General features: G+C 46.0%; 92 protein-coding genes (1 of these 92 running past the window's edge). 44 read left to right on the top strand and 48 right to left on the bottom strand.

What is annotated here, in order from left to right:
• The 5 genes from NL643_RS07270 to NL643_RS07250 form a co-directional block, all read right to left on the bottom strand.
• Window positions 1-1,274: the 5' portion of an EAL domain-containing protein gene (locus NL643_RS07270; protein WP_253644177.1), read on the bottom strand. The gene continues 640 nt to the left of window position 1, outside the view; the window shows 1,274 of its 1,914 coding nt (coding positions 1-1,274); the start codon lies at window positions 1,272-1,274; its stop codon lies beyond the left edge, outside the window.
• Window positions 1,275-1,279: 5 nt separating this feature from the next.
• Window positions 1,280-1,963 (bottom strand): transglutaminase-like cysteine peptidase, encoded by a 684-nt coding sequence (locus NL643_RS07265; protein WP_005392134.1) that lies wholly within the window; start codon window positions 1,961-1,963, stop codon window positions 1,280-1,282.
• A gap of 114 nt (window positions 1,964-2,077) precedes the next feature.
• On the bottom strand, window positions 2,078-3,469 hold the full coding sequence (locus NL643_RS07260; protein ID WP_203347777.1) for an HlyD family type I secretion periplasmic adaptor subunit: 1,392 nt from the start codon (window positions 3,467-3,469) through the stop codon (window positions 2,078-2,080).
• A gap of 172 nt (window positions 3,470-3,641) precedes the next feature.
• The gene (locus NL643_RS07255) at window positions 3,642-4,868 is read right to left on the bottom strand and encodes a sigma-54 dependent transcriptional regulator (RefSeq protein ID WP_054866765.1); all 1,227 of its coding nucleotides are present in this window, start codon (window positions 4,866-4,868) and stop codon (window positions 3,642-3,644) included.
• Window positions 4,861-6,735, bottom strand: a complete 1,875-nt coding sequence (locus NL643_RS07250) for an ATP-binding protein (RefSeq protein WP_253644236.1) — start codon at window positions 6,733-6,735, stop codon at window positions 4,861-4,863. Before NL643_RS07250 ends, NL643_RS07255 begins: the two co-directional genes overlap by 8 nt.
• A 115-nt stretch (window positions 6,736-6,850) precedes the next feature.
• Here NL643_RS07250 and pdxH point away from each other — a divergent pair, with 115 nt between their 5' ends.
• Window positions 6,851-7,486, top strand: coding sequence for a pyridoxamine 5'-phosphate oxidase (pdxH, locus tag NL643_RS07245; protein WP_005392142.1), 636 nt, complete (start codon window positions 6,851-6,853; stop codon window positions 7,484-7,486).
• A gap of 72 nt (window positions 7,487-7,558) precedes the next feature.
• Here the strand turns inward: pdxH and NL643_RS07240 are convergent, their stop codons facing one another.
• Window positions 7,559-8,278, bottom strand: a complete 720-nt coding sequence (locus tag NL643_RS07240; protein ID WP_005392144.1) for a PAS domain-containing protein — start codon at window positions 8,276-8,278, stop codon at window positions 7,559-7,561.
• 974 nt (window positions 8,279-9,252) lie between these two features.
• On the opposite strand from NL643_RS07240, the gene NL643_RS07235 reads away from it, so the two are divergent.
• From NL643_RS07235 to putP, 4 genes are all read left to right on the top strand, one after another.
• Window positions 9,253-10,065 carry an AraC family transcriptional regulator gene (locus tag NL643_RS07235; RefSeq protein WP_006740882.1) on the top strand — a complete coding sequence of 271 codons (813 nt, stop codon included), beginning with the start codon at window positions 9,253-9,255 and terminating at the stop codon, window positions 10,063-10,065.
• 406 nt (window positions 10,066-10,471) lie between these two features.
• A complete protein-coding gene (putA, locus tag NL643_RS07230) occupies window positions 10,472-13,603 on the top strand; it encodes a bifunctional proline dehydrogenase/L-glutamate gamma-semialdehyde dehydrogenase PutA (protein WP_253644176.1) in 3,132 nt (1,043 codons plus the stop codon).
• Between the two features lie 11 nt (window positions 13,604-13,614).
• On the top strand, window positions 13,615-14,322 hold the full coding sequence (locus tag NL643_RS07225) for a 1-pyrroline-5-carboxylate dehydrogenase (RefSeq protein WP_006740880.1): 708 nt from the start codon (window positions 13,615-13,617) through the stop codon (window positions 14,320-14,322).
• 136 nt (window positions 14,323-14,458) lie between these two features.
• Complete coding sequence (putP, locus tag NL643_RS07220; RefSeq protein WP_005392162.1) at window positions 14,459-15,952, top strand: sodium/proline symporter PutP; 1,494 nt, start codon at window positions 14,459-14,461, stop codon at window positions 15,950-15,952.
• A 124-nt stretch (window positions 15,953-16,076) separates the two neighbouring features.
• Here the strand turns inward: putP and NL643_RS07215 are convergent, their stop codons facing one another.
• Window positions 16,077-16,610, bottom strand: coding sequence for a GNAT family N-acetyltransferase (locus tag NL643_RS07215; protein WP_253644175.1), 534 nt, complete (start codon window positions 16,608-16,610; stop codon window positions 16,077-16,079).
• Between the two features lie 182 nt (window positions 16,611-16,792).
• Here NL643_RS07215 and NL643_RS07210 point away from each other — a divergent pair, with 182 nt between their 5' ends.
• Complete coding sequence (locus NL643_RS07210; protein WP_005392166.1) at window positions 16,793-17,032, top strand: RNA-binding protein; 240 nt, start codon at window positions 16,793-16,795, stop codon at window positions 17,030-17,032.
• Between the two features lie 58 nt (window positions 17,033-17,090).
• On the opposite strand, the gene NL643_RS07205 is transcribed toward NL643_RS07210, so the two are convergent.
• Window positions 17,091-17,645 (bottom strand): GNAT family N-acetyltransferase, encoded by a 555-nt coding sequence (locus NL643_RS07205; protein WP_253644174.1) that lies wholly within the window; start codon window positions 17,643-17,645, stop codon window positions 17,091-17,093.
• Between the two features lie 384 nt (window positions 17,646-18,029).
• Between NL643_RS07205 and NL643_RS07200 the strand changes: the two genes are divergently transcribed.
• Together NL643_RS07200 and NL643_RS07195 are read left to right on the top strand one after the other, a co-directional pair.
• Window positions 18,030-18,278 (top strand): hypothetical protein, encoded by a 249-nt coding sequence (locus tag NL643_RS07200; protein WP_012842405.1) that lies wholly within the window; start codon window positions 18,030-18,032, stop codon window positions 18,276-18,278.
• Window positions 18,279-18,569: 291 nt separating this feature from the next.
• Window positions 18,570-19,046 (top strand): Lrp/AsnC family transcriptional regulator, encoded by a 477-nt coding sequence (locus tag NL643_RS07195; protein WP_006740877.1) that lies wholly within the window; start codon window positions 18,570-18,572, stop codon window positions 19,044-19,046.
• 124 nt (window positions 19,047-19,170) lie between these two features.
• Here the strand turns inward: NL643_RS07195 and NL643_RS07190 are convergent, their stop codons facing one another.
• Window positions 19,171-19,878 (bottom strand): DUF445 domain-containing protein, encoded by a 708-nt coding sequence (locus tag NL643_RS07190; protein ID WP_005392172.1) that lies wholly within the window; start codon window positions 19,876-19,878, stop codon window positions 19,171-19,173.
• Window positions 19,879-20,469: 591 nt separating this feature from the next.
• Window positions 20,470-22,320 (bottom strand): ABC transporter ATP-binding protein, encoded by a 1,851-nt coding sequence (locus tag NL643_RS07185; protein ID WP_005392176.1) that lies wholly within the window; start codon window positions 22,318-22,320, stop codon window positions 20,470-20,472.
• Between the two features lie 403 nt (window positions 22,321-22,723).
• On the opposite strand from NL643_RS07185, the gene NL643_RS07180 reads away from it, so the two are divergent.
• Entirely contained in the window at window positions 22,724-23,725 is a 1,002-nt protein-coding gene (locus tag NL643_RS07180) for an arginine deiminase-related protein (RefSeq protein ID WP_253644173.1), read from the top strand.
• 130 nt (window positions 23,726-23,855) lie between these two features.
• On the opposite strand, the gene NL643_RS07175 is transcribed toward NL643_RS07180, so the two are convergent.
• The gene (locus NL643_RS07175; RefSeq protein WP_253644172.1) at window positions 23,856-24,779 is read right to left on the bottom strand and encodes an AraC family transcriptional regulator; all 924 of its coding nucleotides are present in this window, start codon (window positions 24,777-24,779) and stop codon (window positions 23,856-23,858) included.
• A 436-nt stretch (window positions 24,780-25,215) separates the two neighbouring features.
• On the opposite strand from NL643_RS07175, the gene NL643_RS07170 reads away from it, so the two are divergent.
• From NL643_RS07170 to NL643_RS07155, 4 genes are all read left to right on the top strand, one after another.
• On the top strand, window positions 25,216-25,665 hold the full coding sequence (locus NL643_RS07170) for a cupin domain-containing protein (protein ID WP_081442386.1): 450 nt from the start codon (window positions 25,216-25,218) through the stop codon (window positions 25,663-25,665).
• A gap of 153 nt (window positions 25,666-25,818) precedes the next feature.
• Complete coding sequence (locus NL643_RS07165) at window positions 25,819-26,169, top strand: cyclophilin-like fold protein (RefSeq protein WP_114322691.1); 351 nt, start codon at window positions 25,819-25,821, stop codon at window positions 26,167-26,169.
• 157 nt (window positions 26,170-26,326) lie between these two features.
• Complete coding sequence (locus NL643_RS07160) at window positions 26,327-26,992, top strand: carboxymuconolactone decarboxylase family protein (RefSeq protein WP_253644171.1); 666 nt, start codon at window positions 26,327-26,329, stop codon at window positions 26,990-26,992.
• Window positions 26,993-27,035: 43 nt separating this feature from the next.
• Window positions 27,036-27,536: a cupin domain-containing protein gene (locus NL643_RS07155; protein WP_253644170.1), complete on the top strand. Its 501-nt coding sequence runs from the start codon at window positions 27,036-27,038 to the stop codon at window positions 27,534-27,536.
• Window positions 27,537-27,584: 48 nt separating this feature from the next.
• Here NL643_RS07155 and NL643_RS07150 read toward each other — a convergent pair whose 3' ends face one another.
• A complete protein-coding gene (locus NL643_RS07150; protein ID WP_114322693.1) occupies window positions 27,585-28,277 on the bottom strand; it encodes an MOSC domain-containing protein in 693 nt (230 codons plus the stop codon).
• A gap of 111 nt (window positions 28,278-28,388) precedes the next feature.
• On the opposite strand from NL643_RS07150, the gene NL643_RS07145 reads away from it, so the two are divergent.
• Both NL643_RS07145 and NL643_RS07140 read left to right on the top strand, forming a co-directional pair.
• Complete coding sequence (locus NL643_RS07145) at window positions 28,389-29,204, top strand: helix-turn-helix transcriptional regulator (protein WP_253644235.1); 816 nt, start codon at window positions 28,389-28,391, stop codon at window positions 29,202-29,204.
• An 88-nt stretch (window positions 29,205-29,292) separates the two neighbouring features.
• On the top strand, window positions 29,293-30,285 hold the full coding sequence (locus NL643_RS07140) for a zinc-dependent alcohol dehydrogenase family protein (RefSeq protein ID WP_253644169.1): 993 nt from the start codon (window positions 29,293-29,295) through the stop codon (window positions 30,283-30,285).
• A 72-nt stretch (window positions 30,286-30,357) separates the two neighbouring features.
• Here NL643_RS07140 and NL643_RS07135 read toward each other — a convergent pair whose 3' ends face one another.
• The 3 genes from NL643_RS07135 to NL643_RS07125 all read right to left on the bottom strand — a co-directional run bounded on the left by NL643_RS07135 (window position 30,358) and on the right by NL643_RS07125 (window position 32,476).
• Window positions 30,358-31,053 carry a VC0807 family protein gene (locus NL643_RS07135; protein ID WP_046875662.1) on the bottom strand — a complete coding sequence of 232 codons (696 nt, stop codon included), beginning with the start codon at window positions 31,051-31,053 and terminating at the stop codon, window positions 30,358-30,360.
• A gap of 166 nt (window positions 31,054-31,219) precedes the next feature.
• Entirely contained in the window at window positions 31,220-31,705 is a 486-nt protein-coding gene (locus tag NL643_RS07130; RefSeq protein ID WP_253644168.1) for a sigma-70 family RNA polymerase sigma factor, read from the bottom strand.
• A gap of 84 nt (window positions 31,706-31,789) precedes the next feature.
• Window positions 31,790-32,476, bottom strand: coding sequence for a DJ-1/PfpI family protein (locus NL643_RS07125; protein ID WP_253644167.1), 687 nt, complete (start codon window positions 32,474-32,476; stop codon window positions 31,790-31,792).
• Between the two features lie 126 nt (window positions 32,477-32,602).
• On the opposite strand from NL643_RS07125, the gene NL643_RS07120 reads away from it, so the two are divergent.
• Both NL643_RS07120 and NL643_RS07115 read left to right on the top strand, forming a co-directional pair.
• Entirely contained in the window at window positions 32,603-33,559 is a 957-nt protein-coding gene (locus NL643_RS07120) for a LysR family transcriptional regulator (protein WP_253644166.1), read from the top strand.
• 127 nt (window positions 33,560-33,686) lie between these two features.
• The gene (locus NL643_RS07115) at window positions 33,687-34,226 is read left to right on the top strand and encodes a CAP domain-containing protein (protein ID WP_006740864.1); all 540 of its coding nucleotides are present in this window, start codon (window positions 33,687-33,689) and stop codon (window positions 34,224-34,226) included.
• 77 nt (window positions 34,227-34,303) lie between these two features.
• Here the strand turns inward: NL643_RS07115 and NL643_RS07110 are convergent, their stop codons facing one another.
• The 4 genes from NL643_RS07110 to NL643_RS07095 form a co-directional block, all read right to left on the bottom strand.
• The gene (locus NL643_RS07110) at window positions 34,304-34,723 is read right to left on the bottom strand and encodes a VOC family protein (RefSeq protein ID WP_025793617.1); all 420 of its coding nucleotides are present in this window, start codon (window positions 34,721-34,723) and stop codon (window positions 34,304-34,306) included.
• A gap of 1,201 nt (window positions 34,724-35,924) precedes the next feature.
• The gene (gene ahpF, locus NL643_RS07105) at window positions 35,925-37,493 is read right to left on the bottom strand and encodes an alkyl hydroperoxide reductase subunit F (protein WP_253644165.1); all 1,569 of its coding nucleotides are present in this window, start codon (window positions 37,491-37,493) and stop codon (window positions 35,925-35,927) included.
• Window positions 37,494-37,650: 157 nt separating this feature from the next.
• Entirely contained in the window at window positions 37,651-38,208 is a 558-nt protein-coding gene (gene ahpC / locus NL643_RS07100; protein WP_005395542.1) for an alkyl hydroperoxide reductase subunit C, read from the bottom strand.
• Between the two features lie 303 nt (window positions 38,209-38,511).
• Entirely contained in the window at window positions 38,512-38,970 is a 459-nt protein-coding gene (locus NL643_RS07095) for a MarR family winged helix-turn-helix transcriptional regulator (RefSeq protein ID WP_005395543.1), read from the bottom strand.
• Window positions 38,971-39,107: 137 nt separating this feature from the next.
• Here NL643_RS07095 and NL643_RS07090 point away from each other — a divergent pair, with 137 nt between their 5' ends.
• A complete protein-coding gene (locus NL643_RS07090) occupies window positions 39,108-39,530 on the top strand; it encodes an organic hydroperoxide resistance protein (protein WP_042600226.1) in 423 nt (140 codons plus the stop codon).
• A 59-nt stretch (window positions 39,531-39,589) separates the two neighbouring features.
• On the opposite strand, the gene NL643_RS07085 is transcribed toward NL643_RS07090, so the two are convergent.
• From NL643_RS07085 to NL643_RS07065, 5 genes are all read right to left on the bottom strand, one after another.
• Window positions 39,590-40,489: a GyrI-like domain-containing protein gene (locus tag NL643_RS07085; protein ID WP_253644164.1), complete on the bottom strand. Its 900-nt coding sequence runs from the start codon at window positions 40,487-40,489 to the stop codon at window positions 39,590-39,592.
• 178 nt (window positions 40,490-40,667) lie between these two features.
• Window positions 40,668-41,792 carry a lipocalin-like domain-containing protein gene (locus NL643_RS07080; RefSeq protein ID WP_253644163.1) on the bottom strand — a complete coding sequence of 375 codons (1,125 nt, stop codon included), beginning with the start codon at window positions 41,790-41,792 and terminating at the stop codon, window positions 40,668-40,670.
• Entirely contained in the window at window positions 41,792-44,317 is a 2,526-nt protein-coding gene (locus tag NL643_RS07075) for an ABC transporter permease (RefSeq protein WP_253644162.1), read from the bottom strand. The genes NL643_RS07080 and NL643_RS07075 overlap by 1 nt, the downstream gene beginning before the upstream one ends.
• The gene (locus NL643_RS07070) at window positions 44,304-45,038 is read right to left on the bottom strand and encodes an ABC transporter ATP-binding protein (RefSeq protein ID WP_005395555.1); all 735 of its coding nucleotides are present in this window, start codon (window positions 45,036-45,038) and stop codon (window positions 44,304-44,306) included. Before NL643_RS07070 ends, NL643_RS07075 begins: the two co-directional genes overlap by 14 nt.
• Window positions 45,039-45,264: 226 nt before the next feature.
• Window positions 45,265-45,510: a DUF3297 family protein gene (locus NL643_RS07065; protein ID WP_005383498.1), complete on the bottom strand. Its 246-nt coding sequence runs from the start codon at window positions 45,508-45,510 to the stop codon at window positions 45,265-45,267.
• A gap of 304 nt (window positions 45,511-45,814) precedes the next feature.
• Here NL643_RS07065 and NL643_RS07060 point away from each other — a divergent pair, with 304 nt between their 5' ends.
• Both NL643_RS07060 and NL643_RS07055 read left to right on the top strand, forming a co-directional pair.
• The gene (locus tag NL643_RS07060) at window positions 45,815-47,536 is read left to right on the top strand and encodes a glycosyltransferase family 39 protein (RefSeq protein ID WP_253644161.1); all 1,722 of its coding nucleotides are present in this window, start codon (window positions 45,815-45,817) and stop codon (window positions 47,534-47,536) included.
• A gap of 39 nt (window positions 47,537-47,575) precedes the next feature.
• Window positions 47,576-48,577 carry a glycosyltransferase family 2 protein gene (locus NL643_RS07055; protein WP_225461415.1) on the top strand — a complete coding sequence of 334 codons (1,002 nt, stop codon included), beginning with the start codon at window positions 47,576-47,578 and terminating at the stop codon, window positions 48,575-48,577.
• 20 nt (window positions 48,578-48,597) lie between these two features.
• Here the strand turns inward: NL643_RS07055 and NL643_RS07050 are convergent, their stop codons facing one another.
• The 3 genes from NL643_RS07050 to NL643_RS07040 form a co-directional block, all read right to left on the bottom strand.
• On the bottom strand, window positions 48,598-49,482 hold the full coding sequence (locus NL643_RS07050; protein ID WP_253644160.1) for a hypothetical protein: 885 nt from the start codon (window positions 49,480-49,482) through the stop codon (window positions 48,598-48,600).
• Window positions 49,472-50,116 (bottom strand): bifunctional 2-polyprenyl-6-hydroxyphenol methylase/3-demethylubiquinol 3-O-methyltransferase UbiG, encoded by a 645-nt coding sequence (locus NL643_RS07045; protein WP_065646128.1) that lies wholly within the window; start codon window positions 50,114-50,116, stop codon window positions 49,472-49,474. The genes NL643_RS07050 and NL643_RS07045 overlap by 11 nt, the downstream gene beginning before the upstream one ends.
• 152 nt (window positions 50,117-50,268) lie before the next feature.
• Window positions 50,269-52,260, bottom strand: coding sequence for a U32 family peptidase (locus NL643_RS07040; protein ID WP_253644159.1), 1,992 nt, complete (start codon window positions 52,258-52,260; stop codon window positions 50,269-50,271).
• Window positions 52,261-52,487: 227 nt separating this feature from the next.
• On the opposite strand from NL643_RS07040, the gene NL643_RS07035 reads away from it, so the two are divergent.
• Window positions 52,488-52,934 (top strand): DUF302 domain-containing protein, encoded by a 447-nt coding sequence (locus NL643_RS07035; protein ID WP_005383492.1) that lies wholly within the window; start codon window positions 52,488-52,490, stop codon window positions 52,932-52,934.
• A gap of 95 nt (window positions 52,935-53,029) precedes the next feature.
• Here the strand turns inward: NL643_RS07035 and ptsG are convergent, their stop codons facing one another.
• The gene (ptsG, locus tag NL643_RS07030; RefSeq protein ID WP_253644158.1) at window positions 53,030-54,472 is read right to left on the bottom strand and encodes a glucose-specific PTS transporter subunit IIBC; all 1,443 of its coding nucleotides are present in this window, start codon (window positions 54,470-54,472) and stop codon (window positions 53,030-53,032) included.
• A 265-nt stretch (window positions 54,473-54,737) separates the two neighbouring features.
• Between ptsG and NL643_RS07025 the strand changes: the two genes are divergently transcribed.
• The 3 genes from NL643_RS07025 to NL643_RS07015 are packed head-to-tail and all read left to right on the top strand — an operon-like array spanning window position 54,738 to window position 58,112.
• Window positions 54,738-55,445 (top strand): response regulator, encoded by a 708-nt coding sequence (locus NL643_RS07025; protein WP_005383484.1) that lies wholly within the window; start codon window positions 54,738-54,740, stop codon window positions 55,443-55,445.
• Window positions 55,435-56,865 carry an ATP-binding protein gene (locus tag NL643_RS07020; protein WP_253644157.1) on the top strand — a complete coding sequence of 477 codons (1,431 nt, stop codon included), beginning with the start codon at window positions 55,435-55,437 and terminating at the stop codon, window positions 56,863-56,865. Before NL643_RS07025 ends, NL643_RS07020 begins: the two co-directional genes overlap by 11 nt.
• 2 nt (window positions 56,866-56,867) lie before the next feature.
• Window positions 56,868-58,112 carry an ABC transporter substrate-binding protein gene (locus tag NL643_RS07015; protein WP_253644156.1) on the top strand — a complete coding sequence of 415 codons (1,245 nt, stop codon included), beginning with the start codon at window positions 56,868-56,870 and terminating at the stop codon, window positions 58,110-58,112.
• Between the two features lie 73 nt (window positions 58,113-58,185).
• Here the strand turns inward: NL643_RS07015 and NL643_RS07010 are convergent, their stop codons facing one another.
• From NL643_RS07010 to NL643_RS06990, 5 genes are read right to left on the bottom strand one after another with little or no spacing between them, the layout of a single operon-like run.
• Window positions 58,186-59,388: a type III PLP-dependent enzyme gene (locus NL643_RS07010; RefSeq protein ID WP_025623945.1), complete on the bottom strand. Its 1,203-nt coding sequence runs from the start codon at window positions 59,386-59,388 to the stop codon at window positions 58,186-58,188.
• Window positions 59,381-61,210, bottom strand: coding sequence for an IucA/IucC family siderophore biosynthesis protein (locus NL643_RS07005; RefSeq protein WP_253644155.1), 1,830 nt, complete (start codon window positions 61,208-61,210; stop codon window positions 59,381-59,383). The genes NL643_RS07010 and NL643_RS07005 overlap by 8 nt, the downstream gene beginning before the upstream one ends.
• Window positions 61,182-62,387, bottom strand: a complete 1,206-nt coding sequence (locus NL643_RS07000; RefSeq protein ID WP_253644154.1) for an MFS transporter — start codon at window positions 62,385-62,387, stop codon at window positions 61,182-61,184. The genes NL643_RS07005 and NL643_RS07000 overlap by 29 nt, the downstream gene beginning before the upstream one ends.
• A gap of 6 nt (window positions 62,388-62,393) precedes the next feature.
• Window positions 62,394-64,226, bottom strand: a complete 1,833-nt coding sequence (locus NL643_RS06995) for an IucA/IucC family protein (RefSeq protein WP_253644153.1) — start codon at window positions 64,224-64,226, stop codon at window positions 62,394-62,396.
• Window positions 64,223-65,434: an acetyl-CoA carboxylase biotin carboxylase subunit family protein gene (locus NL643_RS06990; protein ID WP_253644152.1), complete on the bottom strand. Its 1,212-nt coding sequence runs from the start codon at window positions 65,432-65,434 to the stop codon at window positions 64,223-64,225. Before NL643_RS06990 ends, NL643_RS06995 begins: the two co-directional genes overlap by 4 nt.
• A 250-nt stretch (window positions 65,435-65,684) precedes the next feature.
• Here NL643_RS06990 and NL643_RS06985 point away from each other — a divergent pair, with 250 nt between their 5' ends.
• The 6 genes from NL643_RS06985 to fecE all read left to right on the top strand — a co-directional run bounded on the left by NL643_RS06985 (window position 65,685) and on the right by fecE (window position 73,753).
• A complete protein-coding gene (locus tag NL643_RS06985) occupies window positions 65,685-67,721 on the top strand; it encodes a TonB-dependent siderophore receptor (protein ID WP_253644151.1) in 2,037 nt (678 codons plus the stop codon).
• 121 nt (window positions 67,722-67,842) lie between these two features.
• Entirely contained in the window at window positions 67,843-69,978 is a 2,136-nt protein-coding gene (locus NL643_RS06980; protein ID WP_243327445.1) for a TonB-dependent siderophore receptor, read from the top strand.
• A gap of 82 nt (window positions 69,979-70,060) precedes the next feature.
• On the top strand, window positions 70,061-70,984 hold the full coding sequence (locus NL643_RS06975; protein WP_301339100.1) for a Fe(3+) dicitrate ABC transporter substrate-binding protein FecB: 924 nt from the start codon (window positions 70,061-70,063) through the stop codon (window positions 70,982-70,984).
• Complete coding sequence (locus NL643_RS06970; RefSeq protein ID WP_042522221.1) at window positions 70,981-72,018, top strand: iron ABC transporter permease; 1,038 nt, start codon at window positions 70,981-70,983, stop codon at window positions 72,016-72,018. The genes NL643_RS06975 and NL643_RS06970 overlap by 4 nt, the downstream gene beginning before the upstream one ends.
• The gene (locus NL643_RS06965) at window positions 72,015-72,986 is read left to right on the top strand and encodes an iron ABC transporter permease (RefSeq protein ID WP_253644150.1); all 972 of its coding nucleotides are present in this window, start codon (window positions 72,015-72,017) and stop codon (window positions 72,984-72,986) included. Before NL643_RS06970 ends, NL643_RS06965 begins: the two co-directional genes overlap by 4 nt.
• A gap of 2 nt (window positions 72,987-72,988) precedes the next feature.
• Window positions 72,989-73,753, top strand: coding sequence for a Fe(3+) dicitrate ABC transporter ATP-binding protein FecE (fecE, locus tag NL643_RS06960; protein ID WP_253644149.1), 765 nt, complete (start codon window positions 72,989-72,991; stop codon window positions 73,751-73,753).
• A 117-nt stretch (window positions 73,754-73,870) separates the two neighbouring features.
• Here the strand turns inward: fecE and NL643_RS06955 are convergent, their stop codons facing one another.
• Window positions 73,871-75,757, bottom strand: coding sequence for a methyl-accepting chemotaxis protein (locus NL643_RS06955; RefSeq protein WP_253644148.1), 1,887 nt, complete (start codon window positions 75,755-75,757; stop codon window positions 73,871-73,873).
• Between the two features lie 364 nt (window positions 75,758-76,121).
• Here NL643_RS06955 and NL643_RS06950 point away from each other — a divergent pair, with 364 nt between their 5' ends.
• On the top strand, window positions 76,122-78,872 hold the full coding sequence (locus NL643_RS06950) for a pitrilysin family protein (protein WP_253644147.1): 2,751 nt from the start codon (window positions 76,122-76,124) through the stop codon (window positions 78,870-78,872).
• A gap of 88 nt (window positions 78,873-78,960) precedes the next feature.
• Here NL643_RS06950 and NL643_RS06945 read toward each other — a convergent pair whose 3' ends face one another.
• Both NL643_RS06945 and NL643_RS06940 read right to left on the bottom strand, forming a co-directional pair.
• Entirely contained in the window at window positions 78,961-79,413 is a 453-nt protein-coding gene (locus tag NL643_RS06945) for a polymer-forming cytoskeletal protein (protein ID WP_080619267.1), read from the bottom strand.
• Window positions 79,317-80,270, bottom strand: a complete 954-nt coding sequence (locus NL643_RS06940) for a M23 family metallopeptidase (RefSeq protein WP_005395595.1) — start codon at window positions 80,268-80,270, stop codon at window positions 79,317-79,319. Before NL643_RS06940 ends, NL643_RS06945 begins: the two co-directional genes overlap by 97 nt.
• A 428-nt stretch (window positions 80,271-80,698) precedes the next feature.
• Between NL643_RS06940 and NL643_RS06935 the strand changes: the two genes are divergently transcribed.
• Window positions 80,699-82,453, top strand: a complete 1,755-nt coding sequence (locus tag NL643_RS06935; protein WP_253644146.1) for a hypothetical protein — start codon at window positions 80,699-80,701, stop codon at window positions 82,451-82,453.
• Window positions 82,454-82,543: 90 nt separating this feature from the next.
• On the opposite strand, the gene NL643_RS06930 is transcribed toward NL643_RS06935, so the two are convergent.
• The gene (locus NL643_RS06930; RefSeq protein ID WP_253644145.1) at window positions 82,544-84,790 is read right to left on the bottom strand and encodes a CehA/McbA family metallohydrolase; all 2,247 of its coding nucleotides are present in this window, start codon (window positions 84,788-84,790) and stop codon (window positions 82,544-82,546) included.
• Between the two features lie 504 nt (window positions 84,791-85,294).
• Here NL643_RS06930 and NL643_RS06925 point away from each other — a divergent pair.
• Window positions 85,295-85,504 carry a DUF3955 domain-containing protein gene (locus NL643_RS06925; protein WP_253644144.1) on the top strand — a complete coding sequence of 70 codons (210 nt, stop codon included), beginning with the start codon at window positions 85,295-85,297 and terminating at the stop codon, window positions 85,502-85,504.
• A gap of 16 nt (window positions 85,505-85,520) precedes the next feature.
• Here NL643_RS06925 and NL643_RS06920 read toward each other — a convergent pair whose 3' ends face one another.
• The 4 genes from NL643_RS06920 to glgX form a co-directional block, all read right to left on the bottom strand.
• Complete coding sequence (locus NL643_RS06920) at window positions 85,521-86,165, bottom strand: START domain-containing protein (RefSeq protein WP_253644143.1); 645 nt, start codon at window positions 86,163-86,165, stop codon at window positions 85,521-85,523.
• A 79-nt stretch (window positions 86,166-86,244) separates the two neighbouring features.
• Window positions 86,245-87,429, bottom strand: a complete 1,185-nt coding sequence (locus NL643_RS06915; RefSeq protein ID WP_104973158.1) for a multidrug effflux MFS transporter — start codon at window positions 87,427-87,429, stop codon at window positions 86,245-86,247.
• Window positions 87,426-88,070 carry a recombinase family protein gene (locus NL643_RS06910; RefSeq protein ID WP_005395606.1) on the bottom strand — a complete coding sequence of 215 codons (645 nt, stop codon included), beginning with the start codon at window positions 88,068-88,070 and terminating at the stop codon, window positions 87,426-87,428. Before NL643_RS06910 ends, NL643_RS06915 begins: the two co-directional genes overlap by 4 nt.
• A 160-nt stretch (window positions 88,071-88,230) precedes the next feature.
• Window positions 88,231-90,201: a glycogen debranching protein GlgX gene (gene glgX, locus NL643_RS06905; RefSeq protein WP_253644142.1), complete on the bottom strand. Its 1,971-nt coding sequence runs from the start codon at window positions 90,199-90,201 to the stop codon at window positions 88,231-88,233.
• 446 nt (window positions 90,202-90,647) lie between these two features.
• On the opposite strand from glgX, the gene NL643_RS06900 reads away from it, so the two are divergent.
• The 5 genes from NL643_RS06900 (at window position 90,648) to NL643_RS06880 (ending at window position 97,334) form a co-directional block, all read left to right on the top strand.
• Window positions 90,648-91,919: a maltoporin gene (locus NL643_RS06900; RefSeq protein WP_006740823.1), complete on the top strand. Its 1,272-nt coding sequence runs from the start codon at window positions 90,648-90,650 to the stop codon at window positions 91,917-91,919.
• A gap of 100 nt (window positions 91,920-92,019) precedes the next feature.
• Window positions 92,020-92,829, top strand: coding sequence for a MalM family protein (locus NL643_RS06895; RefSeq protein WP_253644141.1), 810 nt, complete (start codon window positions 92,020-92,022; stop codon window positions 92,827-92,829).
• A 316-nt stretch (window positions 92,830-93,145) separates the two neighbouring features.
• Entirely contained in the window at window positions 93,146-93,652 is a 507-nt protein-coding gene (locus tag NL643_RS06890; protein ID WP_006740821.1) for a hypothetical protein, read from the top strand.
• A gap of 120 nt (window positions 93,653-93,772) precedes the next feature.
• The gene (locus NL643_RS06885) at window positions 93,773-95,386 is read left to right on the top strand and encodes an alpha-amylase family glycosyl hydrolase (protein ID WP_253644140.1); all 1,614 of its coding nucleotides are present in this window, start codon (window positions 93,773-93,775) and stop codon (window positions 95,384-95,386) included.
• A 331-nt stretch (window positions 95,387-95,717) separates the two neighbouring features.
• Window positions 95,718-97,334 carry an endonuclease gene (locus NL643_RS06880; RefSeq protein WP_253644139.1) on the top strand — a complete coding sequence of 539 codons (1,617 nt, stop codon included), beginning with the start codon at window positions 95,718-95,720 and terminating at the stop codon, window positions 97,332-97,334.
• Window positions 97,335-97,439: 105 nt separating this feature from the next.
• Here NL643_RS06880 and pulA read toward each other — a convergent pair whose 3' ends face one another.
• Complete coding sequence (gene pulA, locus NL643_RS06875; RefSeq protein ID WP_253644138.1) at window positions 97,440-101,429, bottom strand: pullulanase-type alpha-1,6-glucosidase; 3,990 nt, start codon at window positions 101,427-101,429, stop codon at window positions 97,440-97,442.
• Window positions 101,430-101,975: 546 nt separating this feature from the next.
• Here pulA and NL643_RS06870 point away from each other — a divergent pair.
• From NL643_RS06870 to pdxY, 6 genes are all read left to right on the top strand, one after another.
• The gene (locus NL643_RS06870; protein ID WP_253644137.1) at window positions 101,976-103,172 is read left to right on the top strand and encodes a tetratricopeptide repeat protein; all 1,197 of its coding nucleotides are present in this window, start codon (window positions 101,976-101,978) and stop codon (window positions 103,170-103,172) included.
• A gap of 540 nt (window positions 103,173-103,712) precedes the next feature.
• Window positions 103,713-104,159: a helix-turn-helix transcriptional regulator gene (locus NL643_RS06865; protein WP_031780583.1), complete on the top strand. Its 447-nt coding sequence runs from the start codon at window positions 103,713-103,715 to the stop codon at window positions 104,157-104,159.
• A 408-nt stretch (window positions 104,160-104,567) separates the two neighbouring features.
• Window positions 104,568-106,748 (top strand): ornithine decarboxylase SpeF, encoded by a 2,181-nt coding sequence (gene speF, locus NL643_RS06860; protein ID WP_031780582.1) that lies wholly within the window; start codon window positions 104,568-104,570, stop codon window positions 106,746-106,748.
• A 61-nt stretch (window positions 106,749-106,809) separates the two neighbouring features.
• Window positions 106,810-108,120, top strand: a complete 1,311-nt coding sequence (gene potE, locus NL643_RS06855) for a putrescine-ornithine antiporter (protein WP_253644136.1) — start codon at window positions 106,810-106,812, stop codon at window positions 108,118-108,120.
• A gap of 147 nt (window positions 108,121-108,267) precedes the next feature.
• Entirely contained in the window at window positions 108,268-108,456 is a 189-nt protein-coding gene (locus NL643_RS06850) for an AbrB/MazE/SpoVT family DNA-binding domain-containing protein (RefSeq protein ID WP_005396772.1), read from the top strand.
• A 101-nt stretch (window positions 108,457-108,557) separates the two neighbouring features.
• On the top strand, window positions 108,558-109,427 hold the full coding sequence (gene pdxY / locus NL643_RS06845; RefSeq protein ID WP_253644135.1) for a pyridoxal kinase PdxY: 870 nt from the start codon (window positions 108,558-108,560) through the stop codon (window positions 109,425-109,427).
• A gap of 76 nt (window positions 109,428-109,503) precedes the next feature.
• Here pdxY and sstT read toward each other — a convergent pair whose 3' ends face one another.
• The 6 genes from sstT to NL643_RS06815 all read right to left on the bottom strand — a co-directional run bounded on the left by sstT (window position 109,504) and on the right by NL643_RS06815 (window position 114,947).
• Window positions 109,504-110,721 (bottom strand): serine/threonine transporter SstT, encoded by a 1,218-nt coding sequence (gene sstT, locus NL643_RS06840; RefSeq protein ID WP_253644134.1) that lies wholly within the window; start codon window positions 110,719-110,721, stop codon window positions 109,504-109,506.
• A 357-nt stretch (window positions 110,722-111,078) separates the two neighbouring features.
• Entirely contained in the window at window positions 111,079-112,155 is a 1,077-nt protein-coding gene (rsgA, locus tag NL643_RS06835; RefSeq protein ID WP_253644133.1) for a ribosome small subunit-dependent GTPase A, read from the bottom strand.
• A 275-nt stretch (window positions 112,156-112,430) separates the two neighbouring features.
• The gene (locus tag NL643_RS06830) at window positions 112,431-112,739 is read right to left on the bottom strand and encodes a PTS transporter subunit EIIB (protein WP_074190342.1); all 309 of its coding nucleotides are present in this window, start codon (window positions 112,737-112,739) and stop codon (window positions 112,431-112,433) included.
• Window positions 112,729-113,343, bottom strand: coding sequence for an SCO family protein (locus NL643_RS06825; RefSeq protein WP_006740812.1), 615 nt, complete (start codon window positions 113,341-113,343; stop codon window positions 112,729-112,731). Before NL643_RS06825 ends, NL643_RS06830 begins: the two co-directional genes overlap by 11 nt.
• A 9-nt stretch (window positions 113,344-113,352) precedes the next feature.
• Window positions 113,353-113,778, bottom strand: a complete 426-nt coding sequence (locus NL643_RS06820) for a hypothetical protein (RefSeq protein WP_253644132.1) — start codon at window positions 113,776-113,778, stop codon at window positions 113,353-113,355.
• Window positions 113,779-114,029: 251 nt separating this feature from the next.
• Complete coding sequence (locus NL643_RS06815) at window positions 114,030-114,947, bottom strand: DUF368 domain-containing protein (protein WP_041853110.1); 918 nt, start codon at window positions 114,945-114,947, stop codon at window positions 114,030-114,032.
• Window positions 114,948-115,343: the final 396 nt, after the last annotated feature.

Raw genomic sequence — 115,343 nt, 5'->3', positions numbered from 1 at the left:
TGGAAGCGGAATTTAACCCAATCGCTATGAATCGCTTCTTCAACCAGCGCTTTCCACTGCTGTTTACCCATTAAGTTAGAAGGTGTGTCACTGCCGATAAAGCCGTAAGCTTTGTCTGGTTGAGCTTTGGCTTTCGAGAGCGCATTATCCACCATAGATAAGATTTCAGAGCGCGTTTTTTGGTCTTTACTATGCGCAACACCTAAGGCTGCTTTTGGTTTGGCTAGACCGGTTGGATCAGTGTTCAACCCGTTAACGCAGTTCACGATGCTGTCCGCCAAAATGCGTAGTTCGCTTTCATCCATGTGTGGGAAAAGCAGGCCAAACTCATCACTAGACAGGCGTGCAATGGTAGCTCCCGGCACATCAATGGTGTTTTTCAGACGTTGAGACAGCTCTTTTACGTGGGCATCGGCGCGTTGGTAGTCTTTTGTCTCGTAAATGTCACCAATGTATTCTGCATGGAGTAGCGCGATACCCCCTTGCGTTTGCTCTGCAAGCCATTGGTCTATTTGGTTGATGTAGAACGAGCGATTACCCAGTTTGGAGATAGGGTCGAGGTAAGCTTGAGCACGCAGTCGTTGTGCCTCTTTCGCTTGCTCTTTGAATGACAGCTCAATTTGAGCAGACATCATGTTAATGCCATCTACCACCGCGATCAGATCTTTAGTTCTTGGACGAGCAAGTGGTTCACCAAATTGGTTATTAGCGATTTCATGCATTTTTTTCACGATGGCCGCTAATGGTTTTAGTGAGCGACGGAGGATGTACGAAATCGCAATTAAACCAGCCAGGAAAATGACACTGAACGCAGATAACAAACCAATAAAGCCTTGCCAGAGCTGCTCGTAAGCTGCTCCTGGGTGGCTAATGATTTCCACTTCAGCAAGTTGCATCCAACCACTGGTCACTACGCGCTTATCGTGAATGGCTTTGAATAGATTCATGTCGATAAACCATTGTGGCACCGTACTTGGTTTAACCGGGTAAGTGCGCACGATTTGGTAGTCAGAATCTAAAGCGGTAAGGCGAACAACCGAGTAGGTGCTGCCGTCAAACAGAGCATTAATCACGGATTCTACCGCGACTTTATCTTTGTCTTTAAGGTAAGGAGCCAATGCCAAACCTACGGTGTTAATGGTGTTGTTGACCTCTGAACGTTGCTGTTGTCCCAAGCTGTCTCGAGTCGTGTTGAATTGGATTACGAATACTGATGCCAACAAGAGTATAAAGACCGTAACCATTCCCACTACAAGCTTCTTATATAGGGTCATGTTTCTCACTCGTCATAGTTAATTTTAGGTTTATTTAACTGCAACTTACGTTCGCGCGAGCGTAAGTCATTCCAAAGGCTCAACCGTGATGCTTTCCCTGCCAGCTCTCCAGTGCTAGCAGAAGACTTCATCAACCACAGGTTTGTACCATTAAAACTGTATATCGGTAGCAAGTCGCTACGTTTAGAGGCTCGGACAATATCAGGGTTGATATTGTCGAGAATGAGCGGCTCAGAGCTTGGGGTTGGGTAGTAAGCTAATACCATGTGAAACTGATTCAGTTCGATGGCTTTTACGTAGATCAAACGCATCTTAGAATCTGGTATTCCTAGCTCGAGTAACGAGAAGTACTTGGCGATGGTGAAATCCTCACAATCCCCTGCATTACTCCCTAAAAATTCGAGTGGCGTAGCCCAATAATCTGTCTTTCCCCACAGTTTTATGTCGTCAACAAAATACAGCTGGTTAAAAAAGTCGTTGACGCCAGCGAGCTGTTCATGTGTCTCTAATTGTTTAAATAAGTCGAGGTTTTTTCGCCATGTATTTACGCGCAATCCCGCACGTTCGCCGTACACCGCTGTGACCGTATTGACCCATTGTTGTTCTTTACTGCTTAACGCACCAATTTGGAACGAAAAACAACTTAAACTGATTAATAATGTAACTTTACGCTTCAAATTGGATCGCATATTCGACTCATATCACAAGTATACTCTTCTAAAGGGTTCGTCAGTGAGAAACAAGTGCTTTTTATTTAATCACTTATCGCTCAATACTCGCCGTTGTGAGTACCTTGGTGTGATTTACTCCTTCAAGGCGTTCGTTTTGGCACTTAAAATCGGTTTAAGTAGATATTCCAAAACGGTTCGCTTCCCTGTGATGATATCGACCGATGCCGTCATTCCTGGAATGATTGGTAAATCTGCATCTTGACCAAAATTCGTTTTATCGGTGCGGACACGAACGATGTAAAAGCTATTTCCTTCTTCATCTTGGGTTGTATCTGCGCTGATGTGCTCCAATTCACCCTCTAAGCCGCCGTACTTAGTGAAGTCGTAAGCCGTAAACTTCACGATGGCGTGTAGGTCTGGGCGCAAAAATGCAATGTCTTTGGGCGCAATTTTCGCTTCTACTAATAACGTATCTTCAGTTGGTACAATTTCGACGATATCCATGCCTGGCTGGATAACACCCCCAACGGTGTTGATGTTCAGCGTTTTGATTTTGCCTGTTACTGGCGAGTTCACAACGGTTCGATTGACTCTATCTTCTAAACCCACTGCTGATTCAACCAAGGCAGATAACTGGTCTTGGGCGCTGTTGAGTTTCTCTTGCTGTTCAGAGCGGAATTTGAGCGCAACATCAATGCGATTAAGCATGGATTCTCGAATTGCTGACTTTAATACCGGGATTTTGAGCTCACTGGAAGTCATTTCGCGGCGGGTGTCGTTGACTTGGCGTTGTAACTTGAGTAATTCAATACGAGGCACAACACCTTCATCAGCCAACGGTTTGGTGATGTCTAATTCTTTCTTCGCATATTGATAGCTTTGACGTAAGTTCCTTACTCGCGCTTCAATCTCTACTAAGTCCTGCTGCTTTTGCTGAACTTGTTGGTCAATCACCGAAAGTTGGTTGCGTAAATTGTCTAAATCTTCGCGGTACTCTGCTTTCTGGCGCTGAGTGAGTTTCGGCTGAGTTTCTTCTAAAATTGGTGGAAAGGTCAGTTTGCCATAATCGAGTACTACGCTTTGGCGCCAGTTTTCCGTTTCAAAATCACGATTCACGGCAACACTGTTGATTGAAGCTGAGAGTTGCAGCACAGACGCAGTTAGGTTGGCAACTTGTTGTTCACGCTCACGAAAATCAGAGCGAAAGCGAGTGTCATCGATAAGGAGTAACTGCTGACCTTTTTCAACCAACTGACCTTCTTTGACTAAAATTTCTTTGACTAAGCCACCTTCTAAGTTTTGGACAACTTGAATCTGTGAAGAGGGAATGACTTTTCCCTGACCAACAGTGACCTGGTCGATTTCAGCCCAAGACGCCCAGCCTATTGCAGCAATAAAAAACAACACCATCACCCAGAGCATCAAACGTGCGCTGTTGGGGGTGTTGAGGAGCAATGCTGCAGTTTTGTCGTCAACAAAATCCAACTCTTCATTGTTGAGTTTGTTGTAGTTATCTCGGCTCATCACAGTCCCTGCTTATATAAATGCTGATTATCTTTTTGATCTTATTATTATTAACCGATCATGTCAGTATGCTCGGCGAATAAAAATATGAGACGAAGACCATTCTCTCTCCGAATGAGCGTTTTCAATGCTTCTCTAGCAAAAGAAAAGTGAAGATATCGTCAGAGTATGGCTATTGCGCCTTGAACTTGGTTTTATCCAACTGATGTTTTTTTAGTTTGTCGTACAAGGTTTTGCGTGATACCTGTAATTCTAGTTGAACCTCTTTGAGTCTGCCTCGGTGTCTTTGTAGTGCATCGAATAATAAGCAATATTCAAAGTATTCTGTGCGCTGAGTCATACTCTGAATTTCGATACTTTTTTCACTGTTCCAATCTTCCATTCGGAAGGTATCTGGCTTGAGCGCGCGAAGTTCTGCAAATTGGCGTAGCTGCTTAATATTTTCTGGCCATTCTAAATCGGTCAGATGTTTGACTTCTTCTAAGCTGATGTGTGGCGGTTGAAGTTGGTAACGACTCGCAGCGTGGCGTACAAAGTGCTTGTATAAAGGTCCAATGTCTTCTTTTCTTTCATCGAGTGTCGGCAAGTGAATTAGAGTAGCTAGGGCTTTGATAGACGGATCGACTTGGGTTGTTGCACCAAAAACACGCTCAAGTTTCGGGTGGTTAAACAAGCATTGCCATTGTTCATATGAGACATGCTCAGCACTATGTAAGTACAAGCTGCAATGGCTTTTTCCTTCAATCAAGCGATGTATGGCTTTATCGAGGGCTTCTAATGAAAGCTCATAGAGATCCTCACCAGAAGCGGCGATTAACTCGCTGTCTGGCGTTGCATGTATGTCGTGGGCAAATTGCGCGGCGAGCCGGCGACCTGTGCCATCTTGACCAACAAAAATGAGCGGCTGGTTCGTTGGTGCGCTGATCAAAGCGCGACGAATGCTCACCATGGCTTTACTGTGACCAATCATTTTCGGACCAACATGAGTTTGCATGTCGAGCTCTTTTTTAAGCCAGATGTTTTCCTGCAATAGATTCAACTTATCACCAGCGTTATTGAGCGACTTCATAAGTTGTTCCGTTGAAAAAGGCTTTTCGAGAAAGTCGTACGCGCCGCTTTTCATCGCATCTACCGCGGTTTTCACATCTCCATGTCCGGTAAGTACGATAAATTGAAAGTGATCGTTTTTGCTTCGCAACGTTCGCATGAACTCCAATCCATCCATCACAGGCATATGGATATCGGTGATGATGATCGCTGGCGTATTTGGGTCGATAACGCGTAAGGCTTCCACGGCGTTTGGTAAGCAGGTGACGTCTATCCCTTCAATAAGCAGTGCTTGAGCGACGGCATCACGAATATGTGGTTCATCATCAACAAAGAAAACGGGATTATTCATGGTTGTTTTCCACTTCTGGGTTGCGTTGGTTTTGGATAGCGATTGGCAGCGTTACGATAAAGGTCATGCCTCCTGCTTGTTGTTCCGTGTTCTGATGTTTATAAGCACTGAGTGAGCCGTGATAGCTTTCTAAAATGCGTTTGGAGATGGTCAAACCTAACCCTAAGCCCTCTGGCTTAGTCGTAAAAAATGGGTCAAAGACTTTTGCTAGGGCTTCGTCCGACATGCCGGGCCCGTTGTCGGAAACAAGAATGTCACAGCTGTCATCATGACACTGAACGGCAATAGATATTTGCGGATCAATGCAGTAGTTTTCCATCGCTTGTGCAGCATTATGGAAGAGATTTATCAGAACTTGCTCTAACTCAACGCTGTGAATTGCTAGCTTCACATTATAATCGATGGTTGGGACTTTTAATGTCACCCCTTGTTTAATGAGTTTGTTGCTTAAAATGCTGGTGGCAGTATGTACTGCGTCGTGCAGTACCGCGATTTCATTGTGTGAATCGTGCGTGGCTTTCCGAGTAAAGACTTTTAAGCGTGCGATCACTTCCGAAATGGTGTCATTGAGTGTTAGCATTTTGCCCAAGTTGTCGGCGACCATTGGGTATTTTTCCATTGCCAACAAACGCTGCGAGTTTTCGGTATAGGTTCTTAGTGCGGAAAGTGGCTGATTTATCTCATGATTAATACTGGCAGACAGCTCGCCCAACAGTGCCAATTTCGCGGCTTGGGTCAACTCTTGTTGCGTTTGTTTGAGCTCTTGCTGGCTTTGCTCATATTGATGAATGGTCTGTTGTAGTTTTTGGTTGGCCTTACTCAACACTAAGGTTCGTTGCACCACTTTTTCTTCTAGGCTCACATTAAGGTCGGCTAGGCGTGCCTTGTTCACTAGTGTTTGGAACCACGCTAACGCAATGAGCGCAATGAGCGCATATAGAATCAGGAAGACGATATCAGCCTGTAAAACGGCGGCAAGGACGCTGTTGTGGTTTATCAAGGCAACGACGCGAAATCCTTTATCCAATAAATGTGTCGCGTATGCGAGGTAATTAGGTGAGAGGAGCAATTGATTATCAGCAAACTCGGTGACGCCACTTTGCGCGGTAAGCTCACCAAAATACTCTGGTAAGGTATCGCCATACTGACGCGTTTCGGTAAGCTCGTTTATTGCACTCGGTGACAGCGGGAAGAGTGCACGATAGCGCCAGTTAGGCAAATTGCTCATAAACACGACATTGTGTTTATCCGTGATGAGTACGTCCGTCGTGGTTTGCGAAAGACGCTGTTCCAACTGCTCCAAATTCACTTTTACCGTGATCACGCCAACGACCTCATCATTTACCCAAAGCGGAGATGAGAAGAAGTACCCACGTTTATTTGAACGAACGCCTAACCCGACATATTGAGCAGGTTCACCGCGTCGCGCATTTTTAAAATAGGGACGATAGCTAAAGCTGGAACCAACAAACGTATCTTCTTGCTGAAAGTTACTTGAGGCAATGACCAACCCTGTGCGGTCATGAACGTAAATCGTATCGGCCAAACTTTGTGTCAACCAATCTGCTAACAATAGGTTGAGCTCGTGAGAGGGCGCTCCGCGTTCTACTGCTTTGAGTAATCTCGGATCGTGACTTAATAGGTTTGGTATCTGTTCAAACTTTGCCAGCTCGTAGTCGACTTCTTGCGACACTTGCGCTGCTTGTCTCTCTAGCTTTTGTTGCCACTTATCATGTTGGTATTGAGTTGCGTAATGATGAGTAAGCGCAAGCCCTGAAATGCCAACGGCACACAGTAGCAATAGAAAATGGCGTAGGGCTTTAGGGTTGAGTAAGTTCACGATCAGCTCACTGGTTTTTTGTGTCATGGTATCAAATGACACACTGTGATGCTGTGAGCGGCAACGATAACAAGCACAATGATGTCCTTGTATTTCCTCAGTATCGGGAGCACAATCGACAAAAACGAGTGAAGGAGTAGAGATGGAACTTGCTGATATTCGTCGTGAGTACACCAAAGGTGGGCTACGTCGTAAAGATTTGAAAGCTGATCCTATTGATCAATTTAATCTGTGGCTAGAGCAAGCAGTTGAAGCGGGTTTAACGGATCCGACTGCGATGACAGTTGCAACGGTTGATGAAAATGGCATGCCGTTTCAACGCATTGTTCTATTAAAAAACGTCGACAAAAATGGCTTTGTATTTTACACCAACCTAGGCAGTCGCAAGGCCCAGCAGCTTGAGCATAACAGCAATATTAGTTTGCACTTCCCTTGGCATCCGTTAGAGCGCCAGGTTCATATTACTGGTGTGGCGGAAAAGCTCACCGCCGTAGAAAATATGAAATACTTTACTTCTCGTCCAAAAGAGAGCCAATTAGCCGCAATCGCGAGCAAGCAAAGTAGCCGTATTTCTGCTCGAGGCGTATTAGAAGGTAAGTTTTTAGAGCTAAAACAGAAATTTGCTAAGGGTGAAATACCGGTTCCAACCTTCTGGGGTGGCTTTCGCGTAAAACCACAGAGTATTGAGTTTTGGCAGGGTGGTGAACACCGTCTTCATGATCGCTTTCTTTTCTCCCAACATGATGGAAGTTGGGACATTGACCGTCTTGCGCCATAAACTCTCGTGCCTCATGAATAAACAAACACCGCCCACTTGGGCGGTGTTTTTGTAGGTGGAAAGTGGCGCGAATTATCGCTCTCCATTCAACACTACCGATAATTGATGCTTAAGCAGAGTTTTGGGCACAACAGAGCCGTAGCCAGCTTCCATTGCTTTATCTATTAGTTCGTTCTTGCTGTTCGCTGCAAACTTATTACGTAAGCGTGCGACGTGACCTTCAACGGTTTTTGTTGATATACCCATGACCTGAGAGATGAATTGTGGCTTCTTGCCGTAGAGCAAGAGGAAAAGCGTTTCTTGCTCGCGACATGTGAGCTTCTCTGGTTTTGGCTGTAAGTCAGAGAAACGAAAGATGGATTGCTGATTAGGGTTGGTGCTGATTGCACGACAAACCCAATACCCGACTTCAATCACGGCGGTGTCGGTGAGTTCTCTTCCGTAGAAAATGGTCCCTACGATGTTACCATTGTCATCTCGCCACGGTGTTTTAGTAAAGATATGGGCTCGCCAGCGGCCATCTGGATAAGGGTGGATATCAAGAATTTTGAGTGACTCACCAGTTTCGATAACGTGTTTATCTTGGCGTTGAAATTCTTGTGCACATTCAGTGGTTGGGCTTGCCATCTCAAAATCAGTTTTACCGACGCACTCCTCGGGCGACGTGTGTCCCAACAGTTCTGCGTATTCCTGATTTACGTAGCGGAATACCGAATCTTTATCTTTGCATCCCCAACAACCTGGTAGCTGTTTAAGGAGGGATTGTTCTATGGTATCGACTGAAATATTCACAAAAGGACTCACTACATACAGCTTTTACCAATACAGAGACGTCCGTGTTGCGTTGTTAATATTGACATTGCCAAGTAGGCAGTCATGTTGCTAGAACACGTTCGTTGATTGGCGCTCAATCCAATTAAGTTCATGGTGTTCGATATTTTCGTCACACAGTGATAAACAACAACGAAATTGAACGAAGAATTTAATTGGGAAAATGGTCTGTTTCATTACAGATATGTGCGCTCACGGATGTCCGCCTGATGTTCGGCTTACAACTCGTATCGTCCTTGATCATGCTTCCTACAACTCAGTTGTAATTTAGTTGGCGTTCATATCACTCATCGAGAGGGAGAACGGCGCCTAAGTCATATGAGAGGGACAGTGAGACGAAAGCTATAATATCAGCTTATGCCATTGTTTTCATTGTTGAGAAGCGAAAAAAAAGCCAGCCTGAAGACGGGCTGGCAACACAAGATATAATCTTGTCGACGTGTAGAAGAGGTTCTAAATTACCTAGCGAGGGTCTGCTAAGTAAGTTAGAGGTATCAATGAGATACCGAGAGCTTTAGATCGTATGCATCTTAAAGCTCGAGGACTAATGTATTGAATCAGAAGCATATTAGTAAGGGGGGAAATCCCTCTATGTTGATTTCAAGATGTGGCTTTGATCTGTTTATGAGGCGATTTATCTATTTTGAACCGCAGTGTTCTACCAAATAACGGATTGTTCGGTAACAAGGATCTTTATATCTATTGGTTATGTATACGTAAGGTGCTTCTATCTATCCGTTTTTGTTAATAAAATTGGTTGCTCATTGACCGTAAGTTAACCTCGCATGATCATCGTTCCGGAACTATGATCATGTAAACGAACTTGATCATGCTGTTTTGATCTTGTGCGATTGAGTTGGGGAAAAGTTGCAACCCAACAAGGAAGGTATATGATGCCAAGACGTAAGCTGACCGTGTAAAGACGACTGTTTAAAATGAGTGATTCAGATAACCCCAAAGCCCCGCCATATCAAGAGATTATGCTGCCTAAGCCAGCAGAACTGATCACACTTCCGTCTTATATGGACTGCCATGATCATTCTTACACACAGATCGTGATTGGTTTAAAAGGACAAGCCGAATTTGAAGTGCGTGGACGAGGTAATCTTGTCGGTCCTGGCCAAGGTTGTGTGGTAACCGCATGCTCTGATCATGCTTTCGGTGGCGTCATTAATCAATCGGATATTTTGGTGCTGAATATGCCAAAACCGACAAATGATGATCCTGAAATGCTGCAGAAAATCAATAATCTAGAAAGAGACCATGTCTACTTTCAGTTAGATGGTCAAATTCAGAAGCTGATACAGATGTTGGTCCAGGAAATGCGAAACCATCCGGATGATCTGCTGTTAAGTCGTGCGTGCAACGACACTGTGATTGCACTGATGCAGCGCCATATCTCGGCATTTGAGACTAGCCGAAAAGAGTCACGCTTTGATTTGGAGGCGATTGATCGCTACATCGAGCAGCACCTTAGCCATAAAATCAGTGTGGCTCAGTTAGCGGGACGAGTGTTTCTTGGGGAAAGTCAGTTCCATTGCTTGTTTAAGGAGCAGATGGGGATTACACCTCATCAATATGTTCTCGGAAAGCGTATCGACATGGCTCGTGAATTAATCGAGCAAGGCCACCTTTCTTTAGGGCAAATTGCCGAATTCACTGGTTTCTCAAGCCAGAGTACGTTTACTCATACTTTTACTCGCTTACAGGGAATATCGCCATCCCGCTATAAAAAACAAGTTGGATAACAACGCGTATTTTTAGGTCAAATTATCAGCAATCAGAACAAAGCCATGCAATATGCATGGTTTTTTTGTGTTTTATTCACGTGACCTATCTCTCGTTTTGTTAAATTCTCTGTCCTTTGGTGTGACTGATATGCCACTTGATCCTACATTTTCTCTTAGAACGAACGCTTCACAAAAATCTTATTGATATTCTTGACATTTTGTTGTGATTGCAATGAAAAAATTAAAATTTACAACACAAAATATTACCTATTTGAATGTGACTATGTGGATGTTTTGTTATAAAAGCGAGTTTTTGGCAAAAATGTCGTAGTTTTTGACAAGTATTCTTATCGGCCTCAAAATACACTGCCAGCCATTGATAATCCTCGAAGCGGTTTTCGAGGAGTGAGATTGAGGAACACACATGTTTACAGCTACGAACGTGTTGACACCGGAATTTATCGGGCAGCCGCTTGATAAGTTGTGGTCACTGATCTCGCCATTGTATATGGTGGACGAGTCTCAATGGCTAGAGCAACTATTGCCACTAGCGACGCCGACAGAGGATGAAAAATCGGCGATCACTACCCAAACGACCCAACTTATCGAAGCCATTCGTGCCGATAAGAAGTCAATCCAGATGATTGATGCTCTGTTGTTGGAATACAGCTTAGATACTCAAGAAGGTATCTTGCTGATGTGTCTTGCAGAAGCATTAATGCGCATCCCAGATGCCGCGACAGCAGATTCTTTGATTAAAGATAAGTTGAGCGTCGCAGACTGGAAATCTCACCTGAAAAACTCTGACTCTGTGTTTGTTAACGCATCAACATGGGGACTTATGCTAACAGGTAAAGTGGTTGGCCTTGGTGAGCAAGGCACCCAGAGCCCAGGTCAGGCTGTAAACCGTCTGGTAAATAAATTCTCTGAGCCTGTGATTCGTAAAGCCATGTATCAGGCAATGAAGATCATGGGTCACCAGTTTGTTCGTGGTCGTACGATCGAAGAAGCGCAAAAGAACGGTCGCCCAATGCGCGACAAAGGTTTCACCTACTCATTTGATATGTTAGGTGAGGCGGCGTTAACTACAGCGGACGCGAACAAGTACTTCAAAGATTACCTAATGGCGATCGAAGCGGTAGGTCGAGAGACTTACGGCAATGACACCAGTCCTGCGCCTTCGATTTCCATCAAGCTTTCTGCATTACACCCGCGCTACGAAGTCGCAAATGAAGAACGTGTAATGACAGAGTTGTATGACTCACTAATGCAGCTATTGAAACGTGCAATTGAAGTCGACGTTGCAATCACAATCGATGCAGAAGAAGCGGATCGCCTTGAGCTTTCTCTGAAGCTATTTGAGAAAGTGTACCGTAGCGATCTTGTGAAAGGTTGGGGCAAGTTTGGTTTGGTTATTCAAGCCTACTCAAAACGTGCTCTACCAGTCTTGGTGTGGCTAAACGCACTCGCAAAAGAGCAGGGTGACCTTATTCCGCTGCGTTTGGTTAAAGGCGCGTACTGGGACAGCGAAATCAAGTGGTCTCAACAAGCGGGTTACGCTAATTACCCGGTATACACTCGCAAAGAAGCGACGGACGTTGCGTACCTAGCTTGTGCTCGTTTCCTACTTAGCGAAGGTGTTCGCGGTAATATCTACCCACAATTTGCAAGCCACAATGCCCACACGGTGACGGCAATCGCTGTAATGGCTGAGCACAAAGAGTACGAGTTCCAGCGTCTACATGGTATGGGTGATTCACTGTATAACCATGTTATGGAAATGTATGGTCAGCCAGTACGTATTTACGCTCCTGTCGGTAGCCATGCTGATCTTCTTCCGTACTTGGTTCGTCGTCTGCTTGAAAATGGCGCGAACAGCTCGTTTGTACACCGTCTGGTTGATGCGCGTTGTCCGATTTACGAGTTGACTCATCATCCTGTTGATGTGTTGACGGGTTTTGACACGCTACACAACGACAAGATCCCATTACCTGCCGATATCTTCCCTGAGCGTAAGAACTCATACGGCGTCAACATTGATATCGACAGTGAGGCGAAGTCATTTGAAGCGCAAGTAGAAAGCTTCATGGACAATCAGTGGGTTGCAGGCCCGATGATCAATGGTGAGCGTTTTGCCGAAAGCATGATCAAGGAAAATGCGGCTGAGATCATCACCGCACCGTACGATCGCCGAATTGAAGTCGGCAAGGTGGCATTTGCAACACTTGATCATGTTTCCGCTGCAATTGATGCGGCGCAAACTGCTTTCTCTGATTGGAAAGGCGTTCCTGTTGAGCAAAAAGCGGCTTGTTTAGAAAAGCTTGCTGACTTAATGGAAGAAAATCTGGCTGAGCTGGTGGCGATTTGTCACAAAGAAGCGGGCAAGACGATTCACGATAGTATTGATGAAGTTCGTGAAGCAGTGGATTTCTGTCGTTATTACGCGAAACAAGCGCAAAACCTACAGCCATTTGAGCTAGAAGGTTTTGACGGTGTGAAACGCATTTCTAGCCGTGAAGGTCTTGGTGTGTTTGTGTGTATTAGCCCTTGGAACTTCCCGCTGGCTATCTTCCTTGGTCAGGTAACGGCAGCACTGATTGCAGGTAACACTGTGGTTGCCAAACCTGCTGAGCAAACAAGCCTAATTGCCGCTCGCGCTATTGAACTAATGCTTGATGCGGGCTTCCCTGCTGGTGTGATTCAGTTACTTACTGGTCGCGGCGCTGAGATTGGTCATGCACTGACTTCTCATGATGCTATTGCTGGTGTGGCATTCACTGGTTCAACGGCAACTGCGCAACGCATTAACGTCACGCTTGCGGAGCGCAGCGCGAAACCGGTACCGTTTATTGCGGAAACAGGTGGTCAAAACGCAATGATCGTGGACAGTACGGCATTGCCAGAGCAGGTGGTGCGTGATGTGATTCGTTCGGCGTTTGCATCTGCCGGTCAGCGTTGTTCTGCCCTTCGTGTTCTATTTGTACAAGAAGATGTTGCAGACCGTATGATCAACCTGATTCAAGGTGCGATGAATGAGCTGCATGTTGGTTTACCTTACCTACACAAAACGGATGTTGGTCCGGTTATCGACAGCAATGCAAAACAAAAACTCCTTGCTCACCTTGAGCAAATGAGCAAAACACAGACTAAAGTCGCTCAGCTACAGCTGGATGAATCGTGCCAGCATGGTGACTTTGTCTCACCAAGTGCGTTTGAAATCTCGGGCATTGATGTGCTGAAAGAAGAACAATTTGGTCCAATCTTGCACATTGTTCGCTTTAAAGCGTCTGAATTACCGAACGTGGTTGCGCAGATCAACAAGACCGGTTTTGGCTTGACGATGGGTATCCATAGCCGTAACGAAACCACGTACCGTTGGATTGAGAAACACGCTCGAGTGGGTAACTGCTACATCAACCGAGACCAAGTTGGTGCTGTGGTTGGCGTACAGCCGTTTGGTGGTCAAGGCTTGTCGGGTACTGGCCCGAAAGCTGGTGGTCCACACTACCTATTCCGCTTTACTCAACATCTTCTTGCTCAAGCAGAAAACGCATAAGGAGTCGCATTATGGTTCATCAGATCACCTATTTTAAAGATGCATTCTCTGCGTGGGAGCAGTGGAATCTGACTGATTTTGATTACAAATGCGAGCATGTTCTGGCATTTAAATCTGCATTAGAAGGGCAGCAGTCTACCGTTGCCAAAGTGGTTTCTTACCACTTGCAACAAGCATCAACTCTTCTTGCAGAAACTCACCAGTTAGTTGGCCCTACAGGGGAAACTAACGAACTGTATGCCGCAGGACGCGGTGTGGCTTTGGTGATTTGTGAAAACAACATCGAGCCTGCTGATAATGCGTTATACAGTGCTTTTGCGATGATCACCTGTGCCTTAATTGCAGGCAACAGTGTGGTCGTTTGCAGTGACAATGCAGAGCTAAACCAACTGGTTAAGCAAGCTGTAGCGTTGGCAAACTTCCCATCTAACTTAGTCCAGGTTGTTGCGTACGATGCGTCTGCCCCGTTGCTTGAGAGCGATGTACGTAGTGTGGGTTATGTTGGGCGTTCACAGGTTGAGCATGCGCTCAATCTTCAACTAGCTAAGCGTGACGGTGCAATCGTCGGCTTAGTTTCTGAAACGGATTTAGAGTCACCGAAATTGGCTCATGATCCTCATCTCTCGTTGCGCTTCATTACCGAGCGCACTCGAACGATAAATATTACCGCGGTGGGTGGTAACGCGACTCTACTCGAGTTGGGGAACGAAACTCACTAACCTGACTTGTGATACCAATCTGGAGTAACTGGACTGAGAGCCGGTCCAGATTGGTTTCTTATACTCTGATGTATTGCTGAGACGGTAAAATATCAGGGCAGGCAAGGAAGGAAATAATTATAACGAGGACTATCTAATGATAGAAAATAGCTTTGCTATCACGTCCACTTTTGTGGCGTATTTACTGATTATGGTTGCTATTGGCGTTTACGCGTATAAGAGGACTTCCAATTCATCTGATTACTTCCTAGGTGGCCGTAGCCTAGGTCCGTGGCCTGCTGCATTATCTGCAGGTGCTTCAGATATGAGTGGCTGGTTGCTGCTAGGCTTGCCTGGCTATGCGTACGCTGCGGGTATCGAGGCCTTCTGGTTAGCCGGCGGTCTACTTCTTGGTACATGGGCAAACTGGCTCATCAGTGCAAAACGCCTACGTACCTACAGTATCCAAACTGACGCGTTAACGTTGCCAGAGTTCCTGTCACGTCGCTTCAACGATAAGTCGAAACTGATCCAGACAATCTCTGCGTTTTTCATTCTTCTATTTTTCCTTTTCTACACCAGCTCAGGTTTGGTCGCAGGGGGCAAACTGTTTGAGACGGTATTCGGTCTAGATTACACCTACGCTGTTATCATCGGTACGGTGTGTGTCGTTTCTTACACACTATTCGGTGGTTTCCTTGCGGTATCTTGGACTGACTTAGTGCAAGGTCTGCTAATGGCCGCTGCGCTAATGATTGTTCCTGTTGCAGTAATGGACGGTGGTCTAGGTCAGCTAACTTCTGATCTGCATGACATCAACCCAGAACTTGCAACGCTATGGAATGACGCCAAAGGCGAACCACTGTCTGCGATTGCTATCATCTCTTTAGCGGCATGGGGTCTTGGTTACTTTGGTCAGCCACACATCCTAGCGCGTTTTAAAGCGTCTCGTTCAAACAAAGATCTAACGACTGCACGTCGTATCGCTGTGATTTGGACTGCACTATCTATGGTTGGTGCAATGCTTGTTGGTCTTGTCGGTCTGGTTTGGGTTACGGGTCATCCGGGCACTCAACTAGAAGATGGCGAGAAGATCTTCATGTTATTGGTTAACGCAGTATTCCACCCTGTCGTTGCGGGTATGTTGTTAGCAGCAATCCTAGCGGCGGTAATGAGTACAGCAGACTCACAGCTTCTTGTTTCATCTTCAGCGCTTGCAGAAGATTTCTACAAGCAAGTATTCAAGCCAGAAGCGTCTTCTGAAGAAATCGTAATGATTGGCCGTATCGGCGTTATCGTTATTTCGCTTGTTGCGCTATTCCTAGCAATGACACCAGATAGTTCAGTACTTGGTCTTGTTTCTTACGCTTGGGCTGGCTTCGGTGCTGCATTTGGTCCTGCGGTTGTACTTAGCCTTTACTGGAGCGGTATGAACCGTAACGGCGCACTAGCAGGTATCCTTGTTGGTGGTATCACTATCGTAGTTTGGAAGCAGCTAACTGGCGGTTGGTTTGATGTGTACGAAATCGTACCGGGCATCATCTTCTCTACGCTTGCTATCGTTGTTATCAGCAAAGCGACAGGTGGTGCAGCGCAAGACGTATTAGACCAACATCAATCGTACGAGAAGAAACTAGTTGAACTAGACTAATTACTTCCTTTTACGAACACAAAGCCCGCTTATACAGCGGGCTTTGTTTTATCTGAACTTAATAAACGTTAATGGTGATTGCTTGAGGCCAGATTTTCACGTCGCTTTATTCTTTGTGAGTGTGTTAGTCACGACGAACTTTGGCGTAAATGACGGTGTTACTCAGCTCGCCAGAAGACGCACGCCGAGCATTGCGTAGCTCACCTTCAAACTCATACCCACAGCGCTCAGCAACCGCACGACTTTTGCGGTTATTCGCATCGGCTAAAATCGCGATTCTTTTCGCATCCAACGCTTCGAATGCATAGTTTTCAATCGCCGCTACCGCCTCAGAGATATAACCGTAGCCTACCGCGCGATCATCAAGCCAATAGCCAATCTCAAATGCCGGTATATCTTGATCATGGATCATTAACCCAATGGCGCCGAGTAAACGATCGCTTTCCTTGTCGATTAGGTAGTAGCGCAACTCTTCTTCGAAGTTTTCAAAGTTTGCGATGGCTTTCTCTGTCCCTGCAATCATCGCTTCTAAAGTGAGCACGTGAGGTACCCATGGCAGGTAAACTTCAAGCGTTTTTTGGCTACGAACAACGGCCTGATGTGCTTCTTCTGCACGTTCCAAGCAAGCTGGGATGAGCTTTAAACGTTTGGTTTCCATGTCGAATCTCCTAGGCTTTTATACTCCAATCGTTTCGTAATGCAGGATTCAGAGCGTTATCACTAAAAATCATTTAAACAGAAACACTTAGAGACATCTAGCCTTCGCAACAACATTATTCACTTGGTTTGTAAGGGAGAAGCTGAGAGAATTGAGGCGTTATAAACATAAAATGGTTTAATATGAAACTTCTAGTAAGAAACTTAGCTCGTGAGACGACAGAGCAAGACATCCGTACTCTGTTCTCAAACTACGGCAAAGTTGAGCTTTGCACCGTCGTGCTTGATCAAGAGACGGGTTTATCAAAAGGGTTTGGTTTTGTGATCATGCCGGATGAAGCCGAAGCCGTTGCGGCGTTGGAGGCACTAAACCTGTCTTCAGTACATAAGAGCAAGATTCGTGTGAAAGTCGCACAAGACTAGTATTTTTGCCTTTCAAGGTGAAAGATAAAACCAGCTGAGAGGCTGGTTTTTTAGTGCCTTAATTTTGAGAGGTTGCTACGGTTACTTGAGGCGAAAATATTTGCTGGTATACGCAGACTTCTCGTTCTTTTCCCTGCATTTTGATGATGTGATTGTCGATATACGTCATGCCCAACTTTTGAATGACTGATTGGGATTGTCTGTTTTCGACCAAGTGCATCGCTTTTAGGCCCGATAACTCAAAATGTGGTCTGGCAAACTGAATTAAAGCCATTGACGCTTCTTGAGCAAACCCATTCCCCCAATAATCGACGCCAAGCCAATACCCTAATGTGCCGACTCCCTCCGAGATGTTTAGCAGACTAACAGCACCAATTAACGCTTCGTCTTGACGTTGAGTAATGGCATATATGACCCCACTACGTTGGTGATATACGCCAATATGGCTCTTAATCCAAACTTGTGCCATCGGCTCTTCATAGGGATGAGGAATATTTGCCGTCATATCTGCAATGCTCTTGTCTCCTGCGAGTCGTGCGACTTTTTCGCTGTCTGTCGGATGAAATGGGCGAAGAATAAGCCTTTGTGTCGTGAGCGTTGGTTGAAGCGTCATCGTGCGTCCTTGAGATGAGTCAGTATTGTGGAAATTGCAGATTCACACTGTAAATCAGGCGTGTTTAAACAACCAAGTAATGCCTGAATCGAAAATGTGAGTGAAAGCCATATTTAAAACGCCATAAAATTGATCATTGCAGATTGAAATAGCGAGTAGCAACAATTGCTTATGTGTGATGTGTCGTATTATTACACACATAAGCGCGTTCGTTCATAATAATGGTACAAAAGTTGAGGTCTGACCAATGTCTCAATTTTTTGATACTTTCGTCCAATTTTTTGAAGATAGGACACAAAAAATTAAAGGGGCTTTTTTATTGTGGAATTATTTTGAACAAAATATGTCAATTGTCAGTAGTACTGAAAAACAGGGAGAAGAGAAATGCCGGATATATATTGCGCAGCTTGTAGAAAATCAACGCAACATAAAGTGATCATGAAGCGTTGCGAGCCACAGCCCGTTGATTCGTTGACAGGTAAAGTGGTGAGTTTTACACAGCTGATGGCGAAATTTGTATCAGGTGAACACTACTACGAGATGGAACCACAATACTACTGCCGATGCTGTAATCATCGTGCAATTGGAGAAGTGATTCCTCATCCTACCAGGCATACGTCGGCAGCTCTCTAATTCAGAGCGATAGCTATGATTAATCGCTAAACAGGGCGGCTTGCCCCGCACGCCAGATCTATAAAGGCGTATCACACGCTTTCAAATTTGCGACTCTACGGGAGCCGCCAGATTACTTTTGTTCTTCATACTCGGTTATGGAGAGAGCGGCAGTAATCGCAGCCCTTTCCGTCCTTAGTTATTTTCTAATTATTCTCTGCTGAATTTCACATGCTGTGCATTTGATGGTTTGCAATTGTTTGAGCAACGATTAATGTGATGCTTTCTAAGTGGTTACAAGGAAGTGGGTTAATGAGTTATCAATTGGACCGGATTGATTTACACATTTTGAGAGTGCTTCATTCAAGAGGCAGAATTCCAGTTGTTGAACTCGCAAAGCAGATCAACTTAACGACCTCGCCGTGTTCTGACCGCGTGAAGCGGCTAGAAAAAGAGGGGTATATCAATGGCTATCATGCGGAGCTGAATGCGGAAAAATTAGGGTTGGATGTGCAAGTATTCATCCATATTCGCTTAGACCAAACCAGTTTTTCCATTTTTGAAAAGTTTGCGAAAGCCGTCGAATTGATGCCGGAAATTGAAGAGTGTTATTCGCTCTCTGGGGACTTCGATACCATGATAAAGGTTCGTGTTAAGAGCATGAAAGCGTATCAGGAGTTTATGTCGAGTAAGTTAGGCACGCTTCCGGGCGTAATCCAGACTCGCAGTGAAGTGGTAATTGAAGAACATAAAACAGGATTTGGCGTAAACCCGGAGCTCCTTGGTTAGGCGAGGCTGATGTCTATGACCGCAGCGCTTATGCGTTGAGAATATTATTTAACGTGACTTGGCGTATTACTTTTTCAAGATCAAAAAAGGAGCCGAAGCTCCTTTTTGATAAATCGGTGAGCGACTATGCGCCGATAAAGGTGCTGATAACACCAATTAAACCGCCAAAAACACCGCCCCAAACGACTAGCCAGCCAAGGTGTTCTTTAATCATTTTTTGCACCATTTCTTTGACCAGTGCTGGTGTTAATTCGCTCAAGCGCTGATCAATGATGCCTTCAATGTTCTGCTTTATCTCATCCATCATAGCAGGAGATTCGAACTGCTCTTTCAGTGCTTCTTTGATGTTATCGCTCTTGCTCAACTCAATAATGGATTCTTGCATCTTTTCGACGAAAGGCTGCCGCATAGGTTGTAATGCCTCCGCACCGCCAAACATCGCTAGCATGCCGCCAAATTGAGAGCCTTCGATCACTTCTACCAAAGAGTCAAACGCTGGGTTTAAATCCACTTTCTCAATCACAGGTTGAAGATCGATGTTTACACCGCCCGCCATTTCTTTGTTCAAGAATCGATCGATGTTCGCTTCGGTAAAGAACTGCTCCATCATCAAGTTTTTGATAGCCAGTTTAAACTCTTCAAATCGCGCGGGGATCACGCCAGAACCGTATAATCCAGGCACTTTTTCAAACAGCATGTGGATGGCAAGCCAGTTAGTGATGGCGCCTGAGAACGCAAACAACCCCGCATACCAAAGGTAGTCGTTTTGTAATTGATGACCTCCAGCCATCAAAGCGATAGCGAGGACATTCGTTAGCAAACTTTTGTTCATAGTGACCAGTTATATGTGAATATCGGAATAAATAAGTGGGCCTGATTCTATACCTAAGTCACATTGAGATGCTAGGTTTTGCCGTGATGAGTGACCGTGTTGCGAAGGGATAAAAATGGATGTACAGAAAAACAAAACCCGACAATTACTGTCGGGCCACTGCTTTTTCTTAGAAAAACTAAGATTCTATTTTTAATTTTAGATGCGGTAGATCTTACAACAAAGTTGGCATTTCCATCTTTCTGAGTAGCCGAATAGCTTGTCAGCCCAACTTGGTTTGAGTTGTACGATCTGCATTGAACCACATTTACACATAAGCTAATTACCTTATTGTTAATCTAATAACTAAGCCATCTATTGAGTATAGCTGTTTCTCAAAAAGTGAAATGACAAATGAAGACGGCTCAAAACTCTGTATTGTGTTCATTGCAATGGATACGCAACGAGGCGGTATATTAGCAGAAAAAATGTGAGCTTTATCATGGAGGGTGTTTCATATATGAGAAACTATAATGGCTATATGGGTATAGGTTTATCAATAAAAATGAAAAACGGCGCTTCATGCGCCGTTTTTATTGGGTTTCTCGCTAATTAAGAAACGTGTTGATTTTCTAACTCTTCAGCGATAAATCCGCCAGTTTGATGGGCCCAAAGCTGGGCATAAATACCGTTGTTCGCGATGAGCTCTTGGTGAGAACCTTGTTCAACAATACTGCCTTTATCTAGCACGATGAGGCGATCCATTTGTGCGATGGTCGACAATCGGTGCGCAATCGCAATAACGGTTTTTCCTTGCATTAACTCATTCAAGCTTTCCTGAATCGCTGCTTCGACTTCTGAATCCAGAGCCGATGTTGCTTCATCCAGTACCAACAATGGTGCATCTTTGAGTAGCACACGAGATATTGCGATACGCTGACGTTGGCCGCCAGACAGTTTCACACCACGTTCACCAACTTGCGCATCGTATCCGACATTACCAAATGGGTCGGTCAGAGTTTCGATAAACTCATGGGCATGCGCTTGCTTAGTGGCTTTCAGCAAATCTTCTTCTGTCGCATCTGGATTGCCATACAAAATATTGTCTCGAATTGAACGGTGTAGCAGAGAAGTATCTTGGGTCACCATACCGATCTTTGAACGCAAAGAGTCTTGTGTGACTTCTGAGATGTTCTGTCCATCGATCTTAATGCTGCCGTCTTCGACATCGTGGAAACGAAGTAACAAGTTCACCAGAGTTGATTTTCCGGCGCCGGAGCGCCCAACCAAGCCGACTTTCTCTCCTGGTTTGATGTTGAGATCGAGGTGGCTAATCACGCCTTTGTTCTCACCGTAATGGAAGCTGACGTTATCAAAGTGAATGCCACCTTCAGTGACTACTAAGTCTTTTGCGCCTGGTTTATCTTTAATATCAATAGGCTTAGAGAGCGTTTTCATTCCATCGACTACGGTTCCCATATTTTCAAAGAGGGCGCCAACTTCCCACATGATCCACATCGACATACCATTTACGCGTAATGCAAGGCTAACAGCAATCGCAATCGCGCCAACGCTGATGGCACTATCCAACCACAGGTAAATCGATAAAGCAGCAACGGAAAATACCAAAATATAGTTTGAGATCTCTACAGCAACGTCGAAGCCGGTCACTAGGCGCATTTGACGATAGACCGTATTCAAAAATCCCTTCATGCCTTGCTCAGCATATTGGGTTTCGCGCTGGCTATGAGAAAACAGTTTGACCGTCTGAATATTGGTATAGCTGTCGACGATGCGTCCTGTCATTGTCGAACGAGCATCGGCCTGCGCTGAAGCGACGTCTTTGAGCTTAGGAACGAAATAGATTTGGATAGCGATGTAAGCGAGCAGCCAGACGATCATTGGGATCATCAAACGCCAGTCTGCCGTCGCTAACATAATGATCATACTGGTGAAGTAAACCGTAACATAAACAAATACATCCATAGCTTTCATGACGGTTTCGCGCACAGCTAATGAGGTTTGCATGACTTTAGTTGCAACTCGGCCTGCAAAATCATCTTGATAGAAGTTTAAGCTTTGATTGAGCAAATACCTGTGTGCAAGCCAGCGGATAGACATTGGATAGTTGCCCAATAATGTTTGGTGAACGAGCAACGAATACACGATCACCAAAATGGGCATGACAACCAACAATAAGGTTCCGTAAAAAATCAAATCTGCTTTATTGTCTTGCAAGAACGTTTCTGGATTGCTGGTGGACAACCAATCAACCAATTGTCCCATCGCGCCAAACAACATAACTTCAACGACAGCAACAATCGTGGCCATCAAAGACATGATGATCAAAGGCTTTTCGTAGCCGCGGGTGTAATAACGTAAAAAAGCGAGCATCCCTGAAGGAGGCTGATCTGGTGTGGATTTGGGGAACGGCTCTGTAAAGCCTTCAAATCGTTTAAACATAACTCATCCTAAAGTTAAAACAGTGCCATTTGGGGTGGCTAAATCCATCGATTCACGCAGCTTTGGACGAAGCCGCGTGTATAAGAGTTTTTGGCTGCTCCTCGAGAAAGCAGACGGATTGACGAGAGGGGCGAAAAAATAGTCTAACCGATTGTGTTTTAAATGTAACTAGTTGGTTATGGGTGTGGTTGTCTATGGTTCTGATTCTTATGATGAATTCTTCGCATGTTCATCGCGATGGCATAAAACCTTAAACCTGCATAGTGACAATAAAATTTCGGGAGAAATAAGCTAAGTTCAGTGAAAATTACTTCTAGATAATTAAATTAATTGTGAAAACAGCAAAACTGAAGTTAACAATAAATTTACAATCTCCTCATTCTAGTGATAAGGAATGTATTGGATGCTATTACACGAATCAGTGACCCAATTTGCTAATGGGAAAGAAGAAAGCACGCAAAGTGCTCAGCGCCAAACCGCAAACTGCGTAGTGATGGTGCCACCGAAAGAGTTTCGTTTTAATGAAGAAACCGCACAAGATAATGAGTTCCAACATAAAGTGTCACTCAGCCAAGAAGAAGTCTCGCGTAGAGTGATGGCCGAGTTCGCGAGTATGGTAGCAACGTTGCGTCAAGAGGGCGTTCAAGTTGTTGAGTTTGATTATCCGGCTTCAGATGTTGCGACGCCAGACGCGGTATTTCCAAACAACTGGTTTAGCACTACGCCAGATGGCACGTTGTACACCTTTCCAATGGCCTGTGAAAACCGTCAAAAAGAAGTGCGTCCCGATGCGCTTGTGGCGGCACTAGCGCAAGCTGGGCGAGAAGTTCATCGACGTAGCAGCCTAACTGAATATCTTGATGAGCAAGCGTATTTAGAAAGCACGGGTGTGATGGTCTTTGACCACTTAAATAAAACGGTCTATGCCGCACTCTCACAACGTTGTGATCGTCTGGTTTTAGAAGATTACGCCGATCGTATTGGCTATGAACGAGTGATCTCTTTCCAAACTCGTTTGCCATCTGGTGCGCCTATTTACCATACCAACGTGATGATGGCTGTGGGTGAGCAGTTCTGCGTGATTTGTGACGAAGTGATCCCAGAATTTGAGCGTCGTTTTGTGATGAAATCTCTCGCTAAAGATAAACAAGTGATCTCTATTTCGATTGAGCAAATGAACCACTTCTGCGGCAACATTCTTCAGTTGGAAACCATCAATGGAGACAAAGTCATTGCGATGTCGCAATCGGCATACGATGCTTTCTCTCCAGCACAAAGAAATCAACTTTCGACGCACGGTAAATTGCTGCCATTCGATGTTTCTACCATAGAATCTATTGGTGGTGGCTCGGTTCGCTGTATGTTGGGTGAGGTATTTTTGCCTAGTCGACAAGCGGTGTTATAAACAATATTGCGCAGTTTTGCTTGCAAATGCAGGTGACGTTCATTCTCTCCCAAATAATAAAACCGTTAGCCTCGAGGCAGTACGAGGCTGACGGTTTCACTTTCTAGCTTCTTCCTAGGATATTCCGAGCTTAACCCATACTCTCGCGCAAAGACTTGATGTCTTTGGATGGTGGCGCACCAAATAAACGGCTGTATTCACGGCTAAATTGAGAAGGGCTTTCGTAACCCACTTTAAACGTAGTCGCCATGGCATCGAGGTTTTCTGTCAGCATTAAACGCCGAGCTTCGCTGAGTCTTAATTTCTTTTGAAATTGCAGTGGCGTCATAGATGTCATAGAACGAAAGTGGGTATAAAACGCCGATTTACTCATGCCACTGTAGGCGGCTAACTCACTGACACTTAACGGCTTTACGAAATTATTCTTCAACCAATCAACGGCCTTCGCGATTTGATGGCTGTGACTTCCTGCAGTCACGATTTGATTAAGACGAGCGCCCTGTTCGGTGATTAACAGTCGATAAAAAATCTCTCGTTTAATGATCGGCGCTAAAATTTTGATGCTTTGTCCTTCATCCAGCAGCTCTATTAAACGCAGAAAGGCGTCAAGTAATGGCTCCGACAATTCTCCAACCGCTATGCCTTTTTGTGCTTCTTTGCTTTGATTAAACGTCAGTTCACTATCGACAATAAGTTGAGATATTTCAGTCAGATCCAGCTCCATAATCACCCCTAAATAAGGTTTATCTTCACTGGCTTCAATGATATTGGCGATAATCGGCAAGTCGACAGAGGAGATCAAAAAGTGGTTCGCATCGTAAACAAAGCTATCTTCACCCAACAACACGCGCTTTCTCCCTTGAGCAATTAAGCAAATACTTGGGTTGTGGGTGTAGCTTGTCGGTGGTGTTGGGGTTGCCCAACGACTGAACCTTAATCCTGGAATTTCTGTGTCATATTGGTTCGCGCCATTTGCCCATTTCTCAATGTGCTTGGCAAGCTTTTCTATTGCACTGGCCAGGGTTGACGAAGTGTTTGACGGTAGCTCTTGCATAGGTCAGTGCTCTCCTCTGGTTGGCCTCAGGTTCGGGGTTAACGGCATGCGATTTCTGCCTTTGTAGTTAACGCCTCTTCGGAGTCAATTAAGCGACTTCATTAAGCATAGTTATAACAGTTCATTTCTTTAAGTAAAGAATATTGGGCAAGTGTCTATTTCGAGGTTAAGCGATCGGAGATCGATCTTTCTGCTTGATTGTCGAGCGAGGCAATTGTCTCTCATGAACTTTATTCTTTAAAAATCAATCTATTATGTTTTGCTAGGTTTTTGGTCCGTTTTTTCTAACCGGTCTCAAGTATGGTTGTCTTTTGTATTGGTTTGGAATATTGGGCAAGTATTAGCAATGAATAGGCTAACGGTCATCTATCAAAGCGCAATACAGTGAACCCATGGTTTGGTGAGTTGTAAGCACTCAAGAACACTATTTGGAGTCATGATGAATAACAAAAGCAATACTCAAATCCCTGACGTACTGCAAGCCGGTGTATTTCAAGGTCGAGGCATTTTCGAGTTTGGTGAAAAGAATGAAGCGTATGCGGATTACTTTACCGGTACGAGTTATCTGGCGTTGCTCAATCAGCCTGGTCTTATCGTGGCGAACGTAACGTTTGAACCAGGGTGTCGCAATTTTTGGCATATTCATCATGAAGGTGGGCAGATTCTGTTAGCGACAGGAGGGCGAGGTTGGTATCAAGAATTTGGCCAACCAGCAAAAGAGTTGAATGTTGGCGATGTCGTGCATATCGCGCCAGGTACTAAGCATTGGCATGGCGCAGCTAAAGACAGTTGGTTCTCACATGTAGCAATAGAAATACCGGCTGAAGGCGCAAGTAATGAATGGTGCGAACCAGTCTCTGATCAAGAGTACATGCAACTAAAGTAGCCCGAGCTAAGTTTTCAGTGAGAAAAGGGAATCTCGATGAGACAAGCGCACCGTTTCAATCAGTGGGTGAGATGCGTTTTGGTGAGTAGTGCCTGGATGTTCCCCTGCATTGTAAACGCAGAAGTTAATAGCGCTGGATTGGAGGAAAATATAGTGAAAATTCGTTTTATTTTCGATGATTGCAGTGTTTTAGGCACATTGAAGAGCAGTGCGAGTACAGACGATTTTGTTCGTCAATTGCCTCTAACATTAGATCTACAAGACTACGCAAATACAGAGAAAATTGCTTACTTACCGAATAAGTTAACTCGCGAAGGCGCACCTTCTGGAACTCAATCAAAAACGGGTGACATCTCTTATTACGCCCCTTGGGGAAATTTAGTTATCTTTTATAAAGACTTTGGTTACGCGTCTGGGTTAATTAAATTAGGTCAAATCGATGATGGGATTCATTGCTTTATTTCGAAAGAAACAAACCGTGTCACGATCGAAAAAGTAAATTAATGACCCAGTTGACGATGTAAATTATTAATGTAGAAATCAGAACGCTAATAAATATATTTCTAGAATTTCTATGGATTAGAACACCGTTACATAATGGAATTTTGATATGAAAGTATTAAACAAATCTGTTAAATCAATATTAATATTGGTGCTCACTATGACAACGCTATGCACAACGAATATCGCTTCAGCATCAGAAATATTCAGTGATAAAGAGCGAGCTATTATTCCTATTTCTGCTTTTACTGCGAGTGGTGAAATAGAAAAACTAACACAAAGTCTTAATGATGGGTTAGACGCAGGCCTAACGGTCAACGAGATAAAAGAAGTGCTGGCTCAGTTGTACGCGTATGCTGGATTTCCGCGCAGTTTGAATGGACTAGCAACATTTATGACGGTGTTGGATGAACGTAAAAGCCGAGGTATTACCGATATCTTAGGGCGAGAATCAAGCGCGTTACCTAACGATAAAACCAGCTTAGAATTTGGCGCTGAAAACCAAACACAACTTGTTGGTGCAGAAGTAAAAGGCGCGCTATTCGATTTTTCTCCGCAAATTGATGAATATCTAAAAGCACATTTGTTTGGTGATATTTTTGAACGCGATGTGCTCACTTGGAAAGAGCGTGAAATTGCTACGATTGCAGCATTAGCAAATATGAACGGTGTTAATAGCCAATTAGCAGCTCACTATAATATCAGTATGAATAACAATGTTTCTATTAAAGAGTTAGAGGAATTTATTGTTGTATTAAGTGAGTGCTGTGGTGAAAGTGTGTCTAACAATGCTCAATCGGTCCTAAAAACAGTATTGGAAAAATAAATATTATTTGGCCAATCATATCAATTAGAAAGGAATTCGTTTTATGAAAAATAAATCATCATTGCTTATTTGGTCTGTGCTGTTGTCGACGGGATTTATGCTTCCAATTGCTCAAGCAGCCGATGGTAACTCATCTTCGCAGCAAGTTTATCGCTCTGCTGATCAGAAATCGTTTCAAGGGCCTGAAAACCTATTTACCGGGAAAGTTAACGTCGAGATGTTGTTTCCTGAAAACGAAGTTGCAAACTACAGCGCCGCCTATGTCACTTTTGATGCAGGAGCTCGAACCGCTTGGCATACTCACCCTGCAGGACAACACATGATCGTCACTTCTGGTACCGCACTTACAGGAACGCGTGATGGGCATGTAATTCGATTTGCTGCTGGTGATAGTGTCTGGTGTCCTCCTGGTATCGACCATTGGCACGGTGCAACACCAAATGCGCCAATGACTCACCTAGTGGTTACGGCGTCAAAAGACGGTGAAAACGTTATCTGGAAAGAGCAAGTCACCGATGATCAGTATGCAGCAGGACAGCAATAACCAAGGCCACGTTTTTATAGCGAGCGCAGAGCTTTTACTCTGCGTTTTTTATTGTCTTGTTGGGCCAACCAAGCGCATTTCCCAATCCTCGACTTCGCCAGTTTCTAGGCGGCGCTCGACCAACTTGCCCCAAGACTCGACTAACGGCAGTTCAGACAGCTTAGTGAGTTCTTCTCTATCTAAACAGCCAGTGAAAACCGCGCCCATGATGCGAGCCAGTGGCCATTCTGGATAAGGTCTTTCACACAGAATAATCTCGTCACCTGCACCGATATCGCCTTCTTCCAATACTCGGAAATACCAGCCTGTTCGAAGCGTATCTTGCAGTCTTCTCGCCATGTCGTGTTGGTCAAATCGTACGTTAAGTTTCCAACAAGGCATGCGACCTTGCGACACTTCAAGTAGTGTTGAGCCGATACGGATTTTATCTTTCAAGCAAATCGTGGATTCGGTGACGCCCTCGGAGCTGATGTTTTCGCCAAAGCCGCCAGCGGATTGGAAAATTGTTCTTTCGCCTAATTCTTGTTGCCAGATTGGGTAGTGCTCGCTTGGGTAAATATGAAGCGCTTTTTGAATTCCACCATGAAAGCGCGGATCGCCTTGCTCATCACTGGTAAAACCAAGCTCTGTAGCGTGCTGGCGCTCAGGCAGCACTTGTTTGTTGATTGCGCTTTGCGCTCCATGAGCATAAGGGACAGTTTTCCCTGCTAGCACAGCTTTTACGACGCCGATTTTCTTCATGTAACCTCCTTATTATTTGAATGAGAGATAAAGTGTTTACCTTCATTCGCGACGCGGAGCATGATAGCCTAGTGAACTTGTGTCGGAATAGGGATGAAAAGACAATCAACAATGCTAACTCGCCAAATTGATTCGAAGTCAGGCGTCATGACCTCCAATGAGATGATGGTCGCGAATCCCCATTCTCCTGTTTTGGTGAAAACCATCGACATGCCAAAAGGTTACATTGATGCACTGCATCAACACACTTGGCATCAAATCATCTTTCCTATTAAAGGGTTATTGCAAACGCAAACGGAGCATTATCAGCATTTGGTTCCGCACACCTCTGCGTTATTTGTTCCTGCGGGTGTTCAACACGAGTCGATTGCTCTGAGTAACACGATATTTGTTGGCATTTACCTCAACCCTGAGTTTGGCGCAACGTACGAGCAACAAGTGAGAACCATTGCTCTAACGCCGTTTTTAAATGAGCTTTTACAAGAGATCCGCAGACAGTGTGAAGGTGAGACAAGCCACGAAGAAGTGCTACATTTGCTGGCGGTGTTGCATGATCAAATTTTGAAAAGCAACGTGCAGACATTTCAGTTGTTGCTGCCACAAGACCGCCGACTAAAACTGATTTTCGAGCAGTTGACCGACGAGCCGGCGTTGAGCTGTTCGCTAAAAGAGTGGGGGGAGAAAATTGGGGCGTCTGAGCGCACTTTATCACGGTTGTTCGCCAAGGAATTCAACACTTCATTTCTGCTTTGGCGGCAACAAATTCGGCTGATTTACTCGCTTTCTTTGTTAGATGAATCGTTGCCAATCCAAGCCATTGCAGACCTAGTGGGTTATCAAAACGACTCATCCTACATCAAAGCATTTAAAGCCTATTTTGATATGACGCCACAACAGTTTAGAGTGAACGGCGCATCGCGCAGGTAGAAATACAGCGCTTCGACTTCACTTAATGCTTTTGAGTAGAAGTCGCGAAACTTCCTTTTTGAATTTCAATTACATGGTATGAATAGCAATGGCACCAACGATAAATACTCGAGTGAATCAATTCTGTTTTGGTCAGCCCAAAACGTCGCTGTCGTTGGAAAAAGAGCCCCTCAAACCGCTTGTTCAGGGCAAGATTCGGGTGAGGCTCGAAGCTACAAACATTAACCCAAGTGACTTGCTTTCCATTTATGGTGTTGGGCAATACCGCCGCGTTCACATACCACCTCGCGTGCCGGGATTTGAAGCAGTTGGGCGTGTGGTGGAAGTTGGTGCTGTCGGTCAAACTGGCTTTCAAGTTGGGCAAAAAGTGTTGGTGGCGATGAGTGGTACTTGGCAATACTACATCGATGCTTCGCCCGAGAATCTTTTTCCGCTACCTGAAAGTTTGGATAACGGCTATGCCTGCCAGTTGTACATCAACGCGTTAACCGCGTGGGTTATCACCACTAAAGTGGCTAAGTTGAACAAAGGTGATATGGTGATCATCAATGCGGCAGGTTCGGCGATCGGTAAGATATTTGCCCAGCTCGCCCATTCCTTGGGTTTTACACTGATTGCTGTCACTTCAAAGCCAGACGAGTATCCGTACGATACGATTCCAGTGTTGGACGTGAAGCATGACTTACATGCGCAACTGCAAACGCGCAAACTGCCACAACCAACGGCCGCTTTGGATGCGATAGGCGGTGAGGCTGGCACGTATCTCATTCGTACCTTGAAAGAAAACAGTCAATACATCAACTACGGAACGTTGTCGTTAGCGCCTTATACGCCTGCGTTTTTTAAATTGATGAAGACCAACAACATCGACTTTAGCACCTTCTTTTTGCGGTATTGGGAAAAATCGGTAGGTAAAGGCGGGAGAAAGGCGGTATTCGCTGAAATGTTAGACCAATTTATTGCCAACGATATAAAGTTAAGTGTAGCGTCTGAGCTGCCGCTAGAGGATTTTCAAACTGCGATTGAAATGGTTGAGCAACGCTCATCGGCGGTGTCAGGAAAAATCATTTTGACGCTATGAATTACAGTGAGTCTGTTGAGAAAAGGGAGGATAAAATCCTCCCTTTTTGATGGGTTATTTGTGATGATGGGACTATTTTAGATGGAAAATTTGCTCTGTCTCGAGCGATGTCATCGTACGTACTTGACGCCAAATGTAATAAAAAATACCGAACATCATCAACATACTTGGGATGGCAATCATTGGGTAACTGTAAAGCGTCATCTTACCCAACTCTTCATTAAAGGCAGCCGTGCCCGAAGGACTGGTCACGATCCAAGTCGCAAGGAAGTAGTTCATCGCGGATGAGAACGCAAAAGTACTCGCAAACAGATAGTTTGATGACATTAGACAACGTTCAAATGCCTCTGATTGACCGTTCTCTTTCAAGCGTTCGTTAATCAGCGATAAATTTAATACCGTGTCATTCAGTACTAACTTCTGCATCAGTGGGTAGCGGGTAAACGTTGAGCCCAAAACCGCTAAACCGATCAGGCCAGGGATCAGGGCTTCTTTCAAGGCTAACCAACGTGTATCAAGCTCTAACAAGCCAATGCCGCCAGTTAATAAAACACTGATAAAGCCAAGTGCAGAAATAAAGTTAAATTTCTTGTTCCGGACAAGGTCCATACCGCCGTAAATGATAGGAAATAGCAAAGCGACAACCAGCGCCATTGCTGTTCCTAGGTGTTCATCGCCGCTAAACTTCATCAAGATAAAGGAAGGGATGAATACGTTAAAAAGAATCTCGAATAGGGGATTCGGCTTTTTCGCCGTTGTGTTACTCATAATGTTTTACTGACTCTACTTTATGTCGGCTGTTATTGTACTTTGACGAGAAGTGTTCATCTAGTCGCGCTTGATGTAAAGCGTTAAAGCGCCGAGTTGTGTAACGACTTATGAAATAGACCGGAGCATAGCCAGTTAGTTGACATGATTGACTACTTTTTGTGTCTTAATCGCGCTCCCTCTGCGCAATGATCTGATTGCGTGCTCTGAATAATCGAGTCGCCACGGTGTTGTGATTAAGCTCTAAGACTTGAGCAATTTCATTATGATTAAACCCGACTACGAGTTTTAAGATCAATGGCTCTCGGTATTTGGGTTCGAGAATCATCATTTGTTTTTTAAGCCAATCTTGTGCCATGTCGTGGTCACTGCCAGGGTAGGTTTTTGCCTGTATTACACACTCATCAATATCGACAAAATCGTACTGCTTTTTATCAAAGCGCCGAGCATTCTCACGACGCAAAATGGTGATGAGCCAAGGCTTCGCTGCATTGGGATCATTTAAGTTATCAAAGAATCGCCACGCTTTCAGGAAGGTGTCTTGCGCCAAATCTTGAGCAAGGTGATGATCTTTGCATAGCCAATATGCGAGACGATAGATATCTTGGTATCGCTCCTTCGTCAGTGCTTCGTATCGTTTGTGTTTTTCCATAGGATTAAGATCAGAAGTGTAGAGCTGAGTAGCAAGGTAACCTCTGAAGCTTCAAAGGTTACCTGCGGTTTCGTCCTTGCCCGCTTAAAATGGCTGGGTAGAAAAACGTGAGTATTGAAGGGCGTCTGCGACTTCTTGAGCTTTAGATTCTGAAGTCATGAGATGCAGCAATTTAAGGGCGGCTTGATAGCTAACTAGGCTGCCGTTTGAGGTGATGACACCATGATCAACAACAAAATTCTGGTCGACCTGTACATCAACTGCTGGATAGTCTTTTTGTAATCCGTTTTCACCTCCTGCCCACGTCGTCGCTTTCTTACCGTTTAACAGGCCAGCCTCGGCCAATAGATACGCACCAGAGCAATTACTTGCCATCCAATCTGCCGCCTTTGATGTGGTTTGAATAAAGTGAATGAGATCCTTGTTTTCGATTAGCGCATCCATGTCGTAGCTGGATGTTAAAACCAGCACGTCGAGTTCCGGCTGATCGCCAATCCAAGCATCCACACCAATTTTTAATCCCTCTTCAGTGGTGATGGTTTTCTGTTCAGAGACGGAAATAGTGACTACTTCATAATCGCTAAACCAAGTCAGACGACTTGCGACGCCAAAGACCTCTAAAGGCGCAGTAACATCAGAGGTCAGTACGCCGTCGTAAACCAGAATGCCAATGCGTTTATCCGCCGCATGTGCCGTTTGAAGCATCCCAAAGAATAGGACTAAGGTCGCTATCAATAGTTGTAGTGCATTCTTTAATCCATTTTTACCCATTGTTTTTTCCTCGCTAACAGAGCATCAAGTTATTGAGATTCATTATATTTGGGCTGATTGGTGATTGAAGAGCCACTTTGTCTTTACTAAAGTGAATAAAGTTCACGAATGGAGTGCACGAGTTTTATGGATAAGATACGGTCCCTACGATTTTTTATTGCCACTTTAGAAGGTGGCAGTTTTGCTGCGGCCGCCAAAGCGTATGGCACAGACCCTTCTACGGTTAGTAAGGCCATCCATCGTCTTGAAAGCGACTTGGGAATACAGCTTTTTCAACGTTCTACGCGACAGATCCGTCTGACAGAAGCCGGTCGTCGATACGCAAATACCGCTAGGTTTGTACTGGACGAACTGACGGCGTGTGAGGATTCATTGAAAAGCCACAATGATGCGCTTTCAGGACTGCTTAAGATTAATGTGCCGGTCTCCTACGGTCGCCTTTACATTCGCCCTTTATTAAAAGAGTTTTGTCGCCGCTACCCCAGTATCACTATCGATATTCATTACGATGACGCCTACGTTGATATTATTGAACAAGGGATTGATGTGTCGATTAGATCTGGTGTCGTTCAGGACCGCCAGTTGATTGTGCGCCAGCTGAGTCCTATCGATTTTATTATTTGTGGCAGTCAGGATTACTTAGCGCGCCATGGTGTTCCGAGTGGCCCGGATGTATTCAATGACCATTCTTGGGTTCGTTTTCGTTTTAAACAAACGGGGAAACTGTTGCCTATTCGGATGCCAGAACCAGACGGTGCAAGTGAGTATAACCCCGAGAGAAATTTTATCGTAAACGACGGCGAATCCATGGCAGAGCTTTGCGCAGAAGGCTTAGGGTTAACTCAGATCCCTCATTTTATCGCGAGAGACTGGCTTAAATCGGGGCGTTTAGTGCCGATATTTCCGAGTATGCGCCAAGCAGGAAATGGCGTGTATCTTCTCTATGCCAACCGGGAATATGTGCCTGCTCGAGTGAGGGTGTTCATCGATTTTATCACCCAAACGATACAGGATATGGATGAAACGCCATTCCATACGTGGGCTGAAACGTTGCCGATTTACCAACCGAACCAAGGCGACTGAAAACTTCATGTGAGTCTTTGGTTAAAACACTCCAAGCCATATGGTGCTTTTATGGGTTTTTGTTAGGTTATTGGGCGTTATTATCGACAAGCGCAGTTTGCTCTTCGTCACTCATAAAGGAAAGACAATGCCAACTAAGATCTTAGTGCCAGTTTTGGCTCTACTTCTCAGCGCATGTGGCGGCGACGGGGAGTCGTCAGCACCTGTAGACAGCGGCTCTCAAAACACAGGTTCCACATCGTCACAAGGCACATTTGCTGAGCAGATGCTCGCAGCGGTCAACAGTGCTCGCTCTACTACACAACAGTGTGGCGCAACCACCATGCCACCTGTTGGGGCCCTGACTTGGAGCTACGATTTGGAAAGCGCCGCTTATCGACATTCAAGCGACATGGCGAACAGCGATTTCATGAGTCATACAGGCTCTGACGGCAGCAATATGTCAGATCGAGTCAACGCAACGGGCTATGCTTGGAGCGCTATTGGTGAGAATGTCGCCGTAGGGCAAAGCTCCATTAACGCCGTCGTCAATGCTTGGCTATCGAGCGAAGGTCACTGCCTCAATATCATGAGTGCGGATTTTGATCAGATGGGCGCGTCGCTTGTCGAAAATCACTCGGCAAGCTACGGGTATTACTGGACTCAGGTTTTTGCCAAACAGCGCTAATGCGATAAAGAAACCTGATAGATAAACTAAAACGCCAGCAGTCACCATCTGCTGGCGTTTTATTATTTACGTCTCTTTTAGCTTGTCAGGTTACGAAGTTTTGGATCATCCGTCAGGTATTCAACGAATTCGATCTCAAAACCTGCAGGGTCAACAAAATATACATTCTTGCGATATGGCTCATCAGCCCCAGGTTGGGCAATCGGATAACCGGCATCGGTCAGTCTTTTTATGATGGCATCGACGTTGTTGGTCACATAAGCAAAATGCGCTAGCCCTACTTGGTGGCCGCCCAACTCGCGGTTCTCTCCTTCACCGTGGTCACTCATGGCAATGTATTGATACTCGTCGCCAAAATGTAGCCAGTTTCTTGGCTTACCACTCCATTCGCCTTTCCCCTCATCACGCACGTACCAATGTGGAAATGCAGTTTGATAAAACTTCAGCATTTCAGGGATGTTTTTCACGACTAAATTAATATGTTCTAGTTGGATCATGATGTGCTCCTTTTTGTCATTTCCTAGCCAACGATGAACATGCTAAAACCTCAAGTTAAGTCGAGGTAAAGGGCTTTTTTAAAATTTTTTAGGGTTGATATCTTTGGATCTTGATACATGGAGAGATTCGGTGGGGTGGTACTTTGAATCTGCGAGTTGGGTTAGGTGCTTGCAACCCTCTTTCATCTTTTGTTCGTGCTAATCATTTTCGAGCGAGTTTGTGGTGAGTAGATTCCCAGTCTCACCTAGGTTCGCGGGAATGACGTGAAGAGAGCGCTAAACGAACAGTCATTCTGAAGGAGCCTAAGCGAGTATTCAGAATCTATTTGCAGCGCGTTTCGATGCTGGTGGTGTGAATTGAATTATCCGCGATTGTAGAACTTGCCACCTTGAGCTCGGAGTGCTGAGATCTTTAGAGTTTGATACAAGCGAAGGTTAGGTGGGGTTGGTGGTTTGAGGTTGAGAGGGGGATTATGTTCAGAACCCTCTAACCGTTGATGCGTCACGTATATATGTGTGAATTTTTTTCGTTCAAGCTTGGACGTGAAGAGAGCGCTAAACGAATAGCGTCATTCTGAAGGAGCCTAAGCGAGTATTCAGAATCTATTTGCAGCGCGTTGTGATGCTAGTGGAGTGAACTGAATTATCCGTGACTGTAGAACTTGCCACCTTGAGCTCGGAGTGCTGAGATCTTTAGAGTTTGATACAAGCGAAGGTTAGGTGGGGTTGGTGGTTTGAGGCTGAGAGGAGGAGCATGTACATGAATTCTCTAACCGTTGATGCTTCACGTTTATGTGTGTGAATTTCTTTCGTTCAAGCTTACTGTGAGTAGATTCCCAGTCTCACCTAGGTTCGCGGGAATGACGCGAAGAGAGCGCTACACGAACAGCGTCATTCTGAAGGAGCCTAAGCGAGTATTCAGAATCTATTTGCAGCGCGTTTTGATGCTGGTGGTGTGAATTGAATTATCCGTGACTGTAGAACTTGCCACCTTAAGCACGGAGTGCTGGGGGATGTACTTACACCCCTCCCCAAAAACCAAAAAAGCCAGCAGTTAATAGTTAATATCTGCTGGCAAAGTCTTTGGGCTTTTAGGTTTTTTGATTTTATTTCTTGTTACTCATCGCTGTCACGGTGCCCCGATTGGTTTTCCGGGGAAGAAAACACCGCACCGTGCGCTTTGTGCTCAAGAAATTGGAGATTAACCTTGCTTACGGATTAGGTAGTCAAACGCGCCTAAGCTTGCTTTTGCACCTTCACCCATCGCAATGATGATCTGTTTGTAAGGAACCGTCGTTGCGTCACCCGCTGCGAAGACACCTTCTAGGCTGGTTTCACCACGGCTACCAACTTCAATTTCGCCGCGCTCAGAAAGCGCTACTTCTGAATCTTTCAGCCATTCTGTGTTTGGTACTAGACCGATTTGGACAAAGATACCTGACAGTTCAATTTCTTTGATTTCATCTGTGTTGCGGTCTTTGTACTTCAAGCTTGTTACGCGAGTACCGTCACCCACAACTTCAGTAGTTTGCGCCATCGTGATGATGTCTACGTTTGGTAGTGAGTTCGCTTTGTCGATAAGCACTTGGTCTGCGCGAAGTACGTCTGCGAATTCAAGAACCGTTACGTGTTCTACGATACCAGCAAGGTCGATAGCTGCTTCGATGCCTGAGTTACCACCACCGATAACCGCAGTTTTCTTACCTTTGAACAGTGGACCGTCACAGTGAGGGCAGTACGCGACACCTTTGTTGCGGTACTCTTGCTCGCCCGGAACGTTCATTTCACGCCAGCGTGCACCAGGGCTTAGGATGACACTCTTACTTTTCAGCGTTGCGCCGCTTTCAAGTTGGATATGAATCAAGCCATCTTCTGTGTGTGCTGCACCCATTAGCTTCTCTGCTTGTTGCTCAGTCACGACGTCTACGTCGTATTCTTTTAGGTGTTCGGCTAGGTCAGTTGCCAGTTTTGGACCTTCAGTACGTTTTACCGAGATAAAGTTCTCGATTGCCATGGTGTCCATCACCTGACCACCGAAGCGTTTAGCGACAACGCCAGTGCGAATACCTTTACGCGCTGCGTATAGTGCTGCTGCACTACCACCAGGGCCACCGCCGACAACTAGCACGTCGTATGGGTCTTTTTCGCTCAGTGCTTTGGCTGCTTTCTCGCTCGCGCCGTCATCAACTTTGTTTAGGATTTCAGTTAGAGACATACGGCCTTGACCGAATAGCTCTCCGTTCACGAATACGCTTGGTACGGCCATGATTTCGCGTTGTTTCACTTCATCTTGGAAGAGTGCACCGTCGATCATGGTTGCTTTCACTTTCGGGTTGATCGCCGCCATCATGTTGAACGCTTGAACAACGTCTGGACAGTTTTGGCACGACAGTGAAATGAACACTTCAACATCCAATTCTTTATCTAGCGCTGCGATTTGTTCAATCACTTCCGCCTCTAGTTTGATTGGGTGACCACCAGAGTGCAGCAATGCCAATACCAGAGAGGTAAATTCGTGACCCATTGGTAGGCCAGCAAAGCGAAGTGCTGTGCCTTTTACTGGGTTGGTCACCGTCATCACTGGTTTACGTGCGCTTGCGTTGTCGTCACGTTCAACGGTGATAAAGTCGCTCATCTCTGCGATTTGGTTCGCCAGAGACAGAATGTCATTCGATGCTTTGCTTTCATCTAGACTAACCACTAGACGAACGTCTTCTTTTACATTAGCCAGATATTGTTTGAGTTGTTGTTGGATCGCTTGGTCTAACATAGTTGTTGTTACCTTAAATAAACAAAAGAGTGGTTACTCTGGATAAAATCAGTAGGGAGAGAGCAAACCAGGCAGAAGGTCGTCAAGGTATCTAACCTGGAATGCTCTCTAAGTTAAGCGTCAATTAGCATGTCAAATTGAGCTTAAATTCAGTGGCTTAGATTTTGCCTACTAGGTCTAGAGAAGGAGCTAGCGTCTCTTCGCCTTCTTTCCATTTTGCTGGGCAAACTTCGCCTGGGTGTGCTGCTACGTACTGAGCTGCTTTCACTTTGCGTAGTAGGTCTTCTGCGTCACGACCGATACCTTCAGCAGTGATTTCCATTGCTTGGATAGTACCTTCTGGGTCGATTAGGAACGTTGCACGGTCTGCAAGACCTTGACCTTCACGCATCACACCGAAGTTGTTTGTGATGTTGCCTGTTTGGTCGCCAAGCATGTAGTACTGGATCTTGCCGATTGTTTCTGAGCTATCGTGCCAAGCTTTGTGAGTGAAGTGTGTGTCTGTTGATACTGAGTACACTTCAACGCCGCGTTTTTGTAGCTCTTCGTAGTGGTCTGCTAGGTCACCTAGTTCTGTCGGACATACGAATGTGAAGTCTGCTGGGTAGAAGAAGAATACAGCCCATTTGCCTAGAACATCTTGTTCTGTTACTTCAACGAATTCGCCGTTTTTGTATGCTGTAGCTGCAAATGGTTTGATCTTTGTATTAATCATTTTTACTTTCCTCAGAATGTTTTAGGGTGAGCAGTTCTTGCTTTCGGAAAGTATATTCGCATTGGAACGTGTTTAAGGAAAATCGCTTGTAACTATCCTATTGATAGTCATTTCCTATCTTTCTTAATAGGGAAAACCGATGTAAGTGAGTTTGCTTTGATAGGCTTTATTGAAGATGAAGGCCGAGTGGTAATAGAGAATACCGATGATGACCTTTAAGAGATCGTCTGGCTAAGATCGAAAGAACCTGCATTTCGGCAGGCTCTTTCTAATAAGAAGTGGAGAAGCTGATGCTTTTATTTTTTAGTTCAGATTGTCGAGCACCTTGCCGCACAACTTCTTCAGCATGATCATTTCATCCAGCTCTAACGTGATTTTACACATCATGGCGTTTGGCACTGACTTGGCTTGCTCTTTGAGGTCACGACCTTGCTCTGTAAGGTTGAGTACGCGTACGCGCTCATCGGTGTCACTGCGACCACGTTCTACATAGCCTTTTGTTTCTAATCGTTTAAGCAGCGGTGTGAGCGTGCCTGAATCCAAATGCAGTTGCGAGCCCAGTTCTTTAACACTGGCACCGTCTTTCTCCCACAACACCATCATCACTAAGTATTGCGAATAAGTCAGATCAAGCTCGTCCAGCAACGGGCGGTAAGCTCGGATCACCGCATTTGCTGCACTATAGAGCGGGAAGCAAACTTGGTTTTCGAGTAAGAGTTTATCGTCGTTGGTCATGGTGTTGTCGGTGTAACACTGGCTCATTGGCGTTGCCTACCTGCTCACAGAGAAAGAGAGTAACAAAATAAATTGTGCACAATATAGTTGCAAACGATCTTTACTTCGATATAAGATTGCAGGCAATTAAATTGTGCGCAACCTAAATTAAGAAGGACAATCGCATGACTACTCTATACAAAACTCAAGCTACTGCTTTGGCTGGTCGTAATGGTCAAGTAAAAACAGATGACGGTCTTCTCGATCTAGAGCTGTCATACCCGAAGGAAATGGGCGGCACAGGTGCAGCAACTAACCCTGAGCAGCTTTTCGCAGCGGGCTATTCAGCATGTTTTTCTAACGCGATTCTGCACGTAGCACGTGAAGGTAAAGTAAACCTGAAAAGTGCACCCGTAACAGCGCAAGTGGGCATTGGTCCGAACGATAACGGCGGCTTTGCACTAACAGTGAGCTTAGCGGTAGAGCTAGATATGCCACAAGAACAAGCATTAGAGCTAACGCGCATTGCACACCAAGTTTGCCCATACTCAAACGCCGTTCGTGGCAATATTGATGTTGCTGTTACAGTAAACGGCGAAGCGATCTAATCGATTTAGACATTATTTCTAATAGAAGGAAAGCCTGCGAACGTGCAGGCTTTTTTCGATTATTTGATGGCAGTGCAGAAGCTGACGTCTGCATGGTGCGTTTGTGGATCGTAGCTATGATAAAGTTCGAAGCAAGGTCGACAGTCGTTTTCAATACCAGATTCAACCACTTTGCTCATCAAATCATCCCATGCTTTAGGGTATTGGCTGAATTCGGTAATTTGCTGGCGCATCACCGCATATTGACCGCCGGGGAAGTCTTGCAGCTCAATGCCTTTTGGTACTTCGGTATCTTCTGGCACCATTAGACAGATGTCAGTACGACACTTCTCGTCTGGCGTGATTTCTGGGTTATCGTGATAAATGAAGATACAGGTATTGCCCGCCAAACCTTTCATTCCTGCCCATTGATACAAGCGACCTGATGGCTCTTCATAGCCTTTGCCGTAAGGGCCGTTTACGCGAATGTAAGCCAGTTTTGCTTTATCAAAGTTTTGCGTTTCCATATTGTTGCTCCATGTTGTGAGTTCAGAGTCAGTATATGAATCGCTTAGGGCTCGTTCGTTTCCATTCTTGCGCAGTGCGTGTCCAATCTTGCTGTTTCGCGCTAGTTCAGAAAATTGCTGGTAGTTTTTACAGTCGCGAAAGGCGGTTGGTGTTACGCCATAATTCTGCTTAAACGCTTTAGCTAGGCTTTGCGAACTAGAAAAACCGTACTCTAACGCGATGTTCAGCACTGGTTGCTTTGATTTGAAAAGATCGTCTGCTGCCGCCTCTAGCCGTAAACGTCGAATGAAGTCGGCCAATGTTTCGCCTTGTACCGCCTTGAAGGTACGGTGAAAGTGATAGGGAGAGAGGTTGGCTAGCGCTGCCACTTCGAGCAAATTGAGAGGAGCGTTAAAGTGCTGTTCCAGATAGCGAATAACAGGAACGAGTCGTTGGTGATAATCGACACGCATGAGAGGGGCCACCCTTATTTGATTTGCTCAAAGCGTACCGCAATGAAGCAAGGATTCAAGGCTAGTATCGAATAAATGCGTCGTAGTCATTTATTTCTGATTGTGATGCATTCTGTTGCGGGTAGGAGATGGTTCTTAAGATGGCTTCTCAATGGTAATTGAAATCCGTTCAGAGCGCTTAATATCCCGTCAGCTCCATATAACCAGTCCCAGAATGAGAGCCCTCAATACGCACTGGGCCTTCCCAATAAGGCACAGAAAGCGGCATTTTCGCGTTCGGGTTGAGAGCAGAAACGGTAAGCTCAATTTGCTGATTTGGAATCGACACTTGCCACTGGATTGGATACTTTCGCCCTTGGATTTCTGTTTGCTTGGTTGCCTCTAACTGAATGTCTTTTTGTGAGATAGCGATGCCAGAGCCATCTTGCTGCATCAGTCTTGCGTTGGAGTAACTGGCTGCTCCGGTTTTGGAATCCCGCAACTGGAACACCACCAAGCTGGTCTCGTCACTCAATCTTAGGGCAAACCAGTCCCAGCCTTGTTGTGAGTCGAGTAAGAATTGCGAGCTCCACTCTCGGTCTATCCAACCTTTGCCGGATACTTGATGGTTTTTGCCGTCGATCGTGACTTCACCGGAGACTTCAATAAACGGTTGGCTGTAGTAATACGAAGCCACCTGACCATCGGCGCTTTTGGTGCTGTACCCTTGCTCGCCTTGCTTTTGATAAGGCACGTGGCTGGTAAGCGTCAGCGAATAGCCAAACTGTTCGGAGTTCGCCTTCAATGTGGCAGGGAAGAGGTCGGTGGTTGAAGAGGTCCACTGCCAATCATCGAGGTAAACGCGAAATGGTGAGGTGTCGACGCCAGCGAGAGAGGCTTGAGCGCGTGACCATTTTTCATCGGCGTAGTGTTTGTCGGTTGTCGTGACTGCGCTGTGCGCCATGTAGATTTGCTGAGTTTGCCATTCGGTTTTCTTCACGTCATCTTCGCCCGTTGGTGGCGCAGCAGCAAAGCGAAATTGTGTCCATTGAACGCCAAGTGGGTTGCCGTCTTCATCAATTAAGTTAGCGGTTAAGTACCACCATTCATGACGAAAATTCGGGTGCGCTTGATGATCGGTAGGAAAGGTGAGTTCAACCCCTTTTTCTACGGGTGTGAATAGGTTGCTCTCGCTTTGTGTTTCTCCACTGCCCAGCAACGTACCCATATTTTGCGTGCCCATATTTTTTTGTTGGGCATCTTCACAACCGAACAGGAACAGACTGCTTATGAGTAGAGTAAGTTTGCTTGCTAATCGAACCATCACAACACCTCGCTTTGCAAACTGGACACGACAGGCTTACTGACCAATCGCCACAGCGGAATCAAGGTTGCGATCACCGCTACCAAGATGGTGATCGCCGCGATGCTGAGGGCATCACTCCAATTCCACAGATAATTTAAGCTCCAACCAAAAGCGCGTAAGGTGACGATGTCTGTTAGTACATAACCCACCATAGCGCCGAGAGGCAGGGCGATAACCAGAGTAAAACTGACCAAAGCGACGATCTGTCCGACTACCATGGTCATTAATTTTCGACGGCTGACGCCAAGGGCATACAGCCTTGCAATGGCGGCTTTGCGCGCGTCGAGCAACATGAAGCACGCACTGAACAAACCAATAACCGCGACCATCAAAGTCACGCCGTTGAGTGCGCGCGTAATGGCGAAGGTCTGCGAGAATATATCCAACGCGATGGATTTGATTTGCGCCTGATCGTAGAGCTGACTTGGATGCAGATTCAGTTGCTCGCGCAGTTGGTCGTAGACGATTTGTGGGTCCCCCGAGACTTTTATGCCAAGGCTTGTTGGCAGGTCGGTAAATCCGCTCTCTTTCCATAACTTTGGTGCTAATAACACTTCACCATTGGGTGAGCCGTAATCGTGGAATATCGCACCCACAAGCAGGTTCTTATTTGGAATGGCATCAAGCTTAAGTTCGCTACCCAGTGATAAACCCAGTTTGACCGCAGTAGGTTCACTGATGGCGACCAGTTCACCTCGGTAAAAGCGTTGCCAGAAGTTCTCCAAGTGCGATTTGAACACCATGGTTTGTTCTAAGGTGTCTTTGTCTTTTGTGCCAAGCAAAATCGGTAACCCTTGCAGGTTATCGTCGACGTAGTATTGCTTGTAGACGGTCTCAACCTTGTCGAACTGTCCTAATGCGCGCTCTACATCTGCGATTTCTCCTTGCGCAGGGCTGACGTAAATATCGGCGTGTAGCCTTTGTTCTAACCACTGTTTTAAGGTGGACTCAAAGCTACCAACTAAGGTATTCATCCCCATATTGGCTGTAACGGCGAGTAGCAGTGCCATCATAGCGAGAGAAAGCGGAGAAATCAGCTCACGCAGCTCTGCAAACAGATACTGCATCAAACCGGAAGTGGTGCGCTTTTCACACCAATTGGCTAATACGCTGAGTGTTTTGGGTAGATACAAAGGAATCGACACCACAAGCACGCCAAGCCACGCCATGGTAAATCGGTGATGCTCACTCAGCCATAACCCTGCGAGTGCGAGAGCCGTCAACGCAATACCTATCACGAACAATTGGTTTTCGTTAGAAGCTTCAGGTGCTTGATAAAATCCGCCATGAGAAGAGAGCGGTTGGCGCACTCGTTGTTTAAAGTGCTGCCAACACGCCAACAGGGTTGCGGCTAGCGTGAGCAGCAGGGCTTGCACCCACCATTGCCACTGCCAAGTGCCGGGCAGTAGTGTCGCGCCGTAAAGTTGTTCTAAAGTCAGTGCTACGGTCGGATGTAGCCAATGGCTAAGCTGCATGCCCAACACAAAACCGAGGGAAGCGCCGATGGTAACGAGGATAGTGAGTTCAACTAACAGCGCAGAGAACACAATGCTCGGCGCAACACCTGCTTGTTGAATTTGGACTAACAGCCGATTGCGTTTAAGCAAGCTGTACTTAACGCCGTTGTAAGCAATGAAAAGCCCGACTAAAAAGGCGAGTAAGCTCATTGCCGTGAGATTGAGGTGAAAGCTGTCGGTCAGCGAGCCAAGGTCTGTACTTTGGTTATTGGAAATCCATTGCCCTTGCTCACCAATGATGCTTTGCCAATTTGCTTGCGTGTCTTTATTCCCTTTATCACCCGAATGGAAAACTGCAATATAACTGAGCTGTCCTTGTTTATTGAGCAGTTGCTGAGCAAAGCCAATGTCCATCAACATTCGGCTGCCCAATTGCCAATCATCGGGTAATACCACCACTTGGGTTGGAATGTCGTCTAAAGTTAGGGTTTCTACCTCTCCTAAGTTTTGATGTTGAGATTGGCTCATCATCACGATCGGCTTGCCAGCCAAAAGCTCTGGTAAAGGTAAAGCACTGTTGAACAAAGACACGTTTTGTTGGTTTTCTGATGACTTTCCGTTTGCAGAATACCGAGAACGTGAAGAGATGGCGGCAATCAACTCGCTACCTTGTACTGACCAGCGACGCCCTTGTTCGTCTCTCACTCTCCCTTCGATTATAGGTAGCGCTGCACTGAGTCCGTTTTGTCTAAGGGTGAAGTAGAGCGATTCGGGCAGATAGTTTTGCCCTGCTGGTGGAATAATTAAGTTCTGAGCTTGTGCGCTAAGCTGCTCGGTAGACTCCGCATAACTGCGCTTGGCATTGAGGTTGATGGCTTGCACCGCAACAAACAAGGTCACAGCCAGTACGATACCGATCAGAATCGCAGCGGCTTGCAGCGGCGATTGTCGATAATGTGCCGCAAACAGATTCAGGGCGAGTCGAGTATGCGTGAATCTGGTGTTTGGTTGCTTAGCTTGCTTCATGATGTTGCTCATTTACATCGCGCTGATTTTGCGTCAGTCCGCTTTGCAAACGACCATCCTTCAAACGCCCATCTTTTAAACGTAATTGGGTTTGCATGAACTCGGCACACTCAGGGCTGTGGGTCACCAAGAGCACAGCGGTATTGCCTTGGGTGGTGATTTCACTGAGTAGTTTCATCACTTCTAAGCCCGCTTTTTGGTCAAGGTTGCCTGTGGGTTCATCGGCAAGCAGGAGTTTGGGTTTGTGGGCAAGTGCACGGGCAATCGCGACGCGTTGTTGTTGACCGCCTGAAAGAGCAGAAACATGCCTGTCGAGAAGCTGGCTGATGCCTAACGTTTCGACCAGATAATCGCACCAGTCATTCCATTTCTGTTGATTCAAATTGAGAGGAAAGGCGATGTTTTTCTTTACGTTAAGAGGTGTTAAGAGGTTGAATTGCTGGAAGATAACGCCGAGCTTTTGATGGCGGAAGCGGCTCCATTGTGGGTCTTTCCAAGCCGCTGCGTTGTCGCCGTCTAGCCACAACTCACCACCGGAAAGTGGTTCAAAGCCAGCGATGATATTGAGTAAAGTACTTTTGCCGCTACCACTTGCCCCCGTCAGTGCGACACTCGCTCCTGAATTCAGGGTGAAATCGACGCCTTCCAACACGCGATGTGTCTCTTTACCATCGACAAAGCTTTTACTCGCATGTTTAAGTGTGACAAGTGGGCTTTCCATTTCCTCTCCCTGTATTCAAAAGGTGTCGTTTCTTTTGGCAATGGTTATTACAGTAAGTTCTATAGAAACTTTAGCCAACAATCAGATAAAAACAGCGATTTACATCGATTTCTTAATAACTTGTACTGAATAGAGGAGGGAATAGATTAATCGAGAAAGGGATATAACAAGCATTAAAAAAGCCCGAGTCAAACTCGAGCTTTCAAAGAAATTCAGCTTGGTCAGCTTATACGTAGTACGCTTCAACTTCGCCTTTAAGTTTGATCAGCATTGGGTTACCAAAACGGTCTTTTGCTTTAGGAGAAGCAATTTTCACCCAACCTTCGCTCACGCAGTATTCTTCTACGTCTGTGCGCTCTTTGCCGTTAAAACGGATACCGATTTGGTGATCGAAACATTCTTTGATGAAGAATGGGCTACGTGGGTTACCTGCTAGGCGATCTGGTAGAGCTGGTTTAGCTGTATCTGTCATGTTTGTGACCTAAATTCCGTAAAAAGTGCGCCATTGTAGTCAGTGCACAGTGAGTGTTCAAGATATGTTGAGAGACTTAATACTAAAGCCTTTTGAAATAATGCAAAGTTTCCCGCTTTCAAAGTGTGGAATAAAAACACGGTCTCGTTGCTCAACGGTGTTTTGCTCTCGAAACTTCTCCTGCCACCCCTTATTTGGTTTTGAATCATGACTATACTCATTACTGGCAGTTCTAACCTTATTCATACAACTTAATGTCTCAGAGCATGCCACTAGTCGAGAAACGATTAACAAGGAAGGGTGAATGGAGACTGTTGAACAGGTTAATAAACGTCATTTATCGGATAGATATACTACCTCTAGCACTTCTATTTTTCTTTGTATTCTAATCGTAGTAGCTGTAATCGCTCGGTTTTTTGTTGCGTTTAATTACGAAGTAAATTGGGACGAGTTTTATTACCTATCTTTTGTGCATCGGTTTATTAACGGCGAGGTGATTAATAGTTTCCAAACCTTTCACATTCACTTCTTTACTTGGCTGAGTGGTGTATCAGATAACGATGTTGACCAGATCATTGTGGCGAGAGTCGTTATGGTGTTCTTTCAATTACTCACGGGATTTTATCTATACAAGTTATGTCGATTGTACAGCAGCAAATCGGCGGCACTTTTTGCGGTGCTTGCCTATTTTTCTTTTGTTTATAATGTTCGTATGGGGGCCAGTTTTCGTACTGATCCTATCGCGACATGTATGATCATGGCGGCGCTGTATTATGTGTTTAGTACAACATTTTCTTGGCGTGTATCCATTCTTGCTGGTGTCCTTACGGCTGTCGCCTTGCTCGTCACTTTAAAGACCGCTCTGTATATCCCGACTTTTATAGGCATAGTTTTAACCTCGCTTTATTGGTCGCGAAATCGTAAGCGTTATTTTAGGCAAGTTCTCATGTATGGAGTCGCAATACTGGTTGCCTTTGCGATGCTATACAGTTGGCATTACTTCTCTATACATGGAGCGAGTTCGGTTGGTGATGCAGGAACGATGTTCGGTGCTGCGGATAAGACACTAAACCAGCGCGAGCTTTTTCCTCGATTGTTTTACTTTGTTCATTCAGTTTCGACGAACTCATGGTATTGGTTAGCTCTTTTCATTGGTATTGGTACTGCTGTTTATGCGTGTTTTTCGCAAAAGCTATTAAGCCGTGAGTCATCGATTAAGTTTTTGTGCCTAAGTTTATTACTCTTCACTTTGCTCTTTTATCGCAACGCTTTCCCATACTATTACGCTTTTATGCTTGCTCCAGTGAGTGCTTTGTTTGCTGTGGCTTGGGTTGGTATCCAGAATTTCACTAACGCAAGAGTTGCACAATTTTTTAATTTTATTGTTCCCTGCTTGTTTGCGGTATCCATTGTGGTGAATGGTTTTGTTTTACCGATAAAAAGCAACTTGGCCTACCAGCGTCAGTTTCTTGATGAAGTACATAAAATCTTTCCTCAGCCTGTTGCTTATATTGATCGATGCTCCATGGTTCCGACTTTTTCAAAACAAGGTTTTTTCATGAGTACGTGGGGTTACGAAGATTATATTGCGAGAAACATCCCCGTTATTCGCAATGCTATAGAGCAAGACAATCCGGCTTTTGTACTGGTTAATTCGCACTATTTAGATGTGTTTGGCCCTGAAAAAACCGATAAAGGGCTATTAAGGCTAGATATTCAAGCGTTAAGGCAGAACTACATTCATCATTGGTCGCACCTGTATGTTGCAGGAAAGACGTTTGAATTGACGCCCAACTCTCTTAATCGGGAAGTTATGGTCAACATCGAGGGCCTATATACGCTTGAAGCTAGCAATAGTCTTATGATTAATGGCAAGGTTTGGTTGGCAGGTCAAGCTCGATACTTGGCGCGGGGTGTCTATGAATTAGCGTCGAAAGAGCCAGGTAAAGTCGTTCTGCGTTGGGGAGATAACCTGTACCGACCTCGCAATCTTGAAGAGAAACAGAGGTTATTTACCGGCTTCTAATACGCACAGTAATGTTGATTCAGAACATGAGGAGCAAGCATGAAGTTAATTGTTCAAATTCCGTGCTTTAACGAAGCGGACAATATTGCTGATGTTATTCGCTCAATACCAAAGCGCGTTGATGGTATCGCTAAGATAGAGATTCTAATCATCGATGATGGTTCTACGGATGGTACTTCAGAAGTCGCACGCAAGTGTGGTGTTGAGCACATTATTACTAACCAGGGCAATAAGGGGCTTGCTTACTCATTTCGAAGAGGGATTGAGGAGTGCCTTCGTCTTCATGCTGATATCATTGTGAACACCGATGGCGATAATCAATATAATGGGGCCGATATTCCGCACTTGGTTAAGCCTATTATCGAGCACAAAGCAGAAATTGTTGTTGGTGACCGAGGAGGGTATAGCAATACACATTTCTCTGTATTTAAACGATGTTTACAAGTGTCGGGGAGCTTTATTATTGCCAAAGCGACGGGATTGGATGTTAAAGATGCTGTGAGTGGTTTTCGCGCAATATCGAGAAGTGCGGCACAACAACTTAATATCGTATCGGATTTTAGCTACACAATAGAAATGTTGATTCAAGCAAGTGCAAAAAGGATTGGTGTGGTTTCGGTGCCAATCCGAACTAATGAAAAAACGCGAGAGTCCCGTCTGTTTAAGAGCATTCCGCAGTTTCTAAAAATGTCGCTCTCTACTTTGGTCAGGGTTTATACCATGTACCGACCTCTGCAAGTGTTTTTGTTTATTGGCTCTGTGGCGATGATTTGCGGTGTGATTCCCATTATGCGATTCCTGTATTTCTTTTTAAATGGAGCGGGAGATGGTCATATTCAGTCATTGGTCTTGGGATCAACGCTACTTATCTTGGGTTTCATCACTTTGTTGATGGGGTTGGTGGCCGATCTAATAGGGTTCAATCGAAAGCTGACCGAAAAAGTATTGCACCGAATTGAGGTACTGGAAGAAAAGCTGGAGCATCAGGAAAAGTCGCCCACTTATCAGTTTGAAGCCAAGCGAAAACGATCTGGAGAGTAATAGCGAGTTACCTCGATACTTTAAAGAAGTGAGTTATTTGATACGGCTTGCTTAGGCCTAAATAGACTCGAGATAGCGAAGAACAACATATCTCCTAGAACCGTGACGATTCTGGAAATAAGGACGGCAACTAAGAGTGTATCTTCAATACTCGGCGAATCTAGGAGTGTGATTAACACAGCCTCTCGGACACCCAACCCCGCAGGAGAGCCTGGGGTGGCAAACCCTATTAACCATGCGATGATGAAGTAACAAGATGTTTGTAAAAATGTCTCTAAAGTTGGAGTTAGACTGTCGTTTAGCGTAAAAAATATGAGTGAGAAAATACCGCCCGATACCAAAAAAAAGCAGAGATACAGCCCACAAGCTTTTAGGTAATTGCGACTGGCTATCAAGCTTAATATTGATCCGGTGATCACGATAAGTCCAGCGAATAAAGTCATCTCGTACCCCATTAAATTAGGGAAGTACTCATTCAGCAGAAAGACGCCAAACGAACCAGCCGCAATGCCCATCAACCCTATTTCCCATAAGGTCGATTTCAGTAATACATTATTTTTAATTCCGTGTTGCACGCCAATTACTTGTCGGCTAGCGAATTGGAAAATGTTTCCAGGTAAGTACTTAGCAATTTGAGACCCGCCAAACATCCAAATGGCAGTTGATGCAGACAGAGTATATTCACTGTTCGCGACTAAAAGTCGCCACGCCATAGAAAGAATATAATTGCCCAAAGCGTAGAGACCTATACAAAAAACAAATGCCAGATAGGAGTAAGAGGGAATATCCTGAATATTTAGTTGCTGCGAGTATGTAGAGAGCTTGATTAATACAAAGGCGATGGAAAAAATAGTAATGGTTCGCCCAACCCAGCGTAATATGAATTTACTCTTATTATGTTTCATGATTCACACGCTGGCATAAAACCATGGTCCAAGGAATGGGAGAGCGTACTTCGAGAATCTCAAAGTGTTGATTGAGCAAAGTCAGAAAGGCATTCTTGGACCAGTGTTGGATATGTCCGGGAGTATTGCCCCAACTGTTTAAATATTTACCTCTTGCCATGTTTAACGCACACCACAACGGCTCTCTTGGCACACTAAAAATGTAATAGTCAGTATCGAGCTCTTGCAATGTTGCTAGTGCTTGCTCGGGATGCTCCAGGTGTTCCAAGACCTCACAACAAACAACAAGGTCAGCAGAATCAGTCTTTCTAGCAACGTCATACACACTTTTTTGTTCAAACAAAATGTCTTCCAAGTTGTGTGCTTGGGCATTGTCTCTTGCTAGTTGAATCACTTGTTGGGAGAAGTCACTCCCTTTCACACGGATCCCTTGTTGATGCCATTTAAGTGCCCAGACTCCTTCTCCGCAGCCGATCTCGTGTATCGACTTTGGTGTGACCATATCGACCAGTTGCGATAAATGATGATCGAAATTGCTCATCATTTTTCTGGCGATGGGGTTCTGAGTATTGTATTTGTCGTAATAGTTTCCGACAGGGATCCCCTGCTCTTCGATACCTTTAGATATTTTCATGGCGTACTCAAATAAATTATCTCAAATGGCCAGGAAGTTCTTCTATTGATGAACTATGTTCTTCAGCCAACCATCTGACTTACAAAGCGTTACGCTTCCCTCTAGTAGAGTGTAGGATAATTTATTGCTTTGTTTGCCTCGTTAGAAAAATTCTACAACCCCTTTAAATACTGCGCGTTGGCTGTTGGTTGAATCATGGCATTCAGCGTTTGGACGGTTTGTTCGCTGTGTTCTTCAAGTAGAGCTAAGAACGCGTCAATTAACTCAGGTTTGCTTGCTGAGACTGTCGTTTCGGTCTGGATATCACGCAGATCGATCAACACATCGGTAAACAATTGCGGCAGATCGTGCAGCACTTGCAGGTTTAAGACGTTGTGCTCGCTGTAGATTGAATTGTGGCTGCCTTTCTGTTTTTGCACCACGTAAGGATTGTCTTTTAAGTTGATGATAGACGTACGTTTATCACAGCGTTTCAAACAACCTTTGTTGACCTTAATCTTGCGGCATCCTTCGGTTTGTTGGAACAAACATTGGCGGCTCGTGAGTAGGGTATTTGGATGATAAATGCTGTAGAAGCAGCGCATGTTTTGCGGGCGCTTTATATGGCGCATCTGCTTCATATTCAGCTCGTTAGAAATAAACGCGCCACTTGCCGCGAACTCGTCTTGAAGGCATTTAAACGCGTATGAGTTCACCGTGTTCATTTGTGGGCCTGCCACCCAGCCTAAGCCGAGCTCTTTTGCGATCATGCCGACGCCTGAGTTGTTGGTGATCAACAACTCAGGTTGGATGGTTTCCAAAAATACGCGCGCGGCTTGGTAGTCTTCGTCAATCAAAATGGCAGGAAACCAAGGTTTGAGCATTGGGTTGGCTTGGAACAACTCCATCATCGCGCTCAGTTCACCAGACAACCCCATTGGCAATTGATAGTAAACATCAATGTCTTGGTATTCGCACAGCATGGCTTCTTGTGCTGACGAGATCAGAACCGATAGTTTTGGCGCACCTTGGCGAGGTTCTGGTTGAGGTAACGCTGGCAGAGTTGGCACATCAATCGACCCTTTCAAGCTGCTGCCTGATACTTGTGTCGAAGCGACATCGAACGACTTGGTTTGCTCTGCCACTTTCTCAATGATCGCGGTTTTGTCGTCGTAGAGTTTCTTTTTCACCGCTTGCACATCATCAGCAGACTGGCATTGATAAACCTTCGAAAAATGCTTTACAGCGTGGTCGCGCGGGTTGTCGATGTACATCGCCTTGCCGAAATCACCTTGCAAAAATGCGTTGGAGAAATCACGGTTGAACACCGTGTATAACTCGGTGGTGTCTTCAGAGAGTTCCAAACCCTCGCACAAGCGATCGATTTGCTGACGCCAATTATCGACCACGGTATAGACGTAGTGCGATTTCTTGATTCGTCCTTCCACTTTTAATGAATACACGCCAGCATCGGCAAGCGCTTTCAAGTCCCCAAAGGCGGAGTTGTCTTTCATATTGAGTGGGTAGTTGTTGCCCGTTTTGGTCGTTTCGTACTGTTCGCGACAAGGTTGACTGCAGCGTCCACGGTTACCTGATGTACCATTGCGAGCGGAACTGATATAGCAAATTCCGGAGAATCCGATGCAGTATGAGCCGTGGACAAACACTTCCATCATTACGTTGTGCTCGCGACCAAATTGCGCCAGATGTTTTATTTCATCGATGTTAAGTTCGCGAGATAAGTTTACTCGGCTTGCGGTGAGCTGGTTGAGAAAGAGGATCTGGCCTTCGTTATGCGTATTTAGTTGCGTTGAAGCGTGCACATCCACATCGGGAAAGTGATGTTTGAGAATGTAGGCCAGACCGAGATCTTGCACGATCACGCCATCGATTTTGGTGGTGTTCAGTTGGCTGAGTAAGCGAACAATCGCCGGAATTTCACTTTCTAAAATCAGCACATTCAACGTTAGGAAAATCTTACAGCTGTGCTGGTGGGCTAACGTTAACACGCCATTTAAGTTATCCAAGGTGAGGTTGGTCGCTCGGTTACGAGCATTAAAGCGGTCGAGCCCACAGTAAATTGCATCGGCGCCAGCGGCAATGGCGGCTTTGATGGAATCTAAATCACCACCGGGTGCTAATAACTCAAATTGATCGCGTGTCACTACTTTTCTCTTTCTTACTAAAATAGGCGGCAAATGTTACGTATTTCACGCTTTTGATGCTCAGCTAGTTAACGCTTTATTAATCTGAATCAATTAATCCGTGTTACACGGTCGACTCTTGAGTAGGTAGAGTGCAATTCGCGATAGCGGAATCTGACTTCTATAGTTTTCCTACACTTGGTTTTTCTATATCTAGTTTTCGACTCAGAGAGAGGAAGGGACGACAAATGAAAAAAGTAATCATCGGGTTGGTCGTGGCGTTGACGTCATTGAGTGCGTTAGCTGGTGAGGGTGTGGTAACCGTTGCGAGCACGCATTCAGCAAAAGATACGGCGGATAAATTTGTCGCTATCGCGCAAGAAAAAGGGTTGAACGTCTTTGCGCGCATTAACCATCAAGAGAATGCCACGAAAGTCGATATGACGTTGCGACCAACCGAAGTTATCGTGTTTGGAAACCCTAAAGTGGGCACACCACTGATGATCTGTGCGCAGGAAGTGGCGCTCGATTTACCCCAAAAAGTGTTGGTGTATGAAGATGCAGAAGGCAAAACGTGGTTAGCTTACAACGATCCGATGTATTTAAAACAGCGCCATCATATTGAAGGCTGCGACGAGGTATTGAATAAAATCAGCGGCGTGCTGGGCAATTTAACCAACGCGGCGGCGAAGTAGGGCTGGTTATTGGCTTCGCTTTTTTTACCCCAAAAACGAAAAAGCCAACCTCACAAGGAGGTTGGCAAATCTTACCTAGATTGGGGGAGGTAAGATCAGGAGGTGGCGAGTACGCTGTGCACTTCTGACTTAATTGAGTCAGACTGCGTACCGAAAATCGCCTGTAAACTGTCGCCAATCACTAACACATCTCGCGCGCCGAGCGCTTTTAGCTTAGCAACATCAACGTTGGCAATGTCTTTTACCGAGACACGCAGACGGGTGATACACGCATCGACTGACTTAATATTGGCTTTGCCGCCCAATGCAGCGACTACATCCACCGCAATTTCATCAGGTTGTCCGGCAATCTTCACTTCTGCAATCTCGGTTTCACGGCCCGGCGTTTTCAGATCCAACTTCACAATTAGGAAGCGGAACAAGCCGTAGTACAGCGTCGCCCAGATTGGACCGATGATGATGAACATCCACGCGTTGGTCGACATTGGGTAGTAAAGGAAGAACTGAATCGCACCGTGCGCAAAGTCCGTACTGTGTTTGATTTCCAAAAATGCGGTGATCGCAAACGCAATACCGGTGAGGAAAATATGGATTACGTACAGCACTGGCGCGACGAATAGGAAAGTAAATTCGATTGGCTCAGTGATACCAGTTAACCACGAGGTCAACGCCGCAGACATCATCAAACCGCCGACGATTTTCTTGCGCTCTGGAGACGCGCAGTGGTAAATCGCCAGTGCCGCTGCGGGTAGCGCCCACATGGAGTACATAAAGCCACCAGACAGATATCCTGCGGTTTTATCGCCCGCGAAGAAGCGAGTGAGCTCACCGGTAAACTCTTTGCCGGTTTCTGGGTCTACATAGCTGCCAACTTCAAAGAAGAACGGCGCATTCCAGATGTGGTGCAAACCAACCGGGAGTAAAGAACGTTCGCCTGCGCCGTAAACTGCCCACGCGAGTACAGGGTTTTGGTACGCTGCCCAATGAGAGAATGCATCAAGAAGTTGTCCGACAGGTGGCCATGCAAACGCGAGAATCGCACCAACGACGATCGCCGATAGACCGGTGACAATGGGCACAAATCGCTTACCCGCGAAGAAGCCCAAATATTCCGGCAGTTTGATGTTGTAGAAGCGGTTGTACATGATTGCTGCGACCGCACCGATAAAGATGCCGCCAAACACCCCGGTTTGCAGCGTCTCAACGCCCATGATGGTGGCGTCAGTTTCTAAGCCGCGCAAGCCAGTCACGATACCGAGCGATGCGTTCATAATAATTAGGCCAACTAAGCCAGCGAGCGCAGCCGCACCGTCATTGCCTTTTGATAACCCGAGCGCTACACCGACCGCAAACATCAACTGCATGTTGCCGAACACGCCTTCACCGGCGGCGAGCATCACTTTGTTGACCGCGTCTGGAATAAACGCAAAGCCCGCGTTACCAATACCCAGCATCAAGCCAGCCACCGGTAACACCGCCACAGGCAGCATCAACGACCGCCCTATTTTTTGTAGTTGTCCAAATATACTTGCAAACATGGTTTCCTCCTGACGAATGCCAGTGTTGTAGGACCTGATTCCTTCAGGTCATGTTGTTTCACGTAAGGTCAGGATGATCATAGCGAGCAAGGCGGCGCCTAAGGTTACAAAAGGCAATCAGTTTGTAAGTGGCCGCTTACAAATCTCTTACACCGAGAAGTGAAAATTGCAATCGGCTCGATTGTGAATGTGCGTTTAAGAATGCATCATATTGGCCAGCGCCAAACTCAGGGGCAGGCACAGGGACGGACACAGGGAAAGTAGGATGGAAAACAAGCAGATACTGGTCGTCGATGACAACCTAGACCTTCGCGAAGCGTTGTCAGATTACCTTGGCCGCGCTGGGTTTGAAGTGCTTTGCGCAGAAAACGGCGGCGTGATGTGGCAACTGCTCAACGATCACCATCCTGATTTAATCATCCTCGATATTATGATGCCCGGTGAAGACGGCTTTACCCTGTGCCAGAAACTGCGCAAAAACTCCGATATCCCGATCATCATGCTGACCGCCGTCACTGAAGAAGCCGACCGAGTCGCAGGGCTAGAAATGGGCGCTGACGACTACATCACCAAGTCATTCAGTCCGCGTGAACTGCTCGCACGCATCAAAACGATTCTGAGACGCAGCCAATCGACCGCCAATAGCAAACTGACGCGTAAAGTGCGTTTTGATGATTGGTTGTTAGATACCGTAACCCGGCAACTGACCCACGTCGCTAGCCGCGAAGTTAAGCAACTTAGTGGCGCGGATTTGTCGCTGCTCGGTTTGTTCGTCAACCACGCGCAATCAATATTGTCTCGCGATGACATTGCGCGCGAGATCTGGGGACGCGATGCCGACCCGTTTGAACGCGGCATTGACGTGCAGATCAGCCGCTTGCGTCATCACCTTGAAGATAAAGACCGCTCGCTGATCCTAACGGTGCGCAATAAAGGCTACATGCTGACCACGGACGTGCATTATGAGAATTAAACGCTGGACAGGCTCACTGGTCGTTCGCACCAGTGTGTTCCTGTTGCTGGTGATCATTCTGGCGCAGGTATTATCTGGGATTATCTGGTATCAACACGCCAGCGAACGCGATAAAGAAGGCCTGACCACCACGGTCAAAAGCTTAGCACTGAGCGCTTCTTCCACCATCGCTTTCTTTCAAACCCTCCCTTCGGAATACCGCCACTTGGTACTCAATCAACTGCGCAACATGGGCGGCACACGCTTTTTCGTCTCACTCAACAACCACCAGATTGAGGTCGACCCGCTGCCGGAGAGCGAACGCAAAACGTTGGTCATCAACCAAGTTCGTGAAGTATTAGAAAGCGAGCTGAGCGGCATTCCTAATATCGAGGTGGAGTTCACTCAGCGCGACAAACTCAAAGTGTTCAACAACGAGCTACCTATCGATGAACTGCCACTATTGTGGGCGCATTATTCGCTTTCGTTTGGTGACCTCAATCCACCCATTCTGGTGATGCAGGTCGAAGTCGCGCAGAACGAATGGTTTTATCTCGCGGCGGTGCTACCCGCGCCTTACATCAACCTAGAGACTAACTATTTTGAGCTGCGCCAATGGCTGACACTATTGCTATCCGCGCTAATGTTGTTGCTGTGTACCTGGTTTATCGTTCGCAAAGAGATTCAACCGATTCGAGAGCTGGCAAAAGCCGCAACCCTGATGTCGAGCCGATTAGACGTGCCCGAAGTTTCTGAACGAGGCAGTAACGAACTAAAAGCGGCGGTCCGTGCGTTTAACAAGATGAATCGACGCATCGACAGCCATATTAAAGACCGCGAGATGCTGTTCAGCGCCATCTCCCACGATCTGAAAACGCCGATAGCCTGCCTAAAACTGCGGGCGGAAATGCTGGATGACGACGCCGACCGAGAACGCTTTATCCGCCTGAGTAACGACCTAGATTTGATGGTCAAAGGCGCATTGCAATGCATTAAAGAGACCGATATCCACGAGGAAATCGAGCCGATCAATTTCACCCAACTGATTCAGCACATTTCCGCCAATATCGCCGATGCGCCGGACACAATTCGCATCCACGGCGAAATCCGCACCCACTTTGCTGGTAAACCGTTAGCGATTAAGCGCTGCATTCAGAATCTGGTCGATAACGCGCTCAAATACGGCCATCAAGCGGACATTACACTGAGTGAAAGCCCAGAGTCGATCCAAATTAAAATTGAAGATCACGGTGACGGTGTTGACGATTTATTACTTGAAAAGCTCTGCCAGCCATACTTCCGCGCTAGCAACGATAAAGAAGGCAGTGGTCTGGGGTTAACCATTTCACAGAGCATTGCAAAGGCTCACGGCGGCAGTTTGTCGCTGAGCCATTCTCAGTTTGGCGGCCTCTGCGCCACACTGACTTTCCCGAGAGACTGACTATGAACAAACTGGCATTCTTGTTCCCACTGTTGCTCGCCCCTTGCGTCGCTCACGCTGAGTCGCCACAAGGGGTAGAGTTTTTACATTGGTGGACTTCTGACGGCGAGCAGCAAGCGCTGCAAACACTTAAAGCTCAGCTAAAACGGCACGATATTGAGCTGCTGCAAAGCCCGGTGTTAGGCGGTGGTGGTGACAGCGCGATGACGGTACTGCAAGCTCGCGCGCTGGCGGGCAATCCACCGAGCTTCGCGCAAATCGAAGGGCCAAGTATTAAAGCGTGGGATGCCATCGGTATTTTGCACAACGTCAACGCGGTAGCGGACGAGCAGCGCTGGGACGAGGTGCTCTACCCGCTGTCTATCGAAATCAATAAGACACAAAACGGCTATATCGCCCTGCCACTTACGCTGCACCGTTTGAACTGGTTGTGGGTCAACCACAAGCTGCTTAAACAACTGAATCTGTCCGCTCCGAAAAACTGGCAAGAGATGTTCGCTGCCATGGAGCTTGCTCAGCAAAATGGTATCGTACCGATCGCGGTCGGTGAGCAGCCGTGGCAAGTCGCCCAACTTTTCGAGAACTTAGTGATCTCCACTGGCGGTGTTGAGTTCTACACCAATGCGATGGTTAAACTTGAGCGAGATAGCATCGACAGCGACACCCTGCGCCAAGCGCTGACGCAATTTCGTCGCCTTAGTTTGTTGATCGACAACCAATTGCCCGACAGTAAGTGGGATACGGCGACCCAAGCGTTAGCCGACGGTCAAGCGCTGTTTCAAATCGGCGGAGATTGGATTTTAGGTGAGCTGCTCGCCAATCAAGTCTCGGTTCCGCAAGAGATCGGCTGTTACCCAACGCCTGACAGCGATGGTGTATTCCTCTACAACATGGACAGTTTGGTGTTTATGTCGAGCAAGTCGTTTTCTGCCGAGGCGGCTCAGCAAACCGCGAGCGCGCTGGCAAACGTAGAGTTTCAAGCCAAGTTCAATAAGGTAAAAGGCTCGATTCCGGTACGTACCGATATCGACATCAGCGATTTTAATCCGTGTCAGGTCCAGTCATATCAAGACTTTCACTACGGCGTAAAACACAACCTCGCAGTACCGAGTATGATTGATTCGATGGCGGTCAATCCGGTTGCTCAGCAAGCGATAAACTCGGAAATATTCCGTTTTTACCGCAATCCCAAGATGGAACCCGATGAGCTGATTAAACGCGTTATTGCGATTTCGCAAAGCGGTTAATGGCAATGAATTTGTGCCGAGTGGAATAAAAAAGCCCCAATGATTGGGGCTTGCGTAAAGCGAAGTATGCCGTTTAGAAATAGTGGAAGATCGGCGGTTCATGCATCAAGAAGTTTTGATGGGAGATGTTCCACGCATAGGCGCCCGCTAAGGTAAACACAACATAATCACCAATATCGACGTGGGCGACGTGTTGATTGCGTGCCAGCACATCTTTGGGCGTACAAAGCTGGCCGACAAAAGTTGCTTGTGCATGCTGAATTGGATGAGAAATCTCGTGGTGTTGCTCGCTTTTCAGGATGACGAATGGATGATCATGGCTCTGCGCTGCTGGCGTGCGGAAATGGTGGGTTCCTCCGCGCGCGATGACAAAGTTTTCGCCAAGATTTTGCTTAATATCCAGCACTTCCATTACGTAATAACCGCATGCCGCCGTGATGAAACGTCCGCATTCAAAACGCAGTGTCCAGTCTTGCACTTGCTCTTTGGCGATGAGGAATTCCAACTTGTCGCAAAACTCCATCCACGGAAAGTGTTGCTCAGGGTTTTGGTAGTTAATCCCCATGCCTCCACCCAAGTTGATCATCAGCTCACCGAGTTCAAACTCTTGTTGCCACGCCTTCACGACTTGGAAATAGCGCTGCATTAACGCTAAGTGACGTTCAACATCGAGCTGATGCGACATCAAGTGAAAATGGAAGCCTTTGAGTGACACTTGCGGGAAATCGCGCAGCAACATCAAAGCATTACTCAGTTCGGACTCGTCCAAACCAAAAGGAGTCGGCTTGCCGCCCATCGCCAACTTGCTGAGCGTGATGTCGCCAATATCAATGTTCATACGCAAAAAGATCGAAGCAGGGCGGTTGAGGCGCTCGGTTAGTGCTCCAATGCGTTGCAGCTCAGTGAGGCTTTCGACATGAATTGCATCAACATCAAGCTCAATCGCTTGTTGCAATTCACTTGGCATTTTCCCAGGGCCACCGAAGATCAACGGCTTATCGAGTTGTTGCTGGTGGAGGTGTGTCAACTCCCCGCCAGATGCCGCTTCAAAACCATCGACATACGGCGCGAGCGTTTTGAGAATCGGGCCCGATGGATTGGCTTTGGCTGCGTAAAATAGCTCGACATTTTTCGGCAAAACGTGACGCAGTTGTTTGATGTGTTCTTCTAAGGCGTTTAGGTCATACACGTAAGCGCACAAGGGTTGATTTTGCTGCTGTGCGAGCGTGTGAACTTGTTGGCTAACGCGTGTCGGTAGAGAGAGGGAATTAGGCATGTTGCGCTCCTTTTTCGTGTTGCTGCCAAGGCGCGGCGACTTGGGTATAGCCCGACTCCTTATCGGCTTTTTGCATCAAACGAGTGGTGAAATTATTTTTGCTTGGGAAGTGACCGCCATTCAGCAACGCTTCTAGTTCCGGCTGTTTTCCATTCACTGACTGCCAACGCACAATGGCACTTTGCACCGCATTCCACAGCGTTTGCTCTAGTGGCTCATCACCTTCTGCTATGAAGAAAATCGCTTCGCTGATGTTGTTGATAAAGGTGCAGTATCCGATGCGATTCCAGCCTTGTTCGCGACTGTAGTAAACCGATTGTCGCGCGCGTTCAGACAAGTCAGTTAATGTTTCTTCTGGCCAAAACTCCGGCAGTAACTTGGTGCCTTCCAAATCACGAATCCAGACACAACACGGCATCTCTTGCTCAAAGCCAATCAAGGTGTTTTGCAAATGCGGCTCAAACGCCACTCCGTGTTTGAAGTAGTAATTAAACACGCCCGGGATCAGGCAATGCAAATAGCGTTCAAACCACAGTGTCGCGATGTCGGAATAGCGGCCTTGCGTTGTACGCGCTTTGTTTTTAAGGCGTTGAGCAATGCAACTGTTGCCGTTTTTGTCGTAAGCAAATAGAGCGCCGGCGAGGGTTGGTTTTAAGATGTCGACTTCGCTCAGCGAGAAATTTTCGCGATACAAAATACCAAACGATTCGCGCGCTTTGGTGTTGTCGTCCCAATTACGATCAGCGACGCTTTCTAGATTCAACGTGGTGGCGTAAGGCTCTGTCATCACTTTAAATACGGGGTTGTGCAGCTGTTCGTTTTCTCTAATTGGTTTAAGAATCGACGTGAGCTGCACGGCGCTGTCGAGTTCGTACCACGCGTTTTTGCGCACGCAATTGGTTAATCGTACGTTGATGGAGAATTTCGCAAACCAGTCCATGTCTGGGTGGTAGAGGGTACGAACCGAAGAGGTCGGCTGCATCTTTTCACCACCTAAACCCAGTGGCGTGATCTTGCCTTGTTCAATGGCACGCTTCACGCTTGGGTTGCTCAAAATGGTGTAGCTTTCCCAAGGATGACAAGGGTAGAGGGTCTTCCCATCGCTGGTGGCGTGTTGTGGCGCGAGCTGTTGTAGCATGCGTTGCGCAGGGTTAGCGTCTCCGTCGGAACTCAGCACATCAAGTAAGGACGTATCCACTTCAAACCAGTACAGCGGGACTTGCGCGCCGACTTCTGGAGAAAACGCCAAGAGATCATCCATGGTGACGCCCGAACGACTTTTTGGGGTCGGATGGAAAGTGTGCCCCCAAATCAGAGACTGTTCCGAAGCGATAAATTCGTTGTGATGCGATTTGGGCGCGACGTTGAGAAACTGCTCGGTAACCAGCACGCTATTTTCCAGTTGTTCGATCAGCTCATGGTTAAACGGGATCGCCAACACCTGCTTGAGATAGTTAAGCAAAAGCGTAAGAGTTTGCGTGGCATCCAATTTCGCCCAGCCAGATCCCGGCATTTTCGCCCACGGCAGTTCTGCCAATTTGATTTTGCCCAGTTTGCTCGCGTAGTGAATCGGCAAAACCAGCACGCCATTTTGTTGAGACAGATGAACGGCTACCCGTTGCTTGGCGGAATAGTTGCGTTTTAACGTTTGGGGTAGCGATGTCGATTGGTAGCGCCATTCCACTTGTTGATTCGGTAGCGCAAATTCACGTAAGTAACAATTAAGAACACCCATTATCGTGTTGAGTTGGGCCTTCTCCCGATTGAGCTGCACATCATGCGCGCGCAACTCGCTAGTCTGAGAGGATTGAGTTTGTAACATGTTGATTTCCAAATTTTGAATGGAGAACCAGCGCGATCAAGGTGATTACGCTGACTATCGCAGAAAGTAGGAAAGGAACCTCAAGTAGCCCCAAGCTAGAAATGAAAGAAGCGCAAAATCCCGCCGCCACGCCACCCCATTTGGACATGGCATCAAAGCGAGAAAATACTTTGCCACTGAGTTTGCGATCCAGATTGCTCGCAAGATGCTGATGCAATCCGTGATAACAACACACCATCGCGATGCCGAAGACAATTCTCGCAGCAATGAGTGCGGTTTCGGACGCAATCAAATGCAAGGCAGAGCTCACGGCAAGCAATGCAAACCCGAGCCACAACGTGCGCAGCGGTTGATGGCGATTCAGCCCATCTGACAACACGTGGATTTTGCCTGCCAGCAACAGATAGACGCCATGCGGCAGTGCGTACAAAAAACCGATCCATGCGTGGTTAGTGATGCCATATTGCTGCACAAACGGCGAGAAATAAGGAAAGGTCACCACCATGGAAAACGCAAACCCGAACTGCGCAAAGAAGATCCAACGAATGGCATGCATTGCGTTTTTCTTTGCAACAGGTTGTTCTTGCTGAGATTCTGAGTTTGGCTTTTCGAGGTTTTGTTCGGCGGGTTTATCCGCTGGCAGTGTTAGCGTGATGCCCATAGCAATCAAAGGCAAAACGCATAACCACAGGTACGCGTTGAGCGGGTTGGTTTCGGACAAGCTCCAGCCGAGCCCAATGGGTGCAACGATCAGCGCCAAGCGAGCAGATAGTTGGGTTTTATTGAGTGACTTGCCGAGTGTTTTGGCTTCTTTAATTTGACTAGATAAGTAGCTGTTTGAGGCGGCCATGGTGCCGCCAAAGGTTCCTTGAACAATAAGACCAAACACAAACATGGCGAGGTTGTCTGCCAAGCCGCACAGCACAAACCCTGCTGCAAGGCCAAGTTGCGCACGCAAGAGTGAGCGGCGGCGACCGTAGTGATCGGCAAAGTTGCCCCAAAATCGCGCCGCCAACGCAGTACAAAACGTGGGTAGGATAAACAATACCCCTGCCCAGTCCGCATCAATGCTTGCGCCTAACGTTGGCAACACGACGGGTAGAAATAGCGGCATACCTAACGCGGCAAACGCAGCGATAAAGTGGCACAACAACACACTGTAGATGAGTTTGGTCATAATCGTTTAACGTACGCTTTTTTTGATGGCTTCTAAGTAGGCGCGTTGCGCTTCTTCGCTAGAAAGCAGCAAGAAGTTCGGAGCCGACAAACCATAGAACTTATTGATGTCGCTCGCGCCAGAGGCTTCTTTCGAGAGCAAACTGCCAGAGCTCAACAAGTACTTGGCGTACAAATCAGGCGCCTCTTGCAGTAACTCGCGTGCCAGTTTTGTTTCTAACCCTTCGCCTTCCAATCGGTTGAGTTGCTCAGCAATGCTTTTGGCCACGATGGCGTAAAGCGATGCTGAAGAGGCAATGCCCTTCGCTGCCATGGCTTCTACAATCGCTGCAATATCCAGTTGTAATGTGATGGTGGTAAACATCTGACCTAGCGCCAATTCATTGTCGACTTTGATGCGTTGGTCGAGCAGTTCATCGCAATTCACAGGAGTTGTTCCTGCGCCGTGTTTTTGGGCAGTATGCTCTGTTGCGAAGTTGAAGCGCTCTGGCCAAATTCGTGCTGCGTCGTTGTCTTTCATCGCGAGCGTCATTTTGCCCTGTTGATCAAATGCAACGATGGCGTTTTGCTGGTTGGACTCCAATGCGATGCCATAACGAATCCACAAGGTGAGGTGTACTTGGCAAAGAAGGTCGACGTAATCTTGGAACCACGCCAGCGTATCTTGTTGATAGTACTGCTCTGCCAAATGTTCTAAGAACAAGCGGTCGTCAGGCATTGGGCTTGCCAGTGCTGCAACCGGAACTAACGCTTTGTCTTCGCAATGAGTAAGTGGGTACTCACGTACGATGTACGCTAAGGTTTTATCCTCACCGACGTGTCCACCGTGCTTTTCGTTGCAATGGAACAAGCGAGTGTTTAAGTCGGTGTCCGTTTGCTCAAGGTGGCTGAGTAGGCGTTCAAACCAGTGGCCGTCATACAGTGTAGAAGGCTTGATTAAGCGAATGTTTTTCGTGCCTAGCGATCGCATGATCAGCGGAACTTTGATGTGAATATGCGGCGCGTCGTTGACTACCACAGTACGAACGGAAAGCGTTGGCGTCACGTCTAGGTACGTAAACGGCGCTTCTATCATGCCTTCGGGTAAGGCTTCTAAAGAGCGAAGGGTGAGCGGATGCGCAGGGAACAGTACGTGGCTCAGTGCAAAATCAGCAGGAAGCCCCACTTGCTCCATTGTTGGCCAGCAATCAGGTTGTCCGCTGGTTAATGTCACCAGTGATTTTTCAATCGCAATCCAATGCAGAGCAAAGCTTTGTGCGAACTCGGGCGCGTACTTAGCAAGGTCTTCATCGCTCAGACCAAACTTCGCACGCGCAGTTGGATAGTACGGGTGGTCAAGGTAAGAAGCGATCTGGTCGGCAAGCAGTAGCTTTTTATGCCAAGAACCAAGCTCGGATATTGGTTGAGAAATGTGGTCTGCGTGATGATGAAATGCTTGGTCACACAGCGCTTTGTGTTTCTCTGCACATTCCAGTTCTTGAAGATACCCCGCCAACAATTCGTGAGAGCTCTCATGCGCCAGTGTCGTTAGGAGTGCAATCCACTCTTTGTAATGTTGTTGATGCTCGACTTGGCCATTTTTCTCCACCCACCAACCTTGTGGTGTTTCGTCATTGGCGTGACCGTAGCGCCAGTGCTGCATGTAATACTTTGGCGCAACGGGTAAATACAACGTGAAATCAGAGTTGGCAAATATCAGCCAGACTTGCTCGCCTTGAGGAACAATTACCCCTTTTGGCGCGTCGCTACTGAACTTGGCTTTCGACAAAATGCCAAACATGTCTTCGCGTAAGCAAGTGTCGATCAATCGTTGCGTTAGATACAAAGCGTTGTCATTCATGCTGCCACCTCACGAGTCGGAGCTAGATCGAAATTGCCAAGTGCGTTCTGCAGCGCTTGGTCGAGGTTTCGCCCTGATGGTGAGACAATCGAAATTCGGGCGAGATAATCCTTATTGGAATAACTCTGTTGGAAGTGTTCTCCAGCGGTTTTTAGTACCTGTTGCTGGGTGATGATATCGTCATCGTGTTGGATGAACGACGTCGAATCTCCATCAATCACACCACTGTGTTCCGCAACTACGTAGTGCACGTGCGCTGAACCATGAATTTGGTAATCGCCGTCCAATCTTCGGCCTAAATGCAGACCTAAAATCGTGCTAAACCAACCGAAGTGAGCGAGATTGTTGAGCAAGAATTCGCGACCATCTCCAATGCTGCGGTAGTTAATTTCCACTAGGACTGGGCCGTTTTCAGTGATAATAAATTCGCTGTGGCAAACACCAAAACCAACGCCAAACGCTTTCAGTTGAGCCACGCAAGCTTCTCGGTGAGCAATGCCGTTTGGTCCGTTCCAGTCTGCGGCCGTTTCGATAAAGTAAGGCGGCTCTGAGAGCGACACATCAAAGCCGCCCACGGCGATAAGGCGCTCACCATCTCCTAAAGTTTCGAGCGTAACCAACGGCCCTTGAAGAAACTGCTCCACCAGAATGGCGGCGTTTGGGTGCTTTTGCCAAAACGCCTCGCAGTAAGCATCGAGCTCGCTTTGGGAGTCACAGCGCTGCACATCTAAACTTGCCACGCCTTCTTTGGGTTTTGCCACGACAGGAAAGGCCATGCCTAATGCCACATTCGAATGGCGGTGCAGCAAACAGCTTTGTGTGTTGGGTAGGGCTTTTTCATTTAACACTTGTCGAGTTAAGTGTTTGTTTTTGGCCTTTAACGTGACAGACCAATCTTTGGATGGGAGGCCAAAAAATTGCGCGCAGATGGCGGTGGAAGTTTGTAAGTGATCACTATTGCTAAAAATAGCGTCTGGCTTTAATTCATGCTCCGTGATGGTTTCGATGAGTTCTAATGGGTTGAAGACATCACATTCTAGAATGGTATCCGGATTAAAGTGACTATCACGACTCGCCAGCTCTAAATGGCTGATCTTGTGGTCGGTGATAAGAACGACGTGAAGGTCCATCGCTTTAGCTGCAGGCACGAAGCCGTGAGTGACTGCATCGTTAACGACATGACTTACGATAATCATCGTAGATTTCATGAGCTTTCCTAATTTTCTAACATTTTCTTCTAACGTTGATAAAGTCGCTCACGGTCGTCTTCCAATGTGCCTCTCGCGAGATGGAGGGCAGAAGTTTTAGTGTTTATTGTTATTATGTTTGGTTTTTTTTGTTGTTAGTTGTGTTTTTAGGGTAAATAAATATAGAGCATAAAATTAATATTGCAAATAGAAATAATATTTGTTCTTATTTCCATCCGTTGGCTTTATAACAACTAAACGGAATTATGGAATGAATAAATTATTGACCCTGACCCCCTTGGCGGTCGCGATTGGTTCTTCACTAGTAGCACCAAGCGCAGTGGCTTCAGAAGAGACGAACTCAACCTCATCAGCAACTGAAACGATTCAAGTCTTCGGGCATCAGTACGAAGGTTATGCTGAACACATGCCTCAATCAGGCACCAAAACCGATGTGGAATGGCTTGATGTGCCACAAGCGGTATCCGTAGTAACGAAAACAGAAATGCAAGACCGAGGCGCGGTGCGCTTAGTGGATGCGCTAGATGGGGTAGCCGGGGTCAATAACACCTTGGGCGAAGGCAGCCGCGATCAGTTCATGATACGTGGTTTTGATTCACTCAACGATATGTACCGTGATGGCTTGCGAGATGACGGTACGTTGCAGTCTTACCGCAGCTTAGCGAATGTTGAACGCGTTGAAATTGTGAAAGGCCCTGCGGGCGCTTTGTATGGCCGTGGCTCGGCTGGGGGCATCATCAACTTGGTGACGAAACGCGCTAACGGTGAGAATTTTACTCACGTAAACGGCAGTGTAGGTAGCAACAACCAGTATGTCGGTCAGGTCGACAGCTCAATGGCGTTCACAGATAAGGTCAACGGGCGTATTAACTTGGAATACCGTCAAGCCGACTGGTACGTTGATCATGTTGATTCAAACGATTTCTTCATTGCACCGACCATTCGTGTGTTACCAGCGGATGGTCACACCATTGATATTGACGTGGAATACGCCCATCAAGAACTAGTGCCATATCGTGGTGTGCCATCAAAAAATGGCAAGCCAGTTGATTTGCCAGTAAGCACTTACTTTGGCGGCACAAACGACTATCAGGAGTCAGACAGTCTCCGTATTGCGGTGGATTACGAATGGCGTCTGAATGATCAATGGGTATGGAACAACCGAGCGGCGTTCAACCATATCGAACTTGAGCAAAAAGGCACGCGTCAGGGCAAAGTGACGGGCAATGAAGTGTCTCAAACCGTGAATAACTTTGGTTACGATCCACGTACTACGACCACTTTACAATCTGAGTTGGTTTGGGAAACCAGGGACAATCAATTGATGGTGGGTGCAGATTTCAACCAGATCGATATCGACCTAACGTTGGCAAGTGACAAAACGCTTCCTCCGCAAAATATCTACAACCCAGTTGTGGGCCCAACACCCGATCCGGGCTTTAAGCCATTTCGTGACAATACCACCACCACGACAGGTTTGTATGTGCAAGACGTTTATACGTGGGGCGACCTTTCTTTGATCGGTAACGTGCGTTACGACTCGATGGAACTCGAACAACAAAAAGCGGGTTCAGATAAAGAAAAGTTGGATGATGATAAAGTCAGCTACCGTGCTGGTTTGGTATACCGCATCAACTCCGACACATCCGTATACGCTAGTTTAGCGCGCTCTTGGCAGTTACCGTACGCTGGTATCTACATCAATCCAAAATTGGCGGAATTCTTCCACACTGACTTAAAAGAGGTGGGTGCGAAAGCGTACCTTTTGGATAACGCATTAATGTTGAATGCTGCACTGTTCCAGATTGATCAAGAGCAACCACAAACTAACGTGGACGGCGATGTGATCGATAAAATTGAAGTGCGTCACCAAGGCATTGAATTAGAGGCTCGCGGCCAAATCACCAAACAGTGGGATATCTCTGTTGGTTACAGCTACTTAGATGCGGAAGACAAAGCCACAGGCAAAAAGCCGAACGATGTATCAGACCACTTGTTCTCTCTTTGGAGCACTTACCAATTGGATGACAACTGGCGTTTAGGAGGTGGTGTGAAGTACGTGGGCGACCGTTACGCAGGTAACGACGAAGCCGTCGCACTCGGCGATTACACCACGGTGGATTTGATGGCGGCGTACACCACTGGTCGTCACAAGATCCAAGCGAACGCTTACAACATTTTGGATGAGAAATACATTCTTGGCGCAACAAACGGCACGTCTGGCCTAAACCAGATTGGCTACGGCGCACCAGCCGAGTTCATGCTCAGCTACGGATACCAGTTCTAGGCTTGTTGTGCGTAGTTGATGCACGTTAGCCGATTTTTACCTCTTATTGAGGATGTTTTAGCCCCGAGAGCCTACGGGAAATGTTCTGCCCGAGGCTCAATTTCTCGCAAAGGAGACCTTAATGTCTTACCAGAATTTGGATGGTAAAGTGCGTGTACGTGCTGGTTTGTCTACCACTTACAGTGTGCTCGCGATTGCTATCGCTTCTGCCACCTCCATGAGCGCGGTTGCCGCTCCTGCTAAAAAAGAACAAACTACCGCGATGGAAACCGTCGTTGTCACTGGTAGCGTGATTGGTAACTCTGAAATTGAAGATGTCAAAGAGTACCCAGGTGCTCGTACCGTCATTACCCGTGATCAAATTGAGAAAACTGCAGCTGGTTCGATCGATAATGCGCTACAGCGTGTTCCGGGTATTAAAGTTCAGGATGAAAGCGGAACGGGCGTATTGCCTAACATTTCCGTACGTGGTTTGAAAGCAAGCCGCAGTGGTCATGCGCAGTTCTTGATGGATGGTGTGCCGCTAACGCTCGCGCCATACGGCCATACTGGTCAGTCTATCTTCCCAGCAACGCTGTCGATGCTTGATCGTATTGACATTGTACGCGGCGGTGCCGCAGTGCAGTACGGTCCAAACAACGTCGGTGGTGTGATCAACCTAGTGACCAAACCGATTCCACACACTTGGCAAACTGAAATCAGTAACCGCCTTACCGTGTTTGATGGCGGTGATGCGCCGCTGAATGATTTTTACCTACGCACGGGCGGTTGGTTAAGCGACACATTCGCGCTGCAGTTGGAGGGTAACTTCCTAAAAGGCGAAAGCTTCCGTGAACATTCCGATACGGACGTGAAGAACTTTCAAGCTAAAGCACAGTGGCTACTGAGTGATACTCAAGAGATTCAAGCATTCCTGCAACGTTACGATGCTGAAACGCAAATGCCGGGCGCACTTTCGCCACAAGATTACGAGCAAGATCGTCATCAATCGAAACGTCCTTACGATGATTATGAAGGTAAGTCGACGCGCTGGAGTGTTAAGTACATCCACGATTTGCCATTTGCCAACAGTGCCGAGCTAGAAGTGCTAACGTTTGGCCATAAGTCAGAGCGTCTTTTCAAGTGGGGCTTTAACAGCGCGGGTGGCCATTGGGCGGATCCGGCTCTGCCTTCTACAAAAGTAAGTACTTCACCACGAGAGTTCCGTGTTTATGGTATCGAACCTAAGCTTGCTGTTTTTGTTGATGGAGGTGCCATTACGCAAAACTGGATTATAGGGACTCGTTACATTAATGAAGACATTCAATATAAAGTGACACAAACACCAGTGTCAGGCGGAGCCACAAATGTACCGCGAAACTGGCACCTTGATACCGATGCGTACGCAGGATATGTGAGCAACGAAGTCGGGTTGTTTAATGGTGCGTTAAAAGTCACGCCCGGACTTCGTTATGAATTTGTTGATATGTCCTATAAAGATTTGGGCAGCGGGCAAGAATCTGGAAACAAGGTGACTGAATTATTGCCTGGTGTGACGATCGCATATAACTGGAATGAACAATGGCTGAGCTATGCCAATGCGCAGAAATCTCTTCGCGTTCCTCAGCTTGTTAATGTTCGAGGGGTCGGTAAGGAAAGCAGTGAGTTGGCTTGGAACTACGAACTTGGCGTTCGGTATGTTCAAGATTCAACAAGCTTCAATGCAGCTTTGTATCGCATTGACTTTAAGGATCAGTTGCAGTGGCGGAGTGCGACAAATACGTCTGAAAATATAGGTAGAACCCTTCACCAAGGTTTAGAGCTTTCTGCTCGTTACGTGCCTGAAGCACTACCTGCACTGAGTTTAGGCGCAAGCTATAACTATCTAGACGCTACGCTTGAAGAAGAAGGTGAGAATAAAGGTAATCAACTGCCTTACACCTCTAAGCATCAGCTTGGTTGGGATGCAACCTACGCATTTTACGGCATGGACACCACGCTATCGGGCTTCTACTTCAGTGATTCGTATACCGATAACGCCAACACCAGTGCCGAAGACGCAATAGGTGAAACGGGCAAAGTGCCGTCTTACATGGTGTGGAACTTCAATTTAGGCACGGATTTATACAAAGACGACAAAGGCAAGTTGCGCATGAATGTTGCAGTAAACAACTTGTTTGACGAGGAGTATTACTTCCGTGGGATTGATACCAGCCCAGTTGGTCGATACCCAGCTCCGGGACGCTCTTACACGCTGGATCTGAACTATCAGTTTTAAGCGTTTCGTTCACCGAGTCTGAAAAGAAAAGTCGCCAATTTACCTTGGCGACTTTGCCGATCTTAGCACTGGAAAAAGCAAGATGAAAAATAAAAAACAATTTACGATCAAACACTTTTCAACCGTTTTGCTGATGCTACTGAGCTCAGCTTTGATGTCATTTAGCGCATTGTCTCAGGCGCGCAGCGTGAAAGATGAGCAAGGCATTTTTGAGCTAGAAGCGATACCTCAACGTATTGTGGTTTTGGAGTTTTCGTTTGTGGACGCTCTGGCGGCCGTCGATGTCTCACCGGTAGGCGTTGCCGATGACAACGATGCCACACGAGTCATCCCTGCTGTTCGTGACAAGATCGAACCTTGGCAATCGGTCGGCATGCGCTCACAACCGAGTTTAGAGGCGATTGCGGTGCTCAAGCCGGATTTGATCATTGCTGATGCAGAACGTCATCGTGCGATTTATCAAGATTTGCAGCGAATTGCGCCAACCTTGCTGCTAAAAAGCCGTGGTGAGACATATCAAGAAAATCTCGAATCCGCACACAAAATCGGCGTGGCAATTGGCAAACAAGCGAAAATGACACAACGAATTGAGCAGCACAAACAGACAATGGCGGAGTTCAAACAGCATTTTGCGACACAAGAAACCATTCAGTTTGGTGTGGTTTCTGACAAAGGGATGTGGCTGCATAGCCCGGTTTCTTACGCTGGGGGCGTTTTGAGTACGCTGGGCATCCAAAGCCCGCTGGCTCCATCTGAGCAAAAAGCGTATATCCCAACCAGTTTCGAACTTTTACTAAAAACCAACCCTGATTGGTTGTTAGTTGGACTTTACTCTCAACCAAATATTGTGGATGAGTGGCGCAAAAACCCATTGTTTAGGTTGCTAATTGCTGCGAAAAAACAGCAACTTGTTGAGGTTTCGCCTGAACTGTGGTCGTTAAATCGCGGCATGTTGGCTGCGGAAGAAATTGCCCGCAATCTTGAAGCGTTATTGGAGCGCTCATGAGTGCGGCGATAAGCTCGGAAAGCGCGTCTTCGGTTAGCAAATCGCATTGGAAAGCGAGCTTGTTTGTCTGTGCTATGGCGTTGTGTACGCTCTCAGGCTATGCAGCCTCAATGATTGGCTGGTCCAACTTTTCTTTGAGCGTTAATGATCTGACAAGCTATTGGTTTGCGTTTGATGAGGGCAATATGCTGCATCAAATCCTCGCGACGCTGCGTGCGCCTCGTGCCTATGCTGGGTTATTAATTGGCGCTTCGCTTGCGGTATCCGGAGTGCTGATGCAAGGATTAACTCGTAACCCTTTGGCGTCGCCATCCATTCTCGGCATTAATGCCGGTGCGGCGTGTTTTATGGCCTTGGCGTCCATCGGCGTACCATTCTTTAGTCAATTGAACCCAATCATCAACGCAGTACTCGGCGCGCTACTAAGTGGTGGTGCGGTCATGTTGTTGGGCGGTTTTTTCTCCGCGCGTTCTCACCCATTGCGTTTAGTGCTAGCGGGCATTGCCATCAGTGCACTGCTGATAGGGTTAACTCGTGCGTCGGTAATTTTGGCGGATGACATGGCTTACAGCGTGTTGCATTGGTTAACGGGTTCACTCTCTGCGGTAGATTCTGAGCAGTGGCAGCAACTGTGGCCTTTTGCGACTTTAGGTTTGGTGCTCGCCATGGGCTTAGCGCGAAACTTAAATTTACTCGCGTTGGGGGACGAAGTTGCTGTTGGGCTAGGTGGTAACATTCGTCTTACGCGATTTATCAGTGGTTTAGCGGTTGTGCTGTTGGCAGGAACTAGCGTAGCGATTGCTGGGCCAATTGGCTTTGTCGGGTTGTTAGTGCCGCACTTGGTACGCCCGATTGTTGGTCACAACTATCACATTCTCATTCCGGTTTCCGCCTTGTGTGGCGCGGCATTGGTGACGTGGTCAGATGCTTTATCACGAGCGATTGCCTTTCCGGCTGAAACGCCAGTGGGCGTGATTACCGCGCTGTTGGGCACACCTTGCTTTATCGCGATTGCAATGAGGAAATCATCATGATGAATCAAACCAAACTGTTTGCATTAGTTGGATTGTTGCTGATTGCGGCTTCTCTCACGCTGTTTGTTGGCGCGGCGAACATGTCGGCTCAACAGGTTTTTGCATTACTGTTTTCTTTCTCTGGCTCGGACTTTGTGATTCACCAATATCGATTACCGAGAATGTTGCTCGCCATTGGCGTGGGCGCTGGGTTGGGGCTGTCAGGCGTTTTAGTTCAAGGCGTCATCCGTAATCCACTTGCCTCACCAGATTTAATGGGGATAAGCGCCGGAGCAGGACTGGCGGCTACCGCTTGTTTGGTGCTGTATCCGAATGCGCCAGTGGCAATGTTGCCGATGGTCGCCATGGCGGGAGGCTTGCTTGCTGCTGGCTTTATTGCTGTGCTGGCTTACTGGTCGAAACCAACACCAGCACGTTTGGCGCTGATTGGTGTTGCTGTCAGCGCATTTTTAGCCAGCGGTATCGATTTTCTTCTGATTGTGCACCCTATCGAAATCAACACGGCGATGGTATGGCTAACCGGCAGTTTGTGGGGACGAAACTGGCAACAAGTGCCGTTTATTTGGAGTGCTCTATTGCTGCTACTGCCATTGGCGTTTTGGTTGGCATGGAGGTTAGATGTGATGGGACTGGGAGAAGAAAGCGCCACTACACTTGGCACGAAACCAAGACAGATCCAAATTCTTGCGCTGATTGCTGCCGTGCTATTGGCGAGCATCAGTGTGTCTGTGGCAGGCACGATCAGCTTTGTTGGCCTGCTTGCGCCGCATCTTGCGCGTTTGCTGTTTGGCCACAACCACAAGTTGTTGATTCCAGCCGCTGCAACCCTTGGCGCTTTGTTGGTGATTTGCGCCGATGGTTTAGCGAGAGGCTTACAGCCGCCAATTGAGCTACCAGCGGGAGTGCTGACATCTGTTATTGGCGCACCATATTTCATTTTTCTTTTGTATCGTTATAGAGGTTGGTAAGCATGTTACGAACGCAGAACTTATCCGTCGCGTACGGCAAACAGACCATCATTCCAGATCTCTCTTTGTCGATTCCTCAAGGTAAAATTACCGCACTAGTTGGCCCAAATGGTTGCGGTAAATCGACATTATTAAAAACCTTGGTACGCATTAACAAGCCAGCTTCCGGCCAAGTGTTGTATGACGAAAAACCACTAAGCAACTACGGCGATAAACGCTTGGCGCGTTCGTTGTCTTTGCTGCCGCAAATTCTTATCAGCCCTGAAGGTATTACCGTCAGAAAACTGGTCGAATATGGCCGCTCGCCTTACCTCTCTCATTGGGGCAGGTTAAGTCAACAAGACAAAGCCTTAGTCGAGCAAGCAATGCAAGATACTGGCGTGATAGAGTTTGCTGACAAGCCAGTTGAATCGTTGTCTGGTGGTCAAAGACAAAGGGCGTGGATTGCGATGGTAATGGCGCAAGATACTGACGTAGTGATGCTTGATGAACCAACCACTTACTTGGATCTCTCTCACCAAGTTGAGCTGATGAAACTTATGAGGCAGATGAACGACAAAGGCAAAACTGTAGTGGTAGTGCTGCACGATCTAAACCAAGCTTGCCGTTACTGTGATCATTTGGTGGTGTTGGAAAAAGGTCAGTTAGTCACTCAGGGAACGCCGCAAGAGGTACTAACAGAGGGCATGTTGGCATCGGTGTTTGATTTACAAGCGAGAGTATTTAACGACCCAATCTCAGGTACGCCGATGTGTGTGGCGGTGTAGGTTTACGTCTTTCGAAAGCTATCTGCAATAAAAACGTCGAGCCATAAAAATAAACCCCGCTAGTTATACATTTGCTAGCGGGGTTTGTTGTTTTTAAGTGCGTTCCTAACGTGGCGTTTAAGCCAGTTTAAACGTCGCTACTTTCGAGTTGAGATCCTCGGCTTGTGATTTCAGCTCAGCAGATTGATTCATCGATTCTTCGGCACCAACCACCAAGTGATCAGTCACATCTTTAATAGTCGTGACGTTTTGTGTGATTTCATTGGTTACGTGCGTTTGCTCTTCGGCTGCGGTCGCGATTTGCGTTGCCATATCGCTGATCAACGCAACGGCCGCGTTGATTTCATCCAGAGCCAGTGCTGCGCGATCGGCATCTTCCACTGATCCTTGGGCAAGTTGAGAGCTTGTATCCATGATGGTCACAGCGCGTTGTGTGGTCTGTTGCAAAGTCTCGATCGTCGAGCGAATCTCTTCGGTTGAGGTGTGTGTGCGTTGTGATAGCACGCGCACCTCGTCTGCAACAACGGCAAAACCGCGACCTTGCTCACCTGCACGCGCCGCTTCAATCGCCGCATTCAGAGCCAGTAAGTTGGTTTGCTCTGCGATGTCTCGAATCGTTGATAGTACTGTAGAGATGTCTTGCGCGTGCTGGTTGAGCTCGCCGATGACAACGCTCGCTTGGTTGACTTCAGAAGACAAATTGTTGATGGACGATTTGGAGTTGATCACCAGTTCATGACCATTTTGTGTGCTCGCTGAAGAGTCTTGTGCGGCTTTGGCCGTCTGCTCTGCATGCGCTGCAATCTCTTGCGTTGCCGATGCCATTTCGGTCACAGCGGTCGCCACCATAGTAATTTCTTGTTGCTGATGGTTCAGATCAGAAACCGACTGATTCGCGCGAGTCGTGCTCAGCTCCGATTGTTGGCTCAGTTCTTCCGCTTGGTGGCGAATGTGACCAATAAGTTGCTGCAAACTTTCAACGAACTGGTTGAAGTTTTCAGCCAGTTCACCAACTTCGTCACGGTTTTCTACTTTGATGCGTTGAGTCAGGTCGCCGCTACCGTTGGCGATTTGCGCGAGCGCATTCGAAACATTGTAGAGCGGACGGAACAAGATGTTACATAACAGGTTAAACAAAGCCACACAGATAACGACGACGATAGTGGTTGCGATGATTTGATCCCAAACAGCATCGTAAAGTGGGGCAACCAACGAGTTTTGATCTAACACTGTGACCGTTGTGAGTTTGGTGCCCTCAATATGGCGCGCGTAAACCACATATTCGGTGTTGTTAATCGAGACACGACGCTCTGTGCCGGAACGTGCGGCAGAGGTAATATCGCTGTTGTTTAGGCCTAGCTTGCTAACAGGTTGGTTCAGCAGCTTACCGTCGTTATGGGTGAAAATATTGCCCTGTTCATTGGCAATAAACATATAGCCTTCACCCGGCAGGATCACTTGGTTGAGGCTGTTTAGGATATCACCGATCTCGACATCTGCACCCAGAACGACGGTTTGACCATGTAGTTGCAGGGCTTTACCGAGCGACACGACGTTGGCCCCCGTGGCCGCTGCGACGGTTGGGTTATCCATAAAGACTTTCGATGGATTGGCAATGGCGTTGGTGTACCAACCCCATTTGCGTGGGTCGTTATTACCTGGTGGCAAAACCACCCCATTGGCGTTGTCTTGTGAGCCGTCTGGGTAAGCGAGAAAGACGTTATCAAACGCGCCAGAGTCTCGGACTTGTTTCAAGTGCGTAACTAGAGAACGCTTCTCTGAATCGGAAGAGAGTGACGTCAGTGCTCGCTCTTTTGAGAGTAACCAGTCCTTTACGTATTGATTGTAAGATGCGCTGGTGCTTTCTAGTCGTTGCGCGACTTCGACATCCAGTCTGTTTAATGAATCTCGAAAAGACAGCCCTTCTACCAGCACTCCCCCGAGAATGATGGCAGCACTGGCAGAGATTGCCAGTTTATTTTTTAATGATAGATTTTTGAACATAAAGCGAATAATAGATCTTTGAATAATAGTTGTTGTGTTTTTATTCTCATCAGGACTCACCGAGCCGTTGAATATGCAGCAGAAAGTCAGATTCGAATCTGTTCAATAATTATATTTTATTGCTCAAAATAAATACTGACTCCATGTCGCGATTTTGAGTTTTACATCAAATAAGAAAAAGGCTTTTAAGCTGTGTTATTTATCTATTTGTAAAGTAAGGATTTGTCTATTTTTGTAAATGATAATTGATTTCATTAAAAGGTGATTTACGTCACGTTTGAGTAGTAAATAATCCATTAAAAATGTGAAGGTCATCGAACGAGGATTATATTGATCGGCTTAATCATTGTTATGGACAATAGTTATGCGCAGTATATTGTTAGTCCCCGCGTTATTACTGTCAGGGTGTGCTCTGACACAACAGTCGACGCCGATTCAGCCTGACGCCAACTGGCATGTCGACCAGTTATCGAACGGTATGAAATACCATCTTTACCCAACAAAAGACCAAGAAGTATCGGTCCGTTTGGTTCTGAATGTCGGCTCATTCCAAGAAGAAGCCAATCAAAAAGGTTACGCTCACTTTGTTGAGCACATGGCGTTTAATGGCAGCACGCATTTTACCGGCAACGACGTTGTTAAACTTTTCGAGCAATCTGGTGGTAGCTTTGGTGCCGATATCAACGCCTTTACCACTTATCAGCAAACTTCTTACCAACTTGATCTTGCCAATAATACAAAGCTGGAAGATGCCCTGAAGTGGATGAGAGATATCGGAAACGGACTTCAGTTTGCTCCTGAACAAGTAGAGAAAGAAAAAGGGGTGATTCTTGGTGAATGGCGACGTGCTAACCCGGATGATAAGTCCTTTTCTATGCATGCTTATCAAGCGTCGATTGAAGGCACTATGTATGGTGAACACGACCCAATTGGTACTCGCGAAGCGATTCAAAATGCCTCATCAAGCAAGCTAAAAGCGTTTTACGACAAGTGGTACCAACCACAAAATGCCGAGTTGGTTGTGACCGGTAATATCGACGTGGATTCACTGTCCAATATTATCAAAAACAAATTCTCGAACTGGGAAAGCACCTCGGATACCGTAATAGAGAAGCGCCGCGATATTCGAGTGAATAACCAAAACCGAATCTTGCCAAGTAACACGATGGAATCACCAAGCCTTCATTTAGTGATTGAGCGTGGTCTAAGTGGCAGCACTACGATTGAACAGCAGCATCAAGTGTGGCGTGATGAAGTCGCAACACAGCTAATTCAACAACGTCTGATTCGTGTACTTAATGATGCCGCTGAACCTTTTCAGTATGCTTATGCCCAGCCTTACTATTCCAACTACCAGCGCATGATGTCGGCAGGTATTTCGTTTGGGCCTGAGCGTCGTGAACAAATGCATCAAACTTTCATCAGCACGTTGGCGTCACTGAGAGATTATGGTGCGACCCAATCTGAGTTAGAGAGCATCATGTCAAATTGGCAAGGTGAGCTCGCAAATATTGATTCAGACTGGGACCAACGTAAGCCAAACAGTTATGCAGAAGCGCGCGTTTTTCAAATTGACCAAGGCAGTGTGAGTCAATCAAAAGAAAGTTACGCCCAGAGTTTGTCTGAATTCATCAACAACGAGAATCTAGAGAGCATTAACACGCAATTGAATGCCTTGTTGTCTGAGCAACCAATCTTTGTGATTGGGTTAGGGAAAAGTGAAACGTCAGCTCAGTTCAATGATGTATTTACCGATCTATACAGTGCCTACCTCCAAACGGGCGAAAAACCGTTAGAGATGTATGACAAAGTGGATGGATTCTTACAGCCTACTCAAGAAGGTACCATCACCAGCATGCGTCAGGAAGCGGGTGGCTTTCAAGTTTATACGCTATCAAACGGTGTCGAAGTGTGGTTCCAAAAAGATGCCAAAGCGGGTGGCAGAGCTTATATTTACTATGCGAGTCAAGGTGGTAAAGCCGCCGTTGATCCAGCGTTATATGCTGCGTATGAAATCGCTGCAACGACGGCGATACGCAGTGGGTTAGGGGCATTTTCTGGTTCAGAGTTAGACAGTTACTTACGCAAAAATAACATTGCGCTTAGCGCGATTCTTGATGCGACCAGTCACGGTTCACAAATTACCGCGCCAACAACGCATTTAACTTACGCGTTGAATGGACTATACAATCTAGCGACGGAGATTAAAGTCGACGAGCGCCAGATGGCGGCAGCGAAGCAAGAGTTTAAGCAGCAGAGCGGTGCTTTTTTTGAATCACCGATGGGAAAACTGATTCAAAAAGCAAACGGCAATTCTTATTTGCCAGGTAGTCGTCATCGTATAGTGTCCAGTGATGATGTTGAACAAGTGACTTCCGAGCAGATACTAGCGGTGCATGAGCAACTTTTCAAAACCAACGATGGTTTTAAGATGGTCATTGTGGCCAATGTCGAGCCGGAAGAAATTACGCCACTCTTGCGTAAGTATGTGGCCTCCATCGAGATGCAACCGAGTCGTTCGATTGATTACCATGTTGCGTTCAACACCGACGTGCCGGCGCGAACAGTCGTTGCGGATGGTCATGAACCTTCATCGTTGTATGTAATGCGTTTGACTAACACGAACGATTACCAACGTACGGCAAGGGATACGGTTATCGAAGATATTTTGCAACGTATCAGTAACGCGCGTGTCTTGGATATTGTGCGAGAAGAGTCTAGCCTTGATTACAGCCCAAATATTTACACCGTGACGCAAGATCGCGAACCAATCTCTGATTGGCTCTTGGAATCTCAAGTTGAGCCCGAAGACGTGGCAGTTTTAGATAGCAAGTTAGGCAAAATGTTTGATGACTTAGCTTCGAACATCACGCAAAAAGAAGTGGATACGGCAGCGAAGCAATTGGCAGTAGCGATGCAAGGATTAGATGATAACCCTGCTCAGCGTGCATGGTCGTATACTCGCTACTTAGTGCATGATTACGGCGTCGATGTGTTACTTGACGTTGAGAAAGCGGCTAAGAGTGTGACATTAGAAGAAGTGAAAGCGCATGCGAGAGCAGCTTTTGGTCCACAAGCAAAGCGCTCGGTGATGATTTTAAACCCGGCCGAATAACCACTGTAGCTTCTGACGAAGCTCGTGTCTCTAGTAATAAAAAAGACGGCGTGAAAGCCGTCTTTTTTATGCACTTTAACCAAAGAGTTTACGCTGATTTACGCGCAGGTCGCTTTTCATTGTTGGTATTGTTTTCTTTCGTGCTGGCGTTTTCTTGAGCCTTTCCTTTCAGTGTCACCACTTCTTTTTCAGGTAATTCGGCCGCTTCACCAAAGAATTTACCACCAGGTTCGATGCTGAGGTTATTACTCCAGATCCTCCCACTTACACGTCCCTTGGCAAGTACTTGAATGTGTTCTGCGTGACAGTTACCATCCATCATACCATTGATGATCAGTTGCTTAGCGTAGATCTCACCGTTTACTCGGCCGCTTTCTGCAACGACGAGAGTGCCTTCTACATTAATTTGACCATCGACGATGCCATCAATCTGGACATCGTTTTCTACTTTGAGTTCTCCGCTAACAGCACAGCCTTTGGCGATGAGAGTTGAAGCTGCTGAGCTACTCGTTGTTCCACGGTTTTGATTAAAGATTCCCATCGTATTCTTCGCTCCTTAGTAAAAATGTCTTCGAAATCATTGAGGCTCCAATCGACAAATGGCTTCGGATTCAGTGCTCGCCCAACAAAACGCACCTCGTAGTGAAGGTGAGGGCCAGAAGAGAGCCCACTGTTGCCGGAAATTGCAATCAGTTGCCCTTTTTTGACGAACTGACCGCTTTTAACTTTGAACTTTTTCAAGTGCGAATAAGAACTCGAAAAACCGAAAGAATGTTGCAGCCTGAGGAAGTTACCAGAGCCTTTATTGCTGCGGCGGGTGACTTCCACAACCCCATCTGCTGGGGCATAAACCTTAGTACCGGTATTCACGGCAAAATCGAGCCCGCGATGCATCTTAGCGACTTTTGTCACCGGATGAATGCGCTTACCGAAGCGAGAAGAGAGCCGCGCTTTACCGACCGGAGACCCGCTTGGTATTTGGTTTAACAACACCATGCGAACGTTCGACGTAATCGCCGCCGCATCAAGTCGGGCATCCAAATTATCCGTGGTAGTATGTTCTCCAACTCCAAGGACTTTCTCTAACTCTCCCAAACGCTCCGAAACAAGTTGTACTCGCTCTTCTCGCTCTGAGAGATCACTTTCCAGCTCGGATTTTAATGCTTTCAGTGTGCTGAGCTCTTCACCCATAGTGCGCGAATGTTCTGTCAATTCAGCTTGTTTTAACGCGGCATTATCGACGCGAGTGTACAAGTGATGAATTAAGATCGCGGTTGCGGCCAGAGCAATGACAAAAAAGCATAAAAACGTTTTTAGATTGCGTTGCATCCTTTTACTGAAGTACCAATGTCTGGAGCCATTGATGGTTGATATAGAGATCGTCAACTGGTCTTTCATCGTCTTCTACTGCTCGTATCTGGTATACGTCTCGTCACTGAGTTAATGGGAATGTAAGGAAAACGAACGGGGACCGCTAGAGGCAAATTGGAAAGAAGTGTCAGGCCGTGAGGCGTTTTCAGATATTAGATAAAAGACTCAATAAAGATTTAATATCCTAGTGCTTTTGGTCGTAGTTACTCCAAATCGCTTTATTGAACTGAAGATTTTGATTTATAAGGTGGTTATCCGAGAAATTAGATTGTGAATATTGCCAATAGCATCCTCACGCAATTCAACTTACTTCACGGTTTACCTTATAAATGTTGGATAATTTATCAAACCGACATTCATTATATCGATAACTTGTTTATGATAGCGGTCGATATAAAAGTGCTATTCAAAGGCTTTAAACCTAAGCGTGATATTTCGCTTAGGAACACATAACTATGACAACGGAGTTGGTCGTGAAAAAACTACTATTGGCTACAGCAGTGGTCGCAGCTGCAGGGGGCGCTGGCTACCTGTACCAAAACAATACTACCCCGAGTGATTCAGTATCACTACTTTCGCAAGTTCCTGCGGGTTCGCTCATGGTGACGTATCAGACGGAACCTTTTAATCATTATAAATACATGAATGCATTTGGCACGGCTAACCAAGGCTCGATTGCTGAACTTTTTGCCGATGAACCACTTTCTCCACAGCAACAGTTTGCCGTTAACTTGTTTGATGGATATCTGGAGAGCGCTGCATCGCCAGAAACGTTAAAAGCCTACTTAGGTACCGGAGAAAACATTAACCCTGTGTTGTACACAATCGGTATGGTACCAGTGTACAAATTGAAGATTGAAGACCCTGCCGCGTTATGGAAAACATTGGATCACGAAGAGCAGATGAGCGGTGCTAAGCACGAGCTGGTTAAACTTGGTGAAGTGGAGTTTCGTCGTTACGAGATGACAGATTCGGTTGACCCGCAAGATGGCATTGGCTTGGTTGTTGCCGTGGTTGACAACGTACTTACGTTAACGGTTGATATTCCGCAACTGGGTGTTCAAAACCCGCTTAAAATGGCATTGGGACTTGAGTCACCAAGTCAAAACATTGCGGAGAGTGGACGCCTAGCGGCGTTGCAGGCTAAATACGGCGAAAACAATAACTCTTTCGGTTACTTTGATCACCGTGAATTGGTTAAAGGTTTGACGACGAAAGATGGCAATATCTTTGCGCGTCAAGTCAGCATGCTGGATGCCATTGATCCTGAGCCGACTATTCAGGAGATGCGCTCACCAGCTTGTCATACTGAACTTACTCAAGTTGCAGAAAACTGGCCTCAATCCGTCGCATTTGCGGAATACAAGTTGAAAGGCGAGCAGGCATTCATTAAAGGTGCTTTTGTTGTTGAATCGAAAAATAAAGTGATTCTAGATGCGCTTAAGTCGATTCGTGGCGTTTTGGCAGAATCGAACAATGATAAGAGCTTCTTTAGCATGGCGCTTGGTTTAGACATTAATACGCTAGCGCCATCGATTGGTCAGATTTGGAGTGACTTGACTCAGCCTCAGTACCAATGCTCTTTATTGACTCAAATGCAGCAAGAGATGGGTGGCCAAAACCCAGCCGCAGCTGTGAGCATGGGCTCCGGCATGGTTAACGGCCTGAAAGGATTAAGCCTGCAGATGTTTGATATCCACGTTGACACTAATGCTCAGCACGGTGAAGTATTTAGCCAGCTAGATGGTATGTTGTCTCTATCTGCCAATGATCCAATGATGCTGATTCAAACCGCGCAAATGTTTGTCCCTGAACTTGCTCAATTACAAATTCAGCCGGATAACCAGCCAGTTAATGTCAGTGACCTGCTAGAAATGCACACAGGCTTGAAGATGGATGTGTTTGCTCGCTTAAACGAAAACCATTTTACGCTCTACAGTGGTGAGAATGCCGAAGACGCGAGCAAAGAAGTGATGGCACAACCACTTTCTCCAAATGGCTTGTTCAGTTTTGACTTCGATTCAGAACGTATTTTGGAAGTGTTGGAAAGTGCGTCAGCCGTGACTGGTGAACCGCTACCTGATGATGTTATGAAAAGCTTACAAGGCGAGCTTGTTGGTGGTATGACGATGGATGTAACAGATCAAGGGATTGGTTTTGAGTTTGATTACCGTGGTGCGACCAAACCCGTGACGGTTGCACAGCAGTAAAACATCGAGTAGAAAAAGGCGGCGCAGTGCCGCCTTTATTTCATCGTCGAACTCAGGTTTGTTTACCATCGAGTCGGACTTTCATCAAGACTATGACTGCAACCAAACAGGGTTACTCCAGGCCGTGCTGCCGTCTTTATCTTCGACTTCTAAACTTATCCATCCCTCTGCGTCGCTAGGTATAGGTAGCGACAGCTCTATGCGTTGAGTATCAACTTTCGGGTTAATCGTCAGGGTATTCAGCACTTTGCCGCCTTTACCGATCAATCGAATTTCTTTTAGACCATCGGCTGCAACGACGTGGATATCCCACGTATCGCCAGCTGCTGCTGTTTCACCAAACATAATGTTTTGCGGATAAAGAATAGGGCCTTGTGTTGCGTAGCCATGGCCGGCTTTAAGTGCTTGCGCAAACTTCGACGGCGTTAGCTCTCCATCGACTCTTGCCATCATTCGAATCTGCCCCGTGAGTTGGTTCCACGCATCGTGGGTGTCGGTTCCCGCTGTAAAGTACATTGCTTCACCCAGGTCCCAGAGTTTATGCGCTTTCTTCAACGTTGGTTCATTGTCTACGCGCGCATTAAGCTCCATAAGGTCGAAGTGATCCGTTTTACCACCAGGGACTGCATTTTTAGCGATATTCGTAAAGTAGCCATAATCGTTGTATGGATGGTTCATCGGTACGACTTCAGCCCCCATCTCATGTACGGCGTTAAGTAACGTGTGAACGTCAGCAGTGCCAGGATCGACCTTTAGCTCGGCGCCATTATCGATAGGAAATGGGTTCATATGTCCCCATGATGGCGAAACTTCGATCGACGGGATGAAAGGCACGCCACGTTTCGCAGATAGTTCTGCAAACTTCTGGTGGTTAATGGTTGAGTCATGATCGCTAATGAAAGTCAGGTCAAGATCCGTTGCCAACTGAGCGCGCACAACAATTTCTGGCGGAGTAACGCCTTCCAACACGTTGCCATGATGGTGTAAATCTGCGCCATACCAATGCTGACGGTTAGGAAACGTCACTTGAGGCACTTCTACTCGTTGCTTCGTCGTTTTACCGGATGTTAGGGTTACGTCTAATGTTTGGGTTTTAGCTGTAAAGCCTCCACCAGAGTTGATACCTAATTTGTATTGACCGGGTGCCAGTTTTAGCTCCGCATGACCTGCAGGCAGCAGATCGGTAAAGAAGGTGCGTTTACCCAAAAATTCAACCGGTGGCGCTTGACCTTCAAGGATGGTGATTCTCGCATCTTTGGCCAGACCTGATGTTGCCTCTTCAACTTGAAGTGAGAGAGTTGCTGGGCGTTTTAGAGACGTAAAATCGAGTGTTTGCTCGCTATTTCTCGCCACTTTAATCGATTGCAGCTTGCTGTTTGCGTGACCAGTCGCTGTGCCGTAGATTTGGTACTCACCCTCAGGCAGCGCCATGCTGTACTGGCCATCTTTGGCCAATGTCCAGGCATAGGGTTGTCCTTCTTTTTCGATCATCACGATGGCATCTTCAGGAATACGACCATTATCCGCGCGTAATTGGCCGTTGATGGTGCCTGTCGCTTGTCCTAGTCGGTCAGCTTCTGCCTTAACAATGGGAGCCATGTCTCCATTCGGAACCACTTGTAGTCGGGATTGGAAAGTGCGGCTTTCACCTGCTTTCAAGGTATGCCCCAGGTACATGTCACGACCATTGTATTTGACGCGATCAAAATAAGGAGCATGAAGTGCAAAGGCCCAGTCTCGATCATAAGCGACCATGCGATCGGCGAGGGCATTGTCGGCTATGGATTCTTCTTTCCCTTCCAACCCCGGCACGGCAAATTGGTAGCCAGTGTCTGGCCAAATGGTGTGCCCTGATTCTAACGCGAGATCTTTTTTACCTTGGTTGGTCATGACCGTTTTAAGCGCAATTGAGTCAGATCCAGAAGCGAGTGTATACCACGTTGTGATATCAACGTTATCGAAGTTGCGGCTCACTTTAATGACCGCTTTATTGTCGCTGTCTTCGATAATTTCAATGGATTTGCGATCATTCGGCCATGCGGACCAGCTGTTAGGAATGAAGTCAGCAAAGGCAACACGGTCAAGGTCTACTTTGCCATTCTTTACTGCTGCCAAATCGACTAATGTTCCTCGCGGTACGCCCCATGGTGGTGCTGATTCAACAGCGAGAGCGAAGGCGACATGTTCGTTTTGAACGGTAATGTCTTGAGCGTGTGTAGCTTCGCCATCGGGGATCGTGGTCTTTCCTTGTGTGATACTCACTCCCGCATTCGCTGAAGTTCCAAGCAAAAGGCCAGAGATTAAAGTTGCCACTGCACTTTTTGAAAAATTATGCATGAAGACACTTCCTTTTTTTCATGATTTATTATGTGAGTTGTCGATGGCATTGTGCGTTAACTTGATTAGACGTTCAATTAAAAAAGCGAAAGAAATGAAGAGGTCAACTCGTTGCTATTATTGTTTTACAATTGATTTCTGAATCTTAAGTTTTGATTTTAAAGGTCTTTTGTTGTTTTGTTCGTTTTTGTATAGAGTAATAAAAATATTTAGAACACTAATTATTTTGGGAGAGGTGTGAACGATTTTTGGCAGCATTGAGCAAACAAAATGATAACAATTACACTGTATATGTGAGAAAAAAGGTCAAGATAGTTCTGAGAATGCATATAATATTTTGAGTTCAATTTGACTTTTTATTCTTTTTGTTTGGGTTTTTATCTTATCTCTGGCTAAAGACCTCTAATAAAGATTGGAGCAAACATAGAGACAATATGTTTTTTGAGTGAACTATATACGGTGGCAATATGTCGAAGACATATCAATTGATTGCTTGAGGTTTAGATGGGGTTTATTCGTAAATATAAACTGAGCTTAGTTTTATTTTTGAGCGGTGTGACATGTTTAATTGCGTACCACGCTCAGGGCTCTTACGTAGATGAAAATGGCTTATTAGTAGAGTCATTTGGGTTTATCCCTTTGTTTTGGCTCTTTTTAGGGTTAGCCTTCGCCTCTTTTGTGGGCACTTTTTTCAAACACCGTAATCGTAATTAAAGAGCAAACGTGAAGTTTACTCCTTTATCTGAGGATGGGAGTATTGCTGATATTTTGGTAACTCTTTTCTTAGGTTACTAAATGTTGCTCGTGCACTTTGTTTTGATAGTTTGTTGATTAGCCTGATTGGCAAAAGGCCTCCGGGGTCAGCAAACGCTTTGTAGTCAATGAGTGTCGTGCCATTAGTGAGCTTTTGTAATTCCCAAGTTGCATCAACCGAACGAATGCGAACATAGCCCTTTTGTTCAGCAAGATATGAGTCTGGTGCGCTTTTGATTTTTATCGTGAACCCAAGTTCATCGACCCAATATTTAGAGTAGGTGAGCATATCACGATTTTTTGCAGGCCATGGCGCCGTAAATCGGGTATAAACGATGTTTTCGGTGGCTGATATTTGATTTAAAACCCGGCTATGACTGGCATTGTCAATCCAGTTCGGGATATTGTCACTATCTTCTAATAGCGTTAAAAATGCGCCATAGCTGGTGGGTGTGAACATCCGAGCACGAATCTCAACTAAACCGCCGGTATGCTCTCGAGAGTAGATAGTGATTCCGTTATCGTCACTATCAAATTGCCAGTACTCGTTGGCTTTCGCGGCGGTGCCAGCGGATATAAAAGTGGCGAGTAGTAGTGCGCCAATTCGTAAATGCAACATCATGTTAGTACCCGCCAACTTATCCTTAGTTAAAGCTTATACGATGTGTTCTTAATTATAAGGACAATAGTAAGTCTTTTCGTTACTGTTCTGAAGGTTGATCTGCTCCAAAACCTCGTTGAATATTGGTGAGCGTTATTGCTGCAAACACCACAATAACGATTGATAGATGCCAGGCTTGGCTTAAACCAAGCTGTACCAATGTTAAGCTGACCAATGAGGATACGATCATTTGTCCACCTCCAGACATGGCTGCTGCAGCACCAGCCTGCTTTTTGTAGGGTTGCATTACCATGGCTTGCGCGCAAGGTAGGGCAATGCCGTTACCTAAGATCATTAATAGTTGCCCCAACATTAAATACAGCGGTTCTACCGGGCAGAAGAACAACCATATTGCAGCACTGAGATGCAGGAATGGACTACAAAGTAGCATTCTTTTGTTGCCGATAATTGGCCTTACTCGGTTACAAATCGTGGTGCCGCCTAACATACCTAAAGCGGGAATGAGTGCCCACATTGCGTATTGATCGGATGTCATGCCAATTTGGTCTTGCATGATAAATGGCATCACGGACACGGTCGTTATCATCAGGCTGAAGTTTAACCAACTGATGCTGGCAAAACTCATAAAGTAACGTGACGTCACCAAGTCTCGATACTGGAAAAGCATGTTGCGTGGTGACGGAATAACAGATCGTTTCGCTATGGTTTCTGTAAACTTAAAGGCGATGATTACCCAAGCGAGTGAGACATAACCTAGCAGTGAAATGAACACCATACTCCAACCAAAGTGGAAGTTGATAAAGCCGCCAATCACAGGCGCAATGAGTGGCGTGATCGAAGCTGCCATAGCGATATAAGACATGGCAACAGGGAGCTCATCACCGCTAAATCTATCTCGAGTCGATGCTCTCGCGAGTACCGCGCAGCATCCAGTTCCTAAGCCTTGTAGAAAACGCCCCATCACCATGCCTGTGAAGGTGTCACTGAGGTAAATGATCATTAATAGACCAGACATCGCGATGAGCAAGCCCGTCAGTAGCACTTTTTTTCGACCCAAAGCATCCGATACCGGACCGTAAATGAACTGAGAGGGACCAAAGCCGAGTAAGTAAATACTCACGAGCAGTTGGGCTTGATCGAGGGAGATAGAAAAGTCTTTTGCGATCCATGGCAAAGAGGGCATAACAAGCCCCATGCTCAATTGGCCAACACTGATAATAAGACAGGCGAGTAAGATAGTGCGAAAGTTGATTGGGCGACTCATGATGGATCACCATCAGAATAACCTCTTTGCTTTCGTGTTCTGAGGCAGCCTTCATCATCCACTTCATTTAACTTAGATTTGACGCGTTTTACGGTAGATAGGCTGACATCACACTGTTCCGAAACACTCTTCAACGTATAGCCTTCTAACAGCAACGTTGCGATCTGTTGGTGTTTAGTTTTGTCTGCTGGGCGTCCGCGAAATTTCTGTTTCCACAAATCTGGCTGCTCTTTAATGGCTTGTCGCCCTTGCTCCGCGGCAAACAGGCGATGTTCAGTCTGCACTTTTCCATATCCAGATAACACGGTGAGTAGCGTTTGAGTTTGAACAGAATCCGGTTCAAATGTGAGTGGTTCACAAACGGTTTTCAGTGTGACCCCTTTTGCTAGTAATACTTTGATTGTATTTAACGCCTGACTAAAATCGCGACCAAATGCCGTTAGCCACCAGAGCACAATCGTATCACCTGCTCTGACGGAATCGAGCAGTTGTAAGAATGCCTCTCTCTCGGTTGGAGGCATGCAACCACGAACCTTATCCTCAAAATGCTGAGCTTCGGGCGCAAAAGCTTTTAGAGTATTAAGGTGCTCTTGGTAAGCTCGATTTTTTGGCGAATAACGTGTGTAAAGATAAGTAGCCATATGGACTATACGCCTTTTAAGTTTGGTTCATATACTGTAATGGCTCATAAATATACAGAGGTTCATTAATGCTTACAACACTAAATGGACCCGAAGTCGTTAACGGACTTCGGGTCTTTTACTATTAAAGTCGTGTATATAAGCTTTCAGGGCTATTGCTCTATGATTGCTCCAATTTCGGCTGGTAATGCAAAATTACCATCGAAGTAGGTGATAGCAAAACCTCGCCTTCAGCATGCCCTGGGTTAAGGTTACGTACGTTTGTATCGCAGATCGTTACCCATTCTTGCTTTCGCTCATTGGGGAGCTTAAAGCGCGCTGTAGCGTTAGTTTGGTTGATGAGATAGACCAGCTCTTGTCCTTCTTTACCGATGCCAAGGTGAAGTGCGACAGAGCTTAAACGGTTCCAATCATCATGCTCCATTAAGCGACCGTCTGTTCGGCGCCAGAAAATGCGGTTGTTATTGCGGTTTTCGCCACTGAAAGCTCGGATAAATGGCACCATGTATTGATTTCGGTTGGCGACCATTTGTGACATCCACGTTTTGAAATGTTGCTTACGCTCCGTTTCTCCCCAGTTAAGCCAACTGGTTTCGTTATCTTGGCAATAGGCATTATTGTTACCGCCTTGGGTGTGAGACAGCACGTCAGCAGTGAGGATGTGTGGGATTCCAAAAGCAAACAGCAAGCTGGCAATAAGGTTGCGTTTTTGCTTCTCACGCGTGGCGATGATCATCAGATTTTCTGTCTCGCCTTCGACACCGTAGTTTTCTGAGCGATTGTCACCGTGGCCGTCGCGATTTTCTTCGCCATTAGCTTCATTGTGTTTGTGCTTGTAAGACACTAAATCTTGCAGTGTGAAGCCATCGTGATACGTGATGTAATTCACCGTGAGTTTGTATGGCCAGTTCGCTGCACTATAAATATCACGAGAGCCCATTAATCGAGTGGCAAACTCTTTTAAATAGCCTTGATCACCGCGCCAAAAACTGCGGGAAATATCACGCAGTTTGTCATTACATTCGTTCCAACCAAATGGAAAGTTACCCACTTGGTAGCCATTTGGACCAATATCCCAAGGTTCGGCAATCAATTTAGTTTCACGCAAAATTGGGTCTTGCGCGACGGCTTTAAAGAAAGCTGCTTCAGGGTTGTAATCATCGCCTTGACGCCCTAACGTTGCGGCTAAGTCGAAACGAAAACCATCGACTTTAAATTCGCTAACCCAGTAGCGCAATGTATCCATTACAAGATTTAAAGCGGGTTGATAGGTGAGATCGACCGTATTGCCACAACCAGTGTAATTTGCGAAGTGGTTGCCATGTTTGATGTAAAAACGGGAATCGAGCGCTTTCAGGTTGAAAATTGTAGGCCCTTCCCCCCCCTCTGCGGTGTGGTTGTAAACTACGTCGAGAATCACTTCGATGCCGTTTTTGTGCAGTTCTCGAATCGTTGTTTTGAGCTCTGTGACGGCGTCTTTTTCTGCGTAGCGCGGATCGGGCACCATAAAGAGATAAGGGTTGTATCCCCAATAATTGACCTTTTCCATCTCTAGTAGGTGAGGCTCATGCATACACGCTGCGACAGGTAGCAATTGCAGCGTGTTGATGTTTTGCTGTTCATAAAAGGCCAGCATTTTAGGTGATGCAAGACCTAAATAGCGCCCCTTCAGTTTGTCCTCAACTTCTGGGTGGAGTTGGGTAAGCCCTTTGACGTGTGTCTCAAACAACACCATCTCTTCTCTGGGTATACGCGGATGATCCGTATCTTGCCAGTCAAAATCATCTTCGATAACGATGCACTTCGGCATATCGAAACTTTTGGCTGGAGAGTAGGGAGGGTGATAGTGGAGGGCTTTATCAATTGACTTTGCGTAAGGGTCAGAAATTAATAGTGGCTCTTCCTTGTAGGAGACAAGGTAACCGTATTTTTGCCCCGGCTTAATATCCGGAATAAAAGTATGACGTATGCCAGCGTATTCATTCGGTAAATCATGAAGCGCGTAACTGCCATCGTCTGCAAACAGGGCGAGTTTTATGTCTTTATTCCCTGGTGCGTGAATAGAGAAGTTACAACCTTCTTTATTTACAGTTGCACCCAAGGGGTATGGGCGAGAGAGAAGTCGTGTCATCGGAGATACTTTATTTAATATTTATTGCTACCTTTAGGAAACTATAAGTTAAAAACTTTGTCTTACTAAGGTCAACCACCCTAAATATAAAAATATTCATGTAATTTAATTACTTTATGTGACGGCTTAGAGTCAAAAATATGAAATGGCTATCACTTTGTAGCGGCTCAAAACCGAATAAACTTACTAATTCCTCCCTAGATTGGTGATCTGACTCGAAAAAACACCATTCGGTAAATTTTCTACTCCCTTCTCATCCCCCCTAAATTAGTTTGGGGCGGAGGAAGTCATCCTTGTACGCCTCGGGTAATCTCATAACTGTTGAAACAAACGGGGATTCGTTCCCATCTTACCTCTCTTTCTTTAGGTGTGTTTTTACTGCCTATATTCACCTAAAAGAGTGAGCAGGGAAGACAGAATTATAAATACCCTTAATGGAGTTAAGAATGAAAAAAGTAAGTGCAATTGCTGCTGCTGTGGCTGCAACTTTAGCTGCTGGTTCTGCTTTCGCAGTGGATTTCCACGGTTACATGCGTGCTGGTGTTGGCGTGAACGCTGACGGTGGTCAACAATTAACATTCGAAAAGAACAAGATCGGTCGTCTAGGTAATGAAAGCGATATCTACGGCGAGATTCAACTAGGTAAAGAAGTTTACAACAACAACGGCAAAACGTTCTACGTAGACTCTATGGTTGCAATGACTTCTAATGGTTCAAACGACTGGGAAAGCACTTCTGCTAACTGTGGTTTGGATAACGGCGAAGTGAAATGTGTTGACGATGCACAATTCGCACTACGTCAATTCAACGTTCAAGCTAAAGGCCTACTAAACTTTGCTCCAGAAGCAACACTTTGGGCTGGTAAGCGCTATTACCAACGTCACGACATTCATATCTCTGACTTCTACTACTGGAACATCTCTGGCGCGGGCGCTGGTGTTGAAGGTATCGAAGCTGGTCCAGGTAAAGTTTCTTTCGCTTGGGTTCGTAACGACCGTGGCGATATCGCAGATCCAGGTAACGATGGCGGCGATACAAACGTTAACACTCTAGACGTACGTTATGCAGGTCTTCCTCTATGGGACAACGGTTCTCTAGAAATGGGCTTGAACTACGCAATCCTTAACGAAACTGACGCTGCGCCAAACGGCACTAAAGATGCGAAAAACGGCGTAATGTTCACAGCAGAATTGACTCAAGGTCTAGACGCTGGTTTCAACAAAACAGTGCTTCAGTACGGTACTGAAGGCTACTCAAAAACAATGGCATTCTACGGCGACGGTAGCTGGTACGGCGCAGAAGCTGATAACGGTGCATCTGGTTACCGCCTAATCAACTGGGGTGTAATCGGCATGGGTGACAGTTGGGAAATGGGTCACCAGTTAGTTTACGGTGTTGGTGAAGACATGTGGGCTGGTCAAGACAAGTGGGAAACAATGTCTGTTGTAGTTCGTCCAATGTACAAATGGGATGACAACCACAAAACTATCTTCGAAGCTGGTTACGCTATCGATGATAACGACGGCGACGAAAACAAATACGGTAAGCTAACTGTTGCTCAAGCATGGTCTGCTGGTTCTAGCTTCTGGGCTCGTCCTGAAATCCGTGTTTACGCTTCTTACCTAACGGCTGACAAAGAAGACAACTCTAACACATTTGACAACGGTCGTTCAGACGATACGTTCCAATTCGGTGTACAAGCTGAAGCTTGGTGGTAATCATCTAACCACTAAGTCCTAAATTGTCCTAGAATAATACAGCCAGAACTTATCTGGCTGTATTTATTTAAAAAACAATAAAGAGTCGAGGTAGACAGTAATGAAAAAATGGCTTGCTCCCGTACTGCTGGGCATGTTGGCTACTGGTTGTGCGTCCGTAGAACAAGTAGAGATGAGTCCAAAAGGTCAGCAACAAGTGATCACTCAATCGGGTGATATTCAATGGGTAATGGTTGATGTACCTGTGGTTACTGAATTCGCTTTGACTGATAAAAGCCAAATGCTGTTGGATGGTAACAGTGCTGGCGCTATTGCAGCGTTTGCTCTTCCGGGCAACCGTGGCAGTCTCGATATCAAATTAGAGACATTCGTAAGTAAAGAACTTCAATTTTATGCTCCTAATGTCGCAGTGATGAACTCGGCAGGAGAAACCATTTACCAAGCAGATTTCTCAAAGTTTAAGTACGAGCCAGCAAAACTGTTGGACAACGATAAATTCGTACTTGATCTGAATGTGATTCCAGACATGACAGGTAACGATCTGCATGTATTGGTGTACACGACTTCCGCTGATCTAAAAGGCAGTACGCAAGTTCTGCATCCTGCAAAAGCCTTCGCCATGGCGCGCCACACTCAGCCGCCAGATATTGCAGACCCTTTAGCGAAACACAGCCCACTGGGTCAGTTCCGTTTGTCGGTATCCGCAAATGATATCGTGAATACCAAGATTGTCGCGAAAAACGACAACATTCCTCAAGGTACAGATCTCACTAGCTACTACCACAGCTCAATTGAAGCGGCAGTCGCAGCGAACGATATTCCGAAAGCACTCACCTTGCTCGATGAAGCAAAAGAGCTGGGTATTGAAGGTGCGCAACAAGTGTTTGTGAAAGCCGTAAATAAAAAATAATTGAATATAAAAGGCCAGAAAAATGCTGGCCTTTTTTCATAGAATATAAACCAATAAAAATACCCCTACATAGAGTTATCTTATTCACATATTTATTTTTATTGTTTTGTTTTTTATATTGGTTAGATCAATAATTATTGACAGTTCCTAACTTATTTTTGTATTTAGGAAATAAATAAACTTCTCGAAGTAATTTAAATTCGCAATCCGACGATATTTATTTAGCGTTTGATATTTCCATTTTAATAACGATTAATATTTCTTTTAAACGTTGAGTTTATTTTGCTTTGGATATACTAAAAAGGAATTACGTGAAATGAACATGATGAAGACCTCTCTTGCTGCTGCCCTACTTGTTGCCTTAGTGGGTTGTCAATCGACTGCAGAACCAGAAGCGGCCGCAGAGCCAGTTGTGAATATGTCTCAAGACGAAGTGGTTGCTTTCATGAAAGCGTGTGACAACCCAGATAGCACGGCGAAAGGACCAATTTCTAAACCACTGTTTGTGGTGGGTACGTTTGCGGATTCCGACTGGAAACACGTGCCTCAACGTCAATACACCTACAAAGGAAATAATTTCTACCAAGCTGTGGTTCAAGAAAAAGTAGGCTCCTACAAAATGCAGTATGCGACCGAGTTGTGGTTCCCACAATTTACCGCTAAAGGGAATCGAATGAACGTTGGTGAATTAACACCATTAACATTTGGTGGTTACGGTACAGATACTTCGGTTGATATTAAAGAAGACGGGAAATATGTTTGGAGCCTTCAATTTGAAGGAAAAGGCAAACCTCTTCATGTTATGGTAAATAAGTGTCAATAATATTCCATTCAGTTATTTAAAATCTGTTTTTATTTATTAACCCCTACATGGGAAGCATGTTGGGGTTAATTTTATTACTCAAATGTTTTTACTTAATTTGAGTAAGTTAGGGAGAGTAAAATGCGTAACGTCCGACGTAACCATCGCCTGTTTCGATCGTTGCTTGCGTTAAGTGTGATTGGTGCTTTATCTGCGTGTAATTCTTCTGGTGGTGGCGACACTAATAGCAGCACTCCGCTACCGGATACCAGTTATGCTTGCCAAGCCAATGTCATGGCGAAAAGTAACCAACTTCGTACTTATCAAATCATGGTAGAGAGTTTTGTGGATGGTGATGCGAGCATTGGTCACGGTACAGGTTATGGCACCAGCCATCATAACGGCGATTTGCAAGGAGTGATTGATTCACTCGATTACATCCAAGACTTAGGGATGAATGCGATTTGGTTGACGCCAGTTTTTGAGTCTGAAGCGATAGCAGGACAAGATCACTGGGCCGATCGTTTGGATGCCACGGGCTATTTTGCGACAGATTACTTTAAGATCGATCCAAAATTTGGTGATTTAGCGACCGCGAAAACTCTAGTCGAAGAAGCACACAAACGCGGTTTATACGTATTTTTTGATGGCGTATTTGGTCATCACAAAGATGGCTTGATCAAACCCTCACCTTCCGGTTTGCTGCCATCTGGATCAAGCAACCCGGTTGATTATCCGGCCAGTCTCGATTTCTACAAAGAAGTGGCGACGTATTGGATCAAAGAGCTCAAGATTGACGGCTGGCGTTTAGATCAAGCCTATCAAGTTCCGACAGACGCTTGGACACAACTTCGTAAAGCCGTCGATGAAGCTTCGCAAGGTGTCACGTACACCAATAGCAAAGGCGAACAAGTGAATCCGTTGGGTTACATGGTGGCAGAGATTTGGAAAGGGGAGTCTGAGATCGCGAATGAGGCGTATGGATCGAACAGCGATCCGGCACTGTGCTCTGCATTTGATTTTCCTATGCGCTATCGCATCGTTGAAACTTTGGCCGTGAATGAGAGTGGCGTGGGTGGTCGCGGTGTGGATTGGCTAGACAACGGTTACAGCACACACAACCAATATCCAACACATGCGCAGCCGAATTTGATGATCGGCAACCATGATTTAGTGCGCTTTGGTGACTTGTTACAGCGCGGAAACTTGGCGGATGTGAATGATGCAGAATATTGGTTACGCCATAAAGCCGCGTTTTCTTTCCAAGCGGCGTACACCGGGCCAATCACGTTGTACTACGGTGATGAAATCGGGGATCAAGTGGATGGTTTTGCCGCAAAAGAAGACAACAGTACCTGTGCCATTCAAGGTTTGTGCGATGATCACGTTGCGCGCAGCAGTGCGAAAATTGAAGGCGTGACGGCGACGCTTGATGCAAACCAAGCCGATCTCAAAGCTTATGTGACATCGCTGATGACAATGCGCGATGCGCATCCTGCACTTTATCAGGGGTCACGCACGAATTTAGTTGCGAGTAACGGCAGTTATGTGGACTTGAAACAATCTGGTACAGACAAAGTCTTGTTTGCGCTAAATACCTTAGAGAGCGCTAGAAGCGTCACTCTTACTCAGGAGAGTGTTGGTACTGGTGAGTTGGTGGATTTGCTCACGAATGAAAAAATTACTCCGAGCAATGGTCAATATCAGATTCTGATGTCGCCACTACAAGGACGATTCTTTGCGGTAAAACCTTAAGGAATTATCCAGAATTGATGCTCTCCAGTTGAGCTGACCACAAGCTTTCTTATAAACAAGCCAAGTGTTGTTGCTGACCCCCATAGGCGCACACTTGGCTTTTTTCTGTCTGTTTTACTTTTCCCTTAATGGTTTTACGACGATGTAGCCAACAAGTTGCTTCGCTTTTTGTATTGGCATTTGTTTTCAGCAGATGGATATTTGTGAGATAAGCTGCACATTAAAAAGTAAATTAACACTTGTGCAACGTAAAAATGTGACTGAAGGATTACTTATGCCCCACTAATATGTTTATCGTGTTTGGGATTTACATAACTAGTGGAAAAGTATAATGAAATCCATAACGAAACCCCTCTGTCTTCTTGCTGTTATTAGCTCTCCGCTTGCATATAGCCAAATTCTCAATGGTGACTTTGAACAGTGGAATGGCAGTGCGCCTACGCAGTGGTCAGTGATTGACGCTGGCATCGCGGTGTCGCCAAGCAGCGAACAAATCAAATCGGGCGGCCTGGCTGCTCAAGTCGTCGTGAATACAGGTACCCAAAGCAACACTGACCTTTTACAAACCATTAATGTGGAGCAAGGGAAAACCTATCCGTTTTCTGTCTCGGTTTATCACACCGAAGGAAATGTAAAAGCACGTCTGGTGGTTGATGGTTATCACAATTACTCAGATCCGCAGCAGGTAAACCAGTGGCAAGAGCTGGCGCACAACTACACAGCGAGCTCGAACAAGACCATCAACGTCGGTCTGCGTTTTTACGATGAGGCCGGTTTTGATGGCTCAGAAGTTGTCTACGTCGATAATTTTCAACCGACCGAGACAAGTACACAACCTCCTGTAGAAAATTGTAGCGATCATGAAGTGGTTCTTACACTCACGACGGACAACTATGGCTCAGAAACTAGCTGGGAGTTGAAAAATAGCCAAGCGCAAGTGCTTTTCTCTGGTCAGAGGTATGAGTCGTCAACCACTGTTGAAAAGACCATGTGTTTAGCCGATGGTAGCTACCAATTTACGATTCAAGACAGCTATGGCGACGGCATTTGCTGTGGCAATGGTTCGGGGTCTTACACGTTGAAGGTGGGAGATAAGACTCTTGCCTCTGGCGATGAATTTGCGAAAAGCGAAACCACCGATTTTACGTTAGGTGACTCAACCACGACTCCACCAGTGGTTGATGGTTACTATCAAGCGGCATCTGGCAAGACGGGCTACGCTCTAAAAACGGCGCTGTTTAACATCATCAACAACCACACTAGCCGAGGTTATTCTGCGGTGTGGACCTTGGTAAAAGATGCCGATATTGATCGTTATTATGAAAATGATGGCTCTATTCTCGATATGTATTCAGAGAAACCTGCGGGCAGTGATGCTATCAGCTTCACGAAAGTGACAGACCAATGTGGTCAATATAGCCAAGAAGGGGATTGCTACAACCGTGAACACTCGTTCCCGAAAAGCTGGTTTGGCGGTAAAGTTGAACCGATGAACTCAGACGGTCATCATTTGTTTGCAACCGATGGTTATGTAAACGCCAAACGTAGCAACTGGCCATTTGGTGAAGTGGGCACCGCGACCTACGTGTCTAGTAATGGTTCTAAACTTGGTCAAGCAAGTACTAGCCTAGGTTATTCCGGTACGGTGTTTGAGCCGATCGATGAGTTCAAAGGCGACTTTGCTCGTGCCTATTTCTACATAGCAACCCGCTATGAAAATGTTGTAGGTAACTGGGAAGGCAATTCAAGCAATGCGGATGCTGTCCTTGATGGTTCAAGTTCAACAGTTTTTGAACCTTGGATGTTAAACATGCTGAAGCGTTGGCACAAAAATGATCCCGTTAGTGAAAAAGAACAAAACCGCAATCATCAAGTGTTTGAGTTTCAAGGCAATCGCAATCCATTCGTTGATCACCCAGAGTTTGTTGAACAGATTTGGGGAAACTAACACCTTCTTGATTTTGGTATCCACCATTTAGTGATAGTGACACCAACAAAACAAAGGGGAAGCGCGATGCTTCCCCTTTTTCATTACGGATGTTTTTAAATGAAACTAGTTTTTCGTTACCGTCACGATTGGCGCCGACTTGTCAGCCGCGTTGAAGTGGAAGTTGTAATTTCCCGCTTCTGCAATCGCAATTTTGAGGTTTGCACTACCGCCACCGACTTCCATCGTTAGCGCTTTACCAAGCTCAACACTGCCTTCGCCACCGAAGTTGGTGTCTGCTGCCCAGTCTGCGCTCGCAACTTTCATCTCGTAGTTGCCCGCCGCTAGGTCAATGTCTAGCGAGTAAACGTCATTTGCTACATAGCTGAACTTCGCAGTTGAGTCTTGCGCTGGAGTATCCCATGTGGTGATAGTGCCACGTAGGTAAAGTGCTGTTTCACCGAACGTTGGTGCATCTGCTGACTTCGTCACTGAAACAACAGGTTTTTCTACGCTTTCATCTTGAACATGTAACGCGTTCAGAGTGAAGTTGTACTTACCAGTTTCAGCGACAGACAACGTACAGTTCCCTGCAGAGCCTAAGTCTAGTGAGCCAGAAGCCAAATCCGCAGCATCACAACCGATGTTTGGATTTGCCCATCCTGCGTCCGCAAATTTGAACTCGTGTTCACCTGCTTCAAGAACGCCAGTTACAGAGTACATGCCGTTGCCAATAAAGGTCATCGCCCAGTCACTGCTATCTGACCACTCGTTCATGGTGCCTTTGACGTAAACCACAGTTTCGCCGTAAGGAGGAATGCTCGATACGTCTTTATTGTCCGTGTTTACTGGTAGGCCTGCACCTTGCGCGCCGTCCTGTGGCTGTACGAATACCGCTGTTGTCAGTGCTGGTACTGTGAACGTTTCATTGGCGAAGCTTGCACCTTTCACGATGTCATCTGCAGAGTTTTGTTGAACTTCATGCAGCTCGAAACCAGTTGCGCCAGCAACTTTGAAAGATTTCTCAGTTGATGTTGAGTTCACAACGGCCACGATCGCATCGTAGTTCGAATCCAAATCGGCACCTGCTGATGTGCCATCGTCGATAGACATCACAATCAAGCCTTCTACTTGGTCTTGGCCCACGTTGCGGAAATCAACGCGATTCATCACTTCTTGCGCGGTGTCTAAGCGGAACAGTTCGCTTGTACTGCGGATTTTTAGTAGCTCTAGGAATTGTTGCTTCGTCAGCTCGATGTCCGTTGAGTCTGGTTTCGCCGTGCTGTCACCGACGATGGTTTTGATCAACTCCCAGTTTGCACCGTCTTTGTCTTCACGTGGTAGACCAACGTTCCAGTTATTGTCGCTTCCATCGAAGAATACACGGTTGAACCAGTCACCAGAATCGTACGAGTCACGCTGCATTGACTTAGAGCGCAATAGCTCAGAACCCATGTGAATGAACGGAATACCTTGACCTAGCATCACCGTTGATAGTGATACAGACTGCATTCGTGCTCGCTCAGCAGATGAAGTACCTGTCGCAATCTTGTAAGCGTTGTTGTCCCACAGCGTTTGGTTATCGTGCTTAGACACGTAGGAAATGTTCTCTGATGGCACTTTTGTGTAGCCTGCTGGAGCACCATTGTAATCAACATTCTTACCAAGTTTGGTTTCGCCTTTGTAATCCAGAAGGACGTAGTCAGCTAAGTTACCAGCCATACCTAGACGAACCAGATCTTGGTTGTGTAGGCGGCCATTCACAGATTCTGCGTCAGTTTTGGTTTCTTCGTTCGGGTAAGCCGCGTTACCAAAGCCTTGGTTGAAGCGAAGTGGGTGCTTACCTTCTGAATCTACACCGCCATCAAACGGGCTTCCGCCACGAACTGCGTCACGCAGACGATCAGAGAAAGTACCGATTTCTGTCCCCGCCATGTTGACTTGTGTTGCTTGATCGAAGCGAGCGTTTTGCGCGACTTCACCGAAGTCCCAGCCTTCGCCGTAGAATAAAGTATTCGGATCAATTTCACGGACTTTTTCAAGTGCGTAAACCATGACATCTTTCGGCTGGTGGCCCATAAGGTCAAAACGGAAACCATCGACTTTATAGTCATCCGCCCACACCATCAATGAGTCAACCATCAGTTTACCCATCATTAGGTTTTCGGTGGCGGTGTTATCACAACAGGTTGAGTTTTCTACGCCGCCAGTGTTGACGTTTAGGCGGTGGTAGTACCCAGGGACAATCTTATCCAGTACTGATTTTTCGTTCACACCAGATGCATTTGTGTGGTTGTACACGACGTCCATGACCAGTTTCAGATCCATTTTATGCGTCGCTTGAACCATTTCGCGGAACTCAAGAATACGCTTAGACCCGTTAGGATCGGTCGCATAACTGCCTTCTGGCACGGTGTAGTGGTATGGGTCGTAACCCCAGTTGAAGCTGTCTAGCATGCGAAGATCGTTCATCAACGCTTGTGCTTTGCCCGTTGTTGGGTCGTAGCTGTTTAATACCTCTTCAATCACTTTGCCGTCATCTTCGGTCTCACAAATGGACGCTTCTGGCTTGATGCCACAAAGTTTACCCACGGTGTCGGTGATATCGACTCGCTGGTCAGCGTCTTCATCCACGGTTGCAATATCAAATGCTGGCAGGATATGTAGCGTTGTTAGGCCAGCATCTTTTAAAGCTTGTAAGTGAGATACAGACTCACGCTCAGGTTCTGTAAGCGCCAGATATTTGCCATCAAGACTTGGTGTGCCTTTGCTGTCGTTAAAGCTGAAATCACGAATGTGTGACTCGTAAAGGACGTGGTCTTCGTCTTTTTTAACCGTTGGGCGTGCGTAGTTTTTCCAATCTTGAGGCATTAAGCTTGGATCATCTAAATCAACCACTTGCGAGTATCGTGAGTTCTTAGACAAGCTCATTGAATATGGGTCTGTTACCAAACGCGTTTCAACGACGCCAGTTGTTGGGTGGTATACCTTAACTTGGTAGCGATAGTATTTGTTGACAACGTTGCTTTGTGCCTCAGAAACCCAGATACCTGTTGCTGGGTCTTCCGTCATGGCAACGGTCGCTTCTTCTGCTAAGTTTTCATCGTAGATTATCAGATCAACATCTTGGGCAGTTGGTGCCCATAGTTTGAAGGTTGCGGCACCGCCTTCCACAATCGCGCCGAGTTCTTGACCAATCGCGTTACCTGCCTTGGAATCGGCAAACACCGCATCCAAAACGCCCGGCTTTTGCACTTCAGTTGCAGAAATGACGTCACCATTTGCGTTGTAAGCTACCATAACGATTTGTGACTTCAGGATCGTGCGTAGGGTCGCGTCATCGACATCAATGCCTGCAGCTTGGAGGCTAGCAAGGTGACGGAAGCGTGATTTCAGACCATCAGATAAATCACCTGCTTTCGTCAACTCAACCGCTGTGCCACCGGAGATTTGCTTGTCTTCATCCATTTTAATGTCGTTGCTGAGGCTGTAGAACAGCTTCATGGAATCCGCATTGGCCGCCGCTTCCCACGCGATGGTGTTGGCATCTAGCCAATGCGCTTTTTGACCATCAATATCAACAGGGCGTTCTTCGATTGGCTCGTAGTAAAGCTCACTGCTGCCGTGGAAGCCAAACAACCCTTTAGATTCGCCGATTTTCGTCAGCTCCACTTTTGAGTTTGCACTGCCGAATGCTTTCTCATCACCTTTGTGCAGAATGAAGTTCATGCATTCGTGTGGGTCAGAGGCATCTGGGTTCACTTTCAGTACGTAGTAAGCACCGTAGGTGTCGTTGATGCCATCGAATGGATGCGGTGCCGACCAATCCGTTCCTGTGCCAGGAATGCCCATTGCGTCTAAATCTGTGCTGGTACAGCCCTCACCGTTCCACAGGTGCAAGCCCCAACCTTCGTAGTCGCTGGCCGTTGAAGCGGACGCCACATCGCGTTTGTAATAAATGACGACCTCGTTCTCTCCCGCAGGGTACAAGCCTGAGTCTGGGTTCGTCGTATCTTCGTTCGTGCTATCACTACCACAACCGCTGATGACTGCGACGGAAATCAAAGGCAGTACGGTTTTGGCAATTGTTGATAATTTAAATGTCTTATTGTCCACGTTTACAAATCCATTGTTATTGAATTGATATTGAGCTGCGCGCTGCCTTCGCTGACTCAGTCATCAAGAAGGTTTCGCACACGCTAGAAAGGCAGATGCCGAAAAAGGAAATGTTCAACTAGATGCTAATACACTGAATCATCAGCAAAATGTGAGAGCAGGCAGTTAAGTTTTTTACAAGTGAAAATTTTCTGTCACAGTCGATTTTGTTCACAAATTAAATAATAAAACAGACGCATAGTGAGAGCTTCTGCACATCATTAAAATGTAAATTTTTATAGGAGGAGCAAGGGGGGATGATAGGGGAGGAGAATATCTCAGCCCCAAAAGCGTGATTAAGTTCTATAAAAATCGCAGTGATATTTTTTAATTAAAAATAAGTTGCAGTGATATTGAATAAAATACCGCCATTAAGTCTTGGCAAGCTTCAGATTTTCGCTAAGTGGTCGTTATATAATGAAGGTAGTCGGCGTTATGTCGGCGCGTAATCTTAAGATTTCCCTGAGAGGGAGATGAATTGGGCCCTGAAACCAAAAGAGGCTATTTATGAGTAGTATGGGCATTGCCATTGCGGCAACTGGCCTTTCACTCGTCCTGATATTTGTGTGGATGATCTCGTTGTCGATGCGGAAACAGAGACTCGAGGCAGAGAGGAAAGCTCGCGAAGCCGCTTATCGAAAGGCGATGCAAAAAGCGCGAGAGCAAGAGCGTAAAGAGCGTGAGTTCAAAGCAGAAACCGGGCATATCCCCACCATTTTATTTCTAGCGAAAGAAGCTGAGAAGGACAACATTCGTCAAGCGCTGTATTGGTATGATAAAGCCGCTAAGTTGGACAATGTGACGGGAATGTACGGTATTGTTCGCTTGAGTGAGCGCATGCGTGAAGATGTGATTTTAAAAGAGCAGGCAAACTTTTGGCGTACCGCCATTGCCGGAATGGAAGGGGATACCGAAGCAAAATTTGCGACAGGCAAAGCGTTGGTTTTTGGTCGCGGAACGGAAAAAAATATTCCCAAAGGTAACCAACTGATTGAAACCGCAGCCGAGGAAGGCTGCATTGATGCCATGCTTTACATGGGTGAGTGGCAACTTTCACCAGACAATAGTGCAGGACGCAGTGCAGATGCACTTTATTGGTTTATGAAAGCGGCTGAAAAAGACAGTGCGGACGGAAAGATCCAAGTTGGCTTATGTTACCTAAATGGTGTTGGTACAGAAAAAAGCATGGTCAAAGGCTGCTATTGGCTTGAAAGGGCCGCAGAAGGTGGCAGCGCCGAGGCGATGTATCATGCTGGCGAAGCGTGGAAGGACAAAGGTAAAACAGGCAATGCGATTGCTTATGTTTGGCTGTTTCTTGCTGCCAATATGGGGTATCAGCCAGCGCGTACGTTGCGTGACGAAGTGGCGACTAATATTGGTGTTGACGTCGTCGTTGGATTGCAATCTATAGCGAAACCGTTGCAAAGAAAGCTGGCGTCAGGGATGGTAAGAAAGCATTCCATTATTCGGGCGCTGAACAAGGTGTACAAACGCGAAGCGTATTTTCCTGCAGAGGAGGAACTTAACGCGGTGCTGAGTGACGAAAATAAAGACGATGCTAACGCATGGGATGAAGCATCGGCGCCGAACTTCCAGCCAAACATGACCACAGCAACGACGGAAGGGCAGACAACCACATCGTCTACCGAAAAAAAGCTCTCTAAAGAGGCGCTCGATTTCACGCAGAATTTCCTTCAACCATAATTTATCTTATCCATAAGCCTCATAATTGAGGCTTTTCTTTTGCCTTTCTGTCTCAGTATCTCTGTCGATCACAATTACAGACTGTAAACTTATCTAAGCGATTCATTTACTGGACTGCATACTATTTATTCGATTTTTCAACACATTTTTAGTGCTTCGCTAAGATGGGATATGTTTATCTTCAAATAGAGGGATTTCCCTCTTTATCTACTTCTCCTGTTGGGCTCAAATCAAGTCTCTTCAATTGATAGTAATAATGATTGAAGAGCAATACTTGATGCCCAGAGTAATAGGTGAATAGTATTCATTACTTTATCTAATAATGTAAATTAAAATTTGTATTATAAATCTTAAATTGTGTTTTTATATTTAGGCATGGATTATTGATTTTATAATTAATTAGGCGCAAGATGACGTACAAAATAAAATAGCATAGATAATATGCAGAATTACACTAGGAAGTAACTTTTTCATTACATGTTTCAGCAGAAATGGAGCGAATTAGTTTGCTCTGTTTTTATTTCTATTAGAGATTTGTGTATGTTGAGAATCATTAGTGCAGATAAATTCATCTCTTCAAGATTTATCTTAGAGTACAGTAAGGCTGAGTTCGCTTCTTTATTAGGCGTTTCCGTTGCTAAGATAAGTAATATTGAAAGTGGAAAATCTTCAATCCCCCCGGTGTACGATTACGCCATTAATTATTTACTTAGTGAGCATCCTTTTAAAGATAGTGCTGTTGACGCTTTATGCTCTCACGAAACGTTAAACTTTGCTCGGCGTATTGACGTCAACACCAAAGTAAAGCGCCTGTCCTGCAAGCGCTGCGATAGCCGAAGGCTGCACGTTATGGCAGGAATGAGTGGGTTGTATTTTGTTGAGTGTATGGATTGTAAACATACCATGTACTCGTCAGGCATGTCTGTAAAGCGTTATCAGCAATGGTCGAATGGTGGAGTCAAGCTAGATAGTCATTTATTCAATTAAGTTGTTTTTTCTTTATATCCAAAGTAAAGAGCCATCAATACATGTGTTGATGGCTCTTTTATTATGTGTTTAAATTTGGTTAAAAGTGGAGTGTTTTAAACTGCAATAATATAATTTAACTTATTATATAGTGATGGAAATCTCAAAACTTTATTTTCTTATAATAACCTTCTTTTTAATAATGGGCGTTGTCACATAATTATTGAAGGTTCTTTCCTTTTAGGTGCGTTTCAATATCATTGAGATAGAAGCTGGAAAGTGATGAAAGTCTCTAAATTTTAATTCGATAAAATAAGTCTTTTAAATATGAAAATTTAATCACGAAATTTGTAATTTGAATTTTAAATAAATATTTCGTTTGTAATATCTGTCCTTGTCATTTTTAAAGAACAAAAAGAGATATTTCAAATGAAACGTTTAATTATAGGTGTTAGTAATTACATGCCTGAAGACTTTAGCTTATTAGCTGAATCTTTAGATGAACAATTTAATCGTCACTTACTGCCTTTAGAACAAGTTGAATTAACCGACGTTGGTGCGGCTATTATTACGTCAGCAGACATTAAAGCGGGTCTGCACAGAATGATTTCGGAAACAGGGTACGGAATTCCTGTTTTCTTAGTGACCGATGAAACTCCAGTTTCGGCAGAAGATTACGTTTGGTTAACGGGTGTTATTGATTTAGAAAGACAATCTATCGATTACTACTGCCGTCAAATTAATGAAGCTGTGACTAAATATGAGTGTCGTCTGCTCCCTCCTTTCTTCAAGCAATTAACGCACTACGTTGAGATGGGTAACTCGGCGTTTGACTGTCCAGGGCACCAAGGTGGTCAGTTCTTCAAAAAACACCCTGCTGGTAAACAATTCTACGATTTCTTTGGCGAAAACCTATTCCGTAGCGACTTGTGTAACGCGGACGTGGACTTAGGTGACTTACTGATCCACGAAGGTTCTGCACACCAAGCGCAAGCACATGCTGCAAAAGTATTTAACGCTGACAAAACTTACTTCGTACTTAACGGTACTTCTGCTTCAAATAAAGTGGTGTGTAACGCGCTAGTAACTGAAGGCGATTTGGTATTGTTCGACCGCAATAACCACAAGTCGAATCACCACGGCGCGTTAATCCAAGCGGGTGGTATGCCAGTTTATCTAGAAACGGCGCGTAACCCTTGGGGCTTCATTGGTGGTATGGATGAGCACTGTTTCGATGAAGAGTACATTCGTGCTCAAATCGCGAAAGTATCTCCAGAGCGTGCACGAGATGAACGTCCGTTCCGCCTGGCCATCATCCAGTTGGGTACTTACGACGGTACAATTTATAACGCTCGTTACGTCATGGATAAGATTGGCCACCTTTGTGACTACATCTTGTTTGACTCTGCATGGGTAGGCTATGAACAGTTCATCCCTATGATGAAAGACTGTTCGCCACTGCTACTGGATCTGAAACCAGAAGATGCGGGTGTGATCGTGACTCAGTCTGTTCACAAACAACAAGCTGGTTTCTCTCAAACGTCGCAAATCCACAAAAAAGACCGCCATATCAAAGGCCAAGCTCGTTACTGCAATCACAAACGCTTTAACAACGCGTTTATGATGCACGCATCGACATCTCCTTTCTATGCGTTGTTTGCTGCATTGGATGTGAACGCGAAGATCCACGATGGTGAAGCAGGCTTACGTTTATGGAGCGACGCAGTTAAGACAGGTATCGAAGCGCGTAAAGAAATTCTCAAAAGTTGTGAGTTAATTCGTCCGTTCATTCCAAATGAAATTGAAGGTCAACCTTGGGGCAGTTATGACACTGATGTGATCGCGACCAACAAGAAGTTCTTCATGTTTGAGCCAGATGCAAACTGGCACAAGTTTGAAGGTTATGGTGAAGGTCAATACTTTGTTGACCCATGTAAATTGTTGCTAACCACGGCAGGCATTGCCGAAGACGGCAGCTACGCAGATTTCGGTATTCCGGCAACGCTATTGGCGAACTTCCTTCGCGAAAACGGCATCATCCCTGAGAAGTGTGACTTGAACTCCATCTTGTTCCTACTCACTCCAGCGGAAGATATGGGTAAGATCCGTCACCTTGTCGCGCAAATCAATCGATTCGAAAAATTCATTCGTGATGATGCACCTCTCAGTATCGTGCTACCAGGCGTCTACGAAGCGAACAAAGAGCGCTACCGTGGTTACACCATCCGTCAGCTATGTCAGGAAATGCATGACATGTACAAAGAGCTGAACGTGAAACAGCTACAAAAAGCGATGTTCCGCAGTGAATACTTCCCACAAATGGTTCACAAACCAGACGTGGCAACACGTAAATACTTCCGCGGTGAATGTGATTACCTACCACTTAAAGAGGCCGTCGGCCGCGTAGCCGCCGAAGGTGCACTACCTTACCCTCCAGGCATTATCTGTGTGATCACTGGTGAAATCTGGACTCAACAGGTGGTGGATTACTTCTTATCTCTAGAAGAAGGCATCAACCGATTCCCGGGCTTCGCGCCAGAAATTCAAGGTGTGTACCTTGAAGATGTCGACGGTCGCACTACCGCACATTGCTATGTCCTAAAAGATTAATCTACCCGTTCGCACCACGCTCCGGCGTCGGTGCGAACCGCTTATTCGTGGAGAATAATTTATGAGTACTGAAACTAAAAAAATGTCGGTGGTGCAGTTAACCATTCTGACGTTCATCAATATGGCTGGATCCGGTATCATTATGCTGCCAAGTAAACTGGCGCAAGTGGGCACCATTTCTGTGTTATCTTGGCTGATCACGGCAGCGGGCTCTTTGGCGTTGGCTTACGTGTTTGCAAAATGTGGTCGCTTTAGTAAACGTGACGGCGGTATGAACGGTTACGCGTCTTACGCATTCGGTAAATCGGGTGCGTTTATGGCGGGCTGGACTTACGGTTTGTCGCTTCTTATTGCGAATATTGCGATAGCGATTACCTGTGTGGGTTACGGCTCCGCATTTTTTGAAGTGACCCTATCTCCGGTCGAAACCTGTTTGTACACCATCGCCATTCTTTGGATTTGTACTTTCGCTAACTTCGGTGGTGCGAAAATCACAGGTCAAATCGGTACCTTCACGGTATGGGGTGTGATCCTACCGGTATGTTCGCTAGGTATTGTTGGTTGGTTCTGGTTTAACCCAACCATGTACATAGAAGCTTGGAACCCAAACCACCTACCATTTGGTGAAGCTGTGAGTGCTTCTATTGCCATGACACTATGGGCGTTTCTTGGTCTTGAATCGGCATGTGCGAACTCAGAAGCGGTAGAAAACCCAGAGAAGAACGTACCAATCGCAGTATTGGGCGGTACGTTGATTGCTGCGGTGGTTTACATTGTATCGACAAACATCTGTTCTGGTATCGTTGCAAACTCTGAGCTTGCCGCTTCTACCGCACCATTCTCAACCGTATGGTCTGTGATGCTTGGCTCAGCAGCAGGTAAAGCGGTTGCTGGTATGGCGGTATTGGCTTGTGCGGGTTCTCTATTAGGTTGGCAGTTCACTATCGCGTCAGTGTTCAAATCATCTTCTGATGCGGGCTTCTTCCCTAAATTGTTCTCTCAAGTGGACAAACGTGGTACGCCAATCAAAGGTATGGTGGCCATCACGGTTATCCAATCGGTGCTGTCTTTAATGACTATTTCTCCAACGCTGAACGAGCAGTTCGAAGCGCTGGTTAACCTAGCGGTAGTAACGAACGTTATTCCTTACATCCTATGTATGGGCGCAATTTTCATCATGCAGCAAGTGGCGCACGTGCCAGAGCGCGAGATGAAAACCACCAACATTATCGCTCTGATTGGTTCCCTATACAGCTTCTACGCGCTATATGGTTCCGGCTACGAAGCGATGATGTGGGGCTCAATCGTCACTTTCCTAGGCTGGAGTGCTTACGGTCTGATTGCTGCCAAGCATGAGCCTTTAGCAAATTAAAAAATAATAATGAAAGAGCCTTCCCAAACGCGGTGTGGAAGGCTCTTTGTTTTTAGGCGCTTATGCCAAGCCCAAGTCAGAACAAGGCTCTTGGGAATAAATATCCAATGATGTGAAAACTCATTTTCGACATTTGGAGGACGAAAGATGATAAGTCAACCTGTTAAAATCGGTGACGATACCGCCGTAGTCATTCCAAGCGTAATCCTGACTCAACTCGGGATAAGGGAAGGAGATACCCTAGAAATCGCACTGAATAAAGACAAAATGGAAATCAAGAAGATGGTGTTGAAAACCAGCGCTCCAACTTACTCTGAAGAAGTTAACGAGAATTGAGTTAGAGAATCTTGGTTTGTCGGATACACTACTGGTTTCGCAAAACTGGCGCTTGCCGCTGTCTTTGAACTATCGATAACAACAATAAGAGGTAAGGTACTATGCAAGGTATCCTCTCTATACAATCTCATGTTTCTTTTGGTCATGCTGGTAACAGCAGTGCCGTTTTCCCAATGCAACGCATGGGCTTCGAAGTATGGCCGATTCATACCGTTCAATTTTCTAACCACACGCAGTATCAAGAAGGCTGGACTGGGCGAGCGTTTGCGGCTGAAGACATCAGCGAGTTAGTTCGTGGTCTTGGAAACATCGGTGCATTGGAAAAATGCCAAGCGGTGTTGACAGGCTACCAAGGCAGCGCAGAGCAGAGCCTTGCTGTTGAAGATACCGTGACGAAAGTGAAGCAAGCGAATCCGAAGGCACTTTATGTTTGCGACCCTGTGATGGGCGCGCCAGACAAAGGCTGTATTGTGGCGCCGGGTATTGCAGAAAACTTGTTAAACCGTCTGATGCCAATGGCAGATGTGATCGTGCCTAACCAGTTCGAGCTAAGCCAATTTGCAGAGATGGAAATCCACTCGTTAGACGATGCGATCACGGCATGCCAACGTGCACTAGCGAAAGGTCCAAAAATAGTGCTAGTGAAGCACCTTTACTGCCTAGAGAATGGCTGCTTCAACATGTTACTGGCAACGCAAGAAGGCATTTACTTAGCGAAGCGTCCTCAGTTTGAGTTTGCCAAACAGCCTGTGGGTGTGGGTGATCTTATTTCGGCTATCTTCACCGCTGGATTATTGAAGGGGTGGTCTCCTAAGCAAGCTTTCCAACACTGCCATGACGCGTGCTACGGGGTATTAAGCGCCACTTACCATGCTGGGGAGTGGGAGCTGCAAACTATCGCGGCACAGCAAGAATTTGTTGAGCCAAGTAAGCATTTCTCAATTGAAGAGGTGGCTCTGGCCACCGCGTAATTGAGCGCAAAGCATCCGTACTTAAACAAAAAAGGGGAGCCATCATCGGCTCCCCTTTCTATTTGTTCTGTCAGTCTTACTGAGCTTTTTGCTGTTCTGATTTACAAACTGCTGCAGTGAAGACAACGTCTGTTGAACTGTTTAGTGCAGTTTCAGCAGAGTCTTGAATCACGCCGATGATGAAGCCAACCGCTACAACCTGCATTGCTACGTCGTTTGAGATACCAAACAGACCACACGCAAGTGGGATAAGTAGTAGCGAGCCACCTGCAACACCTGATGCGCCACATGCAGAAACCGCAGCCACAATACTGAGCAGTAGCGCAGTCAGTAGATCAACTTCGATACCCATAGTGTGCACAGCTGCAAGCGTTAGCGTTGTGATAGTGATTGCAGCACCAGCCATGTTAATGGTCGCACCTAGTGGGATAGATACTGAGTACGTATCTTCGTCCAGTTTTAGCTTCTCACATAGTGCCATGTTTACTGGGATATTCGCCGCACTTGAACGAGTGAAGAACGCGGTTACACCACTTTCACGTAGGCAACGGAATACAAGTGGGTAAGGGTTTTGCTTAGTTTTAACGAACACGATCGCCGGGTTTACAACGAGTGCGATGATCATCATTGCGCCAAGAAGAACCGCCAGAAGGTGTGCGTAGCTTGCTAGTGCGTTAAAGCCTGTTGTTGCGAACGTTGAAGCAACCAGACCAAAGATACCAAATGGTGCAAGACGAATGATAAAGCGAACAATGTGAGACACGCTGTGGCTGAGATCTTCAAACACGGCTTTCGTTGTTGCAGATGCGTGGTGTAGCGCAAGACCCAGACCCACACCCCAAGCAAGAATGCCGATGTAGTTTGCTTCTACTAGTGCATTTACTGGGTTGTCGACCAGTTTAAACAACAGTGTGCGTAGAATTTCAGCAATACCTTGAGGCGGCGTTGCACCTTCAGCGCCGGTGACAAGCGTTAAATTGGTCGGGAAAAGGAAGCTTAGAACCACTGCTGATAGCGCCGCGAAGAACGTACCCATCAGGTACAGTACAACGATTGGACGCATGTACGTGTGCTGGTTTTTCTTTTGGTTCGCAATTGAAGCGGCAACCAAAATAAACACAAGGATCGGCGCGATCGCTTTAAGAGCACCAACAAAAAGGCTACCAATTAATCCTGCACTTTCGGCATGGCTTGGGGAAATTGTGGCGAGCAAAATACCAAAGACAATACCCACAAGGATCTGGACGACGAGGTTACCACGAGCAAATCGGGCAACGAGGCTGTTGTGTTGCATACATCATTCCTGCAATTTTATGCCAGAGCGAGCAGGGCAATAGTCCATCATTACACGGCGATAATGCCCTTGTATTGCAAGGGGTGAGCATTGCTTCTGGTCACTAAGACACATGATTATGAATTATCCTGTTTTTATAAATTCAGCCATTTTCTTGCTGAATATCACATATCTTAGCTTGGTAATATTTTGTGTCTAGTTTTAGTTTGTTTTTGGATTAAATGTTTGCTCAATGTTATTTAAATAAGATTTTTATGTTGAAAATTATCATTAGTTATGAGTAATGGTTTTTAATAAAGTTGTTAAAAAGGAGACTTTCGTCTCCTTTGATTTTATTGACAACTCAAACGTAACAAATCAATAACTTTGTTGGCGCCTGCGCTTATCACTCATGGCATTTCGAGTGAGTTTCCCGAACTGTCGACTTTGAGCTCGTTGTTCTGCCAAAGTCGCGCCGTTAAAGGCTTGTTCTCGCAATAGTTTTTGATAGTTATTGAAACGACGAACCTCCAGTTTGCCATTTTCAATCGCAGCTTGAACTGCGCAACCCGGCTCAGTTTGATGCTGGCAATCACCAAAGCGACAACGCTGAGCGAGAACCTCAATGTCAGAAAATGCCTCACTGACGCCCACTTCGCAGTCTGCTAGTTGAAGCTCGCGCATTCCCGGAGTATCAATCAAGATGCCGCCATCAGGTAATAGATGGATAGAGCGCGATGTGGTTGTATGTCGCCCTTTGCTATCGTCTTCACGAATATGCCCAGTCGCCTGTTCTTGCTGCCCGAGTAATGCATTCACAAGAGTTGATTTGCCAACGCCTGAAGAACCGATAAAAGCGACGGTTTGCCCCTCATTACACCAACTCATGAGCTTAGAAGTACTTTCTGCATCTAAGCCGTTGACCGTCTCAATGACTAGCAGAGGGTCTAGCTTCTGTACTTGGCTTTTGAGTTCATTGACGTCGTCACACAAATCGGCTTTGGAAAGGACGATGACGGGTTCGACTTCGGCTTCATGAGCCAAGGCGAGATAGCGTTCAATACGACTTAAATTGAAGTCGTCGTTAAGGGAACAGACGATAAAAACGGTATCCACATTGGCTGCGATGAGCTGCTCTGCCACTTTGCTGCCTGCTGCTTTGCGGCTAAAGAGGCTCAAGCGATCCAGTAAGCGAACAAATTGCTGATCGTCATTTAAGATAACCCAGTCTCCGACGGTCATATTGGGTAGAGAGTGGTGGGCATTGAGGTGGACTTGCCCCGTTTCTGTCGCCAATAGGTAACCACTTCGGTGATGCGCAATCACACGTGCAAAGATAGTGTCGTCGTAATCGTCTAGTGTCAGTTGTTGCTGAAAAAATGGTTTCCAACCCAATCGTTTTAGTGGGTTTGAAGTTGAAATTAATGTGTCACAAAAAGTATGTGTTTGATTCATTGTTGAATTATCCCAGACGCAAAAAAGCGCCTTAATACAAATCGCATTAGGGTCTAATTCGGATAAAGTTGACCCCGGTGAAGACCGGGCAGAGAAGGGGAGTTGTGGTTATGCCACAGAGTTGGTTCTGTTAGGGTTACCCTTGCGATGCCCAGTTAGTGTTATTCAATACAATCATCTTGTGTCCTCTTCGTTGGTTAATAAATAAGTGAGTTAATTAAGCCAAAAGAGTATAGCCGCCCTTTTCTAAAGAGGGCAGCTATACTGCAAAAATATTAACTTTGTTTTGTGATGCGCTCTTCCATAATCTGCGAATACGTGTTGGCTTTTAAGCCGTATATGATTTGGACATGACGCTCATCCAATATCACGATGCCATGTGCGCCATGATTTTTGAGTGCATTTTTATCTATGATGGACGTCGTTCTAAGGGTAAGACGCAGCCGAGTCGCGCATGCCCCAGTTTCTAGCAGGTTTTCTATCCCCCCAATGGCGTCAATGATCGTATCGACGTCTTGTTCGACATTGGGGTTGGTTTGAGTTAGGAAACTGAAAAACTGTTTCAGCACTGACTTAACTGTCATTTGAGGAGCCTTCAGTCGTCAGTTTTGAAATGGCTTCAACAATCGGTGCCGGCGAGAGTGTATGCGGTACCTTGGTGATTAACGTGCCATCCGGCTTCAAGAAGTAAAAGTAAGAGCTGTGATCAAGCGTGTATTTGAGCTCCGAGCCTTCCAATTCGGTTTTTCGGAAAATAACACCATAGTTGTGTGCCAAAGGTGTGGTTACATCAAGCGGTGCCGATAGGCCTTCAATCATTGGATGGAAGTAATGGGCATATTTCGCCGAGGCATCGGCCTCATCACGCTCTGGATCTAAAGAAATGAACATTGGGCGCAGTTGTGCTTTTTGCGCTTCATCGATTTGATTCAGGGCTCCTGCCAGCATAGCAAGCGAAGTTGGGCAAACATCTGGGCAGCGAGTAAAACCAAAATAGACGACTCGAATGCGAGGGTCATTCACATCGAAGATATTGACGGCTTGGTTATTTTCCCCAAACAATACCGTTTGTTGAGAGGTGGAACTATCCACTTGCTCTGGCTTCGTTTTCTGATTATCTAAATAGCTTTTTACGCCAAACCCGAGGGCGAAAGCAACTACGAGAAATAGGGACCAATTGCGGCTCATAACGATTCCTTATCTTTGCATTTTTATAGCAGGGTAAACGGTATTCTCTCCATCACTGAGTTCACCAACCCAGGTCATGGCGTCTTGAGTGCAAACCGGCAGAATGATGTCACCTTGATATTGACCGGGAGTGACTTGCTTCAGTAAAAACTTGGGTTCTCCCATCTCCATTTCTCTTCCTGAAAGGCTTAGGACGAGTTGCTCAGCATCGCTTGTGTGCCACTCAACATTCAGAGTAGTAGGGACCAAGGGTTGAGCAGTATCTGCGTTGAGCGTCATCGTAACATTCTCTTGAACGCACGAGGCAGTAGAGAGAACGCAATACTCATCTATCGGTTTGATCGGAGTGGATGAAGAAAAGCTTTTTAGTAAAGTTGGGGCATAAAATCCCGCAACCAGTGCGGCTGAAACAGCGGCGATTTGTAACACTTTCATTAAGGTTCAGCATTTATCACTTAACATTACCTGCATCGTAGCACAGAAGCGTCATTCGCCAACTCGTGGCCTAGATAAATTGTGCGTTGTGCCTCGATGCCAGAGATCAAAATAACCGCGCGGTGTAGGGGTTGTTGAATCAAGCCCATAAAGATTTTCAATTGCGATGATTTTCTCTTAGCCAACAAACAAAAACGAAGCCAATTGGCTCCGTTCTTGTTTGTTGATTCCGTATTGATTTGATACCGCAGTTACTTGTCTGAATCTGCAAATTTTTCGAGGCTCAAAACCAGCGCAATGGCAGCAAGCATCATCACAACGGCAAGCACTAACTGAGAAGGTTGTGATGTTACGTGTTCAAATTCAAATGGTGATAGGTTGTGCTGTAGCAAGGGCACTTGCTCACCCTTTGAATTGGTGCGCCAAGTGATGGTTTCTTTCCAAGGCCAAATCTTTGGTAACGTACCAATCATTAAGCCTGTCAAAAACATCAGAGTGAAATCGCGGAACTTGCGTAGTAACCACGACAATAGATGCGAAAAGGACAGCAAACCAATCACACAACCTGACAAAAACAGCGCCAATGTATCGACTTGGAAGCCTTTCACGGCGGCTAATACTGGCGCATACATCCCAATCAATAACAAGATAAAACTGCCAGAGATGCCCGGTAAGATCATCGCGCAAATCGCGATAGCACCAGCGAACAATGTGTTAATGGCCGTTGGTTCCATGTGCAGAGGTTTAAGCACGGTGATGCTGTAAGCAAACCCGACACCAACAAGTAGAGTCACAAAGCGGATAAGATCACGTTGTTCAACCTGACGAATAATGTGATAGACCGATACCAAAATCAGACCAAAGAAAAATGACCAAAGTGGGATGGGGTGTGTGTCAAGAAGCCAAGTGATCAACTTTGCTAGCGTAGCAATGCTGGTGAAAATACCGGCAAACAGAGCGATAAGGAAGAAACCGTTGATGTGATTAAAGGCGGCTTTAACCCCTTTTTTTCGCCAAATAGAGAAAAGTGATGGGTTAATGCGTCGAATGCTCTCAAGCAGCGTATCGTAAATGCCGGTGATAAACGCGATGGTGCCGCCTGATACGCCAGGAACAACATCTGCTGCGCCCATGGCGATTCCTTTGAAGAAAGTAATTAAGTAGTTCATTGCTCTAATGCTAAGTCGTTTCGATGGCACAGAGTATACAAACATTGCGACGAAAAAAGTATGAAATAGTGCTGTAGCTACTGGGTTTTATATCCAAGTAATTGCTTATTTTTGTTACAGGTTATGAGGTGATTCAAATACAACGATATCTTAATATTTGGTTTACATTATTGAGATGATTAACTGTACTATCAATGGCTACGTTTGTTGCATTATGCAAATGCAATTTGATAATTGGATTTGCGTTTTGCTATATTTTATATAGACAAATTAACGTAAGTGTTCACCAAGCCCCTATTGACAGAAAAAGTGTGACACTCAGCACTTGATCCATTCTTGGCTATTGAGTGATCATTCCAGTGCTTCATCCTGTTTGTTATGAGCAGAAAGAAAGCC

The organism is Vibrio sp. Y42_MX_L11 (assembly GCF_024181785.1).
In the GTDB taxonomy this organism is placed as follows: Bacteria; Pseudomonadota; Gammaproteobacteria; order Enterobacterales; family Vibrionaceae; genus Vibrio; species Vibrio diabolicus.
The sequence above is the reverse complement of the archived record's forward strand: the minus strand, read 5'-3'. Positions and strand labels throughout refer to the sequence as shown.

Excerpts from the sequence above, each read along its gene's own strand:
- NL643_RS07265 (WP_005392134.1), bottom strand. The coding sequence starts at position 1,963 with ATGCGATCCAATTTGAAGCGTAAAGTTACATTATTAATCAGTTTAAGT.
- NL643_RS07260 (WP_203347777.1), bottom strand. The coding sequence starts at position 3,469 with ATGAGCCGAGATAACTACAACAAACTCAACAATGAAGAGTTGGATTTT.
- NL643_RS07255 (WP_054866765.1), bottom strand. The coding sequence starts at position 4,868 with ATGAATAATCCCGTTTTCTTTGTTGATGATGAACCACATATTCGTGAT.
- NL643_RS07250 (WP_253644236.1), bottom strand. The coding sequence starts at position 6,735 with ATGACACAAAAAACCAGTGAGCTGATCGTGAACTTACTCAACCCTAAA.
- pdxH (WP_005392142.1), top strand. The coding sequence starts at position 6,851 with ATGGAACTTGCTGATATTCGTCGTGAGTACACCAAAGGTGGGCTACGT.
- NL643_RS07235 (WP_006740882.1), top strand. The coding sequence starts at position 9,253 with ATGAGTGATTCAGATAACCCCAAAGCCCCGCCATATCAAGAGATTATG.
- putA (WP_253644176.1), top strand. The coding sequence starts at position 10,472 with ATGTTTACAGCTACGAACGTGTTGACACCGGAATTTATCGGGCAGCCG.
- NL643_RS07225 (WP_006740880.1), top strand. The coding sequence starts at position 13,615 with ATGGTTCATCAGATCACCTATTTTAAAGATGCATTCTCTGCGTGGGAG.
- putP (WP_005392162.1), top strand. The coding sequence starts at position 14,459 with ATGATAGAAAATAGCTTTGCTATCACGTCCACTTTTGTGGCGTATTTA.
- NL643_RS07215 (WP_253644175.1), bottom strand. The coding sequence starts at position 16,610 with ATGGAAACCAAACGTTTAAAGCTCATCCCAGCTTGCTTGGAACGTGCA.
- NL643_RS07210 (WP_005392166.1), top strand. The coding sequence starts at position 16,793 with ATGAAACTTCTAGTAAGAAACTTAGCTCGTGAGACGACAGAGCAAGAC.
- NL643_RS07205 (WP_253644174.1), bottom strand. The coding sequence starts at position 17,645 with ATGACGCTTCAACCAACGCTCACGACACAAAGGCTTATTCTTCGCCCA.
- NL643_RS07200 (WP_012842405.1), top strand. The coding sequence starts at position 18,030 with ATGCCGGATATATATTGCGCAGCTTGTAGAAAATCAACGCAACATAAA.
- NL643_RS07195 (WP_006740877.1), top strand. The coding sequence starts at position 18,570 with ATGAGTTATCAATTGGACCGGATTGATTTACACATTTTGAGAGTGCTT.
- NL643_RS07190 (WP_005392172.1), bottom strand. The coding sequence starts at position 19,878 with ATGAACAAAAGTTTGCTAACGAATGTCCTCGCTATCGCTTTGATGGCT.
- NL643_RS07185 (WP_005392176.1), bottom strand. The coding sequence starts at position 22,320 with ATGTTTAAACGATTTGAAGGCTTTACAGAGCCGTTCCCCAAATCCACA.
- NL643_RS07180 (WP_253644173.1), top strand. The coding sequence starts at position 22,724 with ATGCTATTACACGAATCAGTGACCCAATTTGCTAATGGGAAAGAAGAA.
- NL643_RS07175 (WP_253644172.1), bottom strand. The coding sequence starts at position 24,779 with ATGCAAGAGCTACCGTCAAACACTTCGTCAACCCTGGCCAGTGCAATA.
- NL643_RS07170 (WP_081442386.1), top strand. The coding sequence starts at position 25,216 with ATGATGAATAACAAAAGCAATACTCAAATCCCTGACGTACTGCAAGCC.
- NL643_RS07160 (WP_253644171.1), top strand. The coding sequence starts at position 26,327 with ATGACAACGCTATGCACAACGAATATCGCTTCAGCATCAGAAATATTC.
- NL643_RS07155 (WP_253644170.1), top strand. The coding sequence starts at position 27,036 with ATGAAAAATAAATCATCATTGCTTATTTGGTCTGTGCTGTTGTCGACG.
- NL643_RS07150 (WP_114322693.1), bottom strand. The coding sequence starts at position 28,277 with ATGAAGAAAATCGGCGTCGTAAAAGCTGTGCTAGCAGGGAAAACTGTC.
- NL643_RS07145 (WP_253644235.1), top strand. The coding sequence starts at position 28,389 with ATGCTAACTCGCCAAATTGATTCGAAGTCAGGCGTCATGACCTCCAAT.
- NL643_RS07140 (WP_253644169.1), top strand. The coding sequence starts at position 29,293 with ATGGCACCAACGATAAATACTCGAGTGAATCAATTCTGTTTTGGTCAG.
- NL643_RS07135 (WP_046875662.1), bottom strand. The coding sequence starts at position 31,053 with ATGAGTAACACAACGGCGAAAAAGCCGAATCCCCTATTCGAGATTCTT.
- NL643_RS07130 (WP_253644168.1), bottom strand. The coding sequence starts at position 31,705 with ATGGAAAAACACAAACGATACGAAGCACTGACGAAGGAGCGATACCAA.
- NL643_RS07125 (WP_253644167.1), bottom strand. The coding sequence starts at position 32,476 with ATGGGTAAAAATGGATTAAAGAATGCACTACAACTATTGATAGCGACC.
- NL643_RS07120 (WP_253644166.1), top strand. The coding sequence starts at position 32,603 with ATGGATAAGATACGGTCCCTACGATTTTTTATTGCCACTTTAGAAGGT.
- NL643_RS07115 (WP_006740864.1), top strand. The coding sequence starts at position 33,687 with ATGCCAACTAAGATCTTAGTGCCAGTTTTGGCTCTACTTCTCAGCGCA.
- NL643_RS07110 (WP_025793617.1), bottom strand. The coding sequence starts at position 34,723 with ATGATCCAACTAGAACATATTAATTTAGTCGTGAAAAACATCCCTGAA.
- ahpF (WP_253644165.1), bottom strand. The coding sequence starts at position 37,493 with ATGTTAGACCAAGCGATCCAACAACAACTCAAACAATATCTGGCTAAT.
- ahpC (WP_005395542.1), bottom strand. The coding sequence starts at position 38,208 with ATGATTAATACAAAGATCAAACCATTTGCAGCTACAGCATACAAAAAC.
- NL643_RS07095 (WP_005395543.1), bottom strand. The coding sequence starts at position 38,970 with ATGAGCCAGTGTTACACCGACAACACCATGACCAACGACGATAAACTC.
- NL643_RS07090 (WP_042600226.1), top strand. The coding sequence starts at position 39,108 with ATGACTACTCTATACAAAACTCAAGCTACTGCTTTGGCTGGTCGTAAT.
- NL643_RS07085 (WP_253644164.1), bottom strand. The coding sequence starts at position 40,489 with ATGCGTGTCGATTATCACCAACGACTCGTTCCTGTTATTCGCTATCTG.
- NL643_RS07080 (WP_253644163.1), bottom strand. The coding sequence starts at position 41,792 with ATGGTTCGATTAGCAAGCAAACTTACTCTACTCATAAGCAGTCTGTTC.
- NL643_RS07075 (WP_253644162.1), bottom strand. The coding sequence starts at position 44,317 with ATGAAGCAAGCTAAGCAACCAAACACCAGATTCACGCATACTCGACTC.
- NL643_RS07070 (WP_005395555.1), bottom strand. The coding sequence starts at position 45,038 with ATGGAAAGCCCACTTGTCACACTTAAACATGCGAGTAAAAGCTTTGTC.
- NL643_RS07065 (WP_005383498.1), bottom strand. The coding sequence starts at position 45,510 with ATGACAGATACAGCTAAACCAGCTCTACCAGATCGCCTAGCAGGTAAC.
- NL643_RS07060 (WP_253644161.1), top strand. The coding sequence starts at position 45,815 with ATGGAGACTGTTGAACAGGTTAATAAACGTCATTTATCGGATAGATAT.
- NL643_RS07055 (WP_225461415.1), top strand. The coding sequence starts at position 47,576 with ATGAAGTTAATTGTTCAAATTCCGTGCTTTAACGAAGCGGACAATATT.
- NL643_RS07050 (WP_253644160.1), bottom strand. The coding sequence starts at position 49,482 with ATGAAACATAATAAGAGTAAATTCATATTACGCTGGGTTGGGCGAACC.
- NL643_RS07045 (WP_065646128.1), bottom strand. The coding sequence starts at position 50,116 with ATGAAAATATCTAAAGGTATCGAAGAGCAGGGGATCCCTGTCGGAAAC.
- NL643_RS07035 (WP_005383492.1), top strand. The coding sequence starts at position 52,488 with ATGAAAAAAGTAATCATCGGGTTGGTCGTGGCGTTGACGTCATTGAGT.
- ptsG (WP_253644158.1), bottom strand. The coding sequence starts at position 54,472 with ATGTTTGCAAGTATATTTGGACAACTACAAAAAATAGGGCGGTCGTTG.
- NL643_RS07025 (WP_005383484.1), top strand. The coding sequence starts at position 54,738 with ATGGAAAACAAGCAGATACTGGTCGTCGATGACAACCTAGACCTTCGC.
- NL643_RS07020 (WP_253644157.1), top strand. The coding sequence starts at position 55,435 with ATGAGAATTAAACGCTGGACAGGCTCACTGGTCGTTCGCACCAGTGTG.
- NL643_RS07015 (WP_253644156.1), top strand. The coding sequence starts at position 56,868 with ATGAACAAACTGGCATTCTTGTTCCCACTGTTGCTCGCCCCTTGCGTC.
- NL643_RS07010 (WP_025623945.1), bottom strand. The coding sequence starts at position 59,388 with ATGCCTAATTCCCTCTCTCTACCGACACGCGTTAGCCAACAAGTTCAC.
- NL643_RS07005 (WP_253644155.1), bottom strand. The coding sequence starts at position 61,210 with ATGTTACAAACTCAATCCTCTCAGACTAGCGAGTTGCGCGCGCATGAT.
- NL643_RS07000 (WP_253644154.1), bottom strand. The coding sequence starts at position 62,387 with ATGACCAAACTCATCTACAGTGTGTTGTTGTGCCACTTTATCGCTGCG.
- NL643_RS06995 (WP_253644153.1), bottom strand. The coding sequence starts at position 64,226 with ATGAATGACAACGCTTTGTATCTAACGCAACGATTGATCGACACTTGC.
- NL643_RS06990 (WP_253644152.1), bottom strand. The coding sequence starts at position 65,434 with ATGAAATCTACGATGATTATCGTAAGTCATGTCGTTAACGATGCAGTC.
- NL643_RS06985 (WP_253644151.1), top strand. The coding sequence starts at position 65,685 with ATGAATAAATTATTGACCCTGACCCCCTTGGCGGTCGCGATTGGTTCT.
- NL643_RS06980 (WP_243327445.1), top strand. The coding sequence starts at position 67,843 with ATGTCTTACCAGAATTTGGATGGTAAAGTGCGTGTACGTGCTGGTTTG.
- NL643_RS06975 (WP_301339100.1), top strand. The coding sequence starts at position 70,061 with ATGAAAAATAAAAAACAATTTACGATCAAACACTTTTCAACCGTTTTG.
- NL643_RS06970 (WP_042522221.1), top strand. The coding sequence starts at position 70,981 with ATGAGTGCGGCGATAAGCTCGGAAAGCGCGTCTTCGGTTAGCAAATCG.
- NL643_RS06965 (WP_253644150.1), top strand. The coding sequence starts at position 72,015 with ATGATGAATCAAACCAAACTGTTTGCATTAGTTGGATTGTTGCTGATT.
- fecE (WP_253644149.1), top strand. The coding sequence starts at position 72,989 with ATGTTACGAACGCAGAACTTATCCGTCGCGTACGGCAAACAGACCATC.
- NL643_RS06955 (WP_253644148.1), bottom strand. The coding sequence starts at position 75,757 with ATGTTCAAAAATCTATCATTAAAAAATAAACTGGCAATCTCTGCCAGT.
- NL643_RS06950 (WP_253644147.1), top strand. The coding sequence starts at position 76,122 with ATGCGCAGTATATTGTTAGTCCCCGCGTTATTACTGTCAGGGTGTGCT.
- NL643_RS06945 (WP_080619267.1), bottom strand. The coding sequence starts at position 79,413 with ATGGGAATCTTTAATCAAAACCGTGGAACAACGAGTAGCTCAGCAGCT.
- NL643_RS06940 (WP_005395595.1), bottom strand. The coding sequence starts at position 80,270 with ATGAAAGACCAGTTGACGATCTCTATATCAACCATCAATGGCTCCAGA.
- NL643_RS06935 (WP_253644146.1), top strand. The coding sequence starts at position 80,699 with ATGACAACGGAGTTGGTCGTGAAAAAACTACTATTGGCTACAGCAGTG.
- NL643_RS06930 (WP_253644145.1), bottom strand. The coding sequence starts at position 84,790 with ATGCATAATTTTTCAAAAAGTGCAGTGGCAACTTTAATCTCTGGCCTT.
- NL643_RS06925 (WP_253644144.1), top strand. The coding sequence starts at position 85,295 with ATGGGGTTTATTCGTAAATATAAACTGAGCTTAGTTTTATTTTTGAGC.
- NL643_RS06920 (WP_253644143.1), bottom strand. The coding sequence starts at position 86,165 with ATGATGTTGCATTTACGAATTGGCGCACTACTACTCGCCACTTTTATA.
- NL643_RS06915 (WP_104973158.1), bottom strand. The coding sequence starts at position 87,429 with ATGAGTCGCCCAATCAACTTTCGCACTATCTTACTCGCCTGTCTTATT.
- NL643_RS06910 (WP_005395606.1), bottom strand. The coding sequence starts at position 88,070 with ATGGCTACTTATCTTTACACACGTTATTCGCCAAAAAATCGAGCTTAC.
- glgX (WP_253644142.1), bottom strand. The coding sequence starts at position 90,201 with ATGACACGACTTCTCTCTCGCCCATACCCCTTGGGTGCAACTGTAAAT.
- NL643_RS06900 (WP_006740823.1), top strand. The coding sequence starts at position 90,648 with ATGAAAAAAGTAAGTGCAATTGCTGCTGCTGTGGCTGCAACTTTAGCT.
- NL643_RS06895 (WP_253644141.1), top strand. The coding sequence starts at position 92,020 with ATGAAAAAATGGCTTGCTCCCGTACTGCTGGGCATGTTGGCTACTGGT.
- NL643_RS06890 (WP_006740821.1), top strand. The coding sequence starts at position 93,146 with ATGAACATGATGAAGACCTCTCTTGCTGCTGCCCTACTTGTTGCCTTA.
- NL643_RS06885 (WP_253644140.1), top strand. The coding sequence starts at position 93,773 with ATGCGTAACGTCCGACGTAACCATCGCCTGTTTCGATCGTTGCTTGCG.
- NL643_RS06880 (WP_253644139.1), top strand. The coding sequence starts at position 95,718 with ATGAAATCCATAACGAAACCCCTCTGTCTTCTTGCTGTTATTAGCTCT.
- NL643_RS06870 (WP_253644137.1), top strand. The coding sequence starts at position 101,976 with ATGAGTAGTATGGGCATTGCCATTGCGGCAACTGGCCTTTCACTCGTC.
- NL643_RS06865 (WP_031780583.1), top strand. The coding sequence starts at position 103,713 with ATGTTGAGAATCATTAGTGCAGATAAATTCATCTCTTCAAGATTTATC.
- speF (WP_031780582.1), top strand. The coding sequence starts at position 104,568 with ATGAAACGTTTAATTATAGGTGTTAGTAATTACATGCCTGAAGACTTT.
- potE (WP_253644136.1), top strand. The coding sequence starts at position 106,810 with ATGAGTACTGAAACTAAAAAAATGTCGGTGGTGCAGTTAACCATTCTG.
- NL643_RS06850 (WP_005396772.1), top strand. The coding sequence starts at position 108,268 with ATGATAAGTCAACCTGTTAAAATCGGTGACGATACCGCCGTAGTCATT.
- pdxY (WP_253644135.1), top strand. The coding sequence starts at position 108,558 with ATGCAAGGTATCCTCTCTATACAATCTCATGTTTCTTTTGGTCATGCT.
- sstT (WP_253644134.1), bottom strand. The coding sequence starts at position 110,721 with ATGCAACACAACAGCCTCGTTGCCCGATTTGCTCGTGGTAACCTCGTC.
- rsgA (WP_253644133.1), bottom strand. The coding sequence starts at position 112,155 with ATGAATCAAACACATACTTTTTGTGACACATTAATTTCAACTTCAAAC.
- NL643_RS06830 (WP_074190342.1), bottom strand. The coding sequence starts at position 112,739 with ATGACAGTTAAGTCAGTGCTGAAACAGTTTTTCAGTTTCCTAACTCAA.
- NL643_RS06825 (WP_006740812.1), bottom strand. The coding sequence starts at position 113,343 with ATGAGCCGCAATTGGTCCCTATTTCTCGTAGTTGCTTTCGCCCTCGGG.
- NL643_RS06820 (WP_253644132.1), bottom strand. The coding sequence starts at position 113,778 with ATGAAAGTGTTACAAATCGCCGCTGTTTCAGCCGCACTGGTTGCGGGA.
- NL643_RS06815 (WP_041853110.1), bottom strand. The coding sequence starts at position 114,947 with ATGAACTACTTAATTACTTTCTTCAAAGGAATCGCCATGGGCGCAGCA.